Raw genomic sequence first — 107,273 nt, forward strand, 5'->3', positions numbered from 1 at the left:
TCGACCGTTTCGAAGCCGGCAGCCCGCCGGCGGCGCCGGACGCCGTCGTGCATTTTGCCGCGATACCGCGAGTGCTAATCGAGCCAGATAACGAGACGTTTCGCGTCAACACGATCAGCACCTATAACGTGATCGAGGCCGCGGCAAAACTCGGCGTCCGCAAGATCGTGATCGCTTCCAGCGAGACTACCTACGGTGTGTGCTTTGCCGAAGGCGAGAAGGATTTCAGAAGCTTCCCGCTCGAGGAGGACTACGACACCGATCCCATGGACTCGTACGGCCTTTCCAAGGTCGTGAATGAAAAGACCGCGCGAGCCTTCGCCATGCGCTACGGCATCGACATCTACGCGCTCCGGATCGCGAACGTCATCGAGCCGCATGAATACGACATGTTTCCGCTTTTCCTGGCCAATCTGCCGTCGCGAAAACGCAACGCCTGGGGCTATATCGACGCCCGCGACCTTGGTGAGATCGTGCATCTGGCAATCCAGAAGGATGGCCTCGGCTTTCAGGTCTTCAACGCCGTCAACGACACCATTACCGCCAACATTCCGACCCGCGAAGTGCTAAACCGCTATTGTCCCGACGTCCCGATCACCCGACAGCTCGGAGACTACGAGGCGCCCTTGTCGAACCGCAAGGCGCGCGAGGTGCTGGGCTTCAGGGAAACGCACAACTGGCGCAAATACGTAAAGGGCGGATAGCGGCTGCGACCTCGTTGGTCCCCAAAAGGATAGTAAAACGAGGGAAAAGACGCCGTGATGGAAAGCAGGCCGTCACCTTGAACCATCACTTGCCGATACTTGCTTCAAATGCAGACCGCTGAGTCGGCGTTAGATGCAGGCCATGCTTCGTGCGTCGGTCTAGAAAGTCGGCAGAGTTCGCAGCCCACTCCGTTTCGCGCAGGAACGACGCCTCGCACTCATAGAAGTTTCCGCCAAAGTGACGTCCAAGATCTCCGCAGGTGCGGGCCGCACCCAGCACCTCTCTTGCGCGCGTCCCGTACAACCGCGCGTAGTGATAAACCAGTGTCTTGGGAAGAGCCGGATAGTCGCTTTCGATATCCAGCACAAAATCGGTGAAGGTGCCCGGGATGTCCCCGCCGGGAAGCGGCGCACCCGCGGTCCAGGCTCGCTGCATCCTGGGGAGCCAGGGGGCCAGACGTGACAGTGCATGTTCGGCGAGCTTGCGATAGGTGGTGATCTTGCCGCCGAAAATCGATAGCAGCGGCGGAACATCAGGCGTGCCATCGATCTCGAACACGTAGTCCCGCGTCACCGCCGATGGATTCGTCGCATTGTCGTCGTAGAGAGGCCGGACACCGGAGAAGGCATGAATGATGTCGTGATCCAGCGGAGCGGTCCGGAAATATCGGCCTACTATGCCGAGCAGGTAATCGATCTCGCTCTCATCAATCGATACATCCTCCGCTCGCCCATCATAGGTGATATCGGTGGTGCCGATCAGCGCGAGATTACCCTCATAGGGATTGACGAAGATAACGCGGCGATCGTCGTTCTGCAGCAGATAGGCCTGCGGTCCACTCCAGAATTTCGGCACTACCACGTGGCTACCTTTGACGAGCCGAACATTGTGGGCCGAATTCAACTCCGCCACACCTTGCACGACTTGCTGAACCCATGGGCCTGCCGCATTGACAAGCGCGCGCGCCCGCACGAGATGCGCACTCCCATCCTGACCGTACATTTCAATCAGCCATTTGCCGTCTTCCCGGCGCGCGCTTAGGGCGCGGGTGCGGGGCAGTATCCGCGCGCCCTTGCGTGATGCGTCGACGAGATTAAGGATAACAAGCCGAGCGTCGTCGACCCAGCAATCTGAATATTCAAAACCGCGACGAAACTCCGGCCGCAGTGACGCTCCTTCAGGTGCGCGCGAGAGGTCGAGTCCGCGGCTCGGCGGCAATTTCTTGCGGCCGCCGAGATGATCGTAGAGGAACAACCCGGTCCGAACCAGCCAGGCCGGCCGCTGCTCGGGCGAATGCGGCAAAACGAACCGCATCGGCCAGATGATATGAGGCGCGGAGGCGAGCAGCACTTCGCGCTCGATCAGAGCCTCCCGCACAAGGCGGAACTCATAATATTCGAGATAGCGAAGGCCGCCATGCACGAGTTTGCCGGAGCGCGACGACGTTCCTTCGGCAAAATCGTCCTTCTCGCAGAGCAGGACCTTGAGGCCGCGACCGGCGGCATCGCGGGCGATACCGGCCCCATTTATTCCGCCGCCGATCACTGCGATATCGACCAGCCCGTGATCGCTCCTCGGGCCCGGCAGCGTGTTCGTCATCACTTCTTGCTGCGCTTCTTCTCGACCCGGTGCCGTACTGCCTTCGATGAAGTGCGCGCCCTGGCCGTCGGTTCTGGTTTGGGCGGTTGCAGCCCATAAGTTGAAAATCCGCGCGCCGTATCCGCGATTTCCTCTTCGCTGAGGATAAAACGATGATCGAGCGCGAGCGAAAGGTAGTATTGGCGTGCTATCGTCTCAAGCTCGACGGCGAGCCACATCGCCTTGTCGAGGTTGGCGCCAAGCGCAATCATCCCGTGATTGGCCAAGAGGCAACCGTTGCGCCCTTCGAGCGCGGCCAGCGCAAACTCCGACAGCTGCTTGGTCCCGTAGCGCGCGTAGCCGGCGCACCGGATATCGGTGCCGCCGAACGCTGCCATCATGTAGTGGCAGGCCGGAATCGTCTTCCGCGCGATCGCGAGCACAGTGGCATAGGTGGAATGGGTGTGGACGATGGCGCCGACATCCGCGCGCGCGCGCATGATATCGAGATGAAAGCGCCACTCGGTGGACGGCTGCAACGGTCCCTTCCACGTACCATACTCGCCTTCGAGTGGCATCGATACAATCATCTCCATCTTCATGGCGTCATAGGGCACGGCCGACGGCGTGATCAGCATCTCCTCGCCATAGCGGGCGGAGATGTTGCCGGATGTCCCCTGATTGAGGCCCGAGGCGTTCATCCACCGGCATTTTGCGATGATCGCTTCGCGCAATTGTTGCTCCTCACGGGTCATGTTCAAATGCCTTTCGTCTTCAGCACGGATTGAGCGGCGGTTCGCCCGCGAGAAAGCGGCGAACCTCCTCGGCCACCTGGTTGGCGGCGATGGTGACGGTACGCACCGAGGCGCCCGCGATGTGAGGCGTCAGCGTCACGTTCGGCAGCTTCAATAGCGGCCAGTCCGGCGGCGCCGGTTCTGCGGCGAAGGTATCGAGCATGGCGCCACCAAGCTGTCCGGACGCCAGCGCGTCATAAAGAGCGTCATAGTCGACCAACGGGCCGCGCGCGGTATTGATGATAAATGCGCCCTTCCTGACGCTCGCCAGCGCCTCGCGGCTGATGAAGCCGGTGGTCTCAGGCGTTACCCGGGCGTGCAGGCTGATGATGTCGGAGCGCGCCAGCAGGTCGGCGAGCGCGACATGCTCGACGCCGTCGTCGCGATCCTGGGCGCTAAGCTGGACATAGGGGTCGGCTACCAGGAGCTTACAGCCGAACGCCTTGAGCAGCTTCACCACGCGGCTGCCGATCGCGCCATAACCGACAATGCCGACGGTCATTTCGCCAAGCTCCCGCGCGGTGCGATCGGCGCGATAGAGGTCGCCGCGCCATTCGCCGGCACGGAGCGCTTCGTGGCCGCTGCGAATAAGGCGCGTCTCGGCAAGGATGGCGCCGATGGTGAATTCCGCGACTGCGCTCGCATTGCGGCCGGGCGTATTGACGACCAGCACGTTGTGATCGCGCGCGGCCTCAAGATCAATATTGACCGGACCGCCGCGCGACACTGCGATGAATTTGAGGCCAGGCAGCCGCTCCAGCATCGGCCGCGAGATCGGCGCCAGGTGCGTCACCAGGAGGGTCGCATCGCCGATGAACGCCGCAACCTCGTCCGGATGACCCATGAACTCCTTGAGACCGTCGAGCGGCGAGCCTGCGTAGCCGTGCTCCATCGGTTCATCGGGCCAGGGTTGCTCGAGTGTACGGATGCTGACGCCCTTGCCGCAGGCGGCCGCGATCCGCTCGGCGAAGACCGACGGCAACATGAAGCGATCACCGACGATGGCAATCGACCTAGACATGATCGCCTCCCGTGCGCAGGGCAGCGAGCTGCTTCCATAGCGACCGTGACGCCAGCCGCCCGTCGAGATAGGTGGGGAACATGCGAGCGTAACGCGTCGCCAAGACGGTATCGGGAGCCTGCGGCTTGTTGAGATGCGGGCTCACCCAATCCTCGGCGCAGGCCCGCATATGTGGATAGACGCCGGTTGCGACAGCGGCAATCATCGCGGCCCCCCCTGCGCCCGCCTCGACGCGGTTGCAGACGCGCACGTTGCATTCGAGCGCGGCACCAAGGATGGCCGTGAGGGCGTGGCTGCGCGCCGCGCCACCGGTGATACGGACCTCGCGCGGCAAAGCGCCCATGGCGGCGTAGCAATCGCGCGCAGCGAATGCGAGCCCTTCCATCACCGCCCGCATCAGGTCGCCATAGCGGTGGTGGGAGCGCAGGCCGAAAAACTGCGCACACGCCTCATGCGCGATAAACGGACCACGTTCGCCGGCGTCCGATATAAAGGGGTGAAACAGCACTTCGCCGGGCTTCGCCTGTAGCACCTGCTGATCCAGGCGATGAATCAGGTCGGCGCGCGAGCGCGTCACGCCTTCAGCGGCGAGCACGCCCAATGCGAGATCTAGCAGCCAGTCGATATTGAGTGTCGCCGCCATGTTGGATTGCATCTGGGCATAGTGGCCAGGCACCGGAAACGGCATGGTATAGCCCGTGGCCTCCTCATTCAGCGTCACCGCGTCGGCATGAGGCGCCAGCCGCATATGCATGCCGGTCGAACCGATGATGGTGCAGCCGACATCGGGTGCCGGATCGTAAAGGCCGGCACCAAGCGCATTGCAGATCACGTCGACATAGCCGAGCGAGACGGGAACGCCCTCGGGCAGGCCGGTCTCGGCCGCCGCGCTTGCCCCGAGTGGATGCGTGACTGTCACTCCGTCGACCACCTCAGGGAAAAGCCGCACGAGTTCGTAAATACCGATCAGCCGCGCCGTTTCAGAATCGAAGGCCCGCTTGCGGAAATCACCGCAGGTGAAAGTCGCCTCCGAAGGATCGGTGGCGCGTTTACCGGTGAGCAGGAAGTAGAGCCAGTCTTTGCAGTGGAACACGGTCGCGGCGCGCGAAAGTGTCTGAGGAGCATGCGCCTGCAGCCAGGCCAATTGCGGTCCCTGCTGGCAGGCGTTCAACCCGGAGCCGGTTCGCCGATAAAGCACCGTGTTGTGCTCGCTGCCACGAATCTCGTCCACCAATCGGGCGGCGCGGGAGTCGAGCCACAGCAGCGCCGGCGCGACCGGACGCCCGTCATCGTCGATCAGCCAGGTACCGTCGCCTTGCCCGGTGACCGCCACAGCCGCCAGCCTTGGGCCGAGATCGGGTACCTTCGCCGCAAGCCCGCGCAGCACGGCGGCCGTGTCGTCCCAGGTGCGCGACATGTCCTGCTCGACCCGGCCACCGGCTGACGTGCTGTAGCTGTTCGGCAACGAGAAATCGCCAAGCTGCCGGCCATCCCGCGTAAAGGCGACGGTCTTGATCAGTGAGGTGCCGGCATCGATGCCGACGATGACGTCACGAGGCATCGTCAGGACACCTCCGCATGGCGAATACAGACCCCGTCGGGGCCGAAAATGTTCAAGTGCCGCGGCGCAATTGCGAACTGCACCACGTCTCCGGGTCGCGCCGCGATTCTGTTGGGAATGACAGCAATCAGAAGATAACCGGCACATTCGCCGGCGATATGCGACTGATCGCCCAGCCACTGATTGGAGCCGATACGCACACGCACGGCTCCTTCGCCGACGCCAATCCTTTGCGGCCGGATTCCGACCTGCACGCGCGGTACCGCCGCAAGAACGCCGCGGGCCGCCTGGTCGAGGCCGTCGCCGCTGATGTCAAAGGCCACGTCCGGGCCGGCCGAGAGGCGGAAACCACTACCGGCCTGCTTCACTTCCATCTCCAGCAGGTTCATCGGCGGCTCTCCGATGAAGCTTGCGACAAACAGATTGGCAGGACGCTCCTTGAGCTCCTTCTCGCTTGCGAATTGCTGCAGCACGCCATCTTCCATGACCACGATACGATCGGCCAGTGCGCTCGCCTCGGTCTGGTCGTGTGTGACGAAGATCGCCGTCATCTCGCGCTCGGCGAGCAGGCTCTTGATCCGTCCCCGCAGCACCGCGCGGAGCTGCGGTTCGAGCTGCCCCATCGGCTCATCAAGCAGATAGAGATCGGCATCGCGCACCAGCGCCCGCGCCAGCGACACCCGCTGCTGCTGGCCGCCGGAGATGACACGCGGGTAGCTCTCCAGAATGTCGTCGATCTCGACCAGCCGGGCGATCGCCTCCACGCGGCGTGAAACCTCGCTGCGCGAGAGCTGCTGCGACTTCAGCGCGAACGCGATGTTCTCGCGAACCGTCAGCGGCGGATAGAGGGAATAACCTTCGAAGGCCATTGCGACCTTTCGCCGGGCCGGCGGTAGCTCGTCGATCCGCCGACCACGCAAGGCGATGGAGCCGGCGGTCACGCTTTCGAAACCCGCGATCATGCGCAAGGTCGAGGTCTTGCCGCATCCCGACGATCCCAGGAGCGCGACGATCTCGCCTTTCTCGACCGCCATGTCGAGCGAGCGCACGGCATGCACGGCCGGCCGGCCGCGGCTGCGATACACCTTGTCGATACTTCGAAGCTCAAGCATGCCCATGGTCACCCCGCTCCGATCACGCAGCCTGCCGCCGGTGCGACAGCGAGACCCGAAGCCCGGTTTCCCGGTCGAACAATTGCACCGCCTCCTGCGCGAAACGGACAAAGACGGAGTCTTCGGCGGCAAGCTTCAGTGCGTCCGGCCGCAGCGAAGCCAGCCATTCCTTTCCATCCTCGAGCCGGAGCAGCAACACCACCTTCTCGTGCATCGGCGTGATCGCGAGAACGCGCGCCGGCATGGCGTCCCCGCCGCCCAAAAGGGAAATGCCGAGATCCTCGGGCCGAACACCGAGCCAGTACGGCCGGTCTCCTGGAAGCGCATCGGCCGCGCCGAGCAGGACCCGCGCTCCGGAGATTGTGGCAAAGACTGTTCCATGCTCGACAAAAGGCACGATCTCCGCCAGATTGATACTGGGATCACCAAACAATCGTGCGACCGCGACGGATGCAGGACGCGCATAGATTTCTTCAGGGCTGGCAACCTGCTCAAACCGGCCAGCAGTGAGAACCGCGATGCGATCGGCGATCGCCATCGCCTCGCGATAGTCCTGGGTCACATAGAGAACCGCAGCCTCACCGCGCCGCAACAGGTTTGGAAGCTCGAGCCGCATTTCATAGCGAAGCTTGGCATCGACGTTGCGCAGGGGATCATCGAGCAACAGCACCTCCGGATTGCCGACCAGCGCTCGCGCCAACGCCGTGCGCTGCTTCTGGCCATTCGACAATTCGCGGGGCACGTGCCCCAGCACATGCTCGATTTTCAACAGCCGGCTGATCGTCTGCACACGGGCGGCAGCATCCGCCCCGCGTTTTTTCCGCAAGCCACTCGCAATATTGTCGCGGGCCGTCATATGCGGAAACAGCGCGAAATTCTGGAACGCCATTCCGATGCTGCGCCGCTCGGGCGCAGCACCGACGATCGAGCGACCGCCGATAAGGATATCGCCCTCATCCGGCTCAAACATGCCTGCAATCATGCGCAAGAGTACAGTCTTGCCTCCGCCCGACGGCCCGAACACGGCAACAATCTCACCAGGTTCGACCGAGAGCGACAGGCTGTCGGCGGTTCGCACCGTGCCGAAGGTCTTACTGACGGATTTGATTTCAAGTCCCGCCATTGCCTCAGCCCTTTACCGCGCCGAGAGACAGGCCCTCGACTAGATAGCGCTGCGCATAGAGCGCAAGCAGCAGCGTTGGCGTCACCGAGAGTACAATCGCGGCAGCGATCTGCCCATACTGGATGCCGGACGCCGTCACGAAGGCGAGCGCGCCCACCGTCACCGGCTGCTTGTCGGCGGAAGCGAGGATCAAGGCGAAGATGAAATTGTTCCAGCAGAAGATGAACGACAACAGTCCGGCAGCCGCGATACCGGGGCCGGCGAGCGGCACGGCGATGCGTGTAAACGCCTCGCTCCAGGAATGTCCGGCAAGACGATAAGCATGCTCGATATCCGGGCTGATATCCTCGAAATAGCCGCGCACGATCCACAGGATCAGCGGCAGTGCGATGAGCTGGTAGACCCAGACGATGCCGACATAGGTATCATTGAGGCCGAGCTCCTGATAATAGAGCGACAATGGCAGCAGCACGAGCAAAGGCGGCGCGAAACGGAACGACAGCAGCGTGAACGCGATCGTCTCGCCAAGCCGGAATTTAAAACGGGCAAAGGCATAGGCCGCAGGCACACCCAAGAGCAGTGCCAGCACGACCGCGCCGCTCGACAGAACGAAACTGTTCCACAGATTGCGCATGAAGGTGATTTCAAGATTCCCCGCCGCCGTACGTAACTGACCTGAGATCAGCGCCTCGTAGTTGGCAAGCGTCGGCTCGAACAGGATGCGCGGCGGAATACGCAGAATCTGCTCGTTGGTCTGGAACGACATCAAGAGGATCCAGACGATCGGAAACATGAAGAAGACAAGAATCAACGTGAGCGCCGCGCCCCGGAAGATGCGACCGGCAAGACTTTCATGTTCCATCGCCGCGCTCCTCGAACCTCAAGCCTGGCGGTGCACGCGTGCACGCAACCGCAGCCAGTTCTTGATGAAGATGTTGGACAGGATGTTGGTGATGAGCCACAGGATCATCAACAATGCCGCCGAACGGCCCACGTTGGTGTATTGAAAGAACTCGAGATAGGCCTGCACCTGAAACACCATCAGCCTGTCACCAGGACCGCCTTGCGTCATCGCGTAGATGATGTCGAACTGCTGGATCGAGTCCAGAAGCCGAAACAGCGAGGCCGTGATGATGTACGGCGCCAGCATCGGCAGCGTGATGCGGAAAAACACGAAGGTTGCCGGTACTCCATCCAGCGCCGCAGCCTCGAACGGCTGCCGCGGAAGCGACCGCAGCCCGGCGAGCAGCAGGATCATGATGAAAGGCGTGTAAACCCAGACATCGACCAACACCACCGTGAACAGCGCAGTCGAAGGATCGGAGGCCCACTTGAAATCGGTGAAGCCGAGCAAACCGACCAAATACGACAAGATGCCGAATCCCGGGTTGGTCATGAGTTTCCACATCAAGGCGGCAATTGCAGGTGCCGTCATCAATGGCAGCAGCAGCACAATCGAAACCGCGTTGTGAAAGCGGGTCGGGCGTCGAAGCAGAAGCGCGATCGCGAGGCCGAGCAGAAGCTCGAGGACAACTGTCAAAGCTGTATAGACTAGCGAAATGCGCAACGTATTCCAGAACGCGGGATCGGTGAGAAAATCGACGTAGTTCTGAACACCTATGAAGCTACGCAGATACGGCAGGTTCAGCCGGTAGCGCTGCAGCGAATAGATCGCGGCGACCACAAACGGGACAATAATCGCCACACAAACCAGCAGCGCCGGCAGGCTCAACAGGTAAGGCAGCGCGCGACCGCGCGCTCGTGGCTTGCGCCCGACCGGCGCATTCGCCTGAAGGAGTTGCAGCATGCTCATGGTGACGAAGGCTCAAGCGTTCGCGGCATGCCACCGGCCCGAGGGAATTAGGTCCTGGGCCGGCGGCCCGTCATGGTGCGGAGGAACAGGCACCAAGCGGTGTATCAGCCGAGACCAGCCGACTTCAACTGGCGATTGATGCTGTCGGCGAGCTTGTCGAGCCCTTCGTCGACGCTGACTTCCTTCGCGACCATCTTCTGCAGCGAGGCCGCCCATTCTGTGGTCAGATCAAAGAACAGCGGCTGCGCTGTGAAGTAAATCTTCGCGCCGGGAGAAGAGACGTCGTATTGCTCGACATAGCCGGGATAGGATTTCGATATCCTGTCGCGGAACTCGCTATCCTTCCACACCGAAGCACGCACCGGGTTCACGAAGTCCATCTTGCGCGCGCCGAACAGGTCGTGCTCGGTGGACGCGGCCCACTGCATGAACAACCAAGCCGCATCCTTCTGCTTGGAGAAGCTCGACAGAGCAAGCGACCAGATCCACACATTGGGCGTCGGCGCCTTGGCGGCCGGATTGGCCGCAAATGCCGCATAGCCCATGTGGCCCTTTTCCTTGTTGTCCCCGCCATTCATGAAGTAGCCGAGGATGTCGGCATCGAAGATCATGCCGGAGGCGCCGGCGCCGAGATCGGTGCCGACCTGATACCAGGTATAGGTCGACCAGTTCTTGGGCCCCGATTGCTGGATCATCTTGACCCATTTCTCGTGGAACTCCTTCGAGGCCTTGGTGTTCATCGCGGCTTTCAGTTTGCCGCCTTCCATCACGAAATCCTTCTGTCCGAAGTTCGAGTAGCCCGACAAGAAGCCCGGATGGATGGTGGCCCAAGAACGCGAGCCGCGGACGCCGATGCCGTAGGGCCCGCCCGCGTCCTTGGTGATCTTTGCCGCGACCTCAATCATGTCATCCAGGTTCTTCGGCGGCTTGGCCCCAACCTTGTCGAAGATGTTGCGGTTATAGGTGATGTTGTTGAGCTCGAATCCCCACGGGATGCACCACTGCTTGGCTTTACCCGAACCGAGCTCGGAGCCAGGGACGCCGTCCCACGCGGTCGAGGCGCGCAGGTTTGGCAGCACGTCGTCCCAATTGAAGTCGGGGCTCGTCTTCGACGCATCACGAATGTAGGCGTTGAGGTCCTCGACCCAACCGGCCGGGCCATAGGTCCAGGTCATGTACGCGCCGGTCATGAAGGCATCGTACTGGTCGGACTTCGACGACAATGCCGCCGTCACCTTATCGAAATAGACATCCTCCGGAAAGATGTCGTAGGTGACGTTCATCCCGGTGAGCGACTTGAAGGCGGCGATGTCCGCGATCATCGCATCGGCGTAGGGATGCTTGTTCAGCAACAGCTTTACCGTCTTGCCGCTCTGGGACTTCCAGTCGAAATTCGCAGCCATCGCCCGCGAGACCGAGGATGCGAAGGCGGCGTTGGCTGCGATGCCGGCGATTCCAAGCTTGGCGGCACCATCGAGCAGATCACGCCGGCTGATGCGTCCCTTGGCGTAGGAATCAAACAGATTCTTTTCGCGATCGAACATGTACTCACCTCCCTGTTTGCACTTGCTTCCGTCCCCTGATTTTTCTGGTCGAGCCGGATGTGTTCTCCGGCTTGTCTTGAGCGAGCGCAGAAGCGGTCGCCTCGTCGATGATCAGTCCATGCAACATGCCGCTGCGCAGCACGCCACGTAGCGCCGTCATCTTGGGCTGCCCACCGGCGACCGCAACGATGCGATGTTTCTTCAGATCGGTCGGGCTCATCGAGGTCGCGCGCGCCGACAAATCGATGTCCAGCACCCGGCCATCCGCACTGAAGAAATGTCCGAGCAGATCGGCGCAGGCGCCGACCCGCTTCAATTCGGTGACTTCATCGGGTTTGATCATGCCGCTCGACACCAGGAAGCCGTCGCGGCTTACCTGACCTATGCCGACGAACAACAACGATGCCTTGCGGGCCAGCGCGAAGACGTCGGAAATGCCGTATTGTTTCATCAGCACCGCCCTGTCGCCGACCGAGTTGGCAAATACCGGGACCGGCAGCAGAAAGGCCTCGGCGCCGGTACGCTCGGCCAGGCGGTGGATCACATCGAATGGATTGGCGGCGAATTTCCGGGTCAATCCTCCGAGCAGCGACACGAATTTTACGTCGTGCGCTGGCGTCTGGGGCAACTGTTCGACGACGGCTGCGAGCGTACGGCCGTGACCGACGCCGATCACCGTGTCCTCGCCGCGCTCGAGGATCTGGCGCAGGAAGCTTGCGCCCTCGAGGGCCAGCGCTTTCAGCGGCAGATCTCCCTCGCCGAGATCCGGCGCGACGCGGCAGAACGCAAGCCCGAAGCGCTGGGCCAGCGTGTTTTCCAGCGCCACGCATTCGGCGACCGGACCTTCGACGAAGACACGGATCATGCCCTCGCGGCTCGCGCGCGCAATCAGGCGATGCGCCTTGGTGTTCTGGATGTTAAGGCGGTTTGCGATCTCCGACTGCGTCATTCCCGCGGCGAAATAGAGCCACGCCGCGCGCGTCGCGAGCGATGCCTCGCCATCGATGATGGACAGCCTGTCGGAAGCCGAAGTCACCCCGAAAGACCTCGCTTGCAAATTTCTTCACCTAGTGCAAAAAATTGCAGACGCTAGCCGACCCGTCAAGTCCTTCCTCATGCTGCGACGCAAATGAGATCGATCCGCGAGGACGTTCCGCCATCTGCAGGACGCGGCGGGATGGCGCGGACGCCTCGAGGGTTCAAGGATAGGGCCGTGCGATCAAAGGTATGGCGCAAGGCGGACTGATGGGAATCGCGCCTATGCGACGTTCGGCCTCGCGGAAAGCGACTTTCAAACGACGGCGGTGAGTGGAAATGGCGGGATGGTTCCTGGGCATCGACATCGGGACGGGTGGGGTTCGCGCCTGTGCCATCGATGCGCGCGGCGACGTCCAAGGCATGACGTCAACCGTCTTGCCCGCGCCGCGGCAGGACGGCGACGCCGTCGATCAGGATCCGGAGCTGTGGTGGCAGGCTGCCGTTACTGCAATTCTCAAGCTCGGCGAGATGATCGACCTCGCACATGTCGAGCGTATTGCCGTGGATGGAACATCCGGCACCCTGTTGCTCATCGATGGCGCCGGCCAGCCACGCTCGCGAGGTATCATGTACAACGATGCCCGCGCGGCAGAGGAGTCGGCGCGTATCGCAGACGTGGCGCCGGCGGAAAGCGGCGCCCATGGCCGCAGCAGCGCGCTCGCAAAGCTGCTTCATCTCCTGCATAAGCGCGATACCAGCGATGCATGCCACGCCGTGCATCAGGCCGACTGGATTGCCGGCCGACTCGCCGCTTGCCACGGCATAAGCGATGAAAACAACGCGCTTAAACTCGGCTATGATCCGGTGACGCGCAGTTGGCCTTCGTGGCTCGACCGGCTCGGCGTGCCGCGCGAATTTCTGCCGAAGGTGCTGGTTCCCGGCACACCCTTTGCCGAAATCGACCCGAATGTTGCAAGGACGCTTGGCCTGCCGCGATCGACGCTCATCGCCGGCGGCACCACAGACGGCGTCGCAGCCTTCATCGCTACCCGTGCCGATCAGCCGGGCGATGCCGTGACCTCGTTGGGCACGACACTGGTGGTGAAGCTGCTTGCGGCGCGGCCGATCTTCGCAGCCGACCAGGGCGTTTACTCGCACCGGCTCGGCGAACGCTGGCTCGCTGGCGGCGCCTCCAATACGGGGGGTGCAGCCTTGTTGGTGCATTTCACCGCCGAGGAGATGGAACGTCTCACTCCGCAGCTCAGGCCGGAGCAACCGACTGGACTCGATTATTATCCGCTGCCTAGGGCCGGCGAGCGTTTCCCCATTGCTGATCCACAGCTTGCGGCACGTGTCAGCCCGCGTCCAGCCGAGGACGAACGTTTCTTCCAGGGTCTTCTCGAAGGGATCGCGTCGGTGGAGGCCCTCGCCTACCAACGCCTGGCTCGACTCGGAGCCCCACCCTTGCGCCGCGTCATTAGTATCGGCGGCGGCGCCAGGAATGAGGCATGGACTCTGATCCGGCATCGCACGCTGGGGGTTCCAGTGACCGTCGTCGGGCAGACCGAAGCAAGTTACGGCGCCGCGCTGCTTGCCCTGCACGGCGGCCCGCCATGAAAGCGAGCCCTGTCACCATCAGCGGTCTTCGTGCCATCGCCGAAAGGTTCGATCACGTCTTGGTCGACCAATGGGGAACCCTGCACGAAGGCAAGGCGATATTTCCGGAAGCATATGAATGCGTGACGCGGTTGAGGGAAGCCGGGAAGCGCGTGCTGGTCCTTTCCAACTCAGGAAAGCGTGCCAACGACAATGAGCAGCGCCTCGCCGCGCTCGGCCTGGCGAGAGATGCCTATGACGGCATGCTGTCGTCCGGCGAGGTTGCCTGGAATGGCTTGCGCGCGAGAGAGTGCGAACCCTTCAATGAGCTTGGCCATACCTGCTTCTTGATCGCGCGCGGAGGTGACCGATCGATCGTGGACGGCGTTGGCATCGGTCTTGTCGAGGACATGCGGGATGCCGAGTTCATCCTGCTCGGCGGACTGGACGAAACTGCGTCCGAACCTGAGCACTGGCGTGACGACCTGACCGCAGCAGCGGCGCGTCGCCTGCCGATGCTGTGCGCCAATCCCGATCTGATCATGTTCGGCGCTGGCGGATTGATGCCGGCGCCAGGCGCGCTGGCGGCCTTCTACCAATCGCTCGGTGGCATCGTGAAATTCGTCGGCAAGCCGTATGCGCCGATCTTCGCCGCGGCGCTTGAGAGACTTGGCAATCCCAAGCCCCCGCGCGTGCTCGTCGTCGGCGATTCCCTTGATCATGACATTGCCGGCGGACGAGCGGCTGGAATGCTGACCGCGCTCATCCGTTCCGGGGTTCATCGGGAACTGCTGGCAAAGACAGTCGACCTGCCACGGGCGATCAGGACGATGGCTGGCTCGGAAGCCCACACACCGCATTGGACAATCGAACGTCTGACCTGGTGAGGTCCCAAAGATGCCGCAACCCGCCCATCTGAACGAACTGCGACGCATGTCGGCGCGGGTCGGCAAGAACATCCTGCTGACGCAAGCGGCCGGCGGCAATTCTTCGATGAAACATGGTGATGTGCTCTGGGTGAAAGCTTCGGGCACCTGGCTCGCCGATGCCGAGGACAAGGACATCTTTCTGCCGATCACTCTTTCCGGCGCTCGCGCGGCTCTCGCTGACGGCAATGAGCGCATGCCGGTGGCGCCGGACCATGCGGCAAGCCAGCTTCGCGCCTCCATCGAGACGTCGCTGCACGCGCTGATGCCGCATCCGGTTGTGCTGCACGTCCATTCGGTCAACACGATCGCTTGGTCGGTGCGGAAGGATGCACGCGACGAACTTTCCGAGCGGCTTCGCGGACTGTCCTGGCAGCGGCTCGATTATCACCATCCCGGCCTGCCGCTGGCGCAGGCGGTGAATGAGAGCCTCGCGCAAAGACCTGCCGACGTGCTGATTCTCGGCAATCATGGTCTGGTCGTCGGCGCCGCGACTTGTGGGGCGGCGCAAGAGCTGATGATGGAGGTTGAGCGCCGGCTTTCGTTGGTACCGCGCACCAGCCCGCCCGCCGCCCATGATACGCTCGCGCAGATCTGCGCAGGTACCGAGTATCGACCTGCTCCGGATCCGCTCCACCACGCCCTTGCCACCGACCCGCATAATCTCTCGATTGCGGCCGGAGGTTCGCTCTATCCGGATCATGTGATCTTTCTTGGTCGCGCCCTGCCTGCCCTTCTCGAAGGAGAGGATCTGGCTCTGCCGGGAGCCGGGCTTGTGGCAGACGGACCTCCGCCGGTCGCTGTGCTGGTCCGAGGCAAAGGTGCGGTCATTCGCAAGGATGCAAACGCAGCCGCGCAAGCGCTGCTGACCTGCCTGGCCCTCGTGGTCACTCGCCTGCCGCTCGATGCTGCGGTTGAATATCTGTCGCCTGCCAAGGAGCAGGCCCTGCTCGATTGGGATGCCGAGCACTATCGCCAGCAAATGATGGCGAAACGCTAAGCACGGCCGTTTCGGTTCATCTCATGGCAGATAGCGACGATGCCTTGGCGCAGTTCGGTATGCTTGTTGTCCGTCATGGCGCGTGCTCCGACAGGGCGACCCAAGACTGATACGCAGAGGAAATATGGTGTAAATTAGTAGCTCCCGAACAAAGGACCTTGTGGCCGAGCGAGATCAGATCGCAGAGGAACTTCGCCAGATGGCCGAAACGCCGAATGTGACGCCCTGCACCCCACTGCGCTAAAGCGTTCAAGCGGGCCGTGACCGATTTGGCGGGTGCGGTCGGCCGCAAAACCCGCCGCATGTCCCTAGGTTCGCCGACGACGCTCGATCCAGGCAAAGCAAGGTCGACCGCCAAGGATTTGCTGGCCGCCGTGCGGCTTGGCCGGGATCCCGCCGGCGAAAAGCTGGCGAGAGAAGGCCGCAGAGACCTTCGGCCGGCACCTCCCACAATTCCTGGTGAGCAAACGGGCCGAGCTCAAGCCCCAATCCTTCTCCTGTGTCGATCGCTTCCTGTCCGTCTACGCCCAGCCGTGGCATGGCCGTGCGCTCGACAGCATCGATCGTCGCGTAGTGGCTATTCGGTTGTCCGAGATTGCCGCTAAGCACGGCCCCGGCGCCGCCAATCGTTTTCGTTCCGCGCTGTCCAACTATTTCGCGTGGTTGATTGGTGCCGGACTCACCGAAAGCAATCCGGTTACCGGCACCAACAAGGCGCCGGGTGAAGGCGGCGCCCGCACCCGTCTCCTGGACGACGGCGAATTGGCGGCAATCTGGCGAGCTGCGGGCAGTGATCAGTTTGGTTCGATCGTCAGATTGCTGATACTAACCGGCGCCCGTCGAGAAGAAATTGGCGGCCTGCGCTGGAGCGAAATCGATCTTGATCGCGCAGTGATCTTGCTGCCAGGCGAGCGCACCAATAACTCTCGCGAGCATCTCGTGGCGCTATCGCCTGCCGCGATCTCGATTCTTGAAGCGCAGCCGCGTCGTCTCGATCCGGGCGGCGCGTCGAGGGATCTCATATTTGGCCACGGCGACCGCGCCTATTCGGGCTGGTCTAAAAGCCGGCGTGAGCTGGATGTGCGACTGGAGGCCGCCGGCACCCCGGTTCTGGATTTCGTGTTGCACGATTTCCGGCGAGCGTTGTCGACCTGGCTGCACGAAGCCGGCTTCCCGCCGCGCGTCGTCGAGCGGCTGTTGGGCCACCTCCAGCCCGGCGTTGGCCGCGTCTACAACGCCGCGGAATATCTCGAGGAGCGTAGGCGCGCGCTGGAGAAGTGGGCCGGCCACATCGAAGAAATCACCACCGGCAAGCCGCCGGCAACCGTCGTGCAATTGAGGCGATGAATCAGCCGCCGGCCGGGGCGCCTTCAACGTCCCCTGCCGGACTGACCTCGACCAAAGGATCGGACCCGATGGACGAAGTTGCCCTCCTTCCTGCCATGAGCCAGTGGGGCACGCCAGACCCGCGCAATGCGAGCGCCTATCCCGACACGGACGCGCCATTGACGCTGTATGCCTGGCAATTCCTTCGTCGCCGCCCGGATTACCGCAAGCGCTGGACCCAATTGCAGAGCGGTGGGCTGGCGAGCCGCAGGAGGGCCGAGCAAAAGCGGCTGACCGAGCTCGACGCCGCCCGGTCCAGCGCGTGGCGATTGTGCGGAAACCTGCTGTCGAATGTGCAGGCTTGGATTCGAGACGGCCGCCCGGGCAACACGACAATGCAGGCGATCGAGGTCCCGACTCCGAAGTTGCAGAAGTCGGAAACGGTCCCGGCCGCGATCGATCGGCTGCGCCAGCAAGCCGCGTCACTGCGAACCAAGCTTGCCGAGATCGAGAAAGCGCCGCTGCCTAGCGCCCTGGCGCGCGCCAAGATGCGAGAACAGCTCGGCCGCATCGCCGAGCGCGGCGCGATCGATGTGTCCGGACTGTTCAGGCCCGCGGCCGGCCAGCTCGGATTCCCTGAAACGCAGCTAATGCTGAAGGTGTTCAACTCCGAGCCGGCCGCGGCCGCGATCGGCGCGTTGCCGGACATCGTCGGCCTGCTGGTCGCGACCAATCTTGAGGCCGTGACCGCCCTGTCGGACAAGAAGATCGCCGCCGAGGCGCGGGATGATTAAGCGTTAACGCCGGAGCAGCGGCAGGAACAAACGGCTAAGGCGATGGATTCGCTGTTTGCGGTTGAAGCCGACGAAGCGACGCTGACATTTCAGGCGTGGGCGGACGGGTTGCCCGTTGAGGCCAACGCCAACATCAGCCCGGCAGCCCTGCTGGCCGTGCGCAACGTCGTGATGCCGCCCGCCAATCCGTCGCCTGGGACAAGCCCCGGCCTTTCCTACTCGCCGCGCCGATGATGAGGCCGAGCGTGGCGACGGTCGATGTCAACGAGATCGATGACGACGAGTTTGATGACGACGAAATCTGGATGATGATCTGCCGGACGGCCAGCACGCGTGACGGCGTCACCTTCGAGGACGCCAGGGCCTATCCTTGAGGACGCCGGCCTGACCGCCGGCAATCACAGCGGCATCAGCGAGGCGATCGAGATCGTGCGGTGGGAGGTCAAGCGAAAGCGGTGGCTGCCTTGGCGATGACGATCGGTCGCGCGGGTCCTGTGGAGGGCGTCACCCTCCGCGGGGAACGCGCTACCGCATCTGTCGTGGATATTTGGTGCGAGAAAATCCGTGGTTGCAGTTGCAGGCGAATGGCGAAGGTCCGCTATGCCCCGATAGCGACCAAGGTCCGCAGCGCAGCGAAATGTCGCGAAGGGCCGTGTCGTCCTAATCGATTATTGGTGGATACAGCGATGAGCAACCCACGACTTTAGCCGACGAGAATGCGCCCTGTGGTAACGCCCGATGCGTCTCAGACGATGGATCAACTGTCAGCATCACTGACGTGCCTCAGCTGGCGCTTTCGATCGCGAGGAGGAAATTCATAGCCGACCACAAGAAGTCTGCGTATCCTTCCTGATCGCTAAGGTCGAAATTCGATACTGACCCTAGAGCACCATTATGATCAAAACGCCAATCGCTACTGCTGCTGCGGCCGCAGTAGAACTTTGGTTCTGCGCAACAGGAACGTTGGAAATTGGAGGTGACCCCAATGACAACAGAGATGCGGAAGACCGGTATCGACGTCGTTGGCGACATGGTGGCCTGGGGTGCCCACTTTTGCCTCTTCTATGAGACGAGAGAGGATCTCCTCGACACGTTGATCGAATACTTCAAGTCGGGTTTGGGAAGGGAGGAGTACTGCCTGTGGGTTGTTGCCGCGCCTTTTACGGTCGAAGAAGCCACAGCTGCTTTGAAAGCCGCGGTGCCTGACCTGGATCGACACCTGGCGGACTCCATGATGGAAATTGGGTCGGCAAGCGATTGGTTTCTCCAGGGCGGGACGTTTGATGGCAAGAGAGTGACAGACGCTTTGCATGAGAAGTTCGCTCGCGTATCGGCCAGAGGGTACGCCGGCATGAGAGCGACCGCGGATACCACCTGGTTAGCAAAGAAGGACTTCTGGAGACACTTTTGCGACTATGAAGATGGTCTCAACGAGGTTATCGGCAATCAGAGCCTTGCCCTGCTGTGCACGTACCCGCTTGCGACGTGCGGAGCTCATGAAATCCTGGATGTGGTGCGTACACACCAGTTTGTCCTCGCAAGGCGACACGGGAATTGGGACATTGTCGAAACCGCCGCGCTCAAGCGAGCCAAGGCCGAAATCAAGGAGCTCAATGAGGAACTCGAACAACGTGTCGTAGAGCGGACCAACCAGCTGATGTTAGCGTCGGAAGCGTTGCGTGAGGCGCAGACGCAGCTCGCGCACGTCAATCGCGTCGCAACGATGGGAGAGCTGTCGGCCTCGATTGCCCATGAAGTCACTCAGCCAATCGCGACGACAGTTACCAATGCCCAAGTTGCCTTGCGCTTTCTAAACGCCCAGCCGCCAAATCTGGAGGAGGCCCGGGAGGCGCTCGGTGCCACGGTCAGGGCAGGCAACCGAACCATCGACGTCATCGAGGGGATGCGCGGCCTAATCAAGAAGGCGCCCCCACGGAAGGGTGCCTTGGAGATCAACGGAGCAATCCTTGAGGTCATTGTCCTGACCCGTGGCGAAATTTTAAAGAACGGCGTCTCGGTGCAGACACAACTCGCGGAGGGCTTGCCGCTCATTCAAGGAGATCGAGTCCAACTGCAACAAGTGATCCTCAACTTGATCATCAACGCCGTCGAAGCGATGAGCGCGGTCAGTGAAGGGGCGCGAGAGTTGCTAATCAGCACCGAGAAAGATGCATCGGGCGGGGTGCTTGTCGCCGTGCGGGATTCGGGCCCGGGACTGAATCCGGAGAGTGTTGCCCGCCTGTTCGACGCATTCTACACCACCAAGCCCGGTGGCATGGGCATGGGACTATCGATCTGCCGATCGATCGTCGAAGCTCATGGAGGACGAATATGGGCCTCTCGTACTGCCGCCCCGGGTACAGTCCTTCAATGCATCCTGCCTGTAGGGTGAGAGTGTAAACGCAAGATTACACTCGTCCTCGCAACCCCGGCGTCGTGAACGGTAGCCTGCCGTTCCGAAAGGCGTTCTTGGGCCTGAAGTCCGGAATGGGTCATTTTCGACCGAGTCAGCGGGTCTTGACTGTCAACTGATGTCCGCTTCGCGCCGAGTGCGACCGAAGTGTTGCATTGCCGCGAAATGACGCGATGGGCCAATAAGCGACGTGGCAACTGCGCCAGAGGAAGTAAGGGGTGACTGCGCGCCGAGAATGTGGGCGCGCTGCGGATTACCGGAGACCGGTTGCAGGACAAGATCGAGGCGCAAGGCTGCGGCCCGGCCCATCCAGTCAAAACGCCGAGTGTCGCCTATGTCGCCGACTGATGAGTAATAAAGCTGTATGCTCTGGTGGACGTGATGAGCGCGGCGGCGCCCAAGAACACCGAGATCGGATACCAAAAGGTGGGATGGACGATGACGAACGGTATCAAACCAACGGCGAGGGCTGGCGGCATATGGACTTTAAACACCCGTAAAATAGCAATCGAGCAAAGCATGGTAACCGTCACGCCCAAAAATTCGGTGTGGAAGCTCGTGCTCAAGAGTAAGCCGACGGACGCGGTCAGGAAACATACGAGGGGAAACAATACTGGCCGTGACATCCAGCCAGGAAGGTCCGGGTGACCAAATAATTCATAGGCTACGACGATCAGCGGAGGGAATAACAGGAAGCGCAATCCCGTTGTTTGAGCCACCGCTCCCAGCGCGAAGACGAAGGCCGTCAGTGCGAAGATCCAGAACCGACCTCTCGGCGGAGTTTCGGCGGTCTCTATAATCCGGCTCTCTTTGCTCCCCTCAGATAGGTAACGATGGGGATCAAGGCGCTTCCAGAGCGTCAACGCAATGGCGAGTACTGCGAGTCCCGCCAGAATGGCGGCGGGATACACCCAACTCATCACGCCGAGGGTCATTGGAAGCACACCCGCAGAGATCGCCGCTCCGATGTTCGATCGGAGCAGTTCAATAGCGAGTAGGCTCAGGAGGGCAACAACAGTTACCGCGAGGGCGCTGTATTCCCAGTGTCGGGTAATCATCACCCCTAAGATCGCGGTGATCGTAGGGGTAGCAATCAGTCTGATTGGTTGGCTTGCCCATTTTCCGCGGGGGCGCGTGAATACATCATACGCTAGAGCGGCAATCTCAGGAAACAGGATAAGAGATATGCCAGTGGCATCGACCGCAAGCCCAATTCCTCCAACGAAGGTAAGCGCAAGAAATTCGGCAAATAATCTCGTTGTGTATTTCACAATAGTCCAATCTTCCGAATTTCTTTGGCAGACGAGACGAAAATAGAAACGCGAAACTCGATTTCTAATGACCATCGGTTATTGAATCGATGCCATCAACGCGGCTTACCACGTCGGGCTTGCTGGCTTATTCTATGGGTACCTCGCGTTACTGACGCGGCCGTACAAAATACGCTTACGCAGGTCCGCTGGCGGGTCTCCCCGAGGCTTCCGCGCCGGACCTGAAAAATAATTCGTTCGATCAGTGCCAAGGCTAGATGTCCCAAGTCGACTGGCTAAGCCATCTCCTACAAATCGTCACCATAACCGGCCAGCTCGAGGCTCGCTGCGCCTATGGTGCGCCGTGGCGCATTACCTGGAGCCAAGCCGCCGCGAACGAAATTCCCTACCACGTCATAGTCAAGGGCCGCGCCATTATCGAGTACCCAGAGACGCGAACAGCACGAGAGCTGGTGAGCGGAGATATCGTGCTGCTACCTCACGGTGCGGCGAATGTGCTGCACGACGGTAGTGGGCAAACACCTATCCGTACCCAGGAACACCGGGGATCTGCCGGATGGGTGCTGAGCGAGAACGAGGGCGAGGGCGAGAAACTCGATCTAATGTGTGGGCGATTTTTCATCGCGCCACCACATGATCGGCTGATCCGCAACTACATGCCCGCGGATCTGGTGACGCGGGGTATGAATCGTCATGGAGAAGACGGAATCGACTCCGCCTCCAACCAACTCGCCAGCCTGGTGAGTCTGATGCGAATGGAGTCCTCGGGTGACAGAGCCGGAGGACGTGCCATTCTCAACGCACTTTCTTCGGTCCTATTCACGTTGGTATTACGCGCGGCAAGCGAAGGCGACAGACCACCCGAAGGCTTGTTGGCCGTGGCCGGCCATCCGCGGCTGGCTCCATCAATTGCGGCGATGTTCGCCGATCCGACGCGGTCTTGGAAACTGCCTGATCTGGCGGACTTGTGCGGCATGTCACGCGCAACGTTCATGAGGCACTTTCAAGACAGGCTAGGTTGCTCCGCCCTCGACCTGTTGACCGATCTCCGCATGAGTCTGGCGGCCAACGAGTTGAAAAAGCCAGCGATCAGCACCGAGGCTGTGGCCGAGACAGTCGGGTACCAATCTGTTTCGGCATTCCGGCGTGCGTTTGCCGAAAGGATGGGGATGACGCCAGGGGAATGGCGCCGACTGGCGCACAATGGCGAGCAATCGGGCGTGGTCCGAGACCTATAAGTGTCAGATTGATCCTTTTGGACATCTTATTGATCTGATCCAGTCTCGAAGTCTGCATCGCCGATCGTACTGTGTGGTGGTGGCGCGATCGAAGCGCCCGCCAAACGGTTGAACCAGCACGAGTAGGAGATCAATGATGTCTGAGTCCTTTCCACTCCCTACTAAGCCCGAAGACGTTGTCCCGTCGCTGATTGAGCGGTTTAAATCCGGGAGGCTCAGCGAGGTAATGGCCTTGTTCGAACCGAAGTCCGTGTTCGTCGAGAATGACGGGCGAACCATCACTGGTCACGCAGAGATCGCCGCCAAACTCGAGCGCGATGTCATGCTCGGCCTGCCAGTGAAGACCGTAGTGCGCCATGTGTTCGCCGGCAACGAGATCGCCCAGCTCGTGGTGGACTGGTCAATTGATGGCACAGGGCCCGACGGCAAGGACGTGCTCCTCGGAGGAACGGCATGCGATGTCGTGCGCCGCGGTGCGGACGGATTCTGGCGGTTCATAATCGATAACAATCAAGGGACGGCAGTGCGAAAGCCCGCCTGACATATGCGCCAGACGAGCACCTACTATCAAAAGTACGGAATGAAACCCATCGGAGTATAGGCCGCAGGTCCGCTTGCACCTTTCTTACATGGTGGCGCGATCGAAGCGCCCGCCAAACCGTTTCAACCAGCACGAACAGGAGATCAATGATGTCTGAGTCCTTTCCACTCCCTACTGAACCCGAAGGCGTTGTCCCGTCGCTGATCGAGCGACTCAACTCCGGCAAGGTCAGCGCGTTGATTGAAATGTTCGACCCGAAGTGCGTGTTCGTCGAGGATGACGGGCGAACCGTCACTGGTCACGCAGACATCACCGTCCGACTCGAGCGCTTTGTCGAGCCCGGCGTGCCGCTCGTGACTAAGGTGCGCCATGTGTTCGTCGCCGACGATATCGCCCAGCTCGTGTATGACTGGTGGATCGATGGCACGGGTCGCGACGGCAAGGAGGTGCACCTCAAAGGCACGGCGTGCGATATCGTGCGCCGCGGCGCGGATGGGCGCTGGCGGTTCATAATCGATAACAATCAAGGGACGGCAGTGCGAAAGCCCGCCTGACATATGCGCCAGCCAAGCACCTACGATCAAAAGTACGGTGCGAAACCCATCGGAGTATAGGCGCAGGGTCCGCTTGCACCTTGCCTATAGATCATGTTCTCGCATTTGATCCTCGTTCAACCTGCGGGGCCCAAGACGAGCCCCGCAGGACGATGCCAGCCTCGAAATCGATACCGGCGTCGAGCATGCGGTCACAAAGGTTGAGGAAGCTCGTGCGGGTGGGACCGGGCTGAGGCAGCAGGACATGCGGCTCCGTCCTCAATGCCGCCGAAAGCGGAAGTGAGATAATTCTGCCGCAACGCAACAGGAACAAACACAATGCCCGAGACCGCTGCCGTTGATGGCCCGCACCTCGCCAATGGGCCCGCCACCGTCAGCGCGTCGGCACTGGCGCTGCACCTCGATTGCAGCAGGGCCTACCTCGGCAAGCTCGAAGCCGAAGGCGTGATCCAGCGGCAAGGTGACGGCTTCCCGCTCGACCAGAGCCGCGTTGCGTACCTGCGATACTTGCGGCGCGAGCGGCGGCAATCGCCACGCAGTGAGGCAAACGCCGATCTTCAGAGGGCGAAGTCCGAACCGATCCGGCTCCGCATTGCCGAGAAGCAGCGGCACCTAATCCCGGTCGATGAAGCGACCAGCAATATGGAGCAACTGGTCGGGTTGTTCTTGACCGGCTTGAGTGGTCTGTCGGCCCAGTGCGGCGGTCGCGATCTGGCCGTGCGTCGCGCTATCGACAAGGCCGTATACGATTTGCGTGTCGAGATCTCCGAAGCCCGCTCCAAACTGGCCGACGAGCGCGGCGAGCCGCCACCGGATGGCGACGCATGATGACCGATGTCGAGATGACCGACGACGAGGTTGCGGCACAGATCGCTCGCGCCGACTGCTTCATCGAGCGACTGCGCGACGCGATCACCACAACGGTCGTTAATCCTGGGAGCCTATGCGCCGACGCTCAACGTCGCGGGCTTCAGCGGATCGCGGCGACGCTGGACGCGGTACCTTACGTGACGATGTGCAATCTGGCGAACCTCAACGCGGCGATGCGCGGCGGGCTGCTGGACGTGATCAAGGTGGGTCTGCTCGCGGTCGGCGGCGTGACAGCGCGCGATTCGCAGGACGACAGACGGTAACGTCTCGTCTGCCCTAGGTCTGCCCCGGTCAGTTTTCTGAGCAGGTTAAACGCCGTAAAACTCCGTAAGACCTTGATTTTGCTGGTAGCGGGGGAGGGACTCGAACCCCCGACCCCAGGATTATGATTCCCGTGCTCTAACCAGCTGAGCTACCCCGCCACGGTGTCGCTGTCGTCCGCGTCAAGCCGCGGGTCCGAACGCGCGGCATATAAAGAGTGGGCCGCGCGCCTGTCAAGCAAGCCGGGCCTTGCCAGCAACTCATTGTACGCTGGCGCTATTTCGGCCTGACCGAGGGGTCGCCGCCGGGGCTGCCGGGCGGCGGAATCACCGGGGTATTGCCACCTCCCGGCGTCGGCGCCCGCATCTCGGGATCGACGCCCGCGGGCGGGCACAGCACACCGTCAGATTTTGCGAGCTTCTCGCCGAGCGGTTCGGTGCGCTGGCCGGTGGTGGTTCCCTCCGGAGCGGCCGCACCCGGGTGGGGTGGCTGCTGCTGCATCGGAGCGCAGTTGGCCGCGCGCGTCGGCGACGGCGGCGCGGTCTGGGCCGGCGGCGTCGCCGGCGTGGGTGGCGCTTGCGCCGACGCCATGGCGGGCGCCATCAGCGCACATGACAAAAGGAGTGACTGAGTGATCCGCATGGAGAGGAAACGGCGCTTCCGCGCCGTTGTTCCGCATCAGAATCATCGCAACTTCACGATTTGCGAAATCGGATCAGCGAAAAATGTCCCATCGGCGGCATCGGCCGCCGTTCCGCGAGGCTGACCCCGCCGTGCCGGGCCGCCCAATCTGTCAGCCGGACCCACGGGAATTCCGGCCGCCAGCCGAGCCGTCGCGCCAGCGGCGCGAAGGCGAGTTCGAATATCCTGCGCGGCCCGCTTTCGGCGCCGATGTGATTGACCAGGATGAGTTCGCCGCCGGGCTTCAGCACGCGGATGAAATCGTCGAGCGTCGCCTCGGGGTCCGGCACCGCGGTGATGACATATTGCGCCACCACCGCATCGAAAAACGAATCCGGGAATGCGAGGTTCTTGGCGTCCATTACCGCGAGCGTCTCGACGTTGGTCAGGCCCAGAGCGCGCACGCGCTGCTGCGCCCGACGCAGCATCGGCTCGGAAATATCGACTCCGCAGAGCTTGGTCGTGCGTGAATAATCCGACAGCGACAATCCGGTGCCGACGCCGACATCGAGCACGCGGCCGCCGATCCGATCGGCTTCCACGATCGTGGACTGACGGCCCTGATCGAAGACCTTGCCGAACACCAGATCGTAGATCGGCGCCCAGCGCCCATACGCCTTTTCGACCCCGTCGCGGTCGATGTCCCCCGTCATTTCCCGCCCCGAAATCCTTATCCGCGGACCACCTCTGCTGCGAGCGGCGCAATTCCGGCCCGCGCGCGGCTTGCGGTCGCGCTCCTGATGAACCCGCCGCCGAGCACGCGCGCCTGCCCCGCCGGCGCGTCATAGAATACGCAGGCCTGCCCGGGCGACACGCCCTCCTCTCCGGCGACGAGTTCGATTTCGTAGCCGCCATCGACGGCACGCAGCCAGGCTGGTTGCGGCGCGCGCGTCGAGCGCACGCGGACATACATTTCGATGCCGTCGCCGATCACGTGATCGAGCGCACCGTCACCGATCCAGTTGACGTCACGGAGCGCAATGCGGTCCATCCGAAGGGCCTCGCGCGGTCCGACCACGACGCGGCGGGTCGCGGCATCGAGCTTCACAACATAGAGCGGACTGCCCGAGGCAATGCCGAGCCCCTTGCGCTGCCCGACGGTGAAATGAACGATGCCCTGGTGTCGGCCAATGACACTACCGTCGAGATCGACGATGTCGCCGGGCGCAATCGCATTCGGCTTCAGGCGGCTGATAATGTCGGTGTAGCGGCCGGTCGGTACGAAGCAGATGTCCTGGCTGTCCTGCTTGTCCGCGACCTCGAGCCCGAAGCGCCGGGCGAGTTCCCGGGTCTGCGGCTTGGTCAGGTCGCCGAGAGGGAAGCGCAGGAAGTCGAGCTGCTCGCGCGTGGTCGCGAACAGGAAGTAGCTCTGATCGCGATCCGCATCCGCCGCGCAGACCAGCGCGCGCGATCCACCGGCGAGGCGGCGCGAGGCGACGTAGTGGCCGGTGGCGAGCGCCTGCGCGCCGAGTTCGCGCGCGGTCGCAAGCAGGTCGCGAAACTTGACCGAACGGTTGCATTCGATGCAAGGCACAGGAGTTTCGCCGAGCGCGTAGCTGTCGGCGAAATTATCGATCACCTGCTCCTTGAAGCGGCTCTCATAGTCAAGAACGTAGTGCGGGATGCCGATCCGCTCGGCGACGTTGCGCGCGTCGTGAATATCGCGGCCGGCACAGCAGGCGCCCCTGCGATGGGTCGCGGCGCCATGGTCGTACAGCTGCAAGGTGATCCCGACCACGTCGTAGCCTTGCGACTTCAACAGCGCGGCCGTCACCGAGGAGTCGACGCCGCCGGACATGGCGACCACGATCCGTGTGTCTTCAGGACGGCCTTCGAGATCCAGATTGTTGAGCATCGCAGCGGTCATCGATCATTGTCGCGAGGAGCTTCATGGGCTCCGCGACGGGTTTTGAAAAGCTTTTTGTTCACAAGGCCTTGGAATACATCCAGGCCAGGCTGCCCGGTTCGGGATGCCTCGGAAGCCCTCCTTAATATAAGCGCGGTTGGGGGGAGACAATCATGGGAAAGCCGCAGGCTGGCGTGCACGGACGGCAAATCTTGCCGCTGGACAGTAACGAAAATGCCCAACGGCCCGGGTGGACGAAATGGCGGATCTTCATGGAACCAATTGAAATAGCTTGAAAATATCCTGATGACCCGCGCTGGCCCGGTCCTTGCTCGATGATCGACGGAAGTTTCACTGCGAGGGTCGGCTGTGGTTAGCGTCACGTCGGAAGCATTGGCAAATCTGTCTTTCCAGGGCTCGACCCAGTGGTCGGCGCGTCCCGATTCCGCGCCGCCGCGGGGCAACGACGGCTTTGCGGCACTGCTCGACAGCAGTACGGCCGCCCGCAACAACGACGATCGTGCCCCCGACCTCGCGAATCCGCAGCCTGCTCCCCCCCGCCGGGCCGACGATTCCTCCCAGGCGACGGACGCTCCGGCGCGCGACAGCGCCACGGCGCCCGACCGGACCACGCGCAATTCCGACAGAGCGGACGAGACGCAAGATGACAGCAAGGTCGGCCACGATGCGCGCCCGGCGAAATCAAGATCGAAGTCCGATGACGCGAAGTCGAACGGCAAGTCGGACGCTAAGGCAGACACCGAAGATGATACGATCACCACCGGCCAGGCCGATGTCGGGCAAGACGTCTCCAATGTGACGCCAGTCGTCGCCAACGCGATTCCCCTCGCGGCTGCGCCGTCCGCCGATGCCGTCGTCCCGGCAGCCGCATCCGGCAATGCTGCGGCTCCGCTGGCGATCGCGGCCGCGGCCATCGCCGCAAGCGCGGCGATCGCCGGCACGGGCGGACAGGCCGGTACAACTGACGCCGCCACAGCCACAGCGGCGGCAGCAAATGCCGCGAGCGTCGCCAAGGCGGTCGGCGTGAAGACAGAAGCGCCGATCGTGACCGCCGCGGATACAGCCACGGCCCAGGCAACGTCCGCGACCACGACAGGCACCGCGACCGCGGGCATTACGCTTGCCGCAACGGGGAAGCCCGCGGTCAAGCCGCAGGCTGCCACCCCTTTGGCCGTCGCGGCGACCGATCAGGAAGGCGGATCCGGATCCGCCACGACCAGTACCTCTGATACACCGACGACCATTATTCCCGGTGTCAACCAGCCAGCCGCCGTCGCGGGCAAGACGAAGGCCGAAGACGGCGTGATCGATGCCTTCAAGGCCGACGTGTCAGGCAATGCCACGCTGACGGCCACGGTCACCGGACATTCAACCGCCGTTCCGCAGACGCCGGTCAACGCAGCCGACACTGGCGCATCGTCAGCCAACGCGATCCCGCTGCAAGTGCCGGCCACGCCCGCGACAGCCCAACTGACCGCGACCGCTGCGACGCAAAACACCGCGGTACCGCTGAGCGGGCTTGCAGTGGAGATCGCGGCTTCGGTGAAGAGCGGCAAGAGCCGTTTCGAGATCAGGCTCGATCCGGCCGAGCTTGGCCGCATCGACGTGCGCATCGACGTCGACCGTAACGGCCAGGTCACCTCTCATCTCACGGTCGAGCGACCGGAAACGCTGTCAATGTTGCGCCAGGACGCCAACCAATTGCAGCGCGCGCTCGACAATGCCGGCCTCTCGACCGGCAATGGTGGGCTGCAGTTCAGCCTGCGCGACCAGTCGCAGTCGGGTCAAAACAGCAACGGCCAGTCCAATCCAAATGCCCATCGCCTGATCGTCAGCGAAGAAGAAACCATTCCTGCCGCCATTGCTGGCCGCTCCTATGGGCGTATGGCCGGTGCGACCAGCGGCGTCGATATCAGAGTCTAGGGAGTCCACGATGTCAGTCGATGCAACCATGCCATCGCCGGTGGTTTCGGCGCCCGGGACCGGCGGAACGAGCTCGAGCAACGGCACCTCGTCGTCCTCGACGCCGGGCATCGCCGATAATTTCCAGACCTTCCTGACGCTGCTGACGACGCAGCTACAGAACCAGAACCCGCTCGATCCACTCGACACCAACCAGTTCACCCAGCAACTCGTGCAATTCGCCGGTGTCGAGCAGCAGCTCAAGTCGAACGACCAGTTGACGTCGCTGATCAACATCGAAAAGAGCGCGCAGTCGACGCAGGCGCTGATCTATGTCGGCAGTACGGTATCGGTCGACGGCAGCAAGGCCCAGTTCGACCAGTCCGCGACCTGGAACCTGAGAGCGGATCAGGGCACCGACGCCACGATCACGATCACGAGTTCGACCGGCCAGACCGCTTATTCCGGCAAATTCACACTCAATCAGGGCAATGCCAGCTTTGTCTGGGACGGCAAGGGCAACGACGGCACCCAGTGGCCCCCCGGCACCTATACCCTCACCGCGACTGGCAAGGACTCCAACGGCAAGGATGTCTCGATCTCGACGGAGGTTCAGGGTGTGGTCGATTCTGTCGACCTGACCTCCTCCCCGCCCCTGCTCTCGATCGGAGGACAGACCTACACGACCGATCAGATCAAGCGCGTGGTCCGTCCATCCATCGGCAGCAGCGACGGCAGCGGCAGCAACGGCAGTGGCGGTAGCAGCAACAGTAGCAACAGTAGCGGCAGCAGCAGTAGCAGCTAAGCCTGCGTCCTCGCCGCGGGCGGCCTGCGTGGAGCGGCCCGCGGCGGCTGATCAGGCCTGCTGCCCCGCGGCTTCGAGGATCAACTGTGCAATCTCGTCGGGGCGCGAAATCAGCGCGAGATGGCTCGCCTTCACCTCGATCGTCTTGGCACCCATTCGTTTGGCCATAAAGCGTTCGAGATCCGGATTGATCGTGCGGTCTTCCGTCGAGACCGCGTAGTAGCTGGGTTTGGTTCGCCATGCTGCGTGGCTGGTCTTGCCCGCCAGCAGAGCCTTGTGGAAGGGCTGCTGGACCGCGTAGAGCACTCTCGCCTTTGCTTCCGGCAAGTCGCCCGCGAAATCGTGCAGGAAGGCCTGCTCGGAAAGTCGTCCTTCGTCGCCGTCGAATACGATGCCTGCGCTGGCCGGTGGCGTCGGGTAGGTCTTCGCCAAAGCAGTGTAATCCTCTCCCGCATCCGGTGCGCGCGCGGCCACGTAGACCAGCGCGGACACATTCGGATGCACGCCGGCCTCGGTGACGATCATTCCGGAGAACGAATGGCCGACCAGAACAGTCGGGCCATCCTGGCGATCGAGCACGCGCTGGGCGGAGGCGACGGCTTCCGGCAGGGTGGTCAGCGGATTCTGCACGGACGTGACGTTGAGCCCGGCCGCCTGCAATCGTGGAATGACCTCAGACCAGCAGGATCCATCGGCAAACAAGCCGTGCACGAGCACGACGTTGCGAGCCTTGATCGGAGCCGGATTTGCGGCCATGCCCCGAGCCGAGATCAGCGAGGCTGCCGCGCCGGCAAGCAATGCGGTTGAGAAAGTACGCCTGTCCATCATCATGATGTCGCTCCATCGTTGTGCAGTGAGCTGGATGTCCGAAGCAGCGCGTCCACCTGTGGTGAACGCACGATCTCTCCCTCGCGCACGAAGGCCTCGTGGTTGCTTTCGATGCTGTCGCGGTCGTAAAGATAGTTGACCATGATGCCGAAGGATTCCCGGATCGCACGGTCGGCCGTATTGCCGAGCCAATTAATCCGCTCCAGGCGGGCGCCGTTGCCCAGGTGAAAGCGCGCTACCGGGTCGATGCGGCGTCCCTGCAGTGGCGAAAGCGTGAGATATCGCGCGCATAGCCTCATCAAGACCGGACGCAGTTGCTCGCTCTTCGTCTGGTCGTGCCACCAGCCTTCGTTGCCAAGCTCCCGCAGCATCGCGTCGTCATCGCGGTCGGACCCAGGCCGTTGGCTGAGCCAGCGCCGGAAGCCCGGCACCGGCGACAGGGTGGAGAAACGTTCGAGCTGCGGAAATTCCATCTGCAGTTCCTCGACCACTTGCTTGATCAGGAAATTGCCGAACGAAACGCCGCGAAGTCCATCCTGACAATTGGAGATCGAATAGAAGATCGCGGTGTCGGCACGCACGGCCGTCGCCCGCGCTGCGTCCTCATCCGAATCCCGCAACAACAGCGGAGGCACGGCGGTGGCCAGCCCCTCCACCAGCGCGACCTCGACAAAGATCAGAGGTTCGCCCGGAAGCGCGGGATGGAAGAAAGCGAAGCAGCGCCGGTCGGGCGCGAGGCGACGTCGCAGATCATCCCAGCCCTTGATCTCGTGCACCGCCTCATAGGCGATCAGTTTCTCGAGCACAGCGGCCGGCGATTGCCAGTCGATGCGGCGAAGTTCCAGAAATCCGCGGTTGAACCACGAGGCAAACAGATGCTTGAGATCGGCATCGAGCAGCTTCAGGTTCGGTTCGGAGTTCAGGTGCGCGGCGATTTCGCTGCGCATCGCGATCAGCGCGGCCGTGCCGCCGGGCGCCATGTTCATTCGACGCAGCACTTCCTGCCGGGGTGGATCGGCGGCCCGCGCGAGCGCAGCCGCGGCTTCCGCCGTGCTGCCCGCGAGATAGCGCTTCGCCGCGTCGCGCAGCACTGTCTCGTCGGGTTGAAAGGCGGCTGCCAGATAGCGTTGAAAGCCATGCCGACCGTCGGCATCGAGTATGTGCATCGTTTGATTGAGCTGTCGCGCAATCAGCGCGCCCGATGCTTCGCCACGCTCTGACAGCAAGGCGGCGGCAAGTTGCATGGCGCGGTCGAGCGGCGTCGGGGCGCTGCTCGAGAGTTGCTCCGTTCGGATCATTGTGGCCTCCTTTCAGGCGCGAGTGCCGGCGAGGAACCTTGCCGGCGGCTCATAGAGCCCGCCGGACGAGGCGACCAGGTCATCGATGCTTTTGGCGGCGAGCCAGTCACGGCTCGCCGTTCCGGTCTCGATGCCGAGATCGGAAGGAAACATCACGATGCCGTGGCGGCGCAGGCTGTCGGTTGCGTCGGCATTTTGGCGCCTGCCGAATTCGGTATCGCCGGCAACCGCGCGTAGTGCGGCCTCGCGCTCCTGCGCCGAGCGGCACCGCAACAGGTTGCAGACGCCGCGCTCAGTGATGACGTGGGTCACGTCATCGCCATGGATCATCACCGGAGGCAATGCGAAGCCGGCCGATCTTGCAAGGTCAAACGCGTCAAGGCGCTCGACAAAGCTCGGCGCGCCGTTCGGTTGATGGGTTTGCACCATCTGCACCACGAGCTTGCGGCCGCGCAGGGTCTCGCCCGCTTCCTCGCCGGCACGCAACCAGGCCGGAGTGTCGTGGCGCCGGCCACGCGCGTCCGCGCCCATATTCGGCGCTCCGCCGAAACCGGTGATCCGCCCCCTCGTCGCCGTGGAGCTGTTGCCCTGCGCGTCGATCTGCAATGTGCCGCCGATGAAGAGGTCGCAGGCATATTGTCCCGCGATCTGGGCGAGCGTCCGGTTCGAGCGCAGACTACCGTCTGCGCCGATCGGAAACACGTGGGCGCGGTTCGCGACGTAGCGCTCCATGCCCGGTTCGGAGCCGAAGCAATAGACGTTCTCGACGAAGCCTGCTTCGATCGCAGGGATCAGCGTCGGATGAGGATTGAGCACGAAATTGCGCGCGACCTTGCCCTTCAGCCCGCGCCGCGCCGCGAAGGTCGGCAGGATCAATTCTATCGCGGCCGTGGCGTAGCCGATCCCGTGATTGAGGCGAGCCACCTGATAGGGTTCGTACACCGCTGATATCGCCATCATGGCCATTAGGACATTCTCATCCCTGATTTTGGCGGGATCGCGCGTGAACAGCGGATCGATCGAATACGGCTTCGGACCAGGCACCACGAAATCGACCCAGTCGCCGGGGATGTCGACGCGCGGTAGACGATCGACGATCTCATTGACCTGCGCCACGACGATTCCACCGCGGAACGCGGTCGCCTCGGCGATGGTGGGTGTGTCCTCGGTATTCGGACCGGTGTAGAGGTTGCCGTTGCGGTCGGCCTTGTCGGCGACGATGAGCGCAACATGCGGCGTCAGGTCCACCAGCATGCGCGCGTAAAGCTCGAGATAGGTGTGGATCGCGCCGATCCTCACCGTCTTCGAGGCGACGAGTTCGGCAAGCCGTCGGCTCTGCGGGCCGGCGAAAGCAAAGTCCAGTCGATTTGCGATGCCGCGCTCGAACACGGCGAGATGGTCGGGAAGCGCCAGAACCGATTGCACCATGTGCAGATCATGGACGCGCGCAGGATCCATGCTCGCAAGGCTCGCTGCAAGAAAGTCCGCGTGCTTCTGATTGTCGCCTTCGAGCGCCACGCGATCGCCGGGTGCGATGATCGCTTCGAGCAATTGCGTCGTGCGCCCGAAAGGGCAGATCTTTCCGCTCGCACCGCAGATGCCTTTTGCGCGCGTCAACCGCGCACCGCGATCGGCCGTGACTTGTGAACTCTGGACCATGATGAACCTCATTCGCTCGGTGACCTGAAGCGAAGGTAGGAGGCCATCATTGATAATAGAAACGATATTCTATGATATCATTGATCTCAATATTGGATTAATCCATGCTCGATTTTTGGGCCTTCGTTGCAGTGGTGCACGCACGCGGATCAGGCTCGCCGCCGCGCAACGCGGAGAGCAACCTCTCGTGAAGCGAACCGTTGGCGAGCGGTAGCGGTGCGCCGCGAATGAGATCGGATGGAGCAGTGACGAAATCAGCGACCGCATGTACGGGGCCTGCCCCACGCAGACAACGCCGCGGATGGCAGGTCGCCCTCAGTCGAGGGCTCTCTTCCAGAGGTGCGGCGCCAGCTGAATTTTGTCCTGTTCCCGGCCGTTCCAACGAGACTCGTATTGAACGCTTGGGCTTAGGCAAATTTTAAGCCGAGGGGCGTAGCTTTCCAGCGTGAGTTCAGTGGTTGAGAGTATGTGAGTACGCCATGACAGAACCCCATCGCCCGAGGGTGAAGTACGTCATCGGGCCTGACGGCAGCCCGTTGACCATCGCAGACTTGCCGGCGCCCGGCACCAAGCGTTGGGTGATCCGCCGCAAGGCCGAAGTCGTAGCCGCGGTCCGTGGCGGCCTGCTTTCCCTCGAGGAAGCCTGCAGCCGCTACACCCTGACCGTTGATGAATTCCTCTCCTGGCAATTCTCGATCGACCAGCATGGTCTCGCCGGGCTGCGCACCACCCGCATCCAGCAGTATCGACAATAGGTTCAGGCCAAATCCGCGGCATTTGACAAAAACCGGCCTCGTTTCGCGAAGCCGGTTTTTTTCATGTCCGCATTTCGCCGCGGACCTTAACCATCGTTAACCAGATGGAAACCATACCCTAGGCAATAATTGCCCAGTCGGACCCATTGGGGCCGAATCCCTGGGGGCCGTTGGTGCAAAGTCTGGTTGCTTTCCTGAAGGGTCTTGGTGCGGCCCGCCTTACGGCAATGGTAGCGGTCACCGTGGCCCTGATCGGGTTCTTTGCCTTCGTCATCATGCGCGTCACCACACCGCAGATGACTACCCTCTTCACCGACCTGTCGACCGAAGATTCGTCGGCCATTATCAAGGAGCTGGAGCGCCAGGCGATACCGTTTGAGCTGCGCAATGACGGCGCCGTGATCATGGTGCCGAAGGACAAGGTGACGCGGCTGCGCATGAAGCTCGCGGAAGGCGGAATGCCCAAGGGCGGCGGCGTCGGCTACGAGATCTTCGACAAGTCGGACGCGCTCGGCACCACGAGTTTCGTCCAGAACATCAATCATCTGCGCGCGCTGGAGGGCGAACTCGCCCGGACCATCCGCGCCATCGACCGCGTCCAGGCCGCTCGCGTCCACCTCGTGCTGCCGGAGAAGCCGCTGTTTTCACGCGAGACCCCGGAGCCGTCGGCCTCGATCGTGGTTCGGGTGCGCGGGGCGCTGGAACCGCAGCAGATCCGCGCCATCCGTCATGTGGTCGCCTCCGCCGTGAACGGGCTGAAGCCGCAGCGCGTCTCGATCGTCGACGAAGCCGGCCAGTTGCTGGCCGACGGCGCCACCACCGATGCCGAAAGCGCCATCGGCGACGAGCGCCGCGCCGCCTTCGAGAAGCGGATGCGCAAACAGGTCGAAGACATCGTCTCCTCCGTGGTCGGCGCTGGCCGCGCCCGCGTCCAGCTCTCGGCAGATTTCGACTACAACAAGATCACCCAGACCTCGGACAAGTTCGATCCCGAAGGCCGCGTGCTGCGCTCGAGCCAGACCCGAGAGGAATCGAGCGTCACCTCCGACAACAGCGGCCAGGTCACGGTCAACAACGAACTGCCGGGCAACCAGAACCAGGACAACGCCTCCCGCGCCAGGGACCAGAGCAAGAAGAGCGAGGAAACCAACAACTACGAGATTTCCCGCACTACAAAGACCGAGGTCACCGAGATCGGCCGCGTCAACCGGATCTCGGTCGCCGTGCTGGTCGACGGTAGCTACGCCAAGAACGAAAAGGGCGAGATGGTCTATCAGGATCGCAGCCAGGAGCAGCTTGACCGCATCGCCGCATTGGTGCGCTCGGCGATCGGTTTCGATCAGAAGCGTGGCGACCAGGTCGAGGTCGTCAATCTCCGTTTTGCCGAGCCGCCGGCCGTCGCGCCGCTCGCCGAGCCGACCGGCCTGCTCGGCATCCTGCAATTCACCAAGGACGACGTCATGTACGTCATCGAGCTCTGCGTGATGATGCTACTCGGACTGGTCGTGCTGTTCATGGTGATCCGCCCGCTGGTCAAGCGCATCGTCGCATCCGATGTCATTCCCGCGCTGAGCGGTGCCACGGTGCCCGCGCTGGCCGAAGCCGGCGCACAGGCCGGTGACGGCGTCGGCGGATCGGGCCAGGCGCTGCTGCCCGCCGGCACCGGCGCGGCACAAAGAATCGACGTCGCCCAGATTCAGGGCCAGGTCCACGCCCAGGCCGTGCACCGGGTCGGTGAACTGGCCGAACGCAATCCGAACGAAACCGTCTCCATTGTCCGTCAATGGCTGAGCGAGCCCGTCGAGAGCTGATATGGCCGTACCGCAGACCGTGAACGCCAACGATGTCACCAGCGTCCTGTCGACGCTGGCGAGCCGGCAGAGCAACCGGCCAAGGGGCAAGCCGTTGAGCGGTCCCAAGCGGGCAGCGATTCTGATGCTGGCGCTCGGCGAACAATATGGCGGCAAGATCTGGTCGATGCTCGACGACGACGAGGTCCGTGACCTGTCGATGCAGATGTCGACGCTCGGTACCGTCGAGGCCGAAGTGGTCGAGGACCTCCTGCTCGAATTCGTCTCGCGCATGTCGGCGTCGGGCGCCTTGATGGGCAATTTCGACGCCACCGAGCGGCTGTTGCAGCAATACCTGCCGGCCGAGCGCGTCTCCGGCATCATGGACGAAATCCGCGGCCCGGCCGGCCGCAACATGTGGGAGAAGCTCTCCAACGTCCAGGAAGAGGTGCTGGCGAACTATCTCAAGAACGAATACCCCCAGACAATCGCAGTCGTGCTGTCGAAACTGAAGCCGGAACACGCCGCGCGGGTACTCGCGATCCTGCCCGAGGATATCGCGCTCGACGTCGTCAACCGCATGCTCAAGATGGAAGCGGTGCAGAAGGAAGTCATCGAGCGCGTCGAGCAGACGCTGCGCACCGAATTCATGTCCAACCTGTCGCAGACCCGCCGCCGCGACGCCCACGAGGTGATGGCGGAAATCTTCAACAATTTCGACCGCCAGACCGAAACCCGCTTCATCACCTCGCTGGAAGAGGAAAACCGCGAATCCGCCGAGCGCATCAAGGCGCTGATGTTCACCTTCGACGACCTGATCAAGCTCGATGCCGGCTCGGCCCAGACGCTGATGCGCAATATCGACAAGGACAAGCTTGGCGTCGCGCTGAAGAGCGCCAACGAGGAGGTCCGCGCCTTCTTCCTCGGCAACATGTCCTCGCGGGCCGGCAAGATGTTGATGGACGACATGGCGGCGATGGGACCGGTCCGGCTGCGCGACGTCGACGAGGCACAAGCGCTGCTCGTCAACCTCGCCAAGGACCTTGCCGCCAAGGGCGAGATCACGCTGACGAAGAACCGTGCCGATGACGAGCTGGTGTACTGATGGCCGCGCCCGCAAAATTCCTGTTCGACACGGACTTCGCGGCGCCGGACCGCTCGCGCGAGCGCGCTGCGACGCCGGCCGAAATCGCTCAGAAGATCGCCGATGCCGAAGCCAGAGCCTATCGCGCGGGGTACGACGCGGCGCAGCGAGAAGCCAAGGTCGAGAGCGACCGCCGGGCCGCCCTGGCGCTGGAGGAGATCGGGGTCGCGATCAAGGGCATCGCGGCGCGCTTTTCCGGCATCGAGGCGCGGATGGAGACGGAGGCCGTCGACGTCGCGGTCGCTGTTGCCCGCAAGCTCTGCACCGAATTGATCGCGCGCGAGCCCCTGGGCGAGATCAACGCGCTGGTCGGCGACTGCTTCTCACACCTGGTCTCAACGCCGCATATCGTAGTCCGCATCAACGACGCGGTCTACGATGGCGCACGCGAAAGCATCGAGCGGATGGCCGCGCATAGCGGCTTCCAGGGCCGGCTCGTGATCCTGGCCGAGCCCACCATCGCGACCGGCGACTGCCGGATCGAATGGGCCGACGGCGGCGTGGTGCTGGAACGCGCGGCGATCGAAGCCAAGATCAACGAACTTGTCGGGCGCTATCTGGCGTCCCGCGATCGGGCCGGCTGACGGCGATAAGGACTGAGCCATGAGCGACAACGACGCACACGTCCCGCTTCCCGATCTCAACTCGGCAGACGCGCCGGGGATCGACGATATCGGGTACAACGAAGATGAAAACGCCTCGCGCATCGCCGCCGATCTCGAAGCCGTGTTCGACGTGCCGGTGCAGGTGTCGGCCGTGCTTGGTCGCTCCAAGATGGACGTCGGCGATCTCCTGAAGCTCGGACCCGGCACAGTGCTCGAGCTCGACCGGCGCGTCGGCGAGGCGATCGACATCTACGTGAACAACCGCCTGGTGGCGCGCGGCGAAGTGGTGCTGGTGGAAGACAAGCTCGGCGTGACCATGACCGAAATCATCAAGGCGGAACGCTCTTAACATCTTTAACGCGACCGCGCTGGCAGGGCGCGGCCAGACGAACGGAGATCACCATGCGGCTACTCATCGTTGGCACCCTCAAGGGCCAGCTCACGACCGCGACCAAGATCGCGATGGACAACGGCGCGTCGGTGACCCACGCCGAGGGCGTCGAGCAGGCAATGAACGTGCTGCGCGGCGGCAAGGGCGCCGACCTGCTGCTGGTCGATGTCGGCCTCGACATCCGCGATCTCGTGATGCGGTTGGAGGCCGAGCATATCCACGTGCCGATCGTCGCCTGCGGCATTTCCAACGATGCGCGCGCCGCGGTCGCCGCGATCCATGCCGGCGCCAAGGAATACATCCCGCTGCCGCCCGATCCCGAATTGATCGCAGCCGTGCTCGCCGCGGTCGCCAACGACGCGCGAGATCTCGTCTATCGTGACGAGGCCATGGGCAAGGTGATCAAGCTCGCGCAGCAGATCGCAGGCTCCGACGCCTCAGTCATGATCACCGGCGAGTCCGGTACCGGCAAGGAAGTGCTGGCGCGCTACGTCCATTCGCGCTCGGCCCGCGCCAAGCGGCCGTTCATCTCGATCAACTGCGCGGCGATCCCCGAGCACCTCCTGGAATCCGAGCTGTTTGGCCATGAGAAGGGCGCGTTCACGGGCGCCGTCGCCCGCCGCATCGGCAAGTTCGAGGAGGCCACCGGCGGCACGCTGCTGCTCGACGAAATCTCCGAAATGGAGGTACGTCTGCAATCCAAACTGCTACGCGCAATTCAGGAGCGCGTGATCGATCGGGTCGGCGGCACCAAGCCGGTGCCGGTCGACATCCGCATCATCGCGACCTCCAACCGCAACCTGAACGACGCTGTGCGCGACGGTACCTTCCGCGAGGACCTGCTGTTTCGCCTCAACGTCGTCAACCTGAAGATCCCGCCGCTGCGAGACCGCCCAGCCGACATCCTCGAACTGGCGCAACACTTCGCCAAGAAGTATGCCGCAGCCAACGGCGTACCGCTACGCCCGATCTCCGCGGAGGCGCGGCGCGTGCTGACCTCCAACCGCTGGAAGGGCAACGTCCGCGAGCTCGAGAATACCATTCATCGCTCGGTCCTGATGGCGCAGGGCGACGAAATCGGCCCCGAGGCGATCCTGACCCCCGACGGCGACCGCCTCGACCTCGCCAAGACCGCGCCCGCGGTGGCGCACGCAACCCTCGCCGCCGAACAGGTCACCCGCGCGCTCATCGGCCGTACCGTCGCCGACGTCGAACGGGACTTGATCCTGGAAACACTGAAGCATTGCCTCGGCAACCGCACCCACGCAGCCAATATCCTCGGCATCTCGATCCGCACGCTGCGCAACAAGCTGAACGAGTATGCTGATGGCGGCATCCCGATCACGCCGGCCGGCAACGGCTCTCCCGACTATCAGCGGATGGCAAACGCGGGATGATGCCCGCGACAGGCGTCGCCATTTGCGGGACGCGCCGCGAATAGCTTGGCGCGTCCGGCTTGCGGAAGATACGAATGGGATCGCCGGGCGTGATGTCGCGCCCGGTGATGGCCACATAGGCATACAGCGCCAGATAGGCGACCGCGAGCGCGCCTATGCCGTAGAAAGCCCAGACAGCAATGCGTTTCATCCCGCAAGAATATCAGCCGGCACGCCAGCATCAAAGCGCGGGGCGGCGCGAAATTCGGACGCTGATATGGTGGGATCGACGGAGAGATTGCGGATGACTGCGCTCATGGCGGCCTCACAAGCCGGGTGTGTCTTCATTGCCTTCGAGCAGGTGGCTCAAGATCTCGCCCTCCAGTGCCGCGAGCTCAGCCGAACCGCGCCGGCGCGGACGCGGCTGGTCGACCACGACATCCTGCGCGACGCGGCCGTCCTCGATCACCAGCACCCGATCGGCGAGCGCGACAGCCTCGGAAACGTCATGAGTTACGAGGATCGCGGTGAAGCCCTGATCACGCCAGACCCGTTCGAGTAACCGCTGCATCGAGATCCGCGTCAGCGCATCGAGTGCACCGAGCGGTTCGTCGAAGGCCAGCACGCGCGGCTGGCTGACCAGCGCGCGCGCAAGCGCCACCCGCTGTTTCTGGCCGCCAGAGAGCACCGAAGGCCATTGCCCGCGCTTGTCGCCAAGGCCGACCTCGACCAGCGCACGCTCGGCACGTGCCTGCGCACCGGCCGACGCGCGCTCGCGGCCGAGTCCGACCTCGACATTGGCAAGCACGCGCGCCCAGGGCAGCAACCGCGGCTCCTGGAACATGACACGGACGTCCTGCGCGCGTGTCTCTTCGCCGAACGCAATGCTTCCTGCGGTCGCCACCTCGAGCCCCGCGATCAGGCGCAACAGCGTGCTCTTGCCGCAACCGCTACGGCCGACGATCGCGACGAACTGACCGGCCGGAATATGCAGGTCGACGCCGCGCAGCACCTCGTTATCGCCGAAAGCCTTGCGCAAGTCGCGGATGGTGAGAGACAGCCCGCGCGCCGCGCTGTCCGAACCGCGCCGAACCAGCCGCGCCTGCGTCAGCATACCGGCACGGTCGACCGGTTCGACGTCGACAGACTGGAAACGAAGCGCCTCTTGCATTTTTGTCCTCACTTTTTCTGGAAGGCCGGGTGCCAGGACAGAGTCAGCCGCTCGAGCGCCCGCGAAGCGCTGTCGGCAACCTTGCCCAGCACTGCGTAGATCAGGATCGAGAGCACGACGACGTCGATCAGCATGAATTCGCGCGCCTGCATCGCCATGTAGCCGAGGCCGGACGAGGCGGCGATGGTTTCCGCCACGATCAGCGTCAGCCACATGATGCCGAGCGCGAAGCGCAGGCCGGCGAAGATCGACGGCAGCGCACCCGGAAAGATCACCCGGCGGAACAGTTCGCCGTCGGTCATGCCGTAGATGCGACCCATTTCGATCAGCTGCGGATCGACGGTGCGGATGCCGTGCAGCGCGTTGAGATAGATCGGGAAGAACACGCCGAGCGCGACCAGGAACAGCTTTGCCGACTCATCGATGCCGAACCACAGGATGACCAGCGGGATCAGCGCCAGATGCGGGATATTGCGGACCATCTGCAGCGTCGTATCGGTGAGCTTCGCGGACAGCTGCGACAAGCCATTGGCGAGGCCGAACGCAAAGCCGATGCTGCCGCCAATCAGGAAGCCGATGCTGGCGCGCCAGAAGCTGACCCAGATGTTCTTGATGAGCTCGCCTGAGAGCAGCAGCTTCCAGCCGGCCAGCGCGACATCGCTCGGCGCCGGCAGCACCCGCGCGGGCACGAAGCCGGTGACGCAGGCGAGCTGCCACACCAGGATGATGGCGAGCGGTACGATCCAGGGAATCAGGCCGTCGACCCTTGGCAGTTTTGGTGCGCGGACGCGCGGAAAACTGTCGATGAGACTCATGATTGGGACGCTTGTTTATGCGGGCGGTAATCGTTGCCGATAGTCTCGCCGAACGGCCCAGTGTTGACGCGGATCGGTGTCACGTTACTCGGCTGCGCCCGCGACAGCAGAGGGAACACCAACTCGGCAAAGCGATAGGCTTCCTCGAGATGCGGGTAGCCGGACATGATGAAGGTATCGATCCCGATCTGCTGATACTCTCGGATGCGCGACGCGACCGTCTGGGGATCGCCGACCAGCGCCGTGCCGGCGCCACCGCGCACCAGCCCGACGCCGGCCCAGAGATTGGGGCTGATCTCGAGCTTGTCGCGGCGCCCGCCGTGCAACTCCGCCATGCGCTGCTGGCCGACCGAATCCATTCGCGCAAATATCTTCTGCGCAGCGGCTACAGTGTCGTCCGTGACGTACTGGATCAGTTCGTCAGCGGCCCTCCAGGCCTCCGCGTTGGTCTCGCGCACGATCACATGCAGACGAATGCCGAACGACAGCTCGCGGCCGCGCTTTGCAGCCGCCGCCTTCACCCGCGCAACCTTCTCGGCGACCTGCTCCGGCGGCTCGCCCCAGGTCAGGTATTTGTCGACGGTATCGACGGCGACCTCGATCCCGGCATCCGACGATCCGCCGAAATAGAGCGGCGGGCGCGGCGACTGCACCGGCCGGAACAGCAGGCGGCCATCCTCGATCCGGATGTGCCTGCCTTCCGCATTGACCGTCTTGCCGGCAAGAAGATCGCTGTAGACGTCGAGAAACTCGCGCGTCACCGCGTAGCGCTCGTCGTGGGGCAGGAAGATGCCGTCACCCTTGTTCTCAACGGGATCGCCGCCGGTGACGACGTTGATCAGCAGGCGACCGTTCGACAATCGATCCAGCGTCGCGGTCATCCGCGCCGCGACAGCAGGGGATTGCAGGCCCGGCCTGACCGCTACGAGGTAACGGAGGCGCTCGGTCCAGGGCGCGACGGCCGAGGCCGCCACCCAGGAGTCCTCGCAGCTTCGACCCGTCGGCAACAGCACGCCGTAATAGCCGAGTTGGTCGACCGCCTGCGCGATCTGGCGCAGATAGTTGAAGTTCACCTCGCGGCCGCCGATCGACGTACCCAGATAGCGGCCGTCGCCATGGGTCGGCAGAAACCAGAGGATATTGGCGTTATCAGGCGTGCTCACGTTCCCGGCCTCCATGCGACGTCAGAAATCTTGATCTGTTTGGGTATCAGGCCCAACGCGAAGAAAGTCTCGGCGACCTGCTGCTGCTCGGCAATTACGGCGTCGGTGACCGGCAGCACCGCGCGAGAAATCCAGCGTCGAAACAAACGCGTCATGATGACGTCCCCTGGTTTGACGAAAATTGGCGATCAGGTCTGCGTGTTGCGCCAGACGATGTCGCGGATCGCAATCTGCCTCGGGATCAGGCCCAGCTTGAAGAAGCGGTCGGCAACGCCCTGCTGGGTCGCGATGACGTCATCGGTGACCGGCCCGACTGCGAAGGAAGAGCGGTTGGCAGCAATCGTTTGGATGTCGAGCGCGATGCCGGTGACCGCGCTCAGCGATTTCGCTACCTCGTCGCGATGCGACTCCGCCCAAGCCGCTGTCGACGTCGTAACGTCGATGATCTGCTGCAGCACCGGCGCGTGGTTCCGCGCAAACTCACGGTTGGCGATGTAGAACGAGTTGGTCTTGGTGATCTCATGCGCATTGACCAGGATACGCCCATTCTGCTTGGTCTCTCCGATCGCAAAATACGGATCCCAGATCGCCCAGGCATCGATGCTGCCATTGGCGAATGCCGGCCCGGCATCGGGTGGCGTCAGGTAGACGGGCGCGATGTCCTTATAGGTAAGGCCTGCCTTCTCCAGAGTCTGCACAACGACGTTGTGTGCACTGGACCCCTTGGTGAAGCCGATGCGCCCACCCTTGAGATCCGCAATCGTCCGGATCGCTGAATTCTGCTGCACTAAAATGCCCTGGCCATTGGTAATCGGCTGTCCCGCGGCATAGACGATCGCCGCGCCTGCCGCCTGGGCAAACACCGGCGGCGAGTCGCCTACCGCGCCATAATCGATGCTTCCGACATTCATCGCCTCCATCATCGGCGGACCCGAGGAGAACTCGACCCATTTGACGTCGACACCCTGCGGACTGAAATGATTTTCCAGCGTCGCGCGCTGCCGCGCGATAACCAGCACACCGTTCTTCTGGTAGCCGATACGAATCTCCTTCACGCCCGTATGCGCGCGTGCATGCGGCGGCAACGCGGCGATCGCAGCCGATCCCAAAGACAATTTTAGAAAGTCGCGACGCTTCATTGCCAACATCTCCGCTCCATCCATGTTCACGATCAACGCGATCATGCGGTGCAAGGATGATGGTTGCGCTTGAAGATGCTGTCGAGCACCCCTGAAAAATAGCGATGTCCACGCTGTCCGGCGGGCATTTCGCGTTCGGATTCTTTCAGCAACCGAAAATACTGCAGCGAAATTCTTTCACGATGAGATCGTGAAGTTCGAACTGCTCGCAAATCGATCAGCCCGCAGCCGCCTTTCGCGGCCCGACGTTGATCGCCAGCCTGCCGTAGCGGTCCGTGAAGGCCTCGGTGTCGATTTCCTCGAGCTGGATCGCGCCGCTGAGCACGCCCCGCTTCCATGCGTCGTGTTCGGGATCGTTCTGGAATTCCGGCATTACCTCTCTGGCGAACAATTCCAGCGACTCGCAGATATGCTCGTGAGTGTTCTTGCCGGCCTGGTTGAGCAGGATCACCTGGTCGATGTGCGAGGTGCGGAAGCGCCGCAGTTTCTTCCGGATGGTTTCCGGAGAGCCGATCAGGCCGCCACGCAGTGCTGCCTCCTGCGCCTCCGGGTTCTCGCGCTTCCATTTGTTGTACTCGTCCCACATGTTGACGGTACCGGGCGCCGGCCGTTGGCGGTTTTGCGACTGGCCGTAATAGCGCAGCGCGAACTGAAAGAACGTGGCGCCGTCGGCGCGCTTGCGGGCTTCTTCATCCGTCTCCGCGCACATGAAGAACGAGACCAGCGCCATGTTCGGATTGATCTCGTAGTCGGCGAGCTTCCTCAGGCGTTTCGTGATCGCGTTGTAATAGGCATGCACCCAGGCGTGAGCCGCCTCCGCACTGACGAACTGGAAACCGAGCGCGCCAAACCCGTTCTCCCCGGCTCGCTCGATTGTCGGCAGTTGCGAACACGCCATCCAGAGCGGCGGGTGCGGCTTCTGAACCGGCTTGGGCACGACATTGCGCAAGGGAATGTCGAAGTACTTGCCATGATGCTCGGTGCCGACCTTGGTAAACATCGGGAAGATCGCGCTCACGGCCTCCTCGAACACCTCGCGCTTGGTCTCCATGTCGCGACCGAACGGCGTCAGCTCGGTAATCGAGGCGCTTTCGCCCATGCCGAATTCACAGCGCCCATTGGACAAGAGATCGAGCACCGCGATGCGTTCGGCGACGCGTGCCGGATGATTGGTGGTGAGCTGGAAGATGCCGTGGCCGAGGCGGATCTGCCTGGTGCGTTGGCTCGCGGCGGCGAGGAAGGATTCCGGCGCCGGCGAGTGGGAATATTCCTCGAGGAAGTGATGCTCCACGACCCAGGCATAATCGTAGCCGAGCCGGTCGGCCGACTCCATTTGCGTCAGCGCGTTCTGGTAAAGCCGGAACTCGTCGCCGTCTTTCCATGGACGCGGCAGTTGCAGCTCGTAGAAAATGCCGAACTTCATGGCTTCACTCCCAAATCGCTCGTTCGAGCTTGCTGTTTTCGGTCAGTCTAGTGCCGGCACGAACCAAATCTAGCCTTGGCCGCGAAACTCCAATTCCGCCAAGTGGAAGATGCAGGGAGCGGCTCGCGCTTGTCATCCCGTGAGTTGCTGCGCCGCCGAACCCATTCCGCCCACAATGCAATTCTGGCGCACATTGATCTAGATCAATGTGCGCGTTCGGGTCGTCGTTACCTTTGTTGGAGGCAACGAGGCCCTCCCCACACAATCCGGATTGAAGCGAGACGACGTATGTCGGCGACCGGCGACGATACGATCGCGAGACCGCGCCGCAGGCGCATGGAGATCATCGCGTTTCTTTTTCTGACGGCAGTCGTGATGCCCGCTTTGGCGGTCGCCACGGTGGGCAGCTACGGCCTCGCCGTATGGATCTATCAGATGATCGCGGGCCCACCGGGCCCTCCCTCGTCGCATTGAGCGGCCGATTTGAGGAAACCCTCGTCATGATCAGGGTCCGAACTGCCATCGATCGCCGGGCGCTCATCACGGGCCGAGCCCTGCAAGCCGACCGCGTGGTGTCGCCGCCCGGCTGCGAGATCGCCAGCATTCTTGTGCAGGCCAGGCCCGACCGGCTCGATGCGGTCGAAGCCGCAATCACGACGATGCCGGGGTGCGAAATCTACGGCCGCGACGCCAAGGGAACGCTCGTGATCGTTGTCGATGCACCGGACGCCAGTTCGCTCGGGTCCACCCTCACCGAGATCTCCGCACTATCCAATGTCTATTCCGCCTCGCTCGTGTTCCACGCCGTCGATCCCGGCAGCGCCTGACGTCGCGCGATCGAAGGCAACCGATCCGGAAGGAAACGCCATGACCGGCCCCAAGCTTGATCGCCGCGAGATTTTGAAGTTAGAGGCGGCCGCGATGGCAGCGCTAGCCGGAGGCATGCCAATCGCGGCCGGCGCCGCCAACCTCGTTACCGAACGCAACGAGAGTGAATTGAAGTGGGACAAGGCGCCGTGCCGCTTCTGCGGCACCGGATGCAGCGTCATGGTTGCGACCAAGGAAAACCGCGTCGTCGCCACCCATGGCGATATCAAGTCGGAGGTCAATCGCGGTCTCAACTGCGTCAAGGGCTACTTTCTTTCCAAGATCATGTACGGGCACGACCGCTTGACCCGGCCGATGCTGCGCAAGACCGACGGCAAGTACGACAAGAACGGCGAGTTCACGCCGGTCTCGTGGGACGAGGCTTTCGACGTGATGGCCGAGAAGTTCAAGGCCGCGCTGAAGAGGCGTGGGCCGAGCGGCATCGGCATGTTCGGCTCCGGCCAGTGGACGATCTGGGAGGGTTATGCGGCGTCGAAGCTGTTCAAGGCCGGCTTCCGCTCCAACAATATCGATCCCAACGCGCGGCACTGCATGGCGTCGGCGGTTGCCGGCATGATGCGGACCTTCGGCATCGACGAGCCGATGGGTTGCTATGACGACATCGAAGCGACCGACGCCTTCGTGCTGTGGGGCTCGAACATGGCGGAGATGCACCCGATCCTGTGGACCCGGGTAGCCGATCGGCGCCTGTCCGCGCCGCATGTACAGGTCGCGGTGCTGTCGACATTCGAGCACCGCTCGTTCGATCTCGCCGACCTCGGGATCGTATTCACGCCGCAGACGGACCTCTACATCCTCAACGCGATCGCCCACCACATCATCAAGACGGGACGCGTCAACAAGGACTTCGTCACCGCACACACCGTGTTCAAGCGCGGGCAGACCGACATTGGTTACGGCCTGCGGCCGGAACATCCGCTCCAGAAGAAGGCTACCGGCGCGGCCAAGGCCAACGACGCGACCGACATGAGCTTTGACGAGTTCGCGAAGTTCGTCTCCGACTACACGCTGGAGAAGGCGGCGAAAATGTCCGGCGTGCCGCTCAACCGGATCGAGGCGCTGGCGGAGCTCTACGCCGACCCAAAGACCAAGGTGGTCAGCTTCTGGACCATGGGCTTCAACCAGCACACCCGCGGTGTATGGTGCAACAACCTCGTCTACAACCTGCACCTCCTGACCGGAAAGATATCGACCCCCGGCAACAGCCCGTTCTCGCTCACCGGCCAGCCCTCGGCCTGCGGCACGGCGCGCGAAGTCGGCACCTTCTCGCACCGCCTGCCTGCCGACATGGTGGTGAACAACAAGGAGCATCGCGACAAGACCGAAAAGATCTGGCAGGTGCCTGAAGGAACCATTCCCGACAAGCCGGGCTATCACGCCGTGCTGCAGAGCCGAATGCTGCGTGACGGGCTGCTGAATGCCTACTGGGTGCAGGTCAACAACAACCTGCAGGCCGGCCCCAACATCAACGAGGAGACCTATCCGGGCTTCCGCCATCCGGAGAATTTCATCGTGGTGTCGGATGCTTATCCAACGGTCACCGCGCAGGCGGCCGATCTGATCCTGCCGGCCGCGATGTGGGTGGAGAAGGAGGGAGCCTACGGCAACGCGGAGCGACGCACCCAGTTCTGGCACCAGCTCGTCAACGCTCCCGGCGAATCCCGCTCCGACCTCTGGCAACTCATGGAGTTCTCGAAGCGCTTCAAGATCGAGGAAGTCTGGCCGGAAGAGTTGATCGCGAAGAAGCCGGAATATCGCGGCAAGACGCTGTTCGACGTCCTCTACAAGAATGGGCAGATCGACAAGTTTCCGCTGTCCGACATCGACGAGGGCTATGCCAACGACGAGTCGAAGGCGTTCGGCTTCTACGTCCAGAAGGGCCTCTTCGAGGAGTACGCCCAGTTCGGCCGGGGCCACGGCCACGACCTCGCGCCGTTCCAGACCTACCATGTCGAGCGCGGGCTGCGCTGGCCGGTGGTCAATGGGAGAGAAACCAAATGGCGCTTCCACGAGGGGACCGATCCTTACGTGAAGCAGGGCGCCAACTTCCAGTTCTATGGTCACCCCGACGGCAAAGCCCGCATCTTCGCCCTGCCCTACGAGCCGGCGGCGGAATCTCCCGACAATGATTACCCGCTCTGGCTGTCGACCGGTCGCGTCCTGGAGCACTGGCATTCCGGCAGCATGACGCGACGCGTGCCGGAGCTCTATCGCGCGGTCCCCGAGGCTGTCTGCTTCATGCATCCTGACGACGCGCAGGAGGCGAAGTTGCGCCGCGGCGATGAGGTCAAGGTGGTCTCTCGCCGTGGCTTCATCCGTGCCCGCCTCGAGACCCGTGGACGCGACAAACCACCGCGCGGCCTGGTGTTCGTGCCCTGGTTTGACGAATCCAAGCTGATCAACAAGGTGACGCTGGACGCCACCGACCCGATCTCCCTGCAGACCGACTTCAAGAAATGCGCTGTGCGTATCGAGCGGGTTTCAGCATGACCAGCGCACTCCGAACGCTCCTCGTCGTCGCCGTGCTCCTGGTCGCCGCCGGCTCGCTCGCCGCGCAAACCCTCAATTTTGGCCTGCGTGGCGCCACCCCGCTCAATGATGAAGGCCCGGCGCCACCGATGGCGCCGACGCGCAATACAGCGGAGCGAGAAGCCCGCAACTACCCGGAACAGCCGCCCGTAATACCCCACTCCATTGATGGCTACCAGGTCGATATCCGCGGCAACAAATGCCTGTCCTGCCATGCCCGCGCGCGCACCGCGGAATCACAGGCACCGATGGTCTCCATCACCCACTTCATGGATCGCGACGGCCAGTTCCTCGCGTCGGTCTCGCCACGGAGATTCTTCTGCACCGAATGCCACGTCCCGCAGAGCGTCACCAATCCGCCGGTCAGCAATGATTTCGTCGATATCGATACGATGCTGAGCCGCGAAGCGCCCGGTGGACGGCGATGAACGAGCAGGCCAAGCCTCTGGCGCGCGAAACGTGGTTCGCCCGCGCGAAACGTTTTGCCCTCGAGCTGTGGGACGTACTGATCAGCCCCAGCTCGGTGTTCGGGCTCGGCGTGCTGGTGCTTGCCGGCTTTGTCGCCGGCATCATCTTCTGGGGCGGCTTCAACACGGCGCTCGAACTGACCAACACCGAGAAATTCTGCACGAGCTGCCACGAGATGCGCGACAATGTCTTTACGGAGCTGAAATCGACGATCCATTTCACCAACCGCTCGGGCGTCCGCGCGAGCTGCCCGGATTGCCACGTCCCGCACAACTGGACCGACAAGATCGCTCGCAAGATGCAGGCGTCGAAAGAGGTGTGGGGCCACCTTTTCGGCAGCATCGACACCCGCGAAAAATTCGTCGATCATCGGCTCGAACTCGCGGCGCATGAATGGGCACGCTTCAAGGCCAATGATTCGCTCGAATGCCGCAACTGCCACAGCGCTGACTCAATGGACATCACCAAGCAATCGCCTCGGGCGAGCGCTGCGCACCAGCGCTTCCTGTTTCCCGGCGAGAAGACCTGCATCGATTGCCACAAGGGCATCGCACACCAATTGCCTGATATGCGGGGCGTTCCGGGCTGGCAGTAGACCGGGACAGACCGGCAGCTCGCCCGCCACCTTGCGCAGACGGCCCGAATGGCTAGGTTGAGGGTGTGAGTCGCGGCGCGCCATGGCTGCCGGCTCTTTCTCCGAAAGCCTCATGACCACCTTTACGCCGCACCAGGATTCCGCGCTGAAAGCTGTTGCCGACTGGCTGGAGGCCAGGCCCGGCAAGAATGGCACGCCGCCGGTCTTCCGCCTGTTCGGCTATGCCGGAACCGGCAAGACCACGCTCGCCCGCCACATCGCCGAGGGCGTCGACGGCGAGGTCAAGTTCGCCGCCTTCACCGGCAAGGCAGCGCTCGTCATGCGCAACAAGGGTTGCGACAATGCCTCCACCATTCATTCGCTGATCTACCGCGCGCGGGAATCCGGGGTTGAGCAGCCGAGCTTTGAATTGTGGGACGACGCGCCGGCGTCGAAGGCGAAGCTGATCGTGATCGACGAATGCTCGATGGTCGACGCCGAGCTCGGCCGCGACCTGATGTCGTTCGATTGCCCGCTGCTCGTGCTCGGCGATCCCGCGCAATTGCCGCCGATCCAGGGCGGCGGCTTCTTCACCGATGCCGAGCCCGACGCAATGCTGACCGAGGTGCATCGCCAGGCGCAGGACGATCCGATCGTGCGGATGTCGATGGATATCCGCGAGGGCCGGGAGCTCGAGATCGGTCGCCACGGCGAGAGCGAAGTGGTGCGACGCTCCGAGCTCGATCCCGACCGCGTGATGGGTGCCGACCAGGTGCTGGTCGGCCGCAACAACACCCGGCGCGCCTACAACATGCGGGTGCGGCAGCGGCAGAACATCGAGGATCCCCTCCCTGTTGCCGGCGACAAGCTCGTCTGCCTGCGCAACAATCGCAAGAAGGGGCTGTTCAATGGCGGGCTGTGGCGGGTGAAGGCACGCGCGCAGTCGAAATCCAGGATCGTCACCATGCGCGTGATGCCGGACGAGGACTTCGGCTACAAGGTGACGAAAGTCTCGGTGCGCGGCGAATGCTTCGACGGCGGGATCGAGACCGTTCCGTGGGAGCAGCGCAAGCCCTATGACGAGTTCGACTACGGCTACGTGCTGACCGTGCACAAGTCGCAGGGCTCGCAATGGGACGACGTGGTGCTGTTCGACGAGAGCTTTGCGTTCCAGGACAGCCGCGCGAGGTGGCTGTACACCGGCATCACCCGCGCGGCAAAGCGATTGAGTGTCGTGGTTTGACGGCGCTGAAACCTCTTCCTGAGGAGCGGCCGCAGGCGTGTTTTGAAGGATTGGCCACGGTCGAGATCGGGGCCTCATGGTTAAGATGGCGCTCTGCGCGACAGGTCAGCCGGCCATATGGCCAGGGCAATCCAGAGACACGAATTATGTTCACGAAACCTTGCAGCCCGGGCTGTAACAAAACCCGGTTCGGACCGTATATACCAGCGTCGGAGCAAGCCGTGCGGATTGCGAACGCCGGCCGTCGCTCTAGACTGGCCCCAATGCGATCTCACGAGGAACCCATGTCCCGTCGCTCATTCAGCCGCTTCTCGCTTTGCGCCGCCGCGATCGGCGCGCTGGCCGTCGCCGCCTTTGCCGTTGCGCCCTCGAGCGCGGCGGAAGATGCGGTTATCATTCCGCCGCCCGCGACCAACGCGCAGGAGACCGGCGGCATCGAGACAGCGGTGCTCGCGGGCGGCTGCTTCTGGGGCGTGCAGGGCGTATTCCAGCACACCGCCGGCGTCGTCAATGCCGTGTCCGGCTACGCTGGAGGCAACAAGGCGACCGCGGACTACAACATGGTCTCGACCGGCTCGACCGGTCATGCGGAATCGGTTGAGATCAAATACGACCCGAAAAAGATCTCCTACGGCAAGATCCTGCAGATCTTCTTCTCGGTCGTGCACGACCCGACCCAGCTCAACCGGCAGGGCCCCGACACCGGGACGCAGTACCGCTCGGCGATCTTCACTACCAGCGACGAGCAGAGGAAGGTGGCGGATGCCTATATCGCCCAACTCAATGCAGCGAAGGTCTACAAGAAGCCGATCGTAACCAAGGTGGGCGCGCTGGAAGCATTCTATCCGGCGGAAGCCTATCACCAGGACTATCTTACGCTGCACCCGAACCAACCCTATATTGCATATAATGACATCCCGAAGGTCGAGAACCTGAAGAAGATCTTCGCGGACAACTACGTTGAGAAGCCGACGCTGGTGGGCAACGCCAAGGTCACCAACTGAGGCAATCCTTCGCGTCATTGCGAGAAGCGACGAAGCAATTCATCGTGTGCGTCCCTCACACTGGATTGCTTCGCTGCGCTCGCAACCACCATCGACCAGGGAGTTTCCATGTCTGACACCAAGAGCGACGGGAAGGTCCGGAAGAGCGAAGCCGAATGGCGCAAGGAGCTGACCCCGGTGCAATACGCCGTGCTGCGCGAGAAGGCGACCGAACGCCCCTTCACCGGCGAGTATGAGCACGACCATCGCAACGGAACCTATGTGTGTGCCGGCTGCGGGCAGACGCTATTCGAGTCCGACGCCAAGTTTGATTCCGGTTGCGGCTGGCCGAGCTTCTCGCAGCCCGCGGTCGAGGGCCATATCGGCGAAGAGCGCGATGTCAGCCACGGCATGATCCGCACCGAAGTGTTGTGCTCGAAATGCAACGGCCATCTTGGCCACGTCTTCGACGACGGCCCGGGCCCCACCGGCCTGCGCTACTGCATCAACTCGGCGGCGCTCAAGCTCAACCCGAAATAGCGGCTCGCCATGGACGCCGCCGTCATGCGCGGGCTCGCCCTGCCCATGCACGGGCCGCGATCGGCGGGAATTAAAATAAAATAACCTCCTCAACAGGTTACGTCGATATGCACGGATTCATTATATGCCCTGTCCAAGCGCTTCTGGGGTCGCATTTCTGTCAAAGAGGCTTATATTAGGCGACAGGAAATGACGGTACGCCGCCCGTTACGGACCGCCGTCCCGAAATCCCTTAGCCAGTCAAAGCCAAAACACAAGAGGTCGTCGACCATGCGCCCCATGCGTCCGTTCAACTTTAATACGTCCGCCGAGCTTTTCCCCGCTGCGATCCGAAAGAAGAAGCGGGCCGGCTTCGCCTATCGCCGTTTCGGCACTGCCGCCGAAGCCGTGCGTTTTGCGATGGAAGAGTTGCCGGCGGATTCACTGAACGGCGCCTATCTGCAGGTCGAGGAAGCACGCTTCGACCAAAACGGCATCCGCTCGCTCTATGAGAGCGAGGCATTTCCGCTACCGCGCCGTCCGCGCACTGCTCAGCCCCAGACCGACGCCGACGCGGCGTAGGCTTTTCTCTCTTCCTCACGAAAATGCCCCCGGACCTGTCCGGGGGCTTTTGTTTTTGGATCCCTCGCCTCTTACAGCCTTGGCTGCTTGTCGAGCCAGCGGCGCAGTAGCCGCACATTGCGGACGTTGGCGCGGAACACGACGTCGAAGGCGTCGCCCGCGACCGGAACAAGGCCGACCATGCCATCCACGGCGACATTGGCCAGCATACGCGCGGTGATGTGCCAGGGCGCACCGAGCGCGCGGGCCTCGCGGACCAGCCACAGCGAGATCGCCGTCGTGATGATGTCGCCGATCACGGGGATCAAGCCGATCAGCCCGTCGATGCCGTAGCGGACTTTGGTGCCCGGAACGATGAAGGCGACGTCGAGCAGCTTTGCGATCGCCTCCAGCCGCGCCAGCCGCTGCTCGCGCGTCAGATCACCGAAGGGATTTGCGGCGGACTTGCCGAAATCCACGCGAAAGCTCTCGAAGCGCTGAAACGGCGAAGCCTCGGGAATCTCGCGCCCGTCCTGATCGATCACCTTGCCGCGCGCCTGCGCACCGCCGAAAGGCGGCCGCGATCGGGTGCGATTGGGCGTAAGAATGTCGTCGTTGGTCATCGCCATTCAAATGGTAGCGCAAATGACCCGCGCAAGCCGCGTCAGATTACCGCTGCGTCATCTGCGGCTCTGAAGACACGTCGCCTGTGGTGGCGATACAGGCGACCATCGTCATCGTGCCGGCGGAAACCGGGGCCCATGACCGCCGGCCGTCCACTGAGTAGCTTGATCCATTTTCGGCGGGGACGCGATGAATCATCTGGTCGAGGAAATTCGACACATCCCTCGTGCTGTGGATGTTTAGCCGTGCCGATCGTGCCGGTAGCGCAAAGAGTTTCACCGTCCGTATTTCATTTACATCATATGCGCCATGGCCCTTTACATGGGTGCCGCCGGGATCGCACGCTCCGGCGTGAAGCGGAAATTGGCAAGAGGACAGCACCATGATGCGGAGTGCAGTCTGCCTCGCATTGCGGACGCTTGATGTAAAGCGATGGCCCCCGGCCCTCATTCGCGCTACAATCGAGGGGCCATAGAGGTGGATTTCAAGCAGCCATGGAGAAGCATGCATGAGTGATCTTGTCGTGATCGCATTTCCGACTGAGGCAAAAGCAGAGGAAGTTCGCCAGAAATTGCTGGCCATGCAAAAGGAGTACCTGATCGAACTGGGCGATGCAGTGATCGCCGTAAAGGACGCCAAAGGTGGCGTTAAGCTGAATCAGATGATCAACACCACGGCTGCCGGCGCGGTGTCGGGTGCGTTCTGGGGGACACTTATTGGCCTGATCTTCCTGATGCCGCTGGCTGGTGCCGCTCTGGGTGCGGCATCCGGCACACTCGGCGGATATCTCACCGACGTCGGCATCGATGACAAATGGATGAAAGAGACTGCCGCTGCCATCCAACCGGGAACGGCCGCCCTCTTCGTCCTGGTGCGCAAGGTGACGGCAGACAAGGTGCTCGAGGGCCTCAAGGGAGAAGGCGGAACGATCTTGAAGACGTCTCTCGATCACACCAAGGAGGCAGCGTTACAAGCGGCGCTGGCTGGCGTCCAGGCGGCTGTCCCGTCTTCACCGCCCGCATGATCCGGAAAAGGGTGTAACGGGTTTCCCCCGCGACAAACGCGGAGGGTTTGCGCGGAGCTTATCCTCAAACAAAAGCTGGAGCGCGATGATGATTGATCGCGCTTCAGGCGAGATCGCACAACTGCGCACGCTCTGCGTATTGGATTATCGGACCCGACTAAATGCGGGACCGCCGCTTGCGTCCATATACATGCGGCGGATGTTCGCGTTGCTCATGCATGTAATCAGCCTCCGGTCACAGTAGAGCAGACATCTGTTCTGGGGCCCCCCTCCCCAGTCGCCCGCTCCCGCCGTCCTGGAAGCACATCTGCCTATGCAATTCGCGGCTCTGTCCTCACATTGGAACTGGTCCGCTGCTGCTGGTGAGCTGAGGAGCACACCGCTGCCGAGGAGGGTGATCGCGAGTAAAAGATACCGTGTCATGGTCCAATCTCCCGACAAAGACGCAGAGCGCCACGCTATCTGGCCGCCTCGCTCATGGGTCTGTCCCGCAGCGGCGGTGCGGTCACGATGATAACACTTAAAGCCGTGCTTTGGCCATGTGACCGTCGAACTATCCAGTCAAATACAGCATGGCCCTGCACGACGTTCCGTGACGTCGGGCTTTAGCGCGATGACGATCGCTTCCAGCGGCGGGTGAGAAATCAAAACGGCAGCGCCACGCCGGTCTTGATTTCCTTCAGGATCACGTTCGTGCGGACGTGACGGATGCCAGGGATGCGGAACATGAAGTCGTCGAGAAATCTGTTGTAAGCGTCCATGTCGCGCACGACGACGCGCAGGTGGTAGTCGGCGTCCCCGGTGGTCGCAAAGCACTCCAATACTTCGCGGCGCTCCATGACGCGCGAGACGAACTCCTCGACGAATTTCACATCATGCCGTTCCAGCGAGACGTGGAGGATCGCAGACGTGGCGAACCCGGCACGCTCGCGCGCGACCAGCGCCGAATAGCCTGCGATGACGCCGTGCTCCTCCAGCGCGCGGACCCGACGCCAGCAGGCCGAGGTCGACATGCCGACATTTTCCGCGAGTTGCTGATTGGTCGCGCGACCGTCTTTTTGCAGCTCGGCGAGGATTCTCTCATCCTGCGCTTCGACCATGGATACACTCCAAGTTGGTAGAGTCTACCGTACGGCGGACCAATACGCAATGATCTACCGCAAATGGTTCCATCGGGGGAACGGATAGGTATGACCTACCAGGCATCGGGGCGTAGCGTTGTCAGTCGAGAGAATATTGCGACCAGCGAGCGTCAGTCATGGGCACGATGCCAGCACTCGACACCTACCAGCTCTCCGACCGCTACACGCGCGAACATGGCCGCGTCTTCCTCACGGGCACGCAGGCGATCGTCCGCATCGCACTCGAGCAAGCCAGGCGCGATCGCGCTGCCGGGCTGAGCACCGCCGGATTGATCTCGGGCTACCGGGGCTCGCCGCTCGGCGGCGTCGATCTCGAACTCTGGAAGATCAGGCAGCAATTGAAGGACAGCCGTATCGAATTCCTACCCGCGGTGAACGAGGACCTGGCTGCGACCGCCGTGCTCGGTTCGCAGCAGGTGGAGACGCAAAGCGACCGCGAGGTCGACGGCGTGTTCGGGCTTTGGTACGGCAAGGGGCCCGGCGTCGATCGTTCCGGCGACGCACTGAAACATGGCAACGCTTACGGCTCCTCGCCGCATGGCGGCGTGCTGGTGGTCGCCGGAGACGACCATGGCTGCGTATCCTCGTCGATGCCGCACCAGTCCGATGTCGCCTTCATGAGCTGGTTCATGCCGACGCTGCATCCGGCCGATGTCAGTGAATATCTCGCGTTCGGCGAATATGGCTACGCGCTGAGCCGCTTCTCCGGCATGTGGGTCGGCTTCAAGGCAATTTCGGAGATCGTGGAATCGGGCGCCTCGGTGGAGTTGCGCGCGCCACGTCTGTTCGCGCGGCCGGATTTCGTGCCGCCGGCTGGCGGCCTGCATTATCGCTGGCCGGATCTGCCGGGTCCGCAGATCGAGGAGCGGCTGGAGGCGAAGAAGCATGCGGTCTACGCCTTTGCAAAAGCGAATCCGATTGACCGCCACATCTACGACATTCCGGATGCGACCTACGGCATCGTCACCACGGGCAAGGCTCATCTCGATCTGATGGAAGCGCTGCGGCTGGTCGGACTTGATGAAGCCGCCTGCCGCCGCTTCGGGATCGACGTTTACAAGGTCGGCATGGTGTGGCCACTGGCGCTGCACGACGCGATGGAGTTCGTGAAAGGCAAGCGCGAGATCCTCGTGGTCGAGGAGAAGCGTGGCATCATCGAAAGCCAGTTCAAGGAATATTTCTATGACTATCCCGGCGCCAAGCCGGAGCGCATGGTCGGCAAGCATGACGAGGCCGGCGCGCGGCTGATTTCCTGGATCGGCGAACTCTCGCCATGCATGCTCGCAGGAGTATTGGCGCGGCGGCTCGATCCGATGTTTCCGGAACTGCAGCTTGCACGCCGCGTCGTCGCGTTGGCGCCGGAAGAGGAGCGCTTGATCGCGGTGCCGGGCGCGACGCGCACGCCGTATTTCTGTTCCGGCTGCCCGCACAACACGTCCACAAAGGTGCCTGAAGGCTCCAAAGCGCTGGCCGGGATCGGCTGTCACTTCATGGCAAGCTGGATGGACCGCGAGACCTCGTCGCTGATCCAGATGGGCGGCGAGGGCGTCAACTGGGCGGCGTCGTCAAGATTCACGGGCAACAAACACATCTTTCAGAACCTCGGCGAAGGTACCTACTACCACTCCGGCTCGATGGCGATCCGGCAGGCGATCGCGGCCGGGGCCAACATCACCTACAAGATCCTGTTCAACGATGCGGTCGCGATGACCGGCGGTCAGCCTGTCGACGGTCCCATCAGCGTGCAGGCGATCGCGCACAGCGTCCGCGCCGAGGGCGTGGCGCGCATCGCGCTGGTCTCGGACAATCCCGCGCAGTTCTCGCCCGCAGATTTGCCCGGCGGCGTCACCATCCATCCGCGCGAGGAGATGGATACCGTGCAGCGCGAGCTCCGCGACATTCCCGGCGTCACCGTGCTGATCTACCAGCAGACCTGCGCCACCGAGAAACGCCGCCGCCGCAAGCGCGGGCAGATCGCGGATCCCCCGCGCTTTGCCTATATCAACGATCTCGTCTGCGAGGGCTGTGGCGATTGCTCGGTCGAGTCCAATTGCCTGAGCGTCGAGCCGAAGGCGACGCCATTCGGCCGCAAGCGCAGGATCAACCTTTCGACCTGCAACAAGGACTTTTCCTGCCTCAACGGCTTCTGCCCAAGCTTTGTGACCATCGAAGGCGGCAGGCGGCGCGCGAAGACCGCAAGCGGGATCGATCCTTTGACACGTGCCGCGACGCTGCCGAAGCCGGAGCTTGCCGCGCTCGACCGGCCCTATGATCTGCTCGTCACCGGTGTCGGCGGCACCGGCGTGATCACCGTCGGCGCGCTGGTCGCGATGGCGGCGCATCTCGAGGCACGCGGCGTCTCGGTGCTCGACTTCACCGGTTTCGCACAGAAATTCGGCCCCGTGCTGAGTTACCTGCGGCTGGCTGCGACGCCAGAGGCGTTGCATCAGGTGCGGATCGACCAGGGCGCGGCGGACGCGCTGATCGGCTGCGATCTGGTGGTCAGCTCAGCGGCCAAGGCGTCCGGCACCTATCGAAAGGGGATGCGCGCCGTGATCAACACCGCCGAGATGCCGACCGGCGATGTCGTGCGCTTCCGGGATGCCGACCTCGCCTCGCCGGTTCGCCTGCGCGCGCTCGCGCGGGTGATCGGCGCCGGCAACCTCACCACGATCGATGCCAATGCACTGGCCGAGCGGCTGCTCGGCGACAGCGTCTATGCCAACATCATGATGCTCGGCTTCGCCTGGCAGCAGGGACTGGTGCCGGTGTCGCTTGCGGCATTGACCCGCGCCATCGAACTCAACGATGTGACCATCGAACGCAACAAGCAGGCGCTGGCCTGGGGCCGGATCGCATTCGCTGACCCGGACTTTTTGCCGAAGGCCGATCAGGCGACACCAGACGCACAGGAAACGCTCGATCAGGTGATCGCGCGGCGCGCCGATTTTCTCACTGCATATCAGGACGCAGCCTACGCGGCGCGCTACCGGACGGCCGTCGATCGGGTGCGCCGTGCCGAGTCCACCCTTGGCGCCGAAACCCTCACCGATGCGGTGGCGCGCTCGCTGTTCAAGCTGATGGCCTACAAGGACGAATATGAGGTGGCGCGGCTGCACATGGAAAGCGGCTTCCGCGACGAACTCAGGCGCGAATTTGACGGCGACTTCACCGTGACATACCACCTCGCGCCGCCGTTGCTGCCTGCGCGACGCGACGCGCGCGGACGACCGGTGAAGCGCGCCTTCGATCAGTGGATCGAGACGCCACTGCGCCTGCTCGCGCGGCTCAAGCGGCTACGCGGCACGCCGTTCGACTTGTTCGGCCACACGGCGGAGCGGCGGTCCGAGCGCGAGTTGATCGCCTGGTATGAGACGCTGATCGACACCGTGCTCGGCAGGCTCGACGACAAGCGCCTGCCCGACCTTGTCGCGATCGCGAAGGCGCCGATGGAGATCAGGGGCTACGGCCCGGTGAAGGACGCCGCCATCGACAAGGTCAAGGCCGAGGTCGCGCTGTTGGCCGCGCGGCTCAATGCCGATCCGACGGAGACCGGTAACGGTTCAGGAACCGATCATCGCGCTACGCTTGGAGTGAGGTGACAGCCAGCCAACAACGACGGTCGCGAGCACGGCGCGAAACGCCCTACTCCGCCTTGATTCCGGCGTCCCGGATCACTTTGCGCCAGCGCGCCTCCTCGCCCGCGAAGTAACGGTCAAGCTCGGCCGGAGGCGCCGCGACCATCACGAGGCCCTCGTTGCCCCCGAGCTTTTTGAAGGCGTCCGATTGCACGGCCCTGGCGGCCGACGCGTTGAGGCGAGTAATGATCTCAGCCGGCGTGTTCGCGGGCGCGTAAAGACCGTACCAGGCTTCCGCCGCATAACCTGGAACGCCCGCTTCCGACACGGTCGGCAGTTGCGGAAACGCCGCCGAGCGCTCTGCCGAAGTCACGGCGATCGCGCGTAGCTGACCAGCATCGACCAGCGCCGCGCAGCTTGCGACCGTCGTGAACATCACCTGGATCTGATCGCCGATCAGGTCCGATATCGCCGGCGCAGCGCCTTTGTAGGGCACGGTGGTGAGATTGACCCCGGCCATGTGCTTGAACAGTTCGCCGGCAAGATGCGCGGAGGTGCCGGTGCCGTATGTACCGTAAGAAAGCTTTTCCGGGTCCGCCTTGGCTGCCGCGATCAGATCGGCGATCGATTTGACCGGCGAGGCCGGATTGACCACGACCACGTTGAAGGAGCGCGCAATCAGCGCGACCGGCGCAAAGTCCTTGTGCGCGTCATAGGGCAGCTTGCTGTAGAGGCTCGGATTGACGGCATTGGCAAATGTACCCATCAAGAGCGTGTAGCCGTCGGGCGCGCTGGTCGCGACGCCCTGCGTGCCGATGATGGTGCCGGCGCCTGGCTTGTTCTCGATGATGATGGAGACGCCGAGGTCCTTCTGCATCTCCTGCGCAAGTGTGCGCGCAACGACATCGGTGCCGCCGCCGGGCGCAAACGGCACCACGATCTTGATGAGGCGCTCGGGATAGCCGGCGAGGACCGGGGATTGCAGCAGCACGAATGCTGCAATCGCGAACAGAATGGATGTCAGACACCGAAAGAGCATGAACGACCCCGCTCACAACAGCGTCTCTTTCATACACGCGCATGCCATGCAAGGAACGACGATCCGTCATGACGCGGCAAGGAGCGCATGTGGGCACAGGGCGCCAGTGCGTACCCTACCTATCCGCATCACGAATACGGATTGATCAGCTTCTGCTGCTCGGTGGCGTGGCGCACCAAAAGGTCGATGAAGATTCGTACCTTCGCCGACAGGTGATGGCGATGCGGGTAGACCGCATTCATCGTGAACTCGACCGGCCGGTATTCGGGCAGCAGGCGGACCAACTCGCCGGCTTCCAGTTCGTCGCGGACGAGGAAACCCGCCGCCAGAAAGACCCCGACGCCGGCAAGCGCGGCGAGCTTCAGCGTTTCGCCGCTGTTGGAGACGAGATTGCCCGAGATCTTGACCGACGCCGGTGTCCCCTTGCGGTCCATGAACCGCCATTCCTCGCCATAGGGGTAGCTGGCGTGGCGAAGGCAGTTGCGATTCCCGAGATCGGCGAGTTGTTCCGGTTTGCCGTGCTGCTCGATATACCCGTGCGAGCAGCACAGCACGTGCCGCCAGGTCGCGAGGCTGCGCACGATCAAGCTGGAATCGGGCGGCGGGATCATCCGCACCGCGAGGTCGATATTTTCGTCGATCATGTCGACGTTGCGCTCGCCGATCGCGAGGTCGACCTTGACCTCGGGATAGGACGCAAGGAACTGGGCTACCACCGGCGAGAGGAATTGGACGATGTGGGTGTTGGTGTAGATGCGCAGCGTGCCCCGCGGCACGGAGTGCAGTGCGCCGGCAATGTCGTCGGCCTGCTCGATATCGGAGAGGATCTGGATGCAGCGGTCATAATAGGCCCGGCCGACCTCGGTCAGGCTCACCTTGCGCGTGGTGCGATTGAGCAGCCGCACGCCGAGCCGGTCCTCCAGCGACTGGACGTGGTTGCTCACCATTGTCGTCGACATGTTGAGTTTGCGGGCGGCGGCAGAGAAGCCGCCGGAGTCGACGACCCGGCTGAACACTTCGAGACTGGTGAGGCGATCCATGTCGACCCGATTATATGCTTCTGATTGACAATAGCGGACATTTTGCCGGGATTATCTATCAGGTTGCTTAGGCGACTGCACGCGCCTGCCCTTGACCTTCCCCTGGCTGGATCGGCAAACGAGTTGCACAGCCAAGCGCGGAAGACCTCCAGATTGCCGCCGTCCGTCGGAACGGACGACGGAGGCCGAGCCCTTCCTCACACCGATCGCGGACAAGCTCCCCGGGGCCCGGAGTTGGCGGCGTCGTTCAGGGAGGCGCGCCTTGGCAGCAATCGCTCTGCGGGTAGAGCAACCGCTCTGGGGCAGTCGCAGTGCCGGCTCGCTACAACATCACGGTGCCCACGCCAACAACGGAGAGCGATCGGCTTGGTCTAAGGGCGGCTGCAGTTCGGAAGCTCCGGATGAGATGGCTCGTGATGGGGAATTATCCTCCCCGAGCGGACAATCCTTCCAATCTTTCTCCGATTATCGCTCCCGGCCTAAAGGACCATGTTGTCGCTGACACCGCGCGTTCCAGGCCGACAGGAGACGACAATGTCCGAGATGCCCCGCACCGAGAGTTTCCAGCAAGCCGCTCAGATCGCTCAGGAAATCCCCGCGGTTCAGGCCAAGCGGACAGGCCGTAACACGCTGCGGCGCACGGCGCTGGTGATCGCACTGCTGGCTGCCACTTCCGCCGCCGCCTACTACGGCCACGACTACTGGACAAACGGCCGTTACCTCGAGACCACCGACGACGCCTATGTGAAGGCGGATTCCACGATCATCGCGCCGAAGGTGTCGGGCTATATCGCCCGAGTGCTGGTCAGCGACAACCAGCCGGTGAAGGCGGGGCAATTGCTGGCGCAGATCGACGATCGCGATTTCCGCGCCGCACTCGGCCAGGCGACGGCCGATGTCGATGCGGCCGAGGCGTCAGTGCGCAACCTCGATGCGCAGCTCGCCATGCAGCAGCCGATCATTGACCAAGGCACCGCCGACGTCGCCGCGGCCGAAGCCAATCTGAAATTCGCGCAGGAAGAGCAGGCCCGTTACGACGGGCTGATGAAGACCGGCTCCGGCACGGTGCAACGCGCGCAGCAGACCGACGCGGCGCTGCGCTCGAGCACCGCACAATTGCAGCACTCGAAGTCGGGGCTGTCGGCGGCCGAGCACAAGGTCGACGTGCTCACCACTCAGCGCGCCCAGTCGCTCGCTCAGCTCGAACGCGCCCGCGCGGTGGAGCAGCAGGCGGAGCTGAACCTGTCCTACACGAAGATCACCGCGCCGGTGGACGGAACGGTCGGCGCACGCACGTTGCGTGTCGGCCAGTATGTGCAGGCCGGTACCCAGCTGATGGCCGTGGTACCGCTCGATGCGGTTTATGTGGTTGCCAACTTCAAGGAGACGCAGCTCACGAACGTGCGCAACGGCCAGCCGGTCGAACTCAGTGTCGACAGTTTTCGCGGCACTAAGCTGAAAGGCCATGTCGACAGCCTGTCGCCGGCGAGCGGGCTCGAATTCGCGCTGCTGCCGCCCGACAACGCAACCGGCAACTTCACCAAGATCGTGCAGCGTGTGCCGGTGAAGATCGTGCTCAACGACCATACGCTGACCGGCCTGCTGCGTCCGGGCATGTCAGCGGAGCCCACCATCGACACCAAGGCAACCGTGCTGGCGGAGCGCGAAGCGAAGCGCCGGCTCGCCTTGGAGGCTCCGGCAGCCAGCGGTAACGGCGGCTGATACGCGCCGTCCGGGCAGGTCTTCAATCCTGGCTAAACAATCCTTCCGCGCTTTCCTCAATTATCGAAGTTCAGCGCCTGGTGCATTCTCGATCTACCAAAAGCAAGGGGACATCCCCATGACCACGCTCCAGCCCACGATTGAAACAGCTTCAGGCCTCCCCGCCCTCAGCGCCACTCCGAAGGCTGCCGCGCCTGTCGCGCCCTCGGTCTCCGCAAAGGCCTGGATCGCGGTCATCGGCTCCACGCTCGGCGCCTTCATGGCAGTGCTCAACATCCAGATCGTCAACGCTTCGCTCGCCGACATCCAGGGCGCGATCGGCGCCGGTATCGACGACGGCGGCTGGATCTCGACCTCCTATCTGATCGCCGAGATCGTGGTGATCCCCTTGAGCAGCTGGCTCGCTCAGGTGTTCTCCGTGCGGATCTATCTCCTGACCAACGCCACCTTGTTCCTGGTGTTCTCGGCGGCGTGTGCGCTGGCGCAGGACCTGCCGCAGATGATTGCGCTGCGCGCCGTGCAGGGCTTTACCGGCGGCGTGCTGATCCCGATGGCGTTCACGCTGATCATTACGTTGCTGCCGAAAGCGAAACAGCCGATCGGCCTGGCGATGTTCGCGATCTCCGCGACGTTTGCGCCCGCGATCGGACCGACCATCGGCGGCTATCTCACCGAGAACTGGGGCTGGCAGTACATCTTCTATGTCAATCTGGTGCCGGGCACCCTGATGATCGCAATGCTGTTCGTCTCTCTGGAATCGAAGCCGATGAAGCTGTCGCTGCTGCGCGAGGGCGACTGGCCCGGCATCATCACGATGGCGATCGGCCTTGCCGCGCTGCAGACCGTGCTGGAAGAGGGCAACAAGGACGACTGGTTCGGCTCGCCCTTCATCGTCAGGCTGTCGCTGATCGCGGCCGTTGCGCTGACCACCTTCCTGGTGATCGAGCTCAGCGTCAGCAAGCCGCTGCTCAACCTGCGCCTGCTGCTCCGACGCAATTTCGGCTTCGGCATCCTCGCCAACTTCCTGCTCGGCATCGCATTGTACGGTTCGGTGTTCATCCTGCCGGTCTATTTGTCACGGATCCAGGGCTACAACGCCGAACAGATTGGCATGGTGCTGGCCTGGACCGGTCTGCCGCAGCTGTTCCTGATCCCGCTGGTGCCGCGGCTGATGCAGCGCTTCGACGCGCGGATCATCATCGGAGTCGGCTTCGCCTTGTTCGCCGCATCCAATTTCATGAACATCTACATGACCAACGACTACGCAACCGATCAGCTGTTCTGGCCCAATGTCGTCCGCGCCGTCGGCCAGGCGCTTGTGTTCGCGCCGCTGTCGGCGGTCGCCACCGCGGGCATCGAGGCGGAGAACGCGGGCTCGGCGTCCGGCCTGTTCAACATGATGCGCAATCTCGGCGGTGCCGTCGGCATCGCTCTGCTGCAGACGCTCCTGACCAAGCGCGAGCAGTATCACTCCAACGTGCTGATGCAGTCCGTCTCGACGCTGGAGCAGGCGACGCAGTCGCGGATCGAGAAGCTGACGCAGTATTTCATGAATCACGGTGTCACCGACCATGCCGAAGCGGTCCATCGCGCCATCGTCGCGATCGGCAAGATCGTGCAGAAGCAGGCGTTCATCATGGCCTTCAGCGACCTGTTCTTTCTGCTGGGCGCGGCGCTGATTGTCGCGCTTGTTGCGTCCATGCTGCTGAAGAACCCCGGCCATCTCGAAGGCGGCGGCGCCCACTAGATATCGGCTCACGTGAAGAGACGCGTCAAGCAACCAGATCCTTATCTCAACCAACAAAGGAGAACGACCATGAAACCCCGGATGAACTTCTACCAGGCCGCCCCTGACACCATGAAGGCTCTGGGCTCGCTCGAGGCCCAGATACAGGCTTGCGGCCTCGAGAAATCGCTGATCGAGTTGGTCAAGATCCGCGCCTCGCAGATCAACGGCTGTGCCTATTGCATCAACATGCACACCTCTGACGCCCGCAAGCAGGGCGAGACCGAGCAACGGATCTATCTCCTGGGCGCCTGGCGCGAGTCGCCGCTCTACACCGACCGCGAACGTGCGGCGCTGGCCTGGACCGAGGCGGTAACGCTGATCGCCGATACGCATGCGCCGGACGCCGACTATGAATCCGTGCGCGCCCAGTTCTCGGAATCTGAAACCGTCAACCTGACCATGCTGATCGCAACCATCAACGCCTGGAACAGGCTCGCCATCAGCTTCCGGGCGATCCACCCGGTGAAGGCGAAGGCAGCAGCGGCGTAAGAACGGCCCGCTGCACGCTTCGTGTCATGCCCCGCTTCGTGTGGGGCATTCAGTACGCCACGGCTCGCTGCTCAAGCATTAAAGCGTTTTCGAGCGAAGTGGACGCCGGTTCGCGCGAAGAAAACGCGTCAAAACAAGAATCGAGAGCTTCGGTTCTGATTCAATCAGAATCGAAAATGCTCTAGCGTCTGTGGAATGCTGGGTCGCCCGCCTTCGCGGGCGACGACATATCGGGGGCGCGGCGGACCGCACTACACCGCCGTCGCCTTCGCGAACTCGATATAGATCTCGCGCAGGCGGTCGGTCATCGGGCCCACCTCGCCGTTGCCGACCTTCTTGCCGTCGATCGCAACCACGCCCTGCACGAAGACCGAGGCGCTGGTGATGAAGGCTTCCTTGGCGGCGAGCGCTTCCTCGACCGTGAATGCGCGCTCCTCGACGCGGAGCTGGCGCTCCTCGGCGAGCTTCACCACCGCCTTGCGGGTGCAGCCCGGCAGGATCTCGCTGCCATTCTGACGCGTCACCAGCACGTCGTCCTGGGTCAGGATGAAGCAGGAGGACGAGCCACCCTCGGTGACCTTGCCGTCCTCGATCATCCAGGCTTCCCCGGCGCCGGCTGCGGCGGCGGCCTGCTTGGCCAGCACCTGCGCAAGCAGCGCCACGCTTTTGATGTCGCGCCGTGTCCAACGGATGTCAGGCACTGTGATGACGTTGATTCCCACCTTGGCCGAGGGCGCGTTGATGATGTCCTTCTCCGAAATGAACATCACCAAGGTCGGCTCGACATCTCCCTTCGGGAAAGCGAAATCGCGCCCCGTGTCCGCGCCGCGCGTCACCTCGAGATAGACCATGCCGTTGACGAGATTGTTGCGCGCGACGAGCTCCTTCTGGATCTCCTCGATCCGCGCCAGGGTTTCGGGTAGCGCGAGCTGGATCTCTCCGACCGATCGCCGCAGCCGCGCCAGGTGCGAGGCGTTGTCGATCAGCTTGCCGTCGAGCACCGCGGCCACCTCGTAGATGCCGTCGGCGAACAGGAAACCGCGATCGAAGACGGAGACCTTGGCCTCCGAGTGCGGCACGAACGAGCCGTTGACGTAAGCGATCTTTTCCAAGCGAGTTCTCCTGCGGACGCTGCGCGGCTTTCGCTCCCTCCTATACGCAAATTGTCGACGGCGATAAACCCCGGACGCGGTATTCCGGAGCCCCTACTCGTGATTGCGAGCCAACGGGTCGCGCGAATGAGTTCCTCGCAATGCCTTGACAGGTCGAAGCCTCAGCGTCAGTGCGACAGGATCTTCGACAGAAACTTCTGCGCCCGGTCGCTGCGGGGTTTTCCGAAGAAGTCGGCCTTCTTGGCGTCTTCAACGATCTCGCCGCGGTCCATGAAGATCACGCGGTCGGCGACCTTGTTGGCAAAGCCCATCTCGTGGGTGACCACCATCATGGTCATGCCTTCGCGGGCGAGGTCGACCATCACGTCGAGCACCTCGCTGATCATCTCGGGATCGAGCGCCGATGTCGGCTCGTCGAACAGCATCGCGATCGGATCCATGGCGAGCGCGCGCGCGATGGCGACCCGTTGCTGCTGGCCGCCGGAAAGCTCCGCCGGGTACTTCTTCGCATGTTCCGTCAGCCCGACGCGCTCCAGGAGCTTCATGCCTTTGGCTACGGCGTCGTCATGCTTGCGCCCCAGCACCTTTTCCTGCGCGAGGCAGAGATTGTCGACGATCCGCAAATGCGGAAACAGCTCGAAATGCTGGAAAACCATGCCGACGCGCGAGCGCAATTTCGGCAGATCGGTCTTGGGATCGTTGACCCTGATACCGTCGAGGATGATCTCGCCGCCCTGGATCGGCTCCAGCGCGTTGACGCATTTGATCAAGGTCGACTTGCCCGAACCGGAGGGACCGCAGACTACGACGACCTCGCCCTTCAGGACACTGGTGGTGCAATCCTTCAGCGCCTGGAAGTTCGGCCCGTACCATTTATCGACGTGCTTGATCTGGATCATGAATGACTCGCTAGCGCACAATGGCAATACGCGCCTGCAGGCGGCGGACGCAGTAGGAGGCAACACAGGAAATGGTGAAGTAGACCAGCGCGGCGAACAGGTACATCTCGACGAGGCGGCCGTCACGCTGCGCCACCTTGCTGGCGGCGCCGAGAAAATCCGGGATCGACAGCACGTAGACCAGCGAGGTGTCCTGGAACAGCACGATGGTCTGGGTCAGCAGCACCGGCAGCATGTTGCGGAACGCCTGCGGCAGCACGACGTAGCGCATGCTCTGACCGTAGGTCAGGCCGAGCGCGCTCGCGGCAGCCGGTTGCCCCTTGGAGATCGACTGGATGCCGGCGCGCATGATCTCGGAGAAATACGCCGCCTCGAACATGATGAAGGTGATCAGCGAGGAAGCGAATGCCCCGACGGTGATCGGGCGCGATGCTCCAGTCAGCCACTGCCCGATATAGGGCACCAGGAAGTAGAACCAGAAGATCACGAGCACCAGCGGCAGCGAGCGCATGAAGTCGACATAGAAGCCTGCAACGCGGCCGAGCAGCCTGTAGCCGGAGAGCCGCATCAACGCGATCAGCGTGCCGAACACGAGACCGCCGACGGCGGCGAGCGCGGTCAAGGTCAGCGTGAAGCGCATGCCCTCGAAGAACAGGTAGGGCAGCGAGCGGCGGATGACGTCGAAATCGAAACTGCCGAGCATAGCTATTTCCCCGAGATGTAGCCGGGGATCGCGACGTAGCGCTCGAGCCAGCGCATCGCGGTGACCACGATGAAATTGAGGAGGAGATAGAGCACGGTAGCCGCCGTGAACGCTTCGAACACCTGGAAGGAGAATTCCTGCATCGAGCGCGCCTGCCCCGTCAGTTCGATCAGCCCGATGGTGATCGCGACCGCGGTGTTCTTGATGGTGTTGAGGAACTCGGAGGTCAGCGGAGGCAGAATGATGCGGAACGCCATCGGCAGCAGGACGTAGCGATAGGTCTGAAACGTAGTGAGACCAAGCGCGGTCGCGGCCTGCCTCTGGCCGCGCGGCAGCGAGGAGATGCCGGCCTGCAACTGCACGGCGACGCGAGCCGACATGAACAGGCCGACGCCGATCGCGGCGGTCCAGAACGGCGCATTCGGCAACTGCTTGAGCCAGAGGCCCGCGGCCTTCGGGAGCAGTTCCGGCAGCACGAAGAACCACAGGAAAAGCTGCACGAGAAGCGGCATGTTGCGGAAGAACTCGACCCAGCAAAAGCCGATCCAGGATGCCGCCCGCGACGGCAGCGTCCGCAACACACCGATCACCGAGCCGAAGATCAGCGCGATGATCCACGCGAGCAGCGCCGTCTTGATGGTCAGCACCAGTCCCGCCAGCAGGAGGTCGAGATAGGTGCCGGTCCCCATCGGGTTCGGCTCAAGGAAGATGTGCCAATTCCAGTTGTAGTTCACAGGTCCCCCGCGCAAACGCGTCAGCCACGCATTCTCGCCTCTATGCACTCGCCTCTATGCAAATGTCCGGCCATCTCCTCTCCAAAATGGCCGGACTCCATCTGCCGCCTCGCCCCGCCTGCGGGGAGAGGCCGGATCGCATCCGCAAGATGCGACCCGCTCCGCGAGTTCAGCTTTCACCGCTTTTGCGGAGCGAGCCCCTCACCCTGACCCTCTCTCGCGGAAGCGCGGTGAGAGGGAACGGTGCGGCTCTCAAATCTTCGCCGCTTGCGCGGCCCCCCACAATGAGGGTCTTCTTTACTTATACGCGTCCGGATCGGGCGAGTCGGAGGGCTTGGCGAACTCGTTCTTCAGCTCTGTCCCGATCGGCACGTTGAGGTTCAACCCCTTGGGCGGGACCTTCTGGGTGAACCACTTGTCGTAGATTTTCTGGCCCTCGCCGCCGGTGTAGAGCGCGGCGGTGGCGGCGTCGACGACCTTCTTGAACGCAGCGTCATCCTTGCGCAGCATGATGCCGTAGGGCTCGGGCTTTGAGAATGCGTCCTTGGAGATCACGTAATCGCCCGGCGCCTTCGAGCCGGCGACCAGGCTCGCGAGCAGGATGTCATCCATCACGAAGGCGACCGCGCGATCGGTCTCGACCATCAGGAAGGCCTCGGCGTGGTCCTTTGCCGGAATGATGTTGACACCCAGGCCGCGCGCCACGTTGGCTTCGGTGAGCTGCTTGATGTTGGTGGTGCCGGCGGTCGAGACCACGGTCTTGCCCTTCAGGTCGTCGATCGAATTAATCTTGCTCGATTTCTTCGAGACGTAGCGGCTCGCGGTCAAGAAATGGGTGTTGGTGAACCAGACCTGCTTCTGGCGCTCGGCGTTGTTGGTGGTCGAGCCGCATTCGAGATCGACGGTTCCGTTCGCCATCAGCGGGATGCGCGTCGCCGAGGTGACCGGGTTGAGCTTGACCTCGAGCTTGTCGAGTTTCAGCTCCTTCTTCACGGCATCGACGATCTTGTAGCAGATGTCCATGGCGTAGCCGATCGGCTTCTGGTTGTCGTCGAGATAGGAGAAGGGAATCGAGGAATCGCGGAAGCCGAGCGTGATCGCGCCGGTCTCCTTGATGTTCTTCAGCGTGCCAGTCAGCTCCTCCGCCTGTGCCTGGCCTGCGCCGAGCGCCGCGGCGAGCGCGAGGCCGATCAGGTATTTGCGTGTCATACGTCTACTCCTTGCCTGAAAATGGTCGATTGCGTGAGAATGTCAGTGAGGACGGGCGCGGTTGGGCGGCGAAACTGTTCGGATTCTCGTTCATCTGAAATGACCGAGTGTTTCCATGATCGTGACGCTGGCGCCCCCTATTTTGCCGCTGCCGCCTAATGTCCTCGGGCGTGCGGCCGAAATCATACCTGTCTGCGAGCCGATAGAGCCTGCATACTTTAGTATCGATTGACGCGAAATCGCCCCGCGCGGACGGGCACGAACGCCTGGACCGGCCTATCAAAACAGATGATGGCCTGAAGCGCTCACCGCCGCAAGGCGCCGCAGTCGTTAGATTCCCCTGTTGATCGGCTTGGCCGGATGGGGACGTGCCGGCTGTGCGATCGCGCGCGCCAGCACCTGCGCCTCCTTCTTTAGCATGTCGGAGAGTTCCGCCTCGCGGCGACGGATGCGGTCGCTGGCGGCGCCGATCGAGAGCGCGGCGACCACCTCGCCGGAATCGTCGCGGACGGGAACGCCGACCCCGCCCATGCCGGGAAAGGCGGCATCGATCAGCACGGTATGCCCGACCTTGCGCGCGGAAGCGATGCGCTCGCGCAGCAGTTTTGGCGTGATGCGCGGCGACTTGGCAAGCCGCGGTACGATCACCTCGATGATGGCGTCGATCTCGGCATCCGGCAGCCACACCAGAAGCGCGAGCGCGCCGGCGCCAACACCGAGCGGGCGGCGGCTGCCGATCTGCAGATAGTTCGGCTGCAACGGATGGCTGCCGACCGAGCGCGCGAGGTACAGCGCCTCGACGCCGGAGCGCACCGATAACAGCGCCGTGTCGGCGGAGCGCTCGGACAGCCGCAGCAGGCTCGGCTGCGCCAGCTCGGCGATATCGACCGAGCGCCGCGCGCCGACCGCCATCACCCGTGCCTCCTGACCGAGCTCATAGGTCTTGGCGCCCATGACCCGGCTGACGAAGCCCTCCTCGATCAGCGAATTGAGGATGCGCAGCGCGGTAGCCTTGTTCAGCGAGGTGGCGTCGGCGATGTCGGTGAGACGCAGGGGCGAGCGCTGCGCCAGCACGCGCAGGATCGCGCAGACCTTCTGGATCGCGTTGAACTTGTCCGGCTGCCCCGGCTCCGGTGGGAATCTTCTGCGGCCGCCCCGCGCTGATGTGATTGTGGATGCGTTCATTGCCAGCCCCTTCAACGTCGCGAATTCCGATCCGGCCATCCATCGCGGACACAGTCTCCGCAGGCTTCATCCTAGAGCCGTTGGGCTCGGCGCGACATCCTCTATTTTCATCAGACAAAACGCGCGTTTCAACTAATTGCAGTGCTATGCAGCACGTCCGTCCGGTTAATTTCGTGGTATGAAATCCGGCGGTACGGCGATGCCGCAACATCGTGTGCGAAGACGCACGTCGCGCCTTTTCCCGGCCGTGACGCAAGCAGGCCTGCGCACCTCACGACTTGCGCGGCGTCTCGCCGAGATCCCAGAACAGGCCGGCCATGATCGTGAGCGCCTCTTCGGTGACCGGCAACAGGATGTGCTCGTCAGGCGCGTGCTGGGAGCAACCCGGATAGGAATGCGGTACCCATATCGTCGGCAGGCCGAGACCTTCCGAGAACACGTCGTTGGGAAGCGAGCCGCCGGTATTCGGCAGCACTGCGGGCGCCTTGCCAGTGGTCGTGCGGATCGAGTCCACGGCCCAGTCGATCCAGGGACTGTCCATATCGGTGCGCGAGGCCGCAAAGCGCTGCGCGCCCGAGACCTCCACCATCGGAAAGCCGTTGGCGTGCAGATACGTGCGCACCGCGTCGATCACCTCGAGATGTTTGGTGCCGACCACGAAGCGAAGCTGCAACACGGCGTTCGCCCTGCCCGGAATGGCATTTGCCGGCTTTTCGATATTGCCTGACGACATCGCGAGCACTTCCAGCGTGTTCCAGGCATATAGCCGCTCCGCCGGCGTCAGGCCTTCCTCGCCCCAGTCCGGCGCGAGCGCAGGCTCGTCTGCTGATGGTTCGATCTTGACGTCCGCGAGCGCGGCACGGACGCGGTTCGAGATCGGCGGCGGCTTCAGCACCTCGAGCTTCATGCGGCCCTTGCCGTCAACGAGGCTCGCGATGGCGTTGGCGAGGATGGTTGCGGGATTGGCCAGCACGCCGCCCCAATTGCCGGAATGATGCGCCCCTTCGCGCAGATTGACATCGAGATGGATGCGGTTTCCGCCGCGGCAGCCGAGATAGATGGTCGGCCTGTCAGCCGAAAGTCGCGGCCCGTCCGAGGCCAGGAACAGATCGGCCTTGAGCTCCTCGCGATGCGCGTCGCAGACCTGGCGCAGGTCGGGCGAGCCGATCTCCTCGCCGGTCTCGATGATGAATTTGGCGTTGAAGCCGAGCTTGCCGCCGCGCGCTTGCTTCACCGCCCGAAGCGCAGCCATGTTGATCGAGTGCTGACCCTTGTTGTCGGCGGTGCCGCGGCCATATGCGCGATCGCCCCGGATCGTGGTCTGCCATGGGTTGAGACCCTCGCCCCATTCGCCGGCCATGCCGTCGACGACATCGCCATGGCCGTAGGTCAGCACGGTCGGCCGCGAGGCGTCTTCCTGGTAGTCGGCGATCAGATAGGGCCCGCGCCCCGTGGGCGATTCGATCAGCCGGGTCTTGAAATCGAGCTCGGCGAGGGCCGGCTGCAAATTCTCGACCAGATAGGCACGCAGCGCGTCGGCCTTGTCGGCATTCACGCTTTCCGTCTGGTAGGCGACCCTGGCGCCCAATTCCTTGAGAAACTGTCCGGATTGAAAATGCTCTCGCGCGATCGCGATCGCGTCGGCCCGTGTCGCCATGATTGTCCCTTCAGAATGACGCCCAAGATCTCTTTGTTTGAGCATGATCCCCGCGCAAACGCTTCGCGTTTGTCGCGAGGAGAGCCGCTACGCGCCTTCGGATCATGCCTAAGGCGCCAAACTATCGGGATCGGCATGCGACCGGAAGTGGGGCGAATGCGAATGGGCCTTGCCAAAACAAGGCAAGTCGCAGCAACTTCTGCCCGGAAAGCCCGGCGCATGACCGGGCGTCAATCGAGCGCTCCCAGGTTTTCAGCGATGACAAAGCAAATTCGACTCAACGCCTTTGCCATGAATTGCGTGGCGCACCAGTCGCCGGGGCTGTGGACCCATCCGCGCGACCGCACCAAGGACTACAACAAGCTGCCCTACTGGATCGATCTGGCGAAGACGCTGGAGCGAGGGCGGTTCGACGGGCTGTTCCTTGCCGACGTACTCGGGGTCTATGACGTCTATGCCGGCAATCCGGATGCGGCGCTGCGCAACGCGGCGCAAACTCCCGCCAACGAGCCGCTGATGCTGATCCCGGCGATGGCCGCAGTGACGGAAAATCTAGGCTTCGGCGTCACCAGCAACCTGTCGTTCGAGCCGCCATACCCGTTTGCGCGTCGTATGTCCACGCTCGACCATCTGACCGACGGACGGGTCGGCTGGAACGTGGTGACCGGCTATCTGGATTCCGCGGCCCGGGGCGCCGGCAAGGACAAGCAGACCGCGCATGACGACCGCTACGACATCGCCGACGAATATATGGAAATGGTGTACAAGCTCTGGGAAGGCAGCTGGGAAGACGACGCCGCCATCCGCGATATCGCGCGCGGCATCTTTACCGATCCTTCGAAGGTGCATCCGGTGCACCACGAGGGCAAGAATTACCGGCTCAACGCGATCCATCTCAGCGAGCCGTCGCCGCAGCGCACGCCGGTGCTTTACCAGGCCGGCACCTCGCCGCGCGGCCGGCAGTTCGCGGCCGCGCACGCCGAATGCGTGTTCATGTCGGGCCCGTCGTCCAAGGTGATCGCGCCGCGGGTCGCGGCGATCCGCGAACTCGCTGCCGAGAAGGGCCGCAACCCGGCCGAGATCCTGATGTTCTCGATGATGTGCCTGATCGTCGGCCGCACCGAAGCGGAGGCGAAGGCGAAATATGCCGACTATCGCAGCCATGTCAGCCATGAGGGCGCGCTGGCGCTGATGTCGGGCTGGACCGGCGTCGATTTCTCGACCTATTCGCTCGACCAGGAAGTGCGCCACGTGCAGAACGAGGCGGGCCGCTCCGCGATGGACAACGTCACCCGCGCCGATCCCGGCCGCGTGTGGACCGTGCGCGAGGTCGCCGAACATGTCGGGATCGGCGGCGCCGGACCCGTCGTGGTCGGCACGCCGGAGCAGGTCGCGGACAAAATCGAGCAGTGGTTCGAGGAGACCGACGTCGACGGCCTCAACGTTGCGTTTGCGATCTCGCCCGGCGATTTCGAGGACATCGCCGACATGCTCGTGCCCGAATTAACGAGGCGCGGACGCTACAAGCGCGATTATGCCAAGGGCACCTTGCGCGAGAAGCTGTTCGGTGCCGGGCGCGCCCGGCTAAACGACACGCATCCGGCAAGCCGCTATCGCGTCTAGACTGGAAGTGCTCGCGAAGGACGAACGGGCAGCTCTCCATGCTCGGCGCAGCGCTCCAAGTTCATCAGCCACGTCGTCAAAAATGTCGCGGTGCCAACCTTTCATCGTCTTGAACGATTCCACACGGATTGTCGTATTGGCTCTCCAGTAAGAGAAAAGTGAGCCAGCCACGCTACGGCCGCCTGTCACGACCGTTTGATCCGGCCGGCCCGCCTGCATTTCATCTGTAACCAACCGGCCAACCTTTGCCACGGTCTGGCAACAAGGGCCTTGTACCAGCCTTGCCTTCTGCACGGTGCCGGCACGATGCCGGCTCCTTTTCAAGGAGGCGCTCTTGGTCACAGGCAAGACGGCACGCGGCCGCATTGATGCATCTATTTCGCGAGAGGCACCCGCAGGCGAAGCCGCACGCTTGCTCGCAGCCCTTCGCGATCTCGCGCCGGAATTTACCGCACGCTCGAAGGAAATCGAGGAGGGCCGGCGGGTGCCGTCCGATATTGCCGACAAGCTTCGGCACCTCGGCTTGTTCCGCACAATGATGCCGCGCAGCCTCGGCGGCCTCGAACTGAATGCCGCCGAGGTGGCGCCGATGATCGAGACAATGGCGGCGGCTGACAGCTCTATTGGCTGGATGACGATGATCTACATAACGTCGGCCATCTTCACGACCAGGGCGCCGCGAGCGGTCCTCGAGCGGATCTTTCTCCAGGACCCCGACGCGATCTTGGCGGGGTCAGGTGCCCCAGCCGGACAGGCGGAGAAGATCAACGGAAGCTACCGGGTTTCCGGACGCTGGCCGTTCGTCAGCGGCTGTCAGAACGCCCAGTGGATCGGCGGTCATTTTGTGATCTGTAAGGACGGACAGCCCGTGATGTCGGAGCAAGGTCCGCAATCCAGATTCTTCGTTCTTCCCGCCGATCGCTGGCAGATCGAGGACACGTGGCGAGCCTCAGGATTGACCGGCACCGGTAGCCACCATGTGGCGCTGGAGAATGTGGAAGTCCCCGAACAGGACGTGTTCGACTTGTTTCAGGGCAAGTCGTCCGTGCCGGGCCCGCTCGAAACCGCAATCTTTCCGTTCAGCGCGAGCTTCCATGCGGCTGTCGCCGTCGGCATCGCGGCGGGCGCAACCGCAGAGCTCGCCGCCGTGGCTGGCTCCGGCCGGCGTCAGCTTTTCGCCGCCACCGATATCAAGGATTCGCCCATCGTCCAGCATGAATTCGGCCGGCTGAACGCCGTGCTGCGAGCTGCCCGCGCGCTCACGCAGACGCAGGCTGAAGATCAGTGGCGCCGGGCGCTCGAAGGCACGCTCGACAACAAGGCCGATCTGGCCGAGGGCCTTCAGGGCAGTGCCTGGGTTCATGCGGCCTGCACTGAAGTCGTCAGTGGCTGCTACACGCTTGGCGGTTCGAGCTCCATCATGAATACCTCGCCGCTGCAGCGCCGCCTGCGCGATATCCACGCGGCCAGACAGCACTTCTTCGCGCAGGAGAGGCTCTACGGCGCTGCCGGTAAGAACGCGCTCGGCTTTCCGCCAGTTGATCCGATATCAGGTCAATAGAGGTTTTCTGAGCATGATCCGAAAAGGTGTTTCGCGGTTTTCCCCACACGGCAAACCCGAAGCATTTGCGCGGAGATCGCGCACAAATAGGGCGATGAACTGCACGGCAATGGCGGAAGCAAGGCGATGACGGCTCACGTCTGCTTCGTCCGGTAGTCCCCGAACGTGGTGTCGCGCTGGTCGAGCTGGGCCTTCACGCTGGAGCCGTCGCGGCGGAAGCTGGACATGTAGGCCCGGCTCGCCTCGGTGGTGAAGGCGAGCGCCTGGATTTCGGTGCCGGCGCGCATCGCGGCGCGGGCCCCCATGATTTCCATCGCGCGATGCACGGAGCGCTTGTTGAGCTGTTGCAGCTCGATCGGCACTTTCGCCGCACGCTCGGCGAAGTCGAGTGTCTTCGCCTCCAGTTCGGCAAGCGGAAATGCGCGCGTGGCAAAGCCCGACTCGGCGGCCTCGCGGCCCGACATCGCATCACCCGTCAGCATCAACTCCATGGCGCGACGCATGCCGACCAGCCAGGGGTGATATTGCATGTCGGGCGGACTCATCAGCCGCACCGGCGGATAGCCGATCTGGGCATCATCGGCGACGTAGACAACGTCGCAGGCGGTCGCAAGCTCGGTGCCGCCGGCAAGGCAGTAGCCGTGCACCTGCGCGATGACCGGCTTTGCGAGATCCCAGATCGAGAACCAACCCTCGACCACATGGCGCGACCATTGGCCGGGTCCCGCTGCGGAATGATAAGGCTGATCCACGCGATTGTCCGCGGAAAGATCGTAGCCGGCCGAAAAGCACGGACCGGCGCCGCGCACGATCGAGATGGAAACATCCGGATCGCGGTCGATCTGCTCCAGCACCTCGAAGATTTCGGCGCGCAGGCGGTTGTTCAGCGCATTGCGCTTCTCCGGCCGGTTCAGCGTGATTCGGCGGACGCGCGGGCGCGGATCGTCGACGATGATGTGCTGGTAACTCATGGATCCTCCCGATCTCCGGCATTGATCGCCTTTGGCAGAGTCATGCCCGAGATCGGGAAGGATGTCATCGGCGCTGGATGCAAGTCACCCCGCCGGAACCATCACGACGCCCTTGTCCTTTGGCCAGCGCACCCGCCAGGCAAAGTTGACATCGCGGACCTCGCCCGCCTTGGCCTCGAACGCCCATTCGAGCACGCCGCGCTTGTCGCGGAGGTTGGTGGTGGTCGCAGGCGTCGACGCTGGCAGCATCTCGACCACGATGTCTTCGTTCTCGCTGACCGGCAATTGATCCTGGATCGCAACCTTGATCGGGAAATCATGCCCGTTTCGCACCGTGGTCCTGAATGCGCGCTCGTCGGTCTTCGACGTCGTCACGATCAGGCCGGCGGAGCCTTCGTTGCGCTTCACCACCGTGCGTTCGATCTTGACCTTGTCGTCCGCGCCAAAGCCGAGCCGAACGATTTCGTCCTTGGCGGTAGCGGCCAGCTTGCCACGGCCCACGAACATGCCGTCGCGATAGATTGACACCTGCCCCGGCAGCAGCGGCGCATCCTCGCCCTGCACGAAGCTCGCTTCGAGGAATGCGGTGGAATCGATCACCGGCACCGCGCGGACCGCGAGATCGGGCACGATGGTCGCGGTCGAGATGCGCAGGCTCTTGGCACCCTCCTTGGCGGCGACGCTGATACGGCCGGGAATCCGGAAAGTCGCCTGGAAGGCACCGAGCTCGGCGAGCGCCTCTCGCTCGTCTGCGCGCTTGGCAAAATTCTCGACAGGCTCGGACGCCGGCGCAGCAGTCAGCGCGGACCTGTCCGACATCTTGCCCGCGGCCATCGGACGCAGCGCCTGCGGATACTGCACGATCAGCGAAGAAAGGTCCGGCGCATTGCCGCCGCGCGCGACGCGGACAGTGGAGACCCCGAGCGCCACGTTCGACCAGTCCTCGCCGGTCGATTGCGTGATCTCGGCGCGGCGCACCAGCTCGATCGCGGGCTTCCGGTCCTTCGCGCCGGTGTCGAGACGCGCGTCGTAGAGCGGCGTCCAGCGCGCGTTGCGTACCGCATAGGTTATGCGCAGCGTCGCTTTTGTCGGGGCAGCCGAAGCGACTTCGATTCGCACTTCAAGCTTGCTCGGCGGCTTGGCGGCGCGATCGGCTTCGAGCCGGGCGATCTCGCGATCGATCTCGCGCTGCTTGCGCCCGGCGTCACGGATCGCGCTGTTGGCGGTCGCGACCTCGTCCGCAACCGCGGAGAACGCGGCACGCCATTCGCTCACCGGACGCGCCTCGCCCTTCTCGCCGAGGCCGACTGGCGAAGCCTCGGCGAAGCGTTCGGCGAATTTCTTCCGTGCCTCGGCGGCAGTGATGATCCCCTGCAGATCGGCGCGCTCGTCCTTCAACGTCTCGATGCGCTTGTCGATCTCGGGCAGGCTCGCCGGCGCGACCTGCCGCGGCGGCCGCGCATCGATCGCGCCGATCGTCAGCCTCGTGCCGGCCTCGCCTTCCACCCGCAACGAGGATGGATCGAGCGAGAGCGGGAAGTCCTTCACCACCAGCGTATTGTCGCCGGGGGGCACATCGAGCGTAATGACGCGGGTGACGCTTGCGCCATCGGGATAGACGGTGACCGCGTCGACATTGGAGGCCGCGTCGAGATCGGCCGCGCGAAGCGGACCGACGGACAGCACCGTCACCAGTACGAGGCTGGTCGTGACAAGACAGTTCGCAATCAATCGCATGATATCTCTCCTGCAAATCATCACGCCACGCGAAATCATCGATGTGCTCCGCTCGGGCGCGCACCCCTCGTGCTTGGACGCGGCAGGAAGGCAACCGGTTCGATTGAGGCTTCCGCGCGGCGTGGCGGTGGCGCCGGCGCGGCGGCGACGTGGCGGGACGGCGTCCATCGCCGTCATTGCGAGCGCAGCGAAGCAATCCATCTCTCGGCGCAAGCGGAGCTGTCTATGGATTGCTTCGCTTCGCTCGCAATGACGATTGAGAGACTGTCACAAAAAAGCACGGCGCCCTGAGACGCCGTGCTGACACTTCCCTTGAATCAGCCGAGCCGATGACTCAGCTATAGATCTCGAAGAGTCCCGCGCCGCCCTGGCCGCCGCCGATGCACATCGTCACGACGCCCCATTTGGCCTTGCGGCGACGGCCTTCCTGCAGCAGGTGGCCGGTGAGACGGGCACCGGTCATGCCGAAGGGATGGCCGATCGCGATCGAGCCGCCATTGACGTTGTACTTCTCGGGATCGATGCCGAGCTTGTCGCGTGAATAGAGGCACTGGCTGGCGAACGCCTCGTTGAGTTCCCAGAGATCGATGTCGTCGATCTTCAAGCCGTGGCGCTTCAAGAGCTTCGGCACGGCGTAGATCGGGCCGATGCCCATCTCGTCCGGCTCGCAGCCGGCCGAAGCCCAAGCAACGAAGCGGCCCATCGGGTTGAGCCCTCGCTTCTCGGCATCCTTGGCCTCCATCAGCACCACGGCGGCGGCGCCGTCGGAGAGCTGGCTGGCATTGCCCGCCGTGATGTACTTGCCGGGGCCCCTCACGGGCTCGAGCTTGGCGAGGCCTTCGAGCGTCGTCTCGGGACGGTTGCACTCGTCGCGGTCGACGACGTAGTCGACGATCGACTCGGCCTTGGTCGCCTTGTCGACCACCTTCATCTTGGTCTTCATCGGGACGATCTCGTCCTTGAACTTGTTGGCCTGCTGCGCTGCCGCCATGCGACGTTGCGACTCCAGCGAATATTCGTCCTGGTATTCGCGGCTGAGCTTGTAGCGCTCCGCGACGATGTCGGCGGTGTCGATCATCGCCATGAAGATGTCGGGCGCGGTCTTCAGCAGGTCCGGATCAATCGATTCCTTCGGCGAGCCGCCGCCGGGGATCGAGATGCTCTCGACGCCGCCGGCGACGATGCAATCGGCGCCGTCCGATCGGATCGAGTTGGCGGCCATCGCGATGGTCTGCAGGCCCGATGAGCAGAAGCGGTTCACCGACACGCCGGCGGTCGATTTCGGCAAGCCGGCGAGCAGCGCCGCCTGGCGGCCGATGTTCGGTGCGCCATGCGCGCAATTGCCGAGATAGCAATCCTCGACATAGTCCTTGTCGACACCGGCGCGATCGACCGCATGCTTGATCGCGTGGGCGGCGAGCGTCATCGGCGGGGTGATGTTGAATCCGCCACGGGCGGACTTCGCCAGGCCCGTGCGCGCATAGGAAACGATTACGGCTTCACGCATTGTTTTCTCCCTTTGAGATCGCCGATTGTGGCGCGTCTTGACCCATTGGTACACATATTTTCGGCGCCGCGACAGCGATACCAGAGGCCACCCGACCACAAACGCCGTCTCCGCGGCCGGAGACGGCGCTTGGTTCCGCAGATCGGAATATTGGCGTGCTTGAGAGCTGTTACTGATTCAATCAGAACCGATAAGGTTCTAAAACGACAGCGCCTTGGCCTGCTTCACCTGCGGCAGCGCCTGCACCTTGGCAAGCACATCCGCTGGCACCGCGCCGTCAACCTCGACCAGCGCGATGGCGTCGCCGCCCTGCTTGACGCGACCGAGATGGAAGGTTGCGATGTTGATCCTGGCGTCGCCGAGCAGGCTCGCGAACGAGCCGATGAAGCCGGGCTTGTCCTCGTTGGTCACGTAGATCATCGACTTGCCGAACTCGGCATCGACGCGGATGCCCTTGATGTCGACGAGGCGCGGCTTGCCGTCGGCATAGACCGTACCCGACACCGAACGCTCCTGCCGCTCGGTGGTGACGGTGACCGAGATGAGGCTTTCATAATCGCTCTGCGCGGCGCGGACGATTTCGTCCACCACCATGCCGCGTTCCTTGGCAACCACAGGCGCCGAAACCACGTTGACATCGCCCAGCATCGGCCGCAGCAGGCCGGTCAGCACCGCCGAGGTGATCGCCTTGATCTTCATCTCGGCAACGTGCCCCTCATAGATGATCTGGGTCTTGATGATGCCTGTCTCGGTGAGCTGGCCGGCGAACGAGCCGAGCTTTTCGGCGAGCTCGATGAACGGCTTCAGCTTCGGCGCCTCTTCCGCAGTGATCGAGGGGAAGTTCACCGCATTCGAGATCGCGCCCGACAGCAGATAGTCCGACATCTGTTCGGCGACCTGCAGCGCCACGTTCTCCTGCGCTTCAGTGGTGGAGGCGCCGAGATGCGGCGTGCAAATCACGTTGGGATGGCCGAACAGCACGTTCGAGGTCGCGGGTTCCTCGGAGAACACGTCGAAGGCGGCGCCCGCGACGTGCTTTGAATTGAGCGCGTCGACCAGCGCCTGCTCGTCGACGAGCCCGCCGCGGGCGCAATTGATGAGACGCACGCCCTTCTTCATCTTGGCGATCGCCGCCGCGTCGATCAGGTTCCTGGTCTTCTCGGTCAGCGGCGTGTGCAGCGTGATGAAGTCGGCTCGCTTGAAGAGTTCGTCGAGATCGACCTTCTCGACGCCGATGTCCTTTGCGCGCTCCGGCGACAGGAAGGGGTCATAGGCGATCACCTTCATGCGCAGGCCGAGCGCGCGGTCGGCGACGATCGACCCGATATTGCCGCAGCCGACCACGCCCAGCGTCTTGGCGGTGATCTCGACGCCCATGAAGCGGTTCTTCTCCCACTTGCCGGCCTGGGTCGAGGCGTCGGCCTGCGGAATCTCGCGCGCCAGTGCCAGCATCAGCGTGACCGCATGTTCGGCGGTCGTGATCGAATTGCCGAACGGCGTGTTCATCACGATGATGCCCTTGGCGGTGGCGGCCGGAATCTCGACATTGTCGACGCCGATGCCGGCGCGGCCGATCACCTTCAGCTTCTTGGCCTTGTCGAGGATCTTCGCCGTCGCCTTGGTAGCCGAGCGGATCGCGAGGCCGTCGTAATTGCCGATGATCTCGGCGAGCTTCTCCTTGTCCTTGCCAAGGTTGGGCTGGAAATCGACCTCGATGCCGCGATCCTTGAAGATCTGCACGGCGGCGGGAGACAGCGCGTCGGAAATGAGGACTTTGGGCTTGGTCATCGGATCGTTCCTTCGCCTCCCCTTCAGGAAGGCTCGGCCCGCGGGCCGGAATGGGTGAAAAGCTCGGAGCTATTTCTTCTCCCTCTCCCCGCTCTTGCGGGGAGAGGGTTGGGGTGAGGGGCAGCCACAAGCACGAGTGCAAGCGGTGATAGGCCTCTCGCCCGGCGCTATGCGCAGACTCTCCCCATGAGAACGGAGAGAGGTGAAAGTCAGCATCACGCTGCCTTCGGCAACGCGGCCTTGGTCTCGGCGAAGGCCCAGTCGATCCACCTGGTCAGCAGTTCGACATCCCTGGCTTCGACGGTAGCGCCGCACCAGACCCGCAGGCCCGCCGGCGCGTCGCGGTAATGCGCGAAATCGAAGCCGGCGCCTTCCTTCTCGACCAGTGCAACCAGCTTCTTGCAGAAGTCGGCCTGCGCGTCCGCCGAGAGCGAGGTGATCGCGGGATCGGTGATCTTGAGGCACACCGAAGTGTTGGAGCGGATCGCGGCATCCTTGGCGAGGAAATCGATCCACGGCGTCTTCGCCTTCCAATCGGCGAGCACCTTGGTGCTGGCATCGGCGCGCGCGATCAGCGCCTTCAACCCGCCGATCGACTTCGCCCAGTTCAGCGCGTCGAGATAGTCCTCGACGCACAGCATCGACGGCGTGTTGATGGTCTCGCCCTCGAAGATACCCTGGTTGAGCTTGCCGCCCTTGGTGAGGCGGAAGATTTTCGGCAGCGGCCACGCCGGCTTGTACGTCTCCAGCCGCTCGACCGCACGCGGCGAGAGGATCAGCATGCCATGCGCAGCCTCGCCGCCGAGCGCCTTCTGCCAGGAGAAGGTGACGACGTCGAGTTTTGCGAAGTCGAGCGGCTGCGCGAAAGCGGCCGACGTCGCATCGCAAATCGTGAGGCCTTCGCGGGTGGCGCTGATCCAGTCAGCGTTTGGCACGCGAACGCCCGATGTGGTGCCGTTCCAGGTGAAGACGACGTCGGATTTCGGATCGACCTTGGAGAGATCGGGGATTTCACCATAGCCCGCGTTGAGCTTGGTGACGTCCTTCAGCCTGAGTTCCTTGACGATGTCGCTGACCCAGCCTTCACCGAAGGATTCCCAGGCGAGCGTGGTGACGGGGCGCGCGCCAAGCAGCGACCACAGCGCCATTTCGACCGCGCCGGTGTCGGACGCGGGAACGATGCCGATCTTGTAATCGGCAGGGACTTCAAGCACTTCGCGCGTCAGTTCGATCGCGAGCTTGAGCTTGGCCTTGCCGGCCTTCGCGCGATGCGAGCGGCCGAGAGCGGCATCCTTGAGATTTTCGGGGTTCCAGCCGGGGCGCTTGGCACAGGGGCCGGAGGAGAAATGCGGCACGTTGGGCCGCGAAGCGGGCTTCGCTGCAGTCATGATCTACCCTTCCAGATAGCTGCCTCTCGGTGGGGAGAGGTATCCCGCCGCGGGAGATAGTGGAAAGGTCGCCAAACGTCAAGAAACTTCGGGCATATCAGGTCCTGCGTCGGAAGCACGGCTGATCGACGGGGAATCGTCGACCTGTTGCACCGTTGTCTCCTGATCAAGCAGTTCCGCCGCGTCGGTCACGAGCTTGACCGCCTTGCGCCGGCTCGAGATTTTCAGAACGCTCTTGTCGTCGACCTGCACAATGTATTCGTTGCCAATCCGGACGATCGTATAATTTGTCATCTGAAATCCCCAAGCTGCCGCCGCGCCCGATGGGAGACGCTGACATAGCGCACTCGTTCCTCTCGGTAAAATTACGGAGGCGGGCTTAGTTTATCGCACCTTAACCGAATAGAAGAGCGAGGACCCACCGGCGGCATAGGTGACAACTGATACGCATCTCAAAAGCGAATTGTCATGCCGACATGGCTGCGCGCAAATCCAAGCCGTTCATAGAATCGCTGCGCGTCGACGCGCGTGTGATGCGTCAGCAGTTCCACCAGCGTGCAGCCTTTCGCGCGTGCCTCCGCAATCGCCCATCGCACGAGCTGTTCGCCGATGCCGCGGCTGCGGCAATGCTTTGCGACGCGAACATCCTCGATCAGGCCGCGCGAGGCACCCTGCGAAGAGAGGCCCGGCATAATGCAAAGCTGCAGGCAGCCGACAACCGTCCCCGCGCCATCGGTGGCGACGACGAGCTGCAAGTTCGGATCACGATCGACCCGCTCGAAGGCCTGATAATAGCTTTGCGGCAGCGGATCCCCGATCCGCTCGCGCGCGCTGCCGAGCGGATCATCCGCGAGCATGCCGACGATGAAAGGGACATCATCGCGGCGGGCGCGGCGGATGCTGATGGATGTGGCTGCGGTCATGTTCGGTCCGGTCAGAATGCGACGTTTCCAGCGAAGAAGAAGCTGGTTCGCGTCAGGAAGGCGCATCAGGACAAGGTCGAGGGCCCGGCTCCGATTCAATCAGAATCGATGGATCTAACGTGCCGGCGGCAGGCCGAGCACACGTTCGGCGTCGCCGATCCAGCGGCTGATCACAGGATAGCGGTCGAGATCGAAACCGCCCTGATGTGCGCAGCGCGTATAGGCGAGCAGCGATACATCGGCAAGCGAGAACGCGGCGCCGGCAAGAAACCGCGTGCCGCCAAGATGCCGCTCGAGTTGATCGAGCGCCACATAGCCGCGCTTCACCAGGTTCGGATCGAGCTCCGCAACGGCCTTGCCCAGATACACGACATGAAAGCGGCAGACAGCCACATAGGGTTCATGCGAGTTCTGCTCCCAGAACATCCATGCATCCATCTGCGCCGCGCGATAGGGTTCGACCGGGATGAGGTCGCTGCCGCGCGCAAGATAGCGAATGATCGCATTGGACTGCGCCAGCGTGCGGCCGTCGTCCAATTCGACGGTCGGCACCTGTCCCCAGCCGTTCAGCTTCTGGAATTCGGGCGTCCGGCTGCCGCCCTTCATGGTGTCGATCTCGATCCATGCATAGGGCAGCGCGAGCTTGTCGCACACCCATTTCACCTTCAGGCAATTGCCCGAATTGCTGTCGCCATGGATTTTCATCGATTGCGCTCCGCTTGCGGAGCGCGCATCCGACCAGCCGCGCTATGTGCTGTCAAGCCGCGCGGCTGTCGTTCAGAACTTGTAGCCGAGGCCCGCGCGCACCGTGTTGATGCTGGTATCGACGCTGGAGGTAAAGCGAACGTATTCCCATTCGGCACGCGCGAAGAGGCCGCCCACCAGGTTCACGTCGAAACCGAGACCGCCGCTATAGCCGTAGACCAGGTGATTATGCACGGCGTCCGTCGCGTTCAGTATCGCCGGCGCCGAGAATGGGCCGAATATGGTGGTGCTCACCGAGTCGTGGACGGTGACGGAGCGCGAGATATCGGCATTGCCGAGCGCGACGCCGCCGAAGATATAGGGCAGGAAGCAACCCCAGGTCCATCCGGCGCGACCGCGGAAGGTGGCCATATCCGAGATCCTGATCGCGGCCGAAGAATCGACGCGTACGTCGTGGAACAGACCATCCGACAACGCGGTGCCGCTGACGAGCTCCTTGCTCGCGACCGAGGCGCCGCCGAAATTACCGTGGACGTAGCTCGCTTCCACGCCGACCACGACGTCATCCCATTGCCAGTTGTAGCCGGCAAAGGCGCCGTACGCCGAAGACCGCTCGGATACCTTTCCGAGGCCGAGATTCCAATTTGCGACATCCATCTGCTGGATCACGTTGTGATCGAGCAGGCCCGCGAGCAGGGTGGCGTTGCTGCCGCTGAAGCTCTCGTCGGATGATCCGTAGCCACCCTGGCCGCCGACATAGAAGCCCTGCCAGTTGGGAATCGACCTCGGCACCTCGGTGAAGCCGCCGCGCAGAACGGGCATATCGGCGGCGCGCGCGCCGCTCACCGCGCCCAACATTATTACCGCCAGCAAGATCCTACGCATTGCAAACGCTCCCTCGAACCCCCGATTTGCGCGTTGATCATCGCCTGTTAACCTTAACCAATCGTTGTCTCGGCGCATTTTTGTCATGCGCTCGTTGCAGAGCGCGCCAGGCACGCGGCAAAGCAAACGGCGCGGGATGATCCCGCGCCGGCTGCAACTGTTAACCGATGATGCTCGGCGTTAACCCTTGCGAATGAGCGGAGCCGGCGGCATGTAGGGCTCCGGGCTGTCGAGATACCAGCGCACGCCGAGCTTGAAGTCGTGCGAGGTCAGGTGATTGAAGGTGGTCGGATTGACGACGGAGTTGAGGCCGTCAAAGGTCCTGAGATCGCCGGTCAGACCATCGCCCATGTCGAGATAGCGATATGCGAGCTCGACCGTGAAGTTTGGCGAGACCCTGTAAGCAAGGCCGGCGTGCACCGCCCAGGCGAAGTTCCACCTGGAGACGCTGTCGCCAAAGGCAAGACCCGGCAGCGCGCCGGTTCCGATGTTGGTGATGCCGGTATCGGTGAAGCCGTTGATCGAAACCCGCGCGCCACCGACGCCGGCACCGACGAACGGAGTCAGGCCCCACCAGGTGCCGAGATCGGCATAGATGTTGCCGAGAACCACCCACTCGTTCTTGGTCGCGTGATAGGTGTCTGCGCCGACGCCACCCGGAAAGGTAATCTGGTCGGTGCCGTAGAACTGGGAATTGCCGCGATACTCACCGGTCACGTCAGCGCGAAACCAGTTGTTGAATTGATAACCCACGCCGAGGCCGAAGATGCCGGCGGTGTTGAAACTGAGGTTCTGGATCGACGACGTGGTGGTGACATCCAGTGCATTGCTCAGGTGGTCGACGCGCTGGTTCGAAAATCCGATGTCGCCGCGCAGATACCAGCCGCCGAAGTCGTCAACGATCGGGGGCGCGTACGCCGGCGGAGGCGCGATCGGCATGTCGGCGGCGAACGCCACCGAGGACATCAGGGATGCCGCGGCGGCGACGAGGGACTTAACGTTACGCATTGGGTTCGTCCTTTTGACCGGTGAGGCGAACGCAAAAGCCCCACATCTGAAACTCAAAACGGACGATGCCAGCAAATGTTTAAGCCGCACTTAACCCTAATTTTTAAGGTTGATTTTCTCTCACTCGCGTTCGCCCATTTCTCTACTTCGCGCCGCAAGCGATGCATCTGCGACACAACGAAATGGCCAGCATGTCACAGATGCTAACGATGCGTTGACGCAGGACGCGTCGCCACGTGCGCAAGACGGCATCCGTTAGAAGAAGCTTAACGAGCGGCGGCAGTGCGCGGCCTTCGATGCACGACCGTCAATGGGCGTCCTTGGGCATTTTCGGCAGCAACACCGCGAGCAGCCCGATCGCCGGAAGGAAGGCGCAGAGATGGTAGACGAAGGCGATTGAGGTGTGGTCGGCGAGCTTGCCGAGCACGGCAGCGCCGAGTCCGCCGATGCCGAAGGCGACGCCAAAGAACACACCCGAGATCATGCCGAAGCGATGCGGCATCAGTTCCTGCGCGAACACGATGATCGACGGCGTCGCCGACGAGATGATCAGGCCGATGAAGACTGTCAGCACGGCGCTTGCGAACAGGCCGGCATAGGGCAGCACCAGCGTGAATGGCAGCGCGCCGAGGATCGAGAACCAGATCACATATTTGCGGCCAAAACGGTCGCCGAGTGGACCGCCGAAAAACGCACCGGCCGCGTTAGCGGCAAGGAAGATGAAGAGATAGAGCTGCGCCGCCTGCGTCGAGACGCCGAACCTGTCGATCAGATAGAAGATGTAGTAGCTCGACAGGCTCGAGACGTAGAGCTGCTTGGAAAACAGGAGCGCGACCAGCACGACGAGCGCGATCTTCACCCGCCTCCGGTCCGGATGGTCGGGATGCTGCGCGATCCGGGCTCCCTTCTTCGGCGCGATCTGCGGCCTGTACCAGATGCCGATGCGCCACAGGATCACGATCGCCAGGAAGGCGATCGAGGAAAACCACGCGATCGACGGCTGGCCGAACGGCACTACGATCAGCGCCGCGAGTACCGGCCCCATCGAGGTGCCGAAGCTGCCGCCGAGTTGGAACACCGATTGCGCGAAGCCATAGCGCCCGCCAGAGGCAAGCCGCGCGATCCGCGCCGATTCCGGGTGAAACACCGCGGATCCGAGGCCGACCAACGACGCCGCGATCAGGATGATTCCGTAGCTGTGCGCGGCGCTGAGCAGCAAGAGGCCGAAGAAAGTGAAACCCATGCCGATCGCAAGCGAGAACGGCTGCGCCTTCTTGTCGGTAAAATGTCCGACCACCGGCTGCAGCAGCGAGGCCGTGAACTGGAACGCCAGCGTGATCAGGCCGATCTGCGCAAAGTCGAGCGCGTAGTTGTCCTTCAGGATCGGATAGACCGACGCGATCAGCGACTGCATTGTGTCGTTGAGGAAGTGCGAGAAGCTGATGCCGACAAGCACGACATAGGCCGGCCCCGCCGCGGCGGACCTTGCGGCCAGCGCGGGCGTCAACTCGGGGACCAGCACCGGCTCACCCAGTGCCTCTTCGCTCACGACGGGCTTGTTCAAGGAATATTCCGAAACGGTTTGATCAATATCTTTGTGTCGTACGACGCGGAAGCGGCTCAGACCAGCCCGATTAGGTGATGGCAGCGATGCGGCGGACGGGCGCCCGTCTTCTCTCTCTCTCCCGCTCTGGAGGGTTGGCGCAGAGTGTTCTTCCGCAAAGACGGTGGTGGGAGTTCGCGGAGACTCCCCCTCAGGGATTCAAGCTTCGCCAGAATTCCGGCCTCCCCACCGGAGGGGCACGGCAGCAGCCGAACTCGCTCGTCGATTCAGCACATGATCAAGCGTTATGCCGCGGCCTGACCGAGCGCGTTGACGATGTTGTCGACGACGTCCTCGACCAGAATGCGATCGTCGCCTTCGCCCATCACGCGGATCACGGGCTCGGTGCCGGAGGCGCGGATCAGCAGGCGGCCATGGCCGTTGAGGCGCTTCTCGCCATCAACGATCGCGGACTTCACCTCGGCGTCGTCAAGCGGCTTGCCGCTGCGATAGCGCACGTTCTTCAGGATCTGCGGCAGCGGATCGAAACGGCGGCAGACTTCCGACACCGGGCGGCGAAGCTTCTGCACCACCGCGAGCACTTGCAGCGCAGCGACGAAGCCGTCGCCGGTCGTCGCGTAATCCGACAAAATGATGTGGCCCGACGGCTCGCCGCCGAGATTGTAGCCGCCGTTCAGCATCCGCTCGAGTACATAGCGGTCGCCGACCGCCGTGCGCTCCATCTGCAGGCCGATGCCGTCAAGGAAGCGCTCGAGCCCGAGATTGGACATCACGGTGGTGACGATGCCGGGCCTCGCCAGCCTGCCCTCTTCCTTCCAGCTTTGCGCGATGACAGCGAGAAGCTGGTCGCCGTCCACCAAATGGCCGCGCTCGTCGACCAGGATCACGCGATCGGCGTCGCCATCGAGCGCGACGCCGATGTCGGCGCGCATCTCGCGCACCTTCCTGGCGAGGGCCTCCGGTGAGGTCGAGCCGCATTCCTTGTTGATGTTGAAGCCGTCGGGCTCGACGCCGATCGGCACGACGTCGGCGCCAAGCTCCCACAGCGCTTCCGGCACCACCTTGTAGGCGGCGCCGTGGGCGCAGTCGACCACCACGCGCAGGCCATCGAGGCTGAGGTCGCGCGGCAGCGTGCGCTTGGCGAATTCGATATAGCGGTCGTGGACGCCGTCGATGCGGCGGGCGCGGCCGAGGCTCGCGCTCTGCGCCAGGCGGCGGTCGAGCGATTCGTCGAGCAACTGCTCGATCTGCCTCTCGACATCGTCGGAGAGCTTGAAGCCCTGCGGCCCGAACAGCTTGATGCCGTTATCCTCGAACAGATTATGCGACGCCGAGATCATGACGCCGAGGTCGGCGCGCATCGACTTGGTGAGCATCGCAACCGCCGGCGTCGGCATCGGCCCGAGCAGCAGCACGTCCATGCCGACCGACGTGAAGCCGGCAACCATGGCGTACTCGATCATGTAGCCGGACAACCGCGTGTCCTTGCCGATGACGACGCGATGGCGATGATCGCCGCGCTGAAAAACCAGGCCTGCCGCCTGTCCGACCTTGAGCGCAAGCTCAGGCGTGATCAGTCCATTGGCGCGGCCCCTAATCCCGTCCGTCCCAAAATATTTGCGGCTCATATCACCCCCAAGCAGCGGCTTCCCGACCACCCACGAGAAAACCCTGAATGCCCGCCATTTTAACGTGCATTGGCCTTATAGTCCCTCAGGCGCCAAAATGATTTCAAAAAATATGATGAATCATTACCGGCGCCGAAGCGCAATACCTCATGCTAAATGATTGTGAGATAAAGGATTACTCCCCACGGGAACCTTGTCGGCGTAACGCGCCGTTATCCCTCGCCCTTGCGCTTGACGTGGCGGTCGCCCTTGCTTGGCGCCGGCTGAGTGACGTTGACGGGGTCGGAACCCGGAAAGGTTTCTTCCAAACCCTCCTCCAGGGCATCGTCCAGACGGCGCTTCTCCGCGTTTTCGTCGGCTTTCGGCTTCGAGATCGGTTGTATCATCGCGCTCTCCCTTCGGTTCGGTCGGGCGATTTGGCAGGCGATCCAACCATGCTAGATGACGCACGACTTGCGACATAAAGGAGGGGCCGGAACGTCCATGAAGCACATTACCTGCATCGAAGATTTGCGCCAACTGCACAAACGCCGCGTGCCGAAGGCCTTCTTCGATTACGCCGACCGCGGCTCCTACACTGAGGAGACGCTGCGGGCCAATTCTGAGGATCTTCAGCAGATCAAGTTTCGCCAACGCATCCTTGTCGACGTTTCCAAACGTTCCCTTTCGACGACGATCCTCGGCGAGCCCGCGGCGATGCCGCTGATCCTGGCGCCGGTCGGGCTGCTCGGCATGCAGCACGGCGACGGCGAAATCCACGCCTGCCGCGCGGCGCAGGCGGCCGGCATCCCCTTTACCCAAAGCACGATGTCGATCTGCTCGATCGAGGACATTGCGGCTGCGGTCGACAAGCCGTTCTGGTTTCAGCTCTACGTCATGAGGGATCGCGGCTTCATCAAGTCGCTGATCGAGCGCGCGCTCGCGGCGAAATGCTCGGCGCTGGTGCTCACCGTCGATCTGCAGGTGATCGGCCAGCGTCACCAGGACATCAAGAACGGCATGACCGTGCCGCCGGAATGGTCACTGTCGAAGCTCATCGATTTCGCGACCAAGCCCGCCTGGGTGTCCGGCGTGCTCCGCGGCAAGCGCCGCACCTTCGGCAACATCGCCGGGCACGTCAAAGGCACCGAGGATCTCACCAAACTGTCGGAGTGGACCGCCTCGCAGTTCGACACCTCGTTGAACTGGAAGGACATCGACTGGATCCGCAGCATCTGGCCGGGCAAGCTCATTCTGAAGGGCATTCTCGACGTCGAGGACGCGGAGCTCGCGGCCAAGACCGGCGCACAGGCAATCGTCGTCTCCAACCATGGCGGCCGTCAGCTCGACGGCGCGCCGTCGTCGATCGAGGTGCTGCCGGAGATCGTCGACGCGATCGGCTCGCAGATGGAGATCATGTTCGACGGCGGCATCCGCACCGGCATGGACGTGATGCGCGCGCTCGCGCTCGGTGCAAAGTCCTGCATGATCGGCCGCGCCTATGCCTATGGCTTGGGTGCTGGCGGTGAGGCCGGTGTCGCCAAGGCGATCGACATCCTGGGCAAGGAGCTGACCACGACGATGGGGCTGTGCGGCGTCAACACCATTGCCGAGATCGACGATCACGTGCTGGCGGTCTGATTGAACGAGCCGCCAAGGTAAGTCGTCCCGGCCTTCGCCGGGACGACAACGGAGCGTGCCGATCGAGTTCCCAGGCGCGTTTTGCGTCACATCGGCGGCGTGATGCCATCGCGGCCGACATTGACGCGATTGGCTTCCAGCGTGCCGTCTTCCTTCTTCACCGCGCCGAAGATGATGATCTTTGCGCCCGGCTTCAGCTCGGACTTTTCGCCGGCCACGAAGGTCACGACTGGCGTGCCCGGCGGCACCACGACCTTTTTCTCACCATCCTTGTATTTGACCAGGATGTTCTGGCCGTCAGTGCCTTTCACGGTCTCCGCCACCGTGGCATTGGTCATGGTGGAGTTGGCGCGGAGATCCCACGGACGAAAACCTTCCGCGGCACCGCGCTGGTTCTCGGGAAAGATGTGAACGGCAATCGCGTTCTGCGTTCCGTCGGGCTCCGGCATCGCGGTGACGCCGATGTAGGAGCCCTGCTTGATCTCGGATAGCTCGGTCTTGGCGACGCCGAACACCGCGACGTTGTCAGTCGTTCGTACTTTCATATCGGCGCCGTCGCGCGACTTGATCGACAACATCGGGCCGTCGACGCCCTCGATAGTGCCTCGAATGCGCACCGTCGGCGGCTGCTGCGCCGATGCGATCGAGACGAATGCAATGGCGAGCAACGCGCCGGACAATAGCGATTTTGGCATGGTGTCCCTCCCGGAAATTTGGCTGGCCAACGACAAACACCGTCCGCTCTGCGGTATTCCGCAAGTACAGCTGGCTTTGGCCAACCACTTTCTCCCACGATGGGAGGGTGCAAGGAGCGTTACATTGGCGGGGTGAGGCCGTCGCGGCCGACGCTGACGCGATCGGTCTCCAACGAATCGTCCGGCAGCTTCTTCGTGAAGGCGATGATCTTTGCGCCGGCCTTCAGGTCCGTTTTGTCGGCTGGAACATAGGTCACGACCGGCGTCTCCGGAGACACCAGCACCTTCTTCTCGCCGTCCCTGTACTTGACCAGGAGCGTGTGACCGTCATTGCTGACGACCGATTGCGCGACCGTCGCATTGGTCATGCTGCTGTTGGGCTTGAGATCATAGGGCCGGGAGCCTTCGCCGGTGCCGCGCATGTTCTCGGGGAATACGTGTACCTCGACGGCGCTCGGCACACCATCAGGGCCCGGAACCGTGGTGGTGCCGATGAAGGAACCGACCTTGATATCGGCAAGCGCGATCTTGGTGAGGCCGAGGACGCGGATGTCGCTGGTCATGTGCAGCTTGACCTCCTCGCCGTTGCGCGACTTCACTGCGAGCGTATTGCCATCGACACCCTCGATGGTTCCGCGCACCCGCGTTGGTGACGGCGGCTGCTGCGCGATCGCATATAGTGTGGACACCGTCACCATCGCGAGCGCAAACAGCGGGCGAACGAACGGGATGTGGCGAGCAGACATGGGTGATCTCCGGGAAGTGGGGCTGACGTAGCTTAGACCCCGGCTTTGCAGCGTTATTCCCAACCTTAAGTCTTTGTAAGGTCGGCTTCGACCAGCGCGCGCAACTCCGATGTCACGCGCGGGCGCTGCCCGAACCACAATTCAAAGCCGCGCACCGCCTGATGCAGAAGCATGCCGAGCCCGTCCGACGTCTTCAGTCCGCGCGCCTGCGCCGCGGCGAGCAACGGCGTCACCAACGGCACATAGACGAGATCGGCGACCACGGACTCTGCCGGCAACAGGCCGACATCAAGCGAGAGCGCGGGCTGGCCGTGCATGCCGAGTGACGTCGTGTTCACGAGCAGGCCGGCGTTCGGCAACAGCTCGTCGACGGCTTCCCAGGCGGCGGGATGAACACGCGGGCCGAACTGATCGGCGAGCGTGCGGGCGCGGTCGAGGGTCCGGTTGACGAGATGGATGCGCGCAATGCCACGTTCGATCAAGCCGAATACCACGGCGCGCGCCGAGCCGCCGGCGCCAAGCACCATCGCGTCCGTTACCTTGTCCCAGCCGGGCGCGCTGGCGTCGAGGTTGTTGATGAAGCCCTCGACATCGGTGTTGGTCGAGCGCAACTCGCCGTCCTCGAACCAAAGCGTGTTGGCGGCACCGATGGCGCGGGCGCGATCGTCTGGCGTCGACAGGGCGAGCGCCCGCTCCTTGTGCGGGATCGTGACGTTGGCGCCGACGAAGCCGCGCAGCGACAGGCGCAGCACGAAATCCCTGAAATCGCCCGGCGGCACCGCCTCGATGACGTAGCCGCCCTCAATGCCGAGGGTGCGCAGCCAATAGTGATGTATCAGCGGCGAGCGGGAATGCGCTGCCGGCCATCCGATCAGGCATGCGGCACGGGCCTTGGTCGCGGACGTCATTGCCGTGACATCGGCCAAGCCGATGTCGCTGTCAATCCTTCCGCTTCGCGGTTGCGGCAACGAGAGCGCAGAACGCACAGGCGGCGCCGGCCGCGAACCAGATCGCGGCCAGGTTGATCCAGCGGTAGGCGGAGGCGCCGAGCAGCGCGCCCACGACCAGCGCCGTCCACAACAGCAGGTTCGGCAGCCAGGCCCAGCGCGCACCGCCGGACAGGGCCGCAGCGATGAGCTGGCCGACCTTAACCAGCGCACCGGTGACATAGGTGAGACCGAGGCCGGCACCGCCATCGATCTGGAACACCGCGTTCTCCAGTCCCATCGCCAGCACCATGGCGACGACAGCGATGTTTGGCTGCCCAAGCGCGTCGGCCGACGCGGCCGCCGTGAGCAGCAACGCCTCGGTGAGCAGGATCAAGGGCTGCCGACGCGCGCCGCGGCCGAGCACGATCAGGCTTCCGGCCGCTGCTCCGACGACGAACAGGACGATGAGCCCGAACGCTTGCAGGGCGCCGTTCCAATGCCCTCCGGCAAGGCTGACGCCGAGCCGGGTCGAATTACCGCTCATGAAGGAGACGAACAGTCCGCCGAGATGAAGGAAGCCGATCCCGTCGACATAGCCGGCGAGCGCACTCAGCGCGCAGGCCAGCGCCAGGTTGCGGCGGGATTCAACCATGATGTCCTTGCGCCCCCATCGTGAGGCACAAGCTACAACATGATGTAGCGAAGTCGAATTGCTGCCGCACCAGACATTCACCTCTCGCTCGAAGGAGAGGTGAATGGGAGTGCTGTCTCGAATGAACCGACCGATCTTGCCAGCGATCACGTCCTGGACGTGACCGCCGGCATCAGGCCGCGTCGCGATGGGCGGCGATGATCTGATCGGCGGCGCGGCCCGTCACCTCCGCCATACGGTCGAATTGGCGGGTGAAGCTGCCGGCGCCGGCCGTGGCCGAGCGCAACTCCACGATCAGGTCGCCGATCTCCGCCTCCGGCATGGTGGCGCGGACGCAGTCCCATCCACTCCAACCCTCGCGGGTATCGAAGCCGAGGATCTGGCCGCGGCGTGCCGACAGGATCGCGTTGATCTTGGCGGTCGCCTCCGTCGGGCACACGATCTCGACCAGGTGGATCGGTTCCAGCAGCACCGGCTGGCACTGCGGCAACGCCTCGCTGACGCCGATCCGCGCCGCCGTCCGGAATGCCAGATCGGACGAATCGACGCTGTGATAGGAGCCGTCCGTCAACGTGACGTCGACATCGATGACCGGGAAGCCGAGCGGTCCGCGCGTGAGCCCGTCGACGACGCCCTCTTCCACCGCGGGAATGTAATTGCGCGGCACCGCGCCGCCGACCACCTTCTCGTGGAATTCGAAACCGCTGCCGCGCGGTTTCGGCTTGATCTCCAGCACGACATCTCCGAACTGGCCGTGGCCGCCGGACTGCTTCTTGTGCCGGCCGCGCTGGGTGATCGGTTTGCGGATGGTCTCCTGGTAGCCGATCGCCGGCGTATGCGATTTGACGTTGACGCCGAAACGGTCCTTGAGCCGCTCCTGCGCGACGCGCAGATGCATCTCGCCCTGCCCCCACAGCACGGTGTCGTGGGTGCGCGGATTCTGGATCATCGACAGCGAGGGATCTTCCTCGTTGAGCCGCAACAGCGCCTGGCCGAGCTTGACATCGTCCTTGCGGTCGGTCGCAGCGATCGAGATCGACAGCACCGGCGCGGTTGGCTCGACGTTCAACAGCGAGGCCGGCGCGACCTTGCCGCTCGCGATCGTGTCACCGGTCCTGATCGCGTCGAGCTTGCCGAGCGCAACCGTGTCGCCGGCTTCCGCCGACGGACGCTTGCTGTCATGCGCGCCGCTGACGCTGAGGATGCCGGAAACGCGCCCGCTCTCGCCGGACGACGAGAGCAGCGTCGTGCCGTCGTCAAGACGGCCGGCGAGCAGGCGCACCAGCGACAGCTTGCCGCCGTGTTGCAGATGCGTGCTCTTGAAGACAAAGGCGAGCGCTTCCTTCTGGTCCGGCACGCCGAGGCGTTTCGCGGTATCGGCAACGCCAGGTGCTTCATGACGCAACGCCTTCATCAACCGCAGCACGCCGTTGCCGCGGCAGGCCGCGCCGAGCAGCACCGGGCAGATCAGGCCGTCGCGCAATTCGCGGGCGAGATCGTCGAACACCGCGTCGCGCGGCGGCTGGATGTCCTCCAGCAACTGCTCCATCAGAGCATCGTCATGATCGGCGAGCTTCTCCAGCATCGAGAAGCGCGCCTCCTTCTCGCGATCGAGATTGCCGCCTTCGAGAGCGACGACCTCCGACGGCTTGTGCTCGCGATAGACAAAGGCGCGCTCCAGCGCGAGATCGACGAAACCTTCGATCAGATCGCCGTTCCAGATCGGAATCTGGCGCAGCACCAGCGGCACGCGCGAGGCCGGTTGCAGGATCGCAAGCGTTTCACGGATGCGCTTGTTGGCGCGATCGATCTTGTTCAGGAAAAGAAAACGGGGAATGCCGAGCTCTTCCAGCTCACGTAGAATGATCTGCAGCTGCGGCAGCTTCTTCTCATCTGCCTCACAGACTACGACCGCGGCGTCAACCGCCGGTAGCGCGGCGCGCATGTCGTGCGCGAACTCGATTGAGCCGGGACAATCGATGAAGGTATAGCTGTCGCCCATGAAGGTGGTGGTGGCGGCGGTCAGGCCCACGCCCATCTTGTGATGGCGCGCTTCGGGGCTCGCATCGCCGACGGTAGTTCCGGCATCGACGCTGCCGGCAGTTTTGATGGCGCCTGTACGCGCCAGAATCGCTTCCAGAAGTGTGGTTTTACCGCTTTGGAAAGGGCCCACCAGCGCGATGCACCGTGGACCTCGGGGACTTCTGACGTCTTGTCCCATTGCCGCCTCCTCGAGTTGGAGCTCGGCCCGTGATTGGGTCGGCGACCTTTGATGCTCCGCCCGTCGATGGATTTTGGCAAGCGGGAAATGTCGCTGCGGTGCGATGGAAGGGAGTGCGGCCTTACGACCCCATCATCTCGCGCTTACGGACCGCACGAAGCGCACGCAATAGAGTGTTAGCGTCCCGGGCGCAGTTCCATGCTCTCCAGCCCGGCGGCGATGTTGACACCGACCTGACCTTGCACGCTCAGGGGTTGCAAAGCGATTGTGTTGTTGGAACCGCCGATCAGCACATTGCCGCCGACGCCGACGCCGAGCGTCGCGCTGCCCTGCGCGCCGGCATAATCGCCGGTGAGGTCGCCCGGCCCGAGCCGCGACACCGGCGCGTAGACGCCCCAGGCGAGTACCGATTCCTGGGTGATGCCGAGATCGATGCCGACCTTGCGAATGGTCGCGATATAGCGATCCTCGGGCAATCCTTCGGCGCGCATCACGCAGCCGAGATGGGTGAGGGATCCGACGATAAATCCAATGCTGGCGCCGCCGCGGCATTCGAGGACGCCGACCTGCGCGCGCTGCACCGGCTGTTGCGCGTTGGCGCCGGCGATTGCGGCCACCAGCGTGACCGCACCGGCGAGGAGAACGAAGCGACGCATGAGGATATCTCCGGCTTTAGGGCGTGACGCGAAGAGAGAAAAGAAAGCGCCGTTTCAGCGGCGCCTGGCCTCCTATGCCATAGCATCGGATGTCGTGCCAGATTTGAGGCCCTCGCGCGGCTTGGTGACAGCAAGTAAGGACAAACAAAAAGAGGCCCGCTTGCGCGAACCCCTTTTGATTGATGCGACTTGAGTGAAGCGCAGACTTCGCTCAGTGGCGGTGATGCCGGCGGTGATGGTGGTGGCGGTGCGGGCCGCCGATGCTGACCGGCGCGAGGTCGAGCGCCGCGACACCGGCTGCCACGTTGAAGCCGGTCTGGCCCTGCACGCTGACCGGCTGTAGCGCGTAGGCATTCTGCGCGCCACCGACAAGGAAGTTGCCGCCGCCGCCAATGCCGACCGACACGTTGGCGCCGACACCGCCGTAGCTGCCGGCGAGTTCGCCGCGTCCGATCCGATCGGTTGGCGCGCTCACTGCCCAAGCGAGCTGCGTCTGCGCGGTAACGCCGAGGTCAACGCCAACGCGACGCACGGTCGCGATATAGGGCTCAGGCCGGCGGCCCTCACTCTGAAATACGCACTCGAGCTGGGTGACCGAACCGAGCACGAAACCGACGTTCTCGCCGCCCTGGCATTGCAGGACGCCGGCGGGAGCCGGCTGCATCGCGTTGGCAGTGGCGATCGGCGCCAGCAGCGCGAGCGTGGCAAGGGTTAGTGTCGAAAGTCGCATTGGTCTGTCTCCGTGAGCTGAATTTGCGCGGCGGACAGAAGGAAAGCGACGTGTCTAAAAGAAGGCGCACCGCAAAGATGCCGCAAAAACTTCCCGCGTGTGACGCAGGAAACCTGATCAAGATGTGATTTGACACATTGCCTGTTTCGAGGCGCGCATTTCAATGCTCGGTTCGGTCGCGCACCACAGGCGAGACCGAACCTTCGCGCAAAGCAGTCCTATCGCAGATTGCCGCAGAAGCGCTGGATGCGCTTGCAAGCATCCTCGAGGTCCGAGGTCTTGGTGGCGTAGGAGATGCGGAACGCAGGTCCGAGCCCGAACGCAGAACCCTGCACGACGGCGACGCCTTCGCTCTCGAGCAGTTCGGTGACGAAGTCCTCGTCATTGCCGATCACCTTGCCGGACGGCCCCGTCTTGCCGATCGTGCCGGAGCAGGACGGATAGACGTAGAAGGCGCCCTCGGGACGCGGACATTCGATGCCGCTTGCCTGGTTGAGCATCGACACCACGAGGTCGCGCCGCTCCTTGAACACCTTGTTGTTCGCTGGAATGAAGTCCTGCGGGCCGTTGAGCGCCTCGACCGACGCCCACTGCGCGATCGACGACGGGTTCGAGGTCGACTGTGACTGGATCGTCGCCATTGCCTTGATGAGTTGCGCCGGTCCTCCGGCATAGCCGATGCGCCAGCCTGTCATGCAATAGGCCTTCGACACGCCGTTCACGGTCAGCGTGCGCTCGTAGAGCCTGGGCTCGACCTGCGCTGCGGTCGTGAAGACGAAGTCGTCATAGACGAGATGCTCATACATGTCGTCGGTCATCACCCAGACATGCGGATGCTTCACCAGCACGTCGGTGATCGCCTTCAATTCGGCGCGGGTATAGGCGGCGCCGGTCGGGTTCGACGGCGAGCACAGGATGACCCATTTGGTCTTCGGCGTGATCGCCTTTTCGAGATCCTCGGGCTTGAGCTTGAAGCCGTTCGCGGCTGTGCAGACCACGGGCACCGACTCGCCGCCGGCAAGTGCCACCATCTCCGGATAGCTGACCCAGTAAGGCGCGGGGATGATCACCTCGTCGCCCGGATTGATGGTCGCCATCAGCGCATTGTAGAGCACCTGCTTGCCGCCGGTGCCGACGATGACCTGGTTGGGCTTGTAGCTCAGGCCGTTCTCGCGCTGAAACTTGCTGATGATGGCGTCCTTGAGCTCCGGAATGCCGCCGACATCGGTGTACTTGGTCTTGCCGGCCTCGATCGCGCGGATCGCGGCCAGCTTGATGTTGGCAGGCGTGTCGAAGTCAGGCTCACCAGCGCCGAGGCCGATGACGTTGCGGCCCGCGGCTTTCAGCGCGCGTGCTTTGTCCGTGACCGCGATCGTCGCGGACGGCTTCACACGGTCGAGCGCAGCGGACAGGAAGGCCATCATCATCTCCTGGCAAACGTCGTGAGCCAATGACCACGACTTGATTTGAATGGGATCACGGCACCCTAGGCCTCTCGCCGTTGCGCCGCAAGAAGCTTCCGTTTCGACGCTCACAATTTAGGGAACCTTAAAGACGCGGGGTTACGCTCGCGCAACAATCCTAAACATCCGCGACCAAATGGCTCATATCTGGCAAGCCCTGCGATCCGGCGACTGGCTGACGCCCGCGCGTACCCGCGCCTATTGCCTGATCCTGATCGGCCTTGCGTGCCTTGCCATCTGTGGCTGGATCGCTCTGTCGCATGACCTGGTCGACCGCTCCGGCAAGCCGATCGGAACCGACTTCTCGAGCTTCTACGCCGCTGGATCGCTGGCGCTCGAACACAATGCCACCGAGGCCTACGACATGGTCGCGCACCATGCGCGCGAACAACGCCTGTTCGGGCCCGATACGCCCTATTACAGCTGGCTGTATCCGCCGAGCTTCTTCCTGCTCGCAGCCCCGCTGGCGCTGCTGCCCTACCCGTTGGCGCTCGCCCTCTGGCAGGCCATGACATTCGCGGTCTATCTCGGTGTAATCGGTGCAATTCTGCGCCGGGCTCGTCATGACGATGGCCCCGTCGCAAGGCTTTGGCTGCTCGCGGCCGCGGCCTTTCCCGCCGTCTTCATCAATCTCGGCCACGGTCAGAACGGATTTCTTACTGCCGCGCTATTGGGAGGCGCGCTCGTCTTGCTGCCGCGGCGGCCGGGACTTGCCGGCGTGCTGTTCGGTCTGCTCGCCTATAAGCCGCAATTCGCGCTCGTCATTCCGTTCGCGCTCGTGGCGGGCGGACAGTGGCGATCCATCATGGCGGCCACGATCACCGTGATCGCGCTCGCCGGCGCCTCACTCCTGTTGTTCGGCGCCGATGCATGGACGGCATTCTTCGCATCCACCGAGACCTCACGCAACTTGCTGCTGGAACAAGGCAATGTCGGTTTCGAGAAGCTGCAGAGCGCGTTCGCCGCAGTCCGCCTCTGGGGCGGCAGCGTGCCGCTGGCCTATCTGGTTCAGGGCGCGGTCTGCGCGATCACGGCCGGCTGCACCGCCTGGGTCTGGCGCTCGCCGGGCGCTGACGACATCAAGGCAGCGCTCCTGATCGCCGCGACCGCGCTCGCTTCGCCCCATATCCTCGACTATGACCTCATGCTGCTTGCGCCCGCGATGGCCTTTCTTGTCGCCGCGCGAGCCGGCGCAGCTTTCCTCGACCACGAGATCAGCCTGCTCGCCGCGGTGTGGATCGCGCCGCTGCTCGCACGCTCGTTGGCCGGCGCCACTGGCATCCCACTCGGCTTCCTTGCCAGTGCGACGATGTTCATCTTGATTGCTCGCGCTGCAGTCCACGCGCGCGGCGCAGCCGGCGCAGGCTCGCTGCGAGTCGCGCAAGCGTGATCCAAGTTGTTCTCGTGTGTTGTTAGAATCGTTCTGCGCGCGTGCAGTGCGGTAGACGTTTCGACTTTTTCCACGACGCGGGACTTGCTACGCAACCCCGCCGGCATCATTCTCTGTGCGCGGTGCGCTGGCAGCATGCCACGCACGTGGAGCCGCGCAGTCTTCTCGATCGAGTGAATTTAAAAACGATGTACAAGCTCTATTCGATGCAGCGCTCCGGCAACAGCTACAAGGTTCGTCTGGCGCTAGCCCTGCTCAACACGCCCTACCAAGCGGTCGAGGTCGACATCCTGCGCGGCGAGAGCCGCACACCGGAATTCCTGGCCAAGAACCCGAGCGGCCAGGTGCCGTTGCTTGAAGTCGCGGAAGGCCGCTACCTCGCCGAGTCGAACGCCATCCTCTGGTATGTCGCCACGGGCACGTCGCTGTCCCCGGATTCACGGATCGAACGCGCCGAGGCGCTGCAGTGGATGTTCTTCGAACAGCATGCGCTGGAGCCGAACATCGGCGCTGCCTTTTTCTGGCTCTCGCTGGTCAGAGGTGGGCGCGACCTGCAGACGCATGCGCTTGAAGACTGGATGGAGCGAGGCTACGCGGCGCTGCAGGTGATGGAAAATCACCTGAAGGGACATGCCTATTTTGCCGCCGACCAGCTCACGGTCGCCGACATCGCGCTCTACGGCTACACCCATGTCGCCGACCGCTGCGACTACGACCTCGCCGCCTTCCCGGCGATCCGCGCCTGGCTGAAACGGGTGGAGCAAACACCCCGTTTCGTCACGATGGACTGGCGACCCGGAAACGAAGTCGACGACCCGGCCGGCGTCGTGACCGGTGCCTGAAGAGCGGGGATAGCGGGATAATTGCCCAAAATAGCGGGCAAGCCTGCTTTTTCGCCGTGTTTTAGCCGCACTTTGGGCGCCGCCGCCGCAATATTGCCGGCGACGATTTGCAAATTCCCGCCGATGTCGCGGGTGATTCGCCCGCGCCCTGAAGGATTTAGACCATGATACGGTCGTCCGGCACGGTGGGCTTCCAGGACCGCCCTGCCCCAGTGGCATCCTCCCGGCTGACGAACGCGATCGCCGCTTCGCTCGCGATCGGTTCGCTGACGCTCTGCCTTGCCGTCCTGCTGACGGTGGTGTCGAGCAAGATCACCATGGCGATGTCAATTCCAACGTAGTTGAGCATTTTCCGATTAGCACCTCTACGCGGCAAGGCCGCGGCTGGCACATCACGGCTCGAATATATGAAGACACCCGTCGGACTTGTGAGACTTGTGACCGTGACATTGACGGTGGCGATCCTGCTTGCGGCCTCGCTGTTGATAGTGAGCGGCACGCATGGCGAAGACCGTGCGCGGCCGCAGCGGATCCTGACGCCCGCTGGCAGATAGGCGGCAGCCTTGCCGTGAACGCTTGAGCGGCGCCATCATGCCCACTTATGGAAGATCAGGAATGCCCCGGCCGCGATGAAGGCAAAGCCGAGCGCGTGATTCCAGCCCAGCGGCTCCTTCAGATACAGCACCGAGAATGCAGCGAACACGACCAGCGTGATCACTTCCTGTATGGTCTTGAGCTGCGCCGCCGAATAGACCGCGCTGCCCCAGCGATTGGCCGGCACCGCCAGCCAGTACTCGAAGAAGGCGATACCCCAGCTTGCGAGGACGACGAGCGGAAGCGAATGACCCTTGAACCTGAGGTGGCCATACCAGGCAAACGTCATGAAGACGTTGGAGGCAAGCAGCATCAGGACTGGCAGCAGCGACGGCGAAATGGTGGGCATCGAAATCCTCTTCAAGGCGGGCACGCGCCAACCCTCGGCGCAGGGACCCGGTTCCATGCGCATCTGCATATCATTTGATTCGAAAGCAGCGAAAGCTCGCTCGCCCTCAACAGGATCGCCTTAACGTTCAAACGGGAAATGCCGGCAATGTTGCAGCCGTGCCGTCAAACTGCGGCCTTGTTCTTCGACGGGCAAAGAGAACGAACATGCGGTTCGACTGGCGTGCAATCTCAGGTCCGGCCCTGACGGCAATCATTGCGTTGACCACGTTCGCGGTCGATCGATATGTGATCTTCATGCCCAATCCGGCGCCGCTGTTCGTCTGTATCGTTGCGCTTGCAAGCTCCGTCAGCGGCACTACGTCCGGGCTGGCCAGTGCCGCGATCGCGGTAGTGTCCTCGGCGTTGCTGTTCCTGGATCACCGCGCCACGCCCGGTTTCGGCATGTCCGACGTCGCGCGGATGCTGATGCTTGCTGCAACCGCCGCCGGCACGGCCGTGATCACCGGCCTGTTGCGGCAGAAGTGGGTCGACGCCTTCGTTGCCGAGCAGGAGGAGCATGCGACCGCGGCGCGGCTCGCATCCGCGCTGGACCAGGTTGACATCGGTATCGTGCTGCTGGATTCCGACACCCGCGCCGAGTTCATCAACCGCGCCTTCCGCGATTACTTCGCGCTCTCCGACGCGCAGGCCGACTCCAGGCCGCCCTTCATCGCGCTGATGTATCACGGCCGGGACACTGGCGCCTACGAGCTGCCCGAGGACGAGCTCGGAGCGTTCATCGCCGAGCGCACCGAGAAGATGCGCACAGGCGATTCGACGCCGATCAACATCAACCTCGCCGACGGACAGGTACTGCGCTTCAGTTGCACCGCGTTGCCCGACGGCGGACGCATGCTGAGCTACACGCCGGTGACCGATCTCGTTCGGCACACCGATGACCCCGCCAAGGCGGACTACTATCGCTCGCTGCGCGGCGGCGCGCGCAATGCCGCGCGGCAACTCCGCGCGGCCGAGTGAGGCGCGCATTCTCGACAATTGCTCCGGCCTGATTGCGCCGATAGAAGTGACGGGCGTCTCGCACGCGCATGTCCGTCAACGAGGGATCACCGATGTCCGACGATGTCATCATCCGCTTCGTCACCGGGCAGGACTACGCCCAGTGGCTTCCCTTGTGGGACGGCTACAACGCGTTCTACGGGCGTTCCGGCCCGACTGCGCTCGCGCCCGAGATTACGGCGACCACCTGGCAGCGCTTCTTCGACGCCTATGAGCCGGTGCATGCCCTGGTCGCGGAAAGCAGCGGCAAGCTGCTCGGGCTGACGCATTACCTGTTTCATCGCTCGACCACGGCGATCGAGCCGAGCTGCTATCTGCAGGATCTCTTCACCAGCGAAGCGGCGCGCGGCAAGGGCGTCGGCCGCGCCTTGATCAACGGCGTCTATGCCCAGGCGAAGCTCGCGGGATCGCCTCGGGTCTATTGGCAGACGCACAAGACCAATCACGTTGCGATGCAGCTCTACGACAAGGTCGCCGAGAACTCGGGCTTCATCGTCTATCGCAGGATCTTCTGAAAAGCTCGCTCGAAGCAATCGTGGATGAGGCCTGGTGTCACCGGGGCGTAACAAAGCCAAGCTACGCTTCCCGTCGCGCAAGATCAGGCCCCCCGTCTGAGATCTGCGCCCCCCGAGCGGTCCCGTCAGTCGCCGCGTCTGACCGGGGCCGCTTTTTTGCCCCATCGCCATGCGCGGCGCGCAGCCGGTCCGCAGCTTGCAGGTCTCCGCGACGCGCGCCACAATGGCCGGGTTCCGCGCTTCCCGTGGGTGTCTCATGGAAATTCGCAATCTCGGCGGCTCCGGCCTGCGCGTGTCGGCCGTCGGCATCGGCTGCAATAATTTCGGCCAGCGCACCGATCTGGAGGCCTCGCGCAAGGTGATCCACAGGGCGATCGACCTCGGTATCACCCTGTTCGACACCGCCGACATCTATGCCGGCATGGGCGGTTCGGAGACCGTTCTTGGCACTGTGTTAGGCGACCGGCGCAAGGAGATCGTGCTCGCCACCAAATACGCCAAGCCGATGGCGACCGACGGCACCAGGCAGGGCGCCTCGCGCCGCTATATCATGACCGCTGTGGAAGCGAGCCTGACCCGGCTCAAGACCGACTACATCGATCTCTACCAGCAGCACGATTGCGACCCGCTGACGCCGATCGACGAGACGCTGCGCGCGCTCGACGACCTCGTTCGCCAGGGCAAGGTTCGCTACGTCGGCAATTCGAACTTCCCGGCGTGGCGCGTCGCGGAGGCCGAGCACGTCGCGCGCGCAATGAATGTCAATCGCTTCATCTCCTGCCAGGACGAATACAGCCTCGTGGTGCGCGACATCGAGAAGGATCTGCTGCCCGCCGCGCAAGAATACAATCTCGGCCTGCTGCCGTTCTTTCCACTCGCGAGCGGCCTGCTCACCGGCAAGTACCAACGCGGCGCGGCGGCGCCACCCGACACCCGCTTTGCAAAGGCCCCGGCGCTACGCGACCGCTACGTCACGGCGCGCAACGAGAACATCGTCGAGAAGCTGGGCGTGTTTGCAAAGGAGCGTGGCCACACCATGCTCGAACTCGCCTTCTCGTGGCTCGCTGCACGCCCGCAAGTCGCAAGCGTGATCGCAGGCGCAACGCGCGTCGAGCAGGTCGAACAGAACGTCAAGGCGATTGGCTGGAAGCTGAGCGCGGAGGAGATGGCGGAGATCGACAGGATTACGAAGGGCTGACTTTGCCCTTGGGGCTCTATCCAGGCAGCTCGAGCTGAATCGTGCCTCGATATTCCCGAATACGTCCGGCGGTCGGGGATGCGATTCCAGAGCACGGTTTCCGCTTCCGTTTGATTGGCGCGTAACCGTCTTGCGCGCCGGATAGGCTCTTCGTTGCGGCCACGCATTGCCATGCCCTTCACCCGGATCGCATCTTGCGATGCAATCCGACCTCTCCCCGCAAAAGAGCGGGGAGAGGTTGGAAAAGCAACACTTGTCTCGGCGAAACAGCAAGCGACACTCCCTCTCCCCGTCCTTCACGGGGGGAGGGTTGGGGTGAGGGGCTCTATCCACGCAGCTCAAGCTGAATCGTGATCAAGACACCCTCGATATTCCTGAGCACATCGTTATTCCAGAAGCGAAGAACTCGATATCCCTCGCTGGCTAGGTAGCGATCACGGAGCGCATCGGCGGCCGACTCGGCATGCTGCCCGCCGTCAACCTCGATCACCATCCGGCTTTCGCGGCATACGAAATCACGGATGTAATGTCCGATCGGAACCTGCCGCGCGAATTTGTAGCCATCGATCTGGCGGTTACGGATGCGATTCCAGAGCACGGTTTCCGCTTCCGTTTGATTGGCGCGTAACCGTCTTGCGCGCCGGATAGGCTCTTCGTTGCGGCCACGCATTGCCATGCCCCTCACCCGGATCGCATCTTGCGATGCAATCCGACCTCTCCCCGCAAAAGAGCGGGGAGAGGTTGGAAAAGCAACACTTGTCTCGGCGAAACAGCAAGCGACACTC

General features: G+C 63.1%; 104 protein-coding genes and 1 tRNA gene (1 of these 105 only partly in view). 46 read left to right on the forward strand and 59 right to left on the reverse strand.

The genetic code is table 11. From position 1 onward, the window contains the following. Nucleotides 1-704 carry the 3' portion of an NAD(P)-dependent oxidoreductase gene (locus JQ553_RS12585; protein WP_212500252.1) on the forward strand. The gene continues 196 nt to the left of window position 1, outside the view, so 704 of the gene's 900 nt are visible here — the last part of the coding sequence; its start codon lies beyond the left edge, outside the window; the stop codon is at nt 702-704. Between the two features lie 85 nt (nt 705-789). On the opposite strand, the gene JQ553_RS12590 is transcribed toward JQ553_RS12585, so the two are convergent. The 10 genes from JQ553_RS12590 to JQ553_RS12635 all read right to left on the reverse strand — a co-directional run bounded on the left by JQ553_RS12590 (nt 790) and on the right by JQ553_RS12635 (nt 12,287). Continuing rightward, complete coding sequence (locus JQ553_RS12590) at nt 790-2,304, reverse strand: glycerol-3-phosphate dehydrogenase (protein ID WP_212500253.1); 1,515 nt, start codon at nt 2,302-2,304, stop codon at nt 790-792. Beyond that, nucleotides 2,304-3,038, reverse strand: a complete 735-nt coding sequence (locus tag JQ553_RS12595) for a class II aldolase/adducin family protein (protein WP_212500254.1) — start codon at nt 3,036-3,038, stop codon at nt 2,304-2,306. The genes JQ553_RS12590 and JQ553_RS12595 overlap by 1 nt, the downstream gene beginning before the upstream one ends. Before the next feature lie 19 nt (nt 3,039-3,057). Further along, complete coding sequence (locus JQ553_RS12600) at nt 3,058-4,098, reverse strand: 2-hydroxyacid dehydrogenase (RefSeq protein WP_212500255.1); 1,041 nt, start codon at nt 4,096-4,098, stop codon at nt 3,058-3,060. Next, a complete protein-coding gene (locus JQ553_RS12605) occupies nt 4,091-5,659 on the reverse strand; it encodes an FGGY-family carbohydrate kinase (RefSeq protein ID WP_212500256.1) in 1,569 nt (522 codons plus the stop codon). The genes JQ553_RS12600 and JQ553_RS12605 overlap by 8 nt, the downstream gene beginning before the upstream one ends. Nucleotides 5,660-5,661: 2 nt before the next feature. Then, on the reverse strand, nt 5,662-6,771 hold the full coding sequence (locus JQ553_RS12610) for an ABC transporter ATP-binding protein (RefSeq protein WP_212500257.1): 1,110 nt from the start codon (nt 6,769-6,771) through the stop codon (nt 5,662-5,664). Between the two features lie 22 nt (nt 6,772-6,793). Further along, nucleotides 6,794-7,894: an ABC transporter ATP-binding protein gene (locus JQ553_RS12615; protein WP_212500258.1), complete on the reverse strand. Its 1,101-nt coding sequence runs from the start codon at nt 7,892-7,894 to the stop codon at nt 6,794-6,796. Between the two features lie 4 nt (nt 7,895-7,898). Then, nucleotides 7,899-8,756, reverse strand: a complete 858-nt coding sequence (locus JQ553_RS12620; RefSeq protein ID WP_212500259.1) for a carbohydrate ABC transporter permease — start codon at nt 8,754-8,756, stop codon at nt 7,899-7,901. Between the two features lie 18 nt (nt 8,757-8,774). Then, the gene (locus JQ553_RS12625; protein WP_409363054.1) at nt 8,775-9,707 is read right to left on the reverse strand and encodes a carbohydrate ABC transporter permease; all 933 of its coding nucleotides are present in this window, start codon (nt 9,705-9,707) and stop codon (nt 8,775-8,777) included. Between the two features lie 104 nt (nt 9,708-9,811). Further along, nucleotides 9,812-11,251, reverse strand: coding sequence for an extracellular solute-binding protein (locus JQ553_RS12630; RefSeq protein ID WP_212500260.1), 1,440 nt, complete (start codon nt 11,249-11,251; stop codon nt 9,812-9,814). Nucleotides 11,252-11,255: 4 nt separating this feature from the next. Next, entirely contained in the window at nt 11,256-12,287 is a 1,032-nt protein-coding gene (locus tag JQ553_RS12635; RefSeq protein WP_212500261.1) for a sugar-binding transcriptional regulator, read from the reverse strand. A 278-nt stretch (nt 12,288-12,565) separates the two neighbouring features. On the opposite strand from JQ553_RS12635, the gene JQ553_RS12640 reads away from it, so the two are divergent. The 8 genes from JQ553_RS12640 (at nt 12,566) to JQ553_RS35255 (ending at nt 20,263) form a co-directional block, all read left to right on the forward strand. Continuing rightward, nucleotides 12,566-13,846, forward strand: a complete 1,281-nt coding sequence (locus JQ553_RS12640; RefSeq protein ID WP_212500262.1) for an FGGY-family carbohydrate kinase — start codon at nt 12,566-12,568, stop codon at nt 13,844-13,846. After that, on the forward strand, nt 13,843-14,712 hold the full coding sequence (locus tag JQ553_RS12645) for a TIGR01459 family HAD-type hydrolase (protein WP_212500263.1): 870 nt from the start codon (nt 13,843-13,845) through the stop codon (nt 14,710-14,712). Before JQ553_RS12640 ends, JQ553_RS12645 begins: the two co-directional genes overlap by 4 nt. 10 nt (nt 14,713-14,722) lie before the next feature. Beyond that, a complete protein-coding gene (locus JQ553_RS12650; protein ID WP_212500264.1) occupies nt 14,723-15,751 on the forward strand; it encodes a class II aldolase/adducin family protein in 1,029 nt (342 codons plus the stop codon). A 381-nt stretch (nt 15,752-16,132) separates the two neighbouring features. Next, a complete protein-coding gene (locus JQ553_RS12655; protein WP_212500265.1) occupies nt 16,133-17,098 on the forward strand; it encodes a site-specific integrase in 966 nt (321 codons plus the stop codon). Nucleotides 17,099-17,166: 68 nt separating this feature from the next. Continuing rightward, nucleotides 17,167-17,871 carry a hypothetical protein gene (locus tag JQ553_RS12660; protein ID WP_212500266.1) on the forward strand — a complete coding sequence of 235 codons (705 nt, stop codon included), beginning with the start codon at nt 17,167-17,169 and terminating at the stop codon, nt 17,869-17,871. A 42-nt stretch (nt 17,872-17,913) separates the two neighbouring features. Continuing rightward, nucleotides 17,914-18,105, forward strand: a complete 192-nt coding sequence (locus JQ553_RS12665) for a hypothetical protein (protein ID WP_212500267.1) — start codon at nt 17,914-17,916, stop codon at nt 18,103-18,105. Between the two features lie 11 nt (nt 18,106-18,116). Beyond that, the gene (locus JQ553_RS34910; protein ID WP_283817247.1) at nt 18,117-18,245 is read left to right on the forward strand and encodes a hypothetical protein; all 129 of its coding nucleotides are present in this window, start codon (nt 18,117-18,119) and stop codon (nt 18,243-18,245) included. A gap of 611 nt (nt 18,246-18,856) precedes the next feature. Further along, entirely contained in the window at nt 18,857-20,263 is a 1,407-nt protein-coding gene (locus JQ553_RS35255; RefSeq protein ID WP_212500268.1) for an MEDS domain-containing protein, read from the forward strand. Nucleotides 20,264-20,616: 353 nt separating this feature from the next. Here the strand turns inward: JQ553_RS35255 and JQ553_RS12675 are convergent, their stop codons facing one another. After that, entirely contained in the window at nt 20,617-21,555 is a 939-nt protein-coding gene (locus tag JQ553_RS12675) for an HPP family protein (protein ID WP_212500269.1), read from the reverse strand. Between the two features lie 257 nt (nt 21,556-21,812). Between JQ553_RS12675 and JQ553_RS12680 the strand changes: the two genes are divergently transcribed. The 5 genes from JQ553_RS12680 (at nt 21,813) to JQ553_RS12700 (ending at nt 25,021) form a co-directional block, all read left to right on the forward strand. Then, on the forward strand, nt 21,813-22,793 hold the full coding sequence (locus tag JQ553_RS12680) for an AraC family transcriptional regulator (RefSeq protein ID WP_212500270.1): 981 nt from the start codon (nt 21,813-21,815) through the stop codon (nt 22,791-22,793). Nucleotides 22,794-22,929: 136 nt separating this feature from the next. Beyond that, a complete protein-coding gene (locus JQ553_RS12685) occupies nt 22,930-23,334 on the forward strand; it encodes a nuclear transport factor 2 family protein (RefSeq protein ID WP_283817248.1) in 405 nt (134 codons plus the stop codon). Between the two features lie 149 nt (nt 23,335-23,483). Continuing rightward, on the forward strand, nt 23,484-23,888 hold the full coding sequence (locus JQ553_RS12690) for a nuclear transport factor 2 family protein (protein WP_212500272.1): 405 nt from the start codon (nt 23,484-23,486) through the stop codon (nt 23,886-23,888). Between the two features lie 318 nt (nt 23,889-24,206). Continuing rightward, on the forward strand, nt 24,207-24,716 hold the full coding sequence (locus tag JQ553_RS12695; RefSeq protein WP_212500273.1) for a hypothetical protein: 510 nt from the start codon (nt 24,207-24,209) through the stop codon (nt 24,714-24,716). After that, nucleotides 24,716-25,021, forward strand: a complete 306-nt coding sequence (locus JQ553_RS12700) for a hypothetical protein (RefSeq protein WP_212500274.1) — start codon at nt 24,716-24,718, stop codon at nt 25,019-25,021. Before JQ553_RS12695 ends, JQ553_RS12700 begins: the two co-directional genes overlap by 1 nt. An 82-nt stretch (nt 25,022-25,103) precedes the next feature. Here JQ553_RS12700 and JQ553_RS12705 read toward each other — a convergent pair. The 4 genes from JQ553_RS12705 to mnmA all read right to left on the reverse strand — a co-directional run bounded on the left by JQ553_RS12705 (nt 25,104) and on the right by mnmA (nt 27,555). Then, a tRNA-Met gene (locus tag JQ553_RS12705) sits at nt 25,104-25,180 on the reverse strand. Nucleotides 25,181-25,295: 115 nt separating this feature from the next. After that, entirely contained in the window at nt 25,296-25,661 is a 366-nt protein-coding gene (locus JQ553_RS12710) for a hypothetical protein (protein ID WP_212500275.1), read from the reverse strand. Nucleotides 25,662-25,714: 53 nt separating this feature from the next. Then, nucleotides 25,715-26,353: a class I SAM-dependent methyltransferase gene (locus JQ553_RS12715; protein WP_212500276.1), complete on the reverse strand. Its 639-nt coding sequence runs from the start codon at nt 26,351-26,353 to the stop codon at nt 25,715-25,717. Nucleotides 26,354-26,370: 17 nt separating this feature from the next. Beyond that, entirely contained in the window at nt 26,371-27,555 is a 1,185-nt protein-coding gene (gene mnmA / locus JQ553_RS12720) for a tRNA 2-thiouridine(34) synthase MnmA (RefSeq protein ID WP_212500386.1), read from the reverse strand. Nucleotides 27,556-27,915: 360 nt separating this feature from the next. On the opposite strand from mnmA, the gene JQ553_RS35080 reads away from it, so the two are divergent. Together JQ553_RS35080 and JQ553_RS12730 are read left to right on the forward strand one after the other, a co-directional pair. Further along, entirely contained in the window at nt 27,916-29,490 is a 1,575-nt protein-coding gene (locus JQ553_RS35080) for a flagellar hook-length control protein FliK (protein WP_212500277.1), read from the forward strand. A gap of 10 nt (nt 29,491-29,500) precedes the next feature. Further along, nucleotides 29,501-30,274, forward strand: a complete 774-nt coding sequence (locus tag JQ553_RS12730; RefSeq protein WP_212500278.1) for a flagellar hook assembly protein FlgD — start codon at nt 29,501-29,503, stop codon at nt 30,272-30,274. Between the two features lie 51 nt (nt 30,275-30,325). On the opposite strand, the gene JQ553_RS12735 is transcribed toward JQ553_RS12730, so the two are convergent. From JQ553_RS12735 to mdcA, 3 genes are read right to left on the reverse strand one after another with little or no spacing between them, the layout of a single operon-like run. Further along, nucleotides 30,326-31,105 (reverse strand): alpha/beta fold hydrolase, encoded by a 780-nt coding sequence (locus JQ553_RS12735; RefSeq protein WP_212500279.1) that lies wholly within the window; start codon nt 31,103-31,105, stop codon nt 30,326-30,328. After that, nucleotides 31,102-32,400, reverse strand: coding sequence for a malonyl-CoA decarboxylase (locus JQ553_RS12740; RefSeq protein ID WP_249144186.1), 1,299 nt, complete (start codon nt 32,398-32,400; stop codon nt 31,102-31,104). Before JQ553_RS12740 ends, JQ553_RS12735 begins: the two co-directional genes overlap by 4 nt. A 12-nt stretch (nt 32,401-32,412) precedes the next feature. Beyond that, nucleotides 32,413-34,059: a malonate decarboxylase subunit alpha gene (mdcA, locus tag JQ553_RS12745; RefSeq protein WP_249144187.1), complete on the reverse strand. Its 1,647-nt coding sequence runs from the start codon at nt 34,057-34,059 to the stop codon at nt 32,413-32,415. Between the two features lie 479 nt (nt 34,060-34,538). On the opposite strand from mdcA, the gene JQ553_RS12750 reads away from it, so the two are divergent. The 6 genes from JQ553_RS12750 to JQ553_RS12775 all read left to right on the forward strand — a co-directional run bounded on the left by JQ553_RS12750 (nt 34,539) and on the right by JQ553_RS12775 (nt 40,141). Next, complete coding sequence (locus JQ553_RS12750) at nt 34,539-34,814, forward strand: DUF1153 domain-containing protein (RefSeq protein WP_002714638.1); 276 nt, start codon at nt 34,539-34,541, stop codon at nt 34,812-34,814. A 173-nt stretch (nt 34,815-34,987) separates the two neighbouring features. Continuing rightward, nucleotides 34,988-36,625, forward strand: a complete 1,638-nt coding sequence (fliF, locus tag JQ553_RS12755; RefSeq protein ID WP_212500281.1) for a flagellar basal-body MS-ring/collar protein FliF — start codon at nt 34,988-34,990, stop codon at nt 36,623-36,625. Between the two features lies 1 nt (nt 36,626). Beyond that, on the forward strand, nt 36,627-37,709 hold the full coding sequence (fliG, locus tag JQ553_RS12760; protein ID WP_212500282.1) for a flagellar motor switch protein FliG: 1,083 nt from the start codon (nt 36,627-36,629) through the stop codon (nt 37,707-37,709). Then, nucleotides 37,709-38,332, forward strand: coding sequence for a FliH/SctL family protein (locus JQ553_RS12765; RefSeq protein ID WP_212500283.1), 624 nt, complete (start codon nt 37,709-37,711; stop codon nt 38,330-38,332). Before fliG ends, JQ553_RS12765 begins: the two co-directional genes overlap by 1 nt. A 19-nt stretch (nt 38,333-38,351) precedes the next feature. After that, complete coding sequence (gene fliN / locus JQ553_RS12770) at nt 38,352-38,702, forward strand: flagellar motor switch protein FliN (RefSeq protein WP_212500284.1); 351 nt, start codon at nt 38,352-38,354, stop codon at nt 38,700-38,702. Between the two features lie 53 nt (nt 38,703-38,755). Further along, nucleotides 38,756-40,141 (forward strand): sigma-54-dependent Fis family transcriptional regulator, encoded by a 1,386-nt coding sequence (locus JQ553_RS12775; protein ID WP_212500285.1) that lies wholly within the window; start codon nt 38,756-38,758, stop codon nt 40,139-40,141. On the opposite strand, the gene JQ553_RS12780 is transcribed toward JQ553_RS12775, so the two are convergent. From JQ553_RS12780 to JQ553_RS12810, 7 genes are all read right to left on the reverse strand, one after another. Then, nucleotides 40,086-40,331, reverse strand: a complete 246-nt coding sequence (locus tag JQ553_RS12780; RefSeq protein WP_212500393.1) for a hypothetical protein — start codon at nt 40,329-40,331, stop codon at nt 40,086-40,088. The two genes, JQ553_RS12775 and JQ553_RS12780, sit on opposite strands and share 56 nt — an antisense overlap. Nucleotides 40,332-40,445: 114 nt before the next feature. Next, the gene (locus tag JQ553_RS12785) at nt 40,446-41,291 is read right to left on the reverse strand and encodes an ATP-binding cassette domain-containing protein (RefSeq protein WP_212500286.1); all 846 of its coding nucleotides are present in this window, start codon (nt 41,289-41,291) and stop codon (nt 40,446-40,448) included. An 8-nt stretch (nt 41,292-41,299) separates the two neighbouring features. Then, nucleotides 41,300-42,106 (reverse strand): ABC transporter permease subunit, encoded by an 807-nt coding sequence (locus JQ553_RS12790; protein WP_212500287.1) that lies wholly within the window; start codon nt 42,104-42,106, stop codon nt 41,300-41,302. Further along, on the reverse strand, nt 42,103-43,284 hold the full coding sequence (gene ssuD, locus JQ553_RS12795) for an FMNH2-dependent alkanesulfonate monooxygenase (RefSeq protein WP_212500288.1): 1,182 nt from the start codon (nt 43,282-43,284) through the stop codon (nt 42,103-42,105). The genes JQ553_RS12790 and ssuD overlap by 4 nt, the downstream gene beginning before the upstream one ends. After that, on the reverse strand, nt 43,266-43,424 hold the full coding sequence (locus JQ553_RS12800; RefSeq protein WP_249144188.1) for a hypothetical protein: 159 nt from the start codon (nt 43,422-43,424) through the stop codon (nt 43,266-43,268). Before JQ553_RS12800 ends, ssuD begins: the two co-directional genes overlap by 19 nt. Nucleotides 43,425-43,457: 33 nt before the next feature. After that, a complete protein-coding gene (locus JQ553_RS12805) occupies nt 43,458-44,408 on the reverse strand; it encodes a sulfonate ABC transporter substrate-binding protein (RefSeq protein WP_212500289.1) in 951 nt (316 codons plus the stop codon). 217 nt (nt 44,409-44,625) lie between these two features. Then, nucleotides 44,626-45,831, reverse strand: a complete 1,206-nt coding sequence (locus JQ553_RS12810; protein WP_212500290.1) for an LLM class flavin-dependent oxidoreductase — start codon at nt 45,829-45,831, stop codon at nt 44,626-44,628. Nucleotides 45,832-46,119: 288 nt separating this feature from the next. Between JQ553_RS12810 and napE the strand changes: the two genes are divergently transcribed. The 9 genes from napE (at nt 46,120) to JQ553_RS12855 (ending at nt 53,617) form a co-directional block, all read left to right on the forward strand. Beyond that, nucleotides 46,120-46,305 carry a periplasmic nitrate reductase, NapE protein gene (gene napE / locus JQ553_RS12815; RefSeq protein WP_212500291.1) on the forward strand — a complete coding sequence of 62 codons (186 nt, stop codon included), beginning with the start codon at nt 46,120-46,122 and terminating at the stop codon, nt 46,303-46,305. 26 nt (nt 46,306-46,331) lie between these two features. Next, nucleotides 46,332-46,658, forward strand: a complete 327-nt coding sequence (locus tag JQ553_RS12820) for a chaperone NapD (RefSeq protein ID WP_212500292.1) — start codon at nt 46,332-46,334, stop codon at nt 46,656-46,658. Nucleotides 46,659-46,698: 40 nt separating this feature from the next. Further along, the gene (gene napA / locus JQ553_RS12825) at nt 46,699-49,209 is read left to right on the forward strand and encodes a nitrate reductase catalytic subunit NapA (protein ID WP_212500293.1); all 2,511 of its coding nucleotides are present in this window, start codon (nt 46,699-46,701) and stop codon (nt 49,207-49,209) included. Beyond that, on the forward strand, nt 49,206-49,676 hold the full coding sequence (locus JQ553_RS12830; RefSeq protein ID WP_249144190.1) for a nitrate reductase cytochrome c-type subunit: 471 nt from the start codon (nt 49,206-49,208) through the stop codon (nt 49,674-49,676). Before napA ends, JQ553_RS12830 begins: the two co-directional genes overlap by 4 nt. Continuing rightward, on the forward strand, nt 49,673-50,311 hold the full coding sequence (locus tag JQ553_RS12835) for a NapC/NirT family cytochrome c (RefSeq protein WP_249144191.1): 639 nt from the start codon (nt 49,673-49,675) through the stop codon (nt 50,309-50,311). The genes JQ553_RS12830 and JQ553_RS12835 overlap by 4 nt, the downstream gene beginning before the upstream one ends. Before the next feature lie 112 nt (nt 50,312-50,423). After that, on the forward strand, nt 50,424-51,533 hold the full coding sequence (locus tag JQ553_RS12840) for an ATP-dependent RecD-like DNA helicase (RefSeq protein WP_212500295.1): 1,110 nt from the start codon (nt 50,424-50,426) through the stop codon (nt 51,531-51,533). A gap of 284 nt (nt 51,534-51,817) precedes the next feature. Continuing rightward, nucleotides 51,818-52,537 (forward strand): peptide-methionine (S)-S-oxide reductase MsrA, encoded by a 720-nt coding sequence (msrA, locus tag JQ553_RS12845; protein WP_212500296.1) that lies wholly within the window; start codon nt 51,818-51,820, stop codon nt 52,535-52,537. A gap of 108 nt (nt 52,538-52,645) precedes the next feature. Then, nucleotides 52,646-53,056, forward strand: coding sequence for a peptide-methionine (R)-S-oxide reductase MsrB (gene msrB, locus JQ553_RS12850; protein WP_212500297.1), 411 nt, complete (start codon nt 52,646-52,648; stop codon nt 53,054-53,056). A 270-nt stretch (nt 53,057-53,326) separates the two neighbouring features. Continuing rightward, nucleotides 53,327-53,617 carry a hypothetical protein gene (locus JQ553_RS12855; protein WP_212500298.1) on the forward strand — a complete coding sequence of 97 codons (291 nt, stop codon included), beginning with the start codon at nt 53,327-53,329 and terminating at the stop codon, nt 53,615-53,617. A 71-nt stretch (nt 53,618-53,688) separates the two neighbouring features. Here JQ553_RS12855 and JQ553_RS12860 read toward each other — a convergent pair whose 3' ends face one another. Continuing rightward, the gene (locus JQ553_RS12860) at nt 53,689-54,225 is read right to left on the reverse strand and encodes a DUF4112 domain-containing protein (RefSeq protein WP_212500299.1); all 537 of its coding nucleotides are present in this window, start codon (nt 54,223-54,225) and stop codon (nt 53,689-53,691) included. Between the two features lie 503 nt (nt 54,226-54,728). Between JQ553_RS12860 and JQ553_RS12865 the strand changes: the two genes are divergently transcribed. After that, nucleotides 54,729-55,244 carry a DUF1269 domain-containing protein gene (locus JQ553_RS12865; RefSeq protein WP_212500300.1) on the forward strand — a complete coding sequence of 172 codons (516 nt, stop codon included), beginning with the start codon at nt 54,729-54,731 and terminating at the stop codon, nt 55,242-55,244. A 644-nt stretch (nt 55,245-55,888) separates the two neighbouring features. On the opposite strand, the gene JQ553_RS12870 is transcribed toward JQ553_RS12865, so the two are convergent. Next, a complete protein-coding gene (locus JQ553_RS12870) occupies nt 55,889-56,344 on the reverse strand; it encodes an Lrp/AsnC family transcriptional regulator (protein ID WP_212500301.1) in 456 nt (151 codons plus the stop codon). A 158-nt stretch (nt 56,345-56,502) separates the two neighbouring features. Here JQ553_RS12870 and JQ553_RS12875 point away from each other — a divergent pair, with 158 nt between their 5' ends. After that, nucleotides 56,503-59,988: an indolepyruvate ferredoxin oxidoreductase family protein gene (locus tag JQ553_RS12875; RefSeq protein ID WP_212500302.1), complete on the forward strand. Its 3,486-nt coding sequence runs from the start codon at nt 56,503-56,505 to the stop codon at nt 59,986-59,988. Nucleotides 59,989-60,031: 43 nt separating this feature from the next. Here JQ553_RS12875 and JQ553_RS12880 read toward each other — a convergent pair whose 3' ends face one another. Both JQ553_RS12880 and JQ553_RS12885 read right to left on the reverse strand, forming a co-directional pair. Further along, nucleotides 60,032-61,003 carry a tripartite tricarboxylate transporter substrate binding protein gene (locus tag JQ553_RS12880; protein ID WP_212500303.1) on the reverse strand — a complete coding sequence of 324 codons (972 nt, stop codon included), beginning with the start codon at nt 61,001-61,003 and terminating at the stop codon, nt 60,032-60,034. A 128-nt stretch (nt 61,004-61,131) separates the two neighbouring features. After that, a complete protein-coding gene (locus tag JQ553_RS12885; RefSeq protein ID WP_212500304.1) occupies nt 61,132-62,043 on the reverse strand; it encodes a LysR family transcriptional regulator in 912 nt (303 codons plus the stop codon). Nucleotides 62,044-62,577: 534 nt separating this feature from the next. Between JQ553_RS12885 and JQ553_RS12890 the strand changes: the two genes are divergently transcribed. From JQ553_RS12890 to JQ553_RS12900, 3 genes are all read left to right on the forward strand, one after another. Beyond that, nucleotides 62,578-63,765: an HlyD family secretion protein gene (locus tag JQ553_RS12890; RefSeq protein ID WP_212500305.1), complete on the forward strand. Its 1,188-nt coding sequence runs from the start codon at nt 62,578-62,580 to the stop codon at nt 63,763-63,765. Nucleotides 63,766-63,883: 118 nt separating this feature from the next. Continuing rightward, a complete protein-coding gene (locus tag JQ553_RS12895) occupies nt 63,884-65,512 on the forward strand; it encodes an MDR family MFS transporter (RefSeq protein ID WP_212500306.1) in 1,629 nt (542 codons plus the stop codon). 69 nt (nt 65,513-65,581) lie between these two features. Next, nucleotides 65,582-66,043, forward strand: coding sequence for a carboxymuconolactone decarboxylase family protein (locus JQ553_RS12900; RefSeq protein ID WP_212500307.1), 462 nt, complete (start codon nt 65,582-65,584; stop codon nt 66,041-66,043). Between the two features lie 251 nt (nt 66,044-66,294). Here the strand turns inward: JQ553_RS12900 and JQ553_RS12905 are convergent, their stop codons facing one another. From JQ553_RS12905 to JQ553_RS12935, 7 genes are all read right to left on the reverse strand, one after another. Then, nucleotides 66,295-67,155, reverse strand: coding sequence for a D-amino-acid transaminase (locus JQ553_RS12905; protein ID WP_212500308.1), 861 nt, complete (start codon nt 67,153-67,155; stop codon nt 66,295-66,297). 167 nt (nt 67,156-67,322) lie between these two features. Continuing rightward, nucleotides 67,323-68,054 (reverse strand): amino acid ABC transporter ATP-binding protein, encoded by a 732-nt coding sequence (locus JQ553_RS12910; RefSeq protein WP_212500309.1) that lies wholly within the window; start codon nt 68,052-68,054, stop codon nt 67,323-67,325. A gap of 10 nt (nt 68,055-68,064) precedes the next feature. Beyond that, nucleotides 68,065-68,757, reverse strand: coding sequence for an amino acid ABC transporter permease (locus tag JQ553_RS12915; protein WP_212500310.1), 693 nt, complete (start codon nt 68,755-68,757; stop codon nt 68,065-68,067). Nucleotides 68,758-68,759: 2 nt separating this feature from the next. Next, on the reverse strand, nt 68,760-69,491 hold the full coding sequence (locus tag JQ553_RS12920; protein ID WP_212500311.1) for an amino acid ABC transporter permease: 732 nt from the start codon (nt 69,489-69,491) through the stop codon (nt 68,760-68,762). A gap of 297 nt (nt 69,492-69,788) precedes the next feature. Then, the gene (locus JQ553_RS12925; RefSeq protein ID WP_212500312.1) at nt 69,789-70,700 is read right to left on the reverse strand and encodes an amino acid ABC transporter substrate-binding protein; all 912 of its coding nucleotides are present in this window, start codon (nt 70,698-70,700) and stop codon (nt 69,789-69,791) included. A 330-nt stretch (nt 70,701-71,030) separates the two neighbouring features. After that, nucleotides 71,031-71,885 (reverse strand): IclR family transcriptional regulator, encoded by an 855-nt coding sequence (locus JQ553_RS12930; protein ID WP_212500313.1) that lies wholly within the window; start codon nt 71,883-71,885, stop codon nt 71,031-71,033. Nucleotides 71,886-72,156: 271 nt separating this feature from the next. Further along, on the reverse strand, nt 72,157-73,542 hold the full coding sequence (locus tag JQ553_RS12935) for a M20 family metallopeptidase (protein WP_212500314.1): 1,386 nt from the start codon (nt 73,540-73,542) through the stop codon (nt 72,157-72,159). Nucleotides 73,543-73,800: 258 nt separating this feature from the next. Here JQ553_RS12935 and JQ553_RS12940 point away from each other — a divergent pair, with 258 nt between their 5' ends. Together JQ553_RS12940 and JQ553_RS12945 are read left to right on the forward strand one after the other, a co-directional pair. Further along, nucleotides 73,801-75,165 (forward strand): LLM class flavin-dependent oxidoreductase, encoded by a 1,365-nt coding sequence (locus JQ553_RS12940; RefSeq protein WP_212500315.1) that lies wholly within the window; start codon nt 73,801-73,803, stop codon nt 75,163-75,165. A gap of 295 nt (nt 75,166-75,460) precedes the next feature. Next, nucleotides 75,461-76,726: an acyl-CoA dehydrogenase family protein gene (locus tag JQ553_RS12945; protein WP_312015130.1), complete on the forward strand. Its 1,266-nt coding sequence runs from the start codon at nt 75,461-75,463 to the stop codon at nt 76,724-76,726. A 134-nt stretch (nt 76,727-76,860) separates the two neighbouring features. Here JQ553_RS12945 and JQ553_RS12950 read toward each other — a convergent pair whose 3' ends face one another. From JQ553_RS12950 to JQ553_RS13010, 13 genes are all read right to left on the reverse strand, one after another. Continuing rightward, on the reverse strand, nt 76,861-77,697 hold the full coding sequence (locus tag JQ553_RS12950) for an enoyl-CoA hydratase-related protein (protein ID WP_212500317.1): 837 nt from the start codon (nt 77,695-77,697) through the stop codon (nt 76,861-76,863). An 84-nt stretch (nt 77,698-77,781) separates the two neighbouring features. Then, a complete protein-coding gene (locus tag JQ553_RS12955; RefSeq protein ID WP_212500318.1) occupies nt 77,782-79,434 on the reverse strand; it encodes a mucoidy inhibitor MuiA family protein in 1,653 nt (550 codons plus the stop codon). Between the two features lie 334 nt (nt 79,435-79,768). Further along, nucleotides 79,769-80,941: an acetyl-CoA C-acyltransferase gene (locus JQ553_RS12960; protein ID WP_212500319.1), complete on the reverse strand. Its 1,173-nt coding sequence runs from the start codon at nt 80,939-80,941 to the stop codon at nt 79,769-79,771. Between the two features lie 198 nt (nt 80,942-81,139). After that, the gene (gene serA, locus JQ553_RS12965) at nt 81,140-82,729 is read right to left on the reverse strand and encodes a phosphoglycerate dehydrogenase (RefSeq protein ID WP_212500320.1); all 1,590 of its coding nucleotides are present in this window, start codon (nt 82,727-82,729) and stop codon (nt 81,140-81,142) included. A gap of 215 nt (nt 82,730-82,944) precedes the next feature. After that, the gene (locus JQ553_RS12970) at nt 82,945-84,117 is read right to left on the reverse strand and encodes a phosphoserine transaminase (RefSeq protein WP_212500321.1); all 1,173 of its coding nucleotides are present in this window, start codon (nt 84,115-84,117) and stop codon (nt 82,945-82,947) included. A gap of 78 nt (nt 84,118-84,195) precedes the next feature. Continuing rightward, nucleotides 84,196-84,411 carry a hypothetical protein gene (locus tag JQ553_RS12975; protein ID WP_212500322.1) on the reverse strand — a complete coding sequence of 72 codons (216 nt, stop codon included), beginning with the start codon at nt 84,409-84,411 and terminating at the stop codon, nt 84,196-84,198. Nucleotides 84,412-84,569: 158 nt separating this feature from the next. Then, complete coding sequence (locus tag JQ553_RS12980; protein ID WP_212500323.1) at nt 84,570-85,040, reverse strand: GNAT family N-acetyltransferase; 471 nt, start codon at nt 85,038-85,040, stop codon at nt 84,570-84,572. A 114-nt stretch (nt 85,041-85,154) separates the two neighbouring features. Then, entirely contained in the window at nt 85,155-85,745 is a 591-nt protein-coding gene (locus JQ553_RS12985) for a glutathione S-transferase family protein (RefSeq protein WP_212500324.1), read from the reverse strand. 72 nt (nt 85,746-85,817) lie between these two features. Further along, the gene (locus JQ553_RS12990) at nt 85,818-86,630 is read right to left on the reverse strand and encodes an outer membrane protein (RefSeq protein WP_212500325.1); all 813 of its coding nucleotides are present in this window, start codon (nt 86,628-86,630) and stop codon (nt 85,818-85,820) included. Between the two features lie 180 nt (nt 86,631-86,810). After that, nucleotides 86,811-87,638 (reverse strand): outer membrane protein, encoded by an 828-nt coding sequence (locus tag JQ553_RS12995; RefSeq protein ID WP_212500326.1) that lies wholly within the window; start codon nt 87,636-87,638, stop codon nt 86,811-86,813. A gap of 307 nt (nt 87,639-87,945) precedes the next feature. Continuing rightward, entirely contained in the window at nt 87,946-89,202 is a 1,257-nt protein-coding gene (locus tag JQ553_RS13000) for an MFS transporter (RefSeq protein WP_212500327.1), read from the reverse strand. 284 nt (nt 89,203-89,486) lie between these two features. Then, a complete protein-coding gene (glmM, locus tag JQ553_RS13005) occupies nt 89,487-90,830 on the reverse strand; it encodes a phosphoglucosamine mutase (RefSeq protein WP_212500328.1) in 1,344 nt (447 codons plus the stop codon). 212 nt (nt 90,831-91,042) lie between these two features. Then, entirely contained in the window at nt 91,043-91,216 is a 174-nt protein-coding gene (locus JQ553_RS13010) for a hypothetical protein (protein ID WP_212500329.1), read from the reverse strand. Nucleotides 91,217-91,313: 97 nt separating this feature from the next. On the opposite strand from JQ553_RS13010, the gene JQ553_RS13015 reads away from it, so the two are divergent. After that, nucleotides 91,314-92,450, forward strand: coding sequence for an alpha-hydroxy acid oxidase (locus JQ553_RS13015; protein WP_212500330.1), 1,137 nt, complete (start codon nt 91,314-91,316; stop codon nt 92,448-92,450). Nucleotides 92,451-92,536: 86 nt separating this feature from the next. Here JQ553_RS13015 and JQ553_RS13020 read toward each other — a convergent pair whose 3' ends face one another. The 8 genes from JQ553_RS13020 to JQ553_RS13055 form a co-directional block, all read right to left on the reverse strand. Continuing rightward, nucleotides 92,537-93,145, reverse strand: coding sequence for a hypothetical protein (locus tag JQ553_RS13020; RefSeq protein WP_212500331.1), 609 nt, complete (start codon nt 93,143-93,145; stop codon nt 92,537-92,539). 119 nt (nt 93,146-93,264) lie between these two features. Continuing rightward, on the reverse strand, nt 93,265-93,843 hold the full coding sequence (locus tag JQ553_RS13025) for a hypothetical protein (RefSeq protein ID WP_212500389.1): 579 nt from the start codon (nt 93,841-93,843) through the stop codon (nt 93,265-93,267). Between the two features lie 113 nt (nt 93,844-93,956). After that, a complete protein-coding gene (locus tag JQ553_RS13030; protein WP_212500332.1) occupies nt 93,957-94,799 on the reverse strand; it encodes a shikimate dehydrogenase in 843 nt (280 codons plus the stop codon). 31 nt (nt 94,800-94,830) lie between these two features. After that, nucleotides 94,831-95,472, reverse strand: coding sequence for a YoaK family protein (locus JQ553_RS13035; RefSeq protein WP_212500333.1), 642 nt, complete (start codon nt 95,470-95,472; stop codon nt 94,831-94,833). A gap of 172 nt (nt 95,473-95,644) precedes the next feature. Continuing rightward, the gene (locus JQ553_RS13040) at nt 95,645-97,693 is read right to left on the reverse strand and encodes an elongation factor G (RefSeq protein ID WP_212500334.1); all 2,049 of its coding nucleotides are present in this window, start codon (nt 97,691-97,693) and stop codon (nt 95,645-95,647) included. A 176-nt stretch (nt 97,694-97,869) separates the two neighbouring features. Next, nucleotides 97,870-98,349 (reverse strand): DUF992 domain-containing protein, encoded by a 480-nt coding sequence (locus JQ553_RS13045; protein ID WP_212500335.1) that lies wholly within the window; start codon nt 98,347-98,349, stop codon nt 97,870-97,872. A gap of 211 nt (nt 98,350-98,560) precedes the next feature. Beyond that, nucleotides 98,561-99,079, reverse strand: a complete 519-nt coding sequence (locus JQ553_RS13050; protein WP_212500336.1) for a DUF992 domain-containing protein — start codon at nt 99,077-99,079, stop codon at nt 98,561-98,563. A gap of 218 nt (nt 99,080-99,297) precedes the next feature. After that, nucleotides 99,298-100,500, reverse strand: a complete 1,203-nt coding sequence (locus JQ553_RS13055; protein WP_212500337.1) for a pyridoxal phosphate-dependent aminotransferase — start codon at nt 100,498-100,500, stop codon at nt 99,298-99,300. A gap of 178 nt (nt 100,501-100,678) precedes the next feature. On the opposite strand from JQ553_RS13055, the gene JQ553_RS13060 reads away from it, so the two are divergent. The 4 genes from JQ553_RS13060 to JQ553_RS13075 all read left to right on the forward strand — a co-directional run bounded on the left by JQ553_RS13060 (nt 100,679) and on the right by JQ553_RS13075 (nt 103,328). Next, complete coding sequence (locus JQ553_RS13060) at nt 100,679-101,932, forward strand: glycosyltransferase family 87 protein (RefSeq protein WP_212500338.1); 1,254 nt, start codon at nt 100,679-100,681, stop codon at nt 101,930-101,932. A gap of 188 nt (nt 101,933-102,120) precedes the next feature. Further along, entirely contained in the window at nt 102,121-102,774 is a 654-nt protein-coding gene (locus JQ553_RS13065; RefSeq protein ID WP_212500339.1) for a glutathione S-transferase family protein, read from the forward strand. A gap of 164 nt (nt 102,775-102,938) precedes the next feature. Continuing rightward, a complete protein-coding gene (locus JQ553_RS13070) occupies nt 102,939-103,115 on the forward strand; it encodes a hypothetical protein (protein WP_212500340.1) in 177 nt (58 codons plus the stop codon). A gap of 66 nt (nt 103,116-103,181) precedes the next feature. After that, nucleotides 103,182-103,328, forward strand: a complete 147-nt coding sequence (locus JQ553_RS13075) for a hypothetical protein (RefSeq protein WP_212500341.1) — start codon at nt 103,182-103,184, stop codon at nt 103,326-103,328. A gap of 35 nt (nt 103,329-103,363) precedes the next feature. On the opposite strand, the gene JQ553_RS13080 is transcribed toward JQ553_RS13075, so the two are convergent. Continuing rightward, nucleotides 103,364-103,717 carry a DMT family protein gene (locus JQ553_RS13080; protein WP_212500342.1) on the reverse strand — a complete coding sequence of 118 codons (354 nt, stop codon included), beginning with the start codon at nt 103,715-103,717 and terminating at the stop codon, nt 103,364-103,366. Nucleotides 103,718-103,923: 206 nt separating this feature from the next. On the opposite strand from JQ553_RS13080, the gene JQ553_RS13085 reads away from it, so the two are divergent. From JQ553_RS13085 to JQ553_RS13095, 3 genes are all read left to right on the forward strand, one after another. Continuing rightward, nucleotides 103,924-104,736: a PAS-domain containing protein gene (locus JQ553_RS13085; RefSeq protein WP_212500343.1), complete on the forward strand. Its 813-nt coding sequence runs from the start codon at nt 103,924-103,926 to the stop codon at nt 104,734-104,736. Between the two features lie 92 nt (nt 104,737-104,828). Beyond that, on the forward strand, nt 104,829-105,290 hold the full coding sequence (locus tag JQ553_RS13090; protein WP_212500344.1) for a GNAT family N-acetyltransferase: 462 nt from the start codon (nt 104,829-104,831) through the stop codon (nt 105,288-105,290). 256 nt (nt 105,291-105,546) lie between these two features. Next, entirely contained in the window at nt 105,547-106,488 is a 942-nt protein-coding gene (locus JQ553_RS13095) for an aldo/keto reductase (protein WP_212500345.1), read from the forward strand. 325 nt (nt 106,489-106,813) lie between these two features. Here JQ553_RS13095 and JQ553_RS13100 read toward each other — a convergent pair. Then, nucleotides 106,814-107,273, reverse strand: a 460-nt coding sequence (locus JQ553_RS13100; RefSeq protein ID WP_409363055.1) for an endonuclease domain-containing protein, incomplete at its 5' end; no start/stop codon positions are given.

Source organism: Bradyrhizobium lablabi, assembly GCF_018131005.1.
Lineage (GTDB): Bacteria > Pseudomonadota > Alphaproteobacteria > Rhizobiales > Xanthobacteraceae > Bradyrhizobium > Bradyrhizobium lablabi_D.

Bases quoted from the DNA above. Each gene is read 5' to 3' on its own strand.
- JQ553_RS12590 (WP_212500253.1), bottom strand. From the start codon at position 2,304: ATGACGAACACGCTGCCGGGCCCGAGGAGCGATCACGGGCTGGTCGAT.
- JQ553_RS12595 (WP_212500254.1), bottom strand. From the start codon at position 3,038: ATGACCCGTGAGGAGCAACAATTGCGCGAAGCGATCATCGCAAAATGC.
- JQ553_RS12600 (WP_212500255.1), bottom strand. From the start codon at position 4,098: ATGTCTAGGTCGATTGCCATCGTCGGTGATCGCTTCATGTTGCCGTCG.
- JQ553_RS12605 (WP_212500256.1), bottom strand. From the start codon at position 5,659: ATGCCTCGTGACGTCATCGTCGGCATCGATGCCGGCACCTCACTGATC.
- JQ553_RS12610 (WP_212500257.1), bottom strand. From the start codon at position 6,771: ATGCTTGAGCTTCGAAGTATCGACAAGGTGTATCGCAGCCGCGGCCGG.
- JQ553_RS12615 (WP_212500258.1), bottom strand. From the start codon at position 7,894: ATGGCGGGACTTGAAATCAAATCCGTCAGTAAGACCTTCGGCACGGTG.
- JQ553_RS12620 (WP_212500259.1), bottom strand. From the start codon at position 8,756: ATGGAACATGAAAGTCTTGCCGGTCGCATCTTCCGGGGCGCGGCGCTC.
- JQ553_RS12625 (WP_409363054.1), bottom strand. From the start codon at position 9,707: ATGAGCATGCTGCAACTCCTTCAGGCGAATGCGCCGGTCGGGCGCAAG.
- JQ553_RS12630 (WP_212500260.1), bottom strand. From the start codon at position 11,251: ATGTTCGATCGCGAAAAGAATCTGTTTGATTCCTACGCCAAGGGACGC.
- JQ553_RS12640 (WP_212500262.1), top strand. From the start codon at position 12,566: ATGGCGGGATGGTTCCTGGGCATCGACATCGGGACGGGTGGGGTTCGC.
- JQ553_RS12645 (WP_212500263.1), top strand. From the start codon at position 13,843: ATGAAAGCGAGCCCTGTCACCATCAGCGGTCTTCGTGCCATCGCCGAA.
- JQ553_RS12650 (WP_212500264.1), top strand. From the start codon at position 14,723: ATGCCGCAACCCGCCCATCTGAACGAACTGCGACGCATGTCGGCGCGG.
- JQ553_RS12660 (WP_212500266.1), top strand. From the start codon at position 17,167: ATGGACGAAGTTGCCCTCCTTCCTGCCATGAGCCAGTGGGGCACGCCA.
- JQ553_RS12665 (WP_212500267.1), top strand. From the start codon at position 17,914: ATGGATTCGCTGTTTGCGGTTGAAGCCGACGAAGCGACGCTGACATTT.
- JQ553_RS35255 (WP_212500268.1), top strand. From the start codon at position 18,857: ATGACAACAGAGATGCGGAAGACCGGTATCGACGTCGTTGGCGACATG.
- JQ553_RS12680 (WP_212500270.1), top strand. From the start codon at position 21,813: ATGTCCCAAGTCGACTGGCTAAGCCATCTCCTACAAATCGTCACCATA.
- JQ553_RS12685 (WP_283817248.1), top strand. From the start codon at position 22,930: ATGTCTGAGTCCTTTCCACTCCCTACTAAGCCCGAAGACGTTGTCCCG.
- JQ553_RS12690 (WP_212500272.1), top strand. From the start codon at position 23,484: ATGTCTGAGTCCTTTCCACTCCCTACTGAACCCGAAGGCGTTGTCCCG.
- JQ553_RS12695 (WP_212500273.1), top strand. From the start codon at position 24,207: ATGCCCGAGACCGCTGCCGTTGATGGCCCGCACCTCGCCAATGGGCCC.
- JQ553_RS12700 (WP_212500274.1), top strand. From the start codon at position 24,716: ATGACCGATGTCGAGATGACCGACGACGAGGTTGCGGCACAGATCGCT.
- JQ553_RS12710 (WP_212500275.1), bottom strand. From the start codon at position 25,661: ATGCGGATCACTCAGTCACTCCTTTTGTCATGTGCGCTGATGGCGCCC.
- JQ553_RS12715 (WP_212500276.1), bottom strand. From the start codon at position 26,353: ATGACGGGGGACATCGACCGCGACGGGGTCGAAAAGGCGTATGGGCGC.
- mnmA (WP_212500386.1), bottom strand. From the start codon at position 27,555: ATGCTCAACAATCTGGATCTCGAAGGCCGTCCTGAAGACACACGGATC.
- JQ553_RS12730 (WP_212500278.1), top strand. From the start codon at position 29,501: ATGTCAGTCGATGCAACCATGCCATCGCCGGTGGTTTCGGCGCCCGGG.
- JQ553_RS12735 (WP_212500279.1), bottom strand. From the start codon at position 31,105: ATGATGATGGACAGGCGTACTTTCTCAACCGCATTGCTTGCCGGCGCG.
- JQ553_RS12740 (WP_249144186.1), bottom strand. From the start codon at position 32,400: ATGATCCGAACGGAGCAACTCTCGAGCAGCGCCCCGACGCCGCTCGAC.
- mdcA (WP_249144187.1), bottom strand. From the start codon at position 34,059: ATGGTCCAGAGTTCACAAGTCACGGCCGATCGCGGTGCGCGGTTGACG.
- JQ553_RS12750 (WP_002714638.1), top strand. From the start codon at position 34,539: ATGACAGAACCCCATCGCCCGAGGGTGAAGTACGTCATCGGGCCTGAC.
- fliG (WP_212500282.1), top strand. From the start codon at position 36,627: ATGGCCGTACCGCAGACCGTGAACGCCAACGATGTCACCAGCGTCCTG.
- JQ553_RS12765 (WP_212500283.1), top strand. From the start codon at position 37,709: ATGGCCGCGCCCGCAAAATTCCTGTTCGACACGGACTTCGCGGCGCCG.
- fliN (WP_212500284.1), top strand. From the start codon at position 38,352: ATGAGCGACAACGACGCACACGTCCCGCTTCCCGATCTCAACTCGGCA.
- JQ553_RS12775 (WP_212500285.1), top strand. From the start codon at position 38,756: ATGCGGCTACTCATCGTTGGCACCCTCAAGGGCCAGCTCACGACCGCG.
- JQ553_RS12780 (WP_212500393.1), bottom strand. From the start codon at position 40,331: ATGAAACGCATTGCTGTCTGGGCTTTCTACGGCATAGGCGCGCTCGCG.
- JQ553_RS12785 (WP_212500286.1), bottom strand. From the start codon at position 41,291: ATGCAAGAGGCGCTTCGTTTCCAGTCTGTCGACGTCGAACCGGTCGAC.
- JQ553_RS12790 (WP_212500287.1), bottom strand. From the start codon at position 42,106: ATGAGTCTCATCGACAGTTTTCCGCGCGTCCGCGCACCAAAACTGCCA.
- ssuD (WP_212500288.1), bottom strand. From the start codon at position 43,284: ATGGAGGCCGGGAACGTGAGCACGCCTGATAACGCCAATATCCTCTGG.
- JQ553_RS12800 (WP_249144188.1), bottom strand. From the start codon at position 43,424: ATGACGCGTTTGTTTCGACGCTGGATTTCTCGCGCGGTGCTGCCGGTC.
- JQ553_RS12805 (WP_212500289.1), bottom strand. From the start codon at position 44,408: ATGAAGCGTCGCGACTTTCTAAAATTGTCTTTGGGATCGGCTGCGATC.
- JQ553_RS12810 (WP_212500290.1), bottom strand. From the start codon at position 45,831: ATGAAGTTCGGCATTTTCTACGAGCTGCAACTGCCGCGTCCATGGAAA.
- napE (WP_212500291.1), top strand. From the start codon at position 46,120: ATGTCGGCGACCGGCGACGATACGATCGCGAGACCGCGCCGCAGGCGC.
- JQ553_RS12820 (WP_212500292.1), top strand. From the start codon at position 46,332: ATGATCAGGGTCCGAACTGCCATCGATCGCCGGGCGCTCATCACGGGC.
- napA (WP_212500293.1), top strand. From the start codon at position 46,699: ATGACCGGCCCCAAGCTTGATCGCCGCGAGATTTTGAAGTTAGAGGCG.
- JQ553_RS12830 (WP_249144190.1), top strand. From the start codon at position 49,206: ATGACCAGCGCACTCCGAACGCTCCTCGTCGTCGCCGTGCTCCTGGTC.
- JQ553_RS12835 (WP_249144191.1), top strand. From the start codon at position 49,673: ATGAACGAGCAGGCCAAGCCTCTGGCGCGCGAAACGTGGTTCGCCCGC.
- JQ553_RS12840 (WP_212500295.1), top strand. From the start codon at position 50,424: ATGACCACCTTTACGCCGCACCAGGATTCCGCGCTGAAAGCTGTTGCC.
- msrA (WP_212500296.1), top strand. From the start codon at position 51,818: ATGTCCCGTCGCTCATTCAGCCGCTTCTCGCTTTGCGCCGCCGCGATC.
- msrB (WP_212500297.1), top strand. From the start codon at position 52,646: ATGTCTGACACCAAGAGCGACGGGAAGGTCCGGAAGAGCGAAGCCGAA.
- JQ553_RS12855 (WP_212500298.1), top strand. From the start codon at position 53,327: ATGCGCCCCATGCGTCCGTTCAACTTTAATACGTCCGCCGAGCTTTTC.
- JQ553_RS12860 (WP_212500299.1), bottom strand. From the start codon at position 54,225: ATGGCGATGACCAACGACGACATTCTTACGCCCAATCGCACCCGATCG.
- JQ553_RS12865 (WP_212500300.1), top strand. From the start codon at position 54,729: ATGAGTGATCTTGTCGTGATCGCATTTCCGACTGAGGCAAAAGCAGAG.
- JQ553_RS12870 (WP_212500301.1), bottom strand. From the start codon at position 56,344: ATGGTCGAAGCGCAGGATGAGAGAATCCTCGCCGAGCTGCAAAAAGAC.
- JQ553_RS12875 (WP_212500302.1), top strand. From the start codon at position 56,503: ATGGGCACGATGCCAGCACTCGACACCTACCAGCTCTCCGACCGCTAC.
- JQ553_RS12880 (WP_212500303.1), bottom strand. From the start codon at position 61,003: ATGCTCTTTCGGTGTCTGACATCCATTCTGTTCGCGATTGCAGCATTC.
- JQ553_RS12885 (WP_212500304.1), bottom strand. From the start codon at position 62,043: ATGGATCGCCTCACCAGTCTCGAAGTGTTCAGCCGGGTCGTCGACTCC.
- JQ553_RS12890 (WP_212500305.1), top strand. From the start codon at position 62,578: ATGTCCGAGATGCCCCGCACCGAGAGTTTCCAGCAAGCCGCTCAGATC.
- JQ553_RS12895 (WP_212500306.1), top strand. From the start codon at position 63,884: ATGACCACGCTCCAGCCCACGATTGAAACAGCTTCAGGCCTCCCCGCC.
- JQ553_RS12900 (WP_212500307.1), top strand. From the start codon at position 65,582: ATGAAACCCCGGATGAACTTCTACCAGGCCGCCCCTGACACCATGAAG.
- JQ553_RS12910 (WP_212500309.1), bottom strand. From the start codon at position 68,054: ATGATCCAGATCAAGCACGTCGATAAATGGTACGGGCCGAACTTCCAG.
- JQ553_RS12915 (WP_212500310.1), bottom strand. From the start codon at position 68,757: ATGCTCGGCAGTTTCGATTTCGACGTCATCCGCCGCTCGCTGCCCTAC.
- JQ553_RS12925 (WP_212500312.1), bottom strand. From the start codon at position 70,700: ATGACACGCAAATACCTGATCGGCCTCGCGCTCGCCGCGGCGCTCGGC.
- JQ553_RS12930 (WP_212500313.1), bottom strand. From the start codon at position 71,885: ATGAACGCATCCACAATCACATCAGCGCGGGGCGGCCGCAGAAGATTC.
- JQ553_RS12935 (WP_212500314.1), bottom strand. From the start codon at position 73,542: ATGGCGACACGGGCCGACGCGATCGCGATCGCGCGAGAGCATTTTCAA.
- JQ553_RS12940 (WP_212500315.1), top strand. From the start codon at position 73,801: ATGACAAAGCAAATTCGACTCAACGCCTTTGCCATGAATTGCGTGGCG.
- JQ553_RS12950 (WP_212500317.1), bottom strand. From the start codon at position 77,697: ATGAGTTACCAGCACATCATCGTCGACGATCCGCGCCCGCGCGTCCGC.
- JQ553_RS12955 (WP_212500318.1), bottom strand. From the start codon at position 79,434: ATGCGATTGATTGCGAACTGTCTTGTCACGACCAGCCTCGTACTGGTG.
- JQ553_RS12960 (WP_212500319.1), bottom strand. From the start codon at position 80,941: ATGCGTGAAGCCGTAATCGTTTCCTATGCGCGCACGGGCCTGGCGAAG.
- serA (WP_212500320.1), bottom strand. From the start codon at position 82,729: ATGACCAAGCCCAAAGTCCTCATTTCCGACGCGCTGTCTCCCGCCGCC.
- JQ553_RS12970 (WP_212500321.1), bottom strand. From the start codon at position 84,117: ATGACTGCAGCGAAGCCCGCTTCGCGGCCCAACGTGCCGCATTTCTCC.
- JQ553_RS12975 (WP_212500322.1), bottom strand. From the start codon at position 84,411: ATGACAAATTATACGATCGTCCGGATTGGCAACGAATACATTGTGCAG.
- JQ553_RS12980 (WP_212500323.1), bottom strand. From the start codon at position 85,040: ATGACCGCAGCCACATCCATCAGCATCCGCCGCGCCCGCCGCGATGAT.
- JQ553_RS12985 (WP_212500324.1), bottom strand. From the start codon at position 85,745: ATGAAAATCCATGGCGACAGCAATTCGGGCAATTGCCTGAAGGTGAAA.
- JQ553_RS12990 (WP_212500325.1), bottom strand. From the start codon at position 86,630: ATGCGTAGGATCTTGCTGGCGGTAATAATGTTGGGCGCGGTGAGCGGC.
- JQ553_RS12995 (WP_212500326.1), bottom strand. From the start codon at position 87,638: ATGCGTAACGTTAAGTCCCTCGTCGCCGCCGCGGCATCCCTGATGTCC.
- glmM (WP_212500328.1), bottom strand. From the start codon at position 90,830: ATGAGCCGCAAATATTTTGGGACGGACGGGATTAGGGGCCGCGCCAAT.
- JQ553_RS13010 (WP_212500329.1), bottom strand. From the start codon at position 91,216: ATGATACAACCGATCTCGAAGCCGAAAGCCGACGAAAACGCGGAGAAG.
- JQ553_RS13015 (WP_212500330.1), top strand. From the start codon at position 91,314: ATGAAGCACATTACCTGCATCGAAGATTTGCGCCAACTGCACAAACGC.
- JQ553_RS13020 (WP_212500331.1), bottom strand. From the start codon at position 93,145: ATGCCAAAATCGCTATTGTCCGGCGCGTTGCTCGCCATTGCATTCGTC.
- JQ553_RS13025 (WP_212500389.1), bottom strand. From the start codon at position 93,843: ATGGTGACGGTGTCCACACTATATGCGATCGCGCAGCAGCCGCCGTCA.
- JQ553_RS13030 (WP_212500332.1), bottom strand. From the start codon at position 94,799: ATGACGTCCGCGACCAAGGCCCGTGCCGCATGCCTGATCGGATGGCCG.
- JQ553_RS13035 (WP_212500333.1), bottom strand. From the start codon at position 95,472: ATGGTTGAATCCCGCCGCAACCTGGCGCTGGCCTGCGCGCTGAGTGCG.
- JQ553_RS13040 (WP_212500334.1), bottom strand. From the start codon at position 97,693: ATGGGACAAGACGTCAGAAGTCCCCGAGGTCCACGGTGCATCGCGCTG.
- JQ553_RS13045 (WP_212500335.1), bottom strand. From the start codon at position 98,349: ATGCGTCGCTTCGTTCTCCTCGCCGGTGCGGTCACGCTGGTGGCCGCA.
- JQ553_RS13050 (WP_212500336.1), bottom strand. From the start codon at position 99,079: ATGCGACTTTCGACACTAACCCTTGCCACGCTCGCGCTGCTGGCGCCG.
- JQ553_RS13055 (WP_212500337.1), bottom strand. From the start codon at position 100,500: ATGGCCTTCCTGTCCGCTGCGCTCGACCGTGTGAAGCCGTCCGCGACG.
- JQ553_RS13060 (WP_212500338.1), top strand. From the start codon at position 100,679: ATGGCTCATATCTGGCAAGCCCTGCGATCCGGCGACTGGCTGACGCCC.
- JQ553_RS13065 (WP_212500339.1), top strand. From the start codon at position 102,121: ATGTACAAGCTCTATTCGATGCAGCGCTCCGGCAACAGCTACAAGGTT.
- JQ553_RS13070 (WP_212500340.1), top strand. From the start codon at position 102,939: ATGATACGGTCGTCCGGCACGGTGGGCTTCCAGGACCGCCCTGCCCCA.
- JQ553_RS13075 (WP_212500341.1), top strand. From the start codon at position 103,182: ATGAAGACACCCGTCGGACTTGTGAGACTTGTGACCGTGACATTGACG.
- JQ553_RS13080 (WP_212500342.1), bottom strand. From the start codon at position 103,717: ATGCCCACCATTTCGCCGTCGCTGCTGCCAGTCCTGATGCTGCTTGCC.
- JQ553_RS13085 (WP_212500343.1), top strand. From the start codon at position 103,924: ATGCGGTTCGACTGGCGTGCAATCTCAGGTCCGGCCCTGACGGCAATC.
- JQ553_RS13090 (WP_212500344.1), top strand. From the start codon at position 104,829: ATGTCCGACGATGTCATCATCCGCTTCGTCACCGGGCAGGACTACGCC.
- JQ553_RS13095 (WP_212500345.1), top strand. From the start codon at position 105,547: ATGGAAATTCGCAATCTCGGCGGCTCCGGCCTGCGCGTGTCGGCCGTC.